Annotated in this window: 112 protein-coding genes and 2 tRNA genes (1 of these 114 only partly in view); 87 read left to right on the top strand and 27 right to left on the bottom strand. The window is 67.3% G+C overall.

From position 1 onward, the window contains the following. Window positions 1–20 precede the first annotated feature (20 nt). The 6 genes from LQZ87_RS08710 (at window position 21) to LQZ87_RS08685 (ending at window position 4,607) form a co-directional block, all read left to right on the top strand. The gene (locus tag LQZ87_RS08710) at window positions 21–233 is read left to right on the top strand and encodes a response regulator (protein WP_230103072.1); all 213 of its coding nucleotides are present in this window, start codon (window positions 21–23) and stop codon (window positions 231–233) included. Next, window positions 226–849 carry a CYTH domain-containing protein gene (locus LQZ87_RS08705; protein WP_230103071.1) on the top strand — a complete coding sequence of 208 codons (624 nt, stop codon included), beginning with the start codon at window positions 226–228 and terminating at the stop codon, window positions 847–849. Before LQZ87_RS08710 ends, LQZ87_RS08705 begins: the two co-directional genes overlap by 8 nt. Before the next feature lie 72 nt (window positions 850–921). Further along, window positions 922–2,073, top strand: coding sequence for a type III polyketide synthase (locus LQZ87_RS08700; protein ID WP_230103070.1), 1,152 nt, complete (start codon window positions 922–924; stop codon window positions 2,071–2,073). Then, window positions 2,070–2,786 carry a methyltransferase domain-containing protein gene (locus LQZ87_RS08695; RefSeq protein WP_230103069.1) on the top strand — a complete coding sequence of 239 codons (717 nt, stop codon included), beginning with the start codon at window positions 2,070–2,072 and terminating at the stop codon, window positions 2,784–2,786. Before LQZ87_RS08700 ends, LQZ87_RS08695 begins: the two co-directional genes overlap by 4 nt. Beyond that, on the top strand, window positions 2,773–3,882 hold the full coding sequence (locus LQZ87_RS08690; protein WP_230103068.1) for an NAD(P)/FAD-dependent oxidoreductase: 1,110 nt from the start codon (window positions 2,773–2,775) through the stop codon (window positions 3,880–3,882). The genes LQZ87_RS08695 and LQZ87_RS08690 overlap by 14 nt, the downstream gene beginning before the upstream one ends. Window positions 3,883–3,941: 59 nt before the next feature. Continuing rightward, window positions 3,942–4,607, top strand: coding sequence for an SDR family oxidoreductase (locus LQZ87_RS08685; protein WP_230103067.1), 666 nt, complete (start codon window positions 3,942–3,944; stop codon window positions 4,605–4,607). 70 nt (window positions 4,608–4,677) lie between these two features. Here LQZ87_RS08685 and LQZ87_RS08680 read toward each other — a convergent pair whose 3' ends face one another. Together LQZ87_RS08680 and LQZ87_RS08675 are read right to left on the bottom strand one after the other, a co-directional pair. After that, the gene (locus LQZ87_RS08680) at window positions 4,678–5,577 is read right to left on the bottom strand and encodes a diacylglycerol kinase (RefSeq protein WP_230103066.1); all 900 of its coding nucleotides are present in this window, start codon (window positions 5,575–5,577) and stop codon (window positions 4,678–4,680) included. 1 nt (window position 5,578) lies between these two features. Further along, window positions 5,579–7,204 (bottom strand): FAD-binding oxidoreductase, encoded by a 1,626-nt coding sequence (locus LQZ87_RS08675; RefSeq protein WP_230103065.1) that lies wholly within the window; start codon window positions 7,202–7,204, stop codon window positions 5,579–5,581. Between the two features lie 20 nt (window positions 7,205–7,224). On the opposite strand from LQZ87_RS08675, the gene LQZ87_RS08670 reads away from it, so the two are divergent. Then, complete coding sequence (locus LQZ87_RS08670) at window positions 7,225–7,836, top strand: TetR/AcrR family transcriptional regulator (RefSeq protein WP_230103064.1); 612 nt, start codon at window positions 7,225–7,227, stop codon at window positions 7,834–7,836. Next, entirely contained in the window at window positions 7,833–9,407 is a 1,575-nt protein-coding gene (locus LQZ87_RS08665) for a glycerol-3-phosphate dehydrogenase/oxidase (RefSeq protein WP_230103063.1), read from the top strand. The genes LQZ87_RS08670 and LQZ87_RS08665 overlap by 4 nt, the downstream gene beginning before the upstream one ends. An 85-nt stretch (window positions 9,408–9,492) precedes the next feature. Here LQZ87_RS08665 and lpdA read toward each other — a convergent pair whose 3' ends face one another. Together lpdA and LQZ87_RS08655 are read right to left on the bottom strand one after the other, a co-directional pair. Continuing rightward, a complete protein-coding gene (gene lpdA, locus LQZ87_RS08660; RefSeq protein ID WP_230103062.1) occupies window positions 9,493–10,890 on the bottom strand; it encodes a dihydrolipoyl dehydrogenase in 1,398 nt (465 codons plus the stop codon). Window positions 10,891–10,899: 9 nt separating this feature from the next. Beyond that, window positions 10,900–11,535 (bottom strand): copper resistance CopC family protein, encoded by a 636-nt coding sequence (locus LQZ87_RS08655; protein WP_230103061.1) that lies wholly within the window; start codon window positions 11,533–11,535, stop codon window positions 10,900–10,902. A 100-nt stretch (window positions 11,536–11,635) separates the two neighbouring features. Here LQZ87_RS08655 and LQZ87_RS08650 point away from each other — a divergent pair, with 100 nt between their 5' ends. The 3 genes from LQZ87_RS08650 to LQZ87_RS08640 all read left to right on the top strand — a co-directional run bounded on the left by LQZ87_RS08650 (window position 11,636) and on the right by LQZ87_RS08640 (window position 13,455). Beyond that, a complete protein-coding gene (locus LQZ87_RS08650; protein WP_230103060.1) occupies window positions 11,636–12,121 on the top strand; it encodes an FHA domain-containing protein in 486 nt (161 codons plus the stop codon). Continuing rightward, entirely contained in the window at window positions 12,121–12,810 is a 690-nt protein-coding gene (locus tag LQZ87_RS08645) for a MerR family transcriptional regulator (protein ID WP_230103059.1), read from the top strand. Before LQZ87_RS08650 ends, LQZ87_RS08645 begins: the two co-directional genes overlap by 1 nt. A gap of 99 nt (window positions 12,811–12,909) precedes the next feature. Beyond that, the gene (locus LQZ87_RS08640; protein WP_290368258.1) at window positions 12,910–13,455 is read left to right on the top strand and encodes a MerR family transcriptional regulator; all 546 of its coding nucleotides are present in this window, start codon (window positions 12,910–12,912) and stop codon (window positions 13,453–13,455) included. A 96-nt stretch (window positions 13,456–13,551) separates the two neighbouring features. Here the strand turns inward: LQZ87_RS08640 and LQZ87_RS08635 are convergent, their stop codons facing one another. Beyond that, window positions 13,552–14,364: a ParA family protein gene (locus LQZ87_RS08635; RefSeq protein ID WP_230103058.1), complete on the bottom strand. Its 813-nt coding sequence runs from the start codon at window positions 14,362–14,364 to the stop codon at window positions 13,552–13,554. Window positions 14,365–14,456: 92 nt separating this feature from the next. On the opposite strand from LQZ87_RS08635, the gene LQZ87_RS08630 reads away from it, so the two are divergent. Genes LQZ87_RS08630 through def form a run of 3 tightly spaced genes read left to right on the top strand, consistent with a single transcriptional unit; the run spans window position 14,457 to window position 19,825 of the window. Beyond that, window positions 14,457–17,864, top strand: coding sequence for a pyruvate carboxylase (locus tag LQZ87_RS08630; RefSeq protein ID WP_230103057.1), 3,408 nt, complete (start codon window positions 14,457–14,459; stop codon window positions 17,862–17,864). A gap of 42 nt (window positions 17,865–17,906) precedes the next feature. Then, a complete protein-coding gene (locus tag LQZ87_RS08625; protein WP_230103056.1) occupies window positions 17,907–19,334 on the top strand; it encodes a MinD/ParA family protein in 1,428 nt (475 codons plus the stop codon). Beyond that, window positions 19,334–19,825 (top strand): peptide deformylase, encoded by a 492-nt coding sequence (def, locus tag LQZ87_RS08620; protein WP_230103055.1) that lies wholly within the window; start codon window positions 19,334–19,336, stop codon window positions 19,823–19,825. The genes LQZ87_RS08625 and def overlap by 1 nt, the downstream gene beginning before the upstream one ends. A gap of 19 nt (window positions 19,826–19,844) precedes the next feature. Here the strand turns inward: def and LQZ87_RS08615 are convergent, their stop codons facing one another. Then, window positions 19,845–21,671: a long-chain fatty acid--CoA ligase gene (locus tag LQZ87_RS08615; RefSeq protein WP_230103054.1), complete on the bottom strand. Its 1,827-nt coding sequence runs from the start codon at window positions 21,669–21,671 to the stop codon at window positions 19,845–19,847. A gap of 180 nt (window positions 21,672–21,851) precedes the next feature. On the opposite strand from LQZ87_RS08615, the gene LQZ87_RS08610 reads away from it, so the two are divergent. After that, entirely contained in the window at window positions 21,852–22,538 is a 687-nt protein-coding gene (locus tag LQZ87_RS08610) for a lysophospholipid acyltransferase family protein (RefSeq protein WP_230103053.1), read from the top strand. 38 nt (window positions 22,539–22,576) lie between these two features. Next, window positions 22,577–23,908: a class II 3-deoxy-7-phosphoheptulonate synthase gene (locus tag LQZ87_RS08605; RefSeq protein ID WP_230103052.1), complete on the top strand. Its 1,332-nt coding sequence runs from the start codon at window positions 22,577–22,579 to the stop codon at window positions 23,906–23,908. 38 nt (window positions 23,909–23,946) lie between these two features. On the opposite strand, the gene pknB is transcribed toward LQZ87_RS08605, so the two are convergent. Both pknB and LQZ87_RS08595 read right to left on the bottom strand, forming a co-directional pair. Further along, window positions 23,947–25,887, bottom strand: a complete 1,941-nt coding sequence (gene pknB / locus LQZ87_RS08600) for a Stk1 family PASTA domain-containing Ser/Thr kinase (protein WP_230103051.1) — start codon at window positions 25,885–25,887, stop codon at window positions 23,947–23,949. 63 nt (window positions 25,888–25,950) lie between these two features. Then, window positions 25,951–26,985: a LysM domain-containing protein gene (locus LQZ87_RS08595; RefSeq protein ID WP_230103050.1), complete on the bottom strand. Its 1,035-nt coding sequence runs from the start codon at window positions 26,983–26,985 to the stop codon at window positions 25,951–25,953. A gap of 146 nt (window positions 26,986–27,131) precedes the next feature. On the opposite strand from LQZ87_RS08595, the gene LQZ87_RS08590 reads away from it, so the two are divergent. After that, complete coding sequence (locus LQZ87_RS08590; RefSeq protein WP_230103049.1) at window positions 27,132–27,479, top strand: Rv2175c family DNA-binding protein; 348 nt, start codon at window positions 27,132–27,134, stop codon at window positions 27,477–27,479. Between the two features lie 19 nt (window positions 27,480–27,498). Here the strand turns inward: LQZ87_RS08590 and LQZ87_RS08585 are convergent, their stop codons facing one another. After that, window positions 27,499–28,545 carry a polyprenyl synthetase family protein gene (locus LQZ87_RS08585; protein WP_230103132.1) on the bottom strand — a complete coding sequence of 349 codons (1,047 nt, stop codon included), beginning with the start codon at window positions 28,543–28,545 and terminating at the stop codon, window positions 27,499–27,501. A gap of 129 nt (window positions 28,546–28,674) precedes the next feature. On the opposite strand from LQZ87_RS08585, the gene LQZ87_RS08580 reads away from it, so the two are divergent. The 19 genes from LQZ87_RS08580 (at window position 28,675) to LQZ87_RS08490 (ending at window position 46,986) form a co-directional block, all read left to right on the top strand. Continuing rightward, a complete protein-coding gene (locus LQZ87_RS08580; protein ID WP_230103048.1) occupies window positions 28,675–29,067 on the top strand; it encodes a DUF3040 domain-containing protein in 393 nt (130 codons plus the stop codon). A gap of 282 nt (window positions 29,068–29,349) precedes the next feature. Beyond that, entirely contained in the window at window positions 29,350–29,781 is a 432-nt protein-coding gene (mraZ, locus tag LQZ87_RS08575; RefSeq protein ID WP_230103047.1) for a division/cell wall cluster transcriptional repressor MraZ, read from the top strand. Window positions 29,782–29,880: 99 nt separating this feature from the next. Next, window positions 29,881–30,819, top strand: a complete 939-nt coding sequence (gene rsmH, locus LQZ87_RS08570; RefSeq protein WP_230103046.1) for a 16S rRNA (cytosine(1402)-N(4))-methyltransferase RsmH — start codon at window positions 29,881–29,883, stop codon at window positions 30,817–30,819. Then, window positions 30,816–31,388, top strand: coding sequence for a hypothetical protein (locus LQZ87_RS08565; protein WP_230103045.1), 573 nt, complete (start codon window positions 30,816–30,818; stop codon window positions 31,386–31,388). Before rsmH ends, LQZ87_RS08565 begins: the two co-directional genes overlap by 4 nt. 39 nt (window positions 31,389–31,427) lie before the next feature. After that, entirely contained in the window at window positions 31,428–33,209 is a 1,782-nt protein-coding gene (locus LQZ87_RS08560) for a penicillin-binding protein 2 (protein WP_230103044.1), read from the top strand. 28 nt (window positions 33,210–33,237) lie between these two features. Further along, complete coding sequence (gene murF / locus LQZ87_RS08555; protein ID WP_230103043.1) at window positions 33,238–34,650, top strand: UDP-N-acetylmuramoyl-tripeptide--D-alanyl-D-alanine ligase; 1,413 nt, start codon at window positions 33,238–33,240, stop codon at window positions 34,648–34,650. Further along, a complete protein-coding gene (mraY, locus tag LQZ87_RS08550; RefSeq protein ID WP_230103042.1) occupies window positions 34,647–35,756 on the top strand; it encodes a phospho-N-acetylmuramoyl-pentapeptide-transferase in 1,110 nt (369 codons plus the stop codon). The genes murF and mraY overlap by 4 nt, the downstream gene beginning before the upstream one ends. 13 nt (window positions 35,757–35,769) lie before the next feature. Beyond that, window positions 35,770–37,317 carry a UDP-N-acetylmuramoyl-L-alanine--D-glutamate ligase gene (murD, locus tag LQZ87_RS08545; protein WP_230103041.1) on the top strand — a complete coding sequence of 516 codons (1,548 nt, stop codon included), beginning with the start codon at window positions 35,770–35,772 and terminating at the stop codon, window positions 37,315–37,317. Next, window positions 37,286–38,464 (top strand): putative lipid II flippase FtsW, encoded by a 1,179-nt coding sequence (gene ftsW, locus LQZ87_RS08540; protein WP_230103040.1) that lies wholly within the window; start codon window positions 37,286–37,288, stop codon window positions 38,462–38,464. The genes murD and ftsW overlap by 32 nt, the downstream gene beginning before the upstream one ends. Beyond that, window positions 38,461–39,540 carry a UDP-N-acetylglucosamine--N-acetylmuramyl-(pentapeptide) pyrophosphoryl-undecaprenol N-acetylglucosamine transferase gene (locus tag LQZ87_RS08535; RefSeq protein ID WP_230103039.1) on the top strand — a complete coding sequence of 360 codons (1,080 nt, stop codon included), beginning with the start codon at window positions 38,461–38,463 and terminating at the stop codon, window positions 39,538–39,540. Before ftsW ends, LQZ87_RS08535 begins: the two co-directional genes overlap by 4 nt. Before the next feature lie 26 nt (window positions 39,541–39,566). Beyond that, complete coding sequence (gene murC, locus LQZ87_RS08530; RefSeq protein WP_230103038.1) at window positions 39,567–40,967, top strand: UDP-N-acetylmuramate--L-alanine ligase; 1,401 nt, start codon at window positions 39,567–39,569, stop codon at window positions 40,965–40,967. 3 nt (window positions 40,968–40,970) lie between these two features. Next, window positions 40,971–41,882: an FtsQ-type POTRA domain-containing protein gene (locus tag LQZ87_RS08525; protein WP_230103037.1), complete on the top strand. Its 912-nt coding sequence runs from the start codon at window positions 40,971–40,973 to the stop codon at window positions 41,880–41,882. Window positions 41,883–42,061: 179 nt separating this feature from the next. Further along, window positions 42,062–43,210: a cell division protein FtsZ gene (gene ftsZ, locus LQZ87_RS08520; protein ID WP_230103036.1), complete on the top strand. Its 1,149-nt coding sequence runs from the start codon at window positions 42,062–42,064 to the stop codon at window positions 43,208–43,210. A gap of 7 nt (window positions 43,211–43,217) precedes the next feature. Continuing rightward, entirely contained in the window at window positions 43,218–43,919 is a 702-nt protein-coding gene (locus tag LQZ87_RS08515; protein ID WP_230103035.1) for a YggS family pyridoxal phosphate-dependent enzyme, read from the top strand. Between the two features lie 40 nt (window positions 43,920–43,959). Next, a complete protein-coding gene (gene sepF, locus LQZ87_RS08510; protein ID WP_230103034.1) occupies window positions 43,960–44,442 on the top strand; it encodes a cell division protein SepF in 483 nt (160 codons plus the stop codon). A gap of 3 nt (window positions 44,443–44,445) precedes the next feature. Continuing rightward, window positions 44,446–44,742 (top strand): YggT family protein, encoded by a 297-nt coding sequence (locus tag LQZ87_RS08505; protein ID WP_230103033.1) that lies wholly within the window; start codon window positions 44,446–44,448, stop codon window positions 44,740–44,742. Between the two features lie 109 nt (window positions 44,743–44,851). Next, on the top strand, window positions 44,852–45,475 hold the full coding sequence (locus LQZ87_RS08500) for a DivIVA domain-containing protein (protein ID WP_230103032.1): 624 nt from the start codon (window positions 44,852–44,854) through the stop codon (window positions 45,473–45,475). 9 nt (window positions 45,476–45,484) lie between these two features. Next, complete coding sequence (gene lspA / locus LQZ87_RS08495; RefSeq protein ID WP_230103031.1) at window positions 45,485–46,063, top strand: signal peptidase II; 579 nt, start codon at window positions 45,485–45,487, stop codon at window positions 46,061–46,063. 2 nt (window positions 46,064–46,065) lie between these two features. Further along, entirely contained in the window at window positions 46,066–46,986 is a 921-nt protein-coding gene (locus LQZ87_RS08490; RefSeq protein ID WP_230103030.1) for an RluA family pseudouridine synthase, read from the top strand. A 28-nt stretch (window positions 46,987–47,014) separates the two neighbouring features. Here LQZ87_RS08490 and LQZ87_RS08485 read toward each other — a convergent pair whose 3' ends face one another. Further along, entirely contained in the window at window positions 47,015–47,614 is a 600-nt protein-coding gene (locus tag LQZ87_RS08485) for a TetR/AcrR family transcriptional regulator (RefSeq protein WP_230103029.1), read from the bottom strand. A gap of 112 nt (window positions 47,615–47,726) precedes the next feature. Between LQZ87_RS08485 and LQZ87_RS08480 the strand changes: the two genes are divergently transcribed. From LQZ87_RS08480 to LQZ87_RS08440, 9 genes are all read left to right on the top strand, one after another. Further along, window positions 47,727–48,323, top strand: coding sequence for a DUF6230 family protein (locus LQZ87_RS08480; protein WP_230103028.1), 597 nt, complete (start codon window positions 47,727–47,729; stop codon window positions 48,321–48,323). Between the two features lie 14 nt (window positions 48,324–48,337). Beyond that, window positions 48,338–48,775, top strand: a complete 438-nt coding sequence (locus LQZ87_RS08475; protein WP_230103027.1) for a DUF6114 domain-containing protein — start codon at window positions 48,338–48,340, stop codon at window positions 48,773–48,775. Continuing rightward, on the top strand, window positions 48,772–49,491 hold the full coding sequence (locus tag LQZ87_RS08470) for a hypothetical protein (protein WP_230103026.1): 720 nt from the start codon (window positions 48,772–48,774) through the stop codon (window positions 49,489–49,491). The genes LQZ87_RS08475 and LQZ87_RS08470 overlap by 4 nt, the downstream gene beginning before the upstream one ends. 38 nt (window positions 49,492–49,529) lie before the next feature. Further along, window positions 49,530–50,111 (top strand): GNAT family N-acetyltransferase, encoded by a 582-nt coding sequence (locus LQZ87_RS08465; RefSeq protein ID WP_230103025.1) that lies wholly within the window; start codon window positions 49,530–49,532, stop codon window positions 50,109–50,111. Between the two features lie 175 nt (window positions 50,112–50,286). Then, window positions 50,287–53,805, top strand: coding sequence for a DNA polymerase III subunit alpha (gene dnaE, locus LQZ87_RS08460; protein WP_290368257.1), 3,519 nt, complete (start codon window positions 50,287–50,289; stop codon window positions 53,803–53,805). A gap of 69 nt (window positions 53,806–53,874) precedes the next feature. Further along, on the top strand, window positions 53,875–54,966 hold the full coding sequence (locus LQZ87_RS08455; protein WP_230103024.1) for a hypothetical protein: 1,092 nt from the start codon (window positions 53,875–53,877) through the stop codon (window positions 54,964–54,966). Between the two features lies 1 nt (window position 54,967). After that, window positions 54,968–56,296 (top strand): histidinol dehydrogenase, encoded by a 1,329-nt coding sequence (gene hisD / locus LQZ87_RS08450; protein WP_230103023.1) that lies wholly within the window; start codon window positions 54,968–54,970, stop codon window positions 56,294–56,296. A 4-nt stretch (window positions 56,297–56,300) separates the two neighbouring features. Next, complete coding sequence (gene nrdR / locus LQZ87_RS08445) at window positions 56,301–56,777, top strand: transcriptional regulator NrdR (protein WP_230103022.1); 477 nt, start codon at window positions 56,301–56,303, stop codon at window positions 56,775–56,777. Window positions 56,778–56,787: 10 nt separating this feature from the next. Next, window positions 56,788–57,822 (top strand): quinone-dependent dihydroorotate dehydrogenase, encoded by a 1,035-nt coding sequence (locus tag LQZ87_RS08440; protein ID WP_230103021.1) that lies wholly within the window; start codon window positions 56,788–56,790, stop codon window positions 57,820–57,822. Here the strand turns inward: LQZ87_RS08440 and LQZ87_RS08435 are convergent. Beyond that, window positions 57,797–58,360: a DUF3043 domain-containing protein gene (locus LQZ87_RS08435; RefSeq protein WP_230103020.1), complete on the bottom strand. Its 564-nt coding sequence runs from the start codon at window positions 58,358–58,360 to the stop codon at window positions 57,797–57,799. The genes LQZ87_RS08440 and LQZ87_RS08435 overlap by 26 nt on opposite strands. Before the next feature lie 45 nt (window positions 58,361–58,405). Here LQZ87_RS08435 and LQZ87_RS08430 point away from each other — a divergent pair, with 45 nt between their 5' ends. The 5 genes from LQZ87_RS08430 to LQZ87_RS08410 all read left to right on the top strand — a co-directional run bounded on the left by LQZ87_RS08430 (window position 58,406) and on the right by LQZ87_RS08410 (window position 63,459). Further along, window positions 58,406–59,830 (top strand): dipeptidase, encoded by a 1,425-nt coding sequence (locus LQZ87_RS08430; protein ID WP_230103019.1) that lies wholly within the window; start codon window positions 58,406–58,408, stop codon window positions 59,828–59,830. A gap of 76 nt (window positions 59,831–59,906) precedes the next feature. Further along, window positions 59,907–60,269, top strand: coding sequence for an iron-sulfur cluster insertion protein ErpA (gene erpA / locus LQZ87_RS08425; protein ID WP_230103018.1), 363 nt, complete (start codon window positions 59,907–59,909; stop codon window positions 60,267–60,269). A 95-nt stretch (window positions 60,270–60,364) separates the two neighbouring features. Continuing rightward, entirely contained in the window at window positions 60,365–61,273 is a 909-nt protein-coding gene (gene coxB, locus LQZ87_RS08420) for a cytochrome c oxidase subunit II (protein ID WP_230103017.1), read from the top strand. A 5-nt stretch (window positions 61,274–61,278) separates the two neighbouring features. Then, window positions 61,279–63,021 carry a cytochrome c oxidase subunit I gene (gene ctaD, locus LQZ87_RS08415; protein ID WP_230103016.1) on the top strand — a complete coding sequence of 581 codons (1,743 nt, stop codon included), beginning with the start codon at window positions 61,279–61,281 and terminating at the stop codon, window positions 63,019–63,021. Between the two features lie 3 nt (window positions 63,022–63,024). Beyond that, the gene (locus LQZ87_RS08410) at window positions 63,025–63,459 is read left to right on the top strand and encodes a cytochrome c oxidase subunit 4 (RefSeq protein WP_230103015.1); all 435 of its coding nucleotides are present in this window, start codon (window positions 63,025–63,027) and stop codon (window positions 63,457–63,459) included. Window positions 63,460–63,527: 68 nt separating this feature from the next. Here LQZ87_RS08410 and LQZ87_RS08405 read toward each other — a convergent pair whose 3' ends face one another. From LQZ87_RS08405 to LQZ87_RS08385, 5 genes are all read right to left on the bottom strand, one after another. Further along, window positions 63,528–63,947: a rhodanese-like domain-containing protein gene (locus LQZ87_RS08405; RefSeq protein WP_230103014.1), complete on the bottom strand. Its 420-nt coding sequence runs from the start codon at window positions 63,945–63,947 to the stop codon at window positions 63,528–63,530. A 146-nt stretch (window positions 63,948–64,093) separates the two neighbouring features. After that, window positions 64,094–65,911, bottom strand: coding sequence for a cytochrome bc complex cytochrome b subunit (locus tag LQZ87_RS08400; protein WP_230103013.1), 1,818 nt, complete (start codon window positions 65,909–65,911; stop codon window positions 64,094–64,096). After that, window positions 65,908–66,984 (bottom strand): Rieske 2Fe-2S domain-containing protein, encoded by a 1,077-nt coding sequence (locus LQZ87_RS08395; RefSeq protein WP_230103012.1) that lies wholly within the window; start codon window positions 66,982–66,984, stop codon window positions 65,908–65,910. The genes LQZ87_RS08400 and LQZ87_RS08395 overlap by 4 nt, the downstream gene beginning before the upstream one ends. 36 nt (window positions 66,985–67,020) lie before the next feature. Next, the gene (locus LQZ87_RS08390) at window positions 67,021–67,824 is read right to left on the bottom strand and encodes a cytochrome c (protein ID WP_230103011.1); all 804 of its coding nucleotides are present in this window, start codon (window positions 67,822–67,824) and stop codon (window positions 67,021–67,023) included. Between the two features lie 20 nt (window positions 67,825–67,844). Beyond that, window positions 67,845–68,537, bottom strand: a complete 693-nt coding sequence (locus LQZ87_RS08385) for a heme-copper oxidase subunit III (RefSeq protein ID WP_230103010.1) — start codon at window positions 68,535–68,537, stop codon at window positions 67,845–67,847. A gap of 142 nt (window positions 68,538–68,679) precedes the next feature. Between LQZ87_RS08385 and trpD the strand changes: the two genes are divergently transcribed. The 3 genes from trpD to LQZ87_RS08370 are packed head-to-tail and all read left to right on the top strand — an operon-like array spanning window position 68,680 to window position 71,993. Continuing rightward, entirely contained in the window at window positions 68,680–69,744 is a 1,065-nt protein-coding gene (gene trpD, locus LQZ87_RS08380; RefSeq protein ID WP_230103009.1) for an anthranilate phosphoribosyltransferase, read from the top strand. Window positions 69,745–69,750: 6 nt separating this feature from the next. Continuing rightward, entirely contained in the window at window positions 69,751–70,737 is a 987-nt protein-coding gene (locus LQZ87_RS08375) for a PHP domain-containing protein (protein ID WP_230103008.1), read from the top strand. Then, window positions 70,734–71,993 carry an MFS transporter gene (locus LQZ87_RS08370; protein WP_230103007.1) on the top strand — a complete coding sequence of 420 codons (1,260 nt, stop codon included), beginning with the start codon at window positions 70,734–70,736 and terminating at the stop codon, window positions 71,991–71,993. The genes LQZ87_RS08375 and LQZ87_RS08370 overlap by 4 nt, the downstream gene beginning before the upstream one ends. A gap of 18 nt (window positions 71,994–72,011) precedes the next feature. Here the strand turns inward: LQZ87_RS08370 and LQZ87_RS08365 are convergent, their stop codons facing one another. Genes LQZ87_RS08365 through LQZ87_RS08355 form a run of 3 tightly spaced genes read right to left on the bottom strand, consistent with a single transcriptional unit; the run spans window position 72,012 to window position 74,318 of the window. After that, window positions 72,012–72,941, bottom strand: coding sequence for a 5'-3' exonuclease (locus LQZ87_RS08365; protein ID WP_230103006.1), 930 nt, complete (start codon window positions 72,939–72,941; stop codon window positions 72,012–72,014). Between the two features lie 37 nt (window positions 72,942–72,978). After that, on the bottom strand, window positions 72,979–73,806 hold the full coding sequence (locus tag LQZ87_RS08360) for a hypothetical protein (RefSeq protein WP_230103005.1): 828 nt from the start codon (window positions 73,804–73,806) through the stop codon (window positions 72,979–72,981). Further along, on the bottom strand, window positions 73,800–74,318 hold the full coding sequence (locus LQZ87_RS08355; protein WP_230103004.1) for a hypothetical protein: 519 nt from the start codon (window positions 74,316–74,318) through the stop codon (window positions 73,800–73,802). Before LQZ87_RS08355 ends, LQZ87_RS08360 begins: the two co-directional genes overlap by 7 nt. 210 nt (window positions 74,319–74,528) lie before the next feature. Between LQZ87_RS08355 and rpsA the strand changes: the two genes are divergently transcribed. The 9 genes from rpsA (at window position 74,529) to LQZ87_RS08310 (ending at window position 85,690) form a co-directional block, all read left to right on the top strand. Further along, window positions 74,529–75,992, top strand: a complete 1,464-nt coding sequence (gene rpsA / locus LQZ87_RS08350) for a 30S ribosomal protein S1 (RefSeq protein ID WP_230103003.1) — start codon at window positions 74,529–74,531, stop codon at window positions 75,990–75,992. 150 nt (window positions 75,993–76,142) lie between these two features. Then, window positions 76,143–77,006, top strand: coding sequence for an ABC transporter ATP-binding protein (locus LQZ87_RS08345; RefSeq protein WP_230103002.1), 864 nt, complete (start codon window positions 76,143–76,145; stop codon window positions 77,004–77,006). After that, the gene (locus LQZ87_RS08340; RefSeq protein WP_230103001.1) at window positions 77,003–78,028 is read left to right on the top strand and encodes an aliphatic sulfonate ABC transporter substrate-binding protein; all 1,026 of its coding nucleotides are present in this window, start codon (window positions 77,003–77,005) and stop codon (window positions 78,026–78,028) included. The genes LQZ87_RS08345 and LQZ87_RS08340 overlap by 4 nt, the downstream gene beginning before the upstream one ends. Continuing rightward, window positions 78,028–78,873: an ABC transporter permease gene (locus tag LQZ87_RS08335; protein WP_230103000.1), complete on the top strand. Its 846-nt coding sequence runs from the start codon at window positions 78,028–78,030 to the stop codon at window positions 78,871–78,873. The genes LQZ87_RS08340 and LQZ87_RS08335 overlap by 1 nt, the downstream gene beginning before the upstream one ends. Continuing rightward, entirely contained in the window at window positions 78,864–80,918 is a 2,055-nt protein-coding gene (gene acs / locus LQZ87_RS08330; protein WP_230102999.1) for an acetate--CoA ligase, read from the top strand. The genes LQZ87_RS08335 and acs overlap by 10 nt, the downstream gene beginning before the upstream one ends. After that, window positions 80,915–82,219 carry an O-acetylhomoserine aminocarboxypropyltransferase/cysteine synthase family protein gene (locus LQZ87_RS08325; RefSeq protein WP_230102998.1) on the top strand — a complete coding sequence of 435 codons (1,305 nt, stop codon included), beginning with the start codon at window positions 80,915–80,917 and terminating at the stop codon, window positions 82,217–82,219. Before acs ends, LQZ87_RS08325 begins: the two co-directional genes overlap by 4 nt. Continuing rightward, a complete protein-coding gene (locus LQZ87_RS08320) occupies window positions 82,216–82,824 on the top strand; it encodes a CoA-binding protein (RefSeq protein WP_230102997.1) in 609 nt (202 codons plus the stop codon). The genes LQZ87_RS08325 and LQZ87_RS08320 overlap by 4 nt, the downstream gene beginning before the upstream one ends. A gap of 65 nt (window positions 82,825–82,889) precedes the next feature. Then, window positions 82,890–84,530: a HAMP domain-containing sensor histidine kinase gene (locus LQZ87_RS08315; RefSeq protein ID WP_230102996.1), complete on the top strand. Its 1,641-nt coding sequence runs from the start codon at window positions 82,890–82,892 to the stop codon at window positions 84,528–84,530. Continuing rightward, window positions 84,530–85,690: a hypothetical protein gene (locus tag LQZ87_RS08310; RefSeq protein ID WP_230102995.1), complete on the top strand. Its 1,161-nt coding sequence runs from the start codon at window positions 84,530–84,532 to the stop codon at window positions 85,688–85,690. The genes LQZ87_RS08315 and LQZ87_RS08310 overlap by 1 nt, the downstream gene beginning before the upstream one ends. A gap of 5 nt (window positions 85,691–85,695) precedes the next feature. Here LQZ87_RS08310 and LQZ87_RS08305 read toward each other — a convergent pair whose 3' ends face one another. The 4 genes from LQZ87_RS08305 to LQZ87_RS08290 form a co-directional block, all read right to left on the bottom strand. Continuing rightward, window positions 85,696–86,427, bottom strand: a complete 732-nt coding sequence (locus LQZ87_RS08305; protein WP_230102994.1) for a response regulator transcription factor — start codon at window positions 86,425–86,427, stop codon at window positions 85,696–85,698. A gap of 144 nt (window positions 86,428–86,571) precedes the next feature. Continuing rightward, window positions 86,572–87,099, bottom strand: a complete 528-nt coding sequence (locus LQZ87_RS08300; protein ID WP_230102993.1) for a hypothetical protein — start codon at window positions 87,097–87,099, stop codon at window positions 86,572–86,574. Beyond that, window positions 87,096–87,611, bottom strand: coding sequence for a signal peptidase I (locus tag LQZ87_RS08295; protein ID WP_230102992.1), 516 nt, complete (start codon window positions 87,609–87,611; stop codon window positions 87,096–87,098). Before LQZ87_RS08295 ends, LQZ87_RS08300 begins: the two co-directional genes overlap by 4 nt. A gap of 34 nt (window positions 87,612–87,645) precedes the next feature. Further along, entirely contained in the window at window positions 87,646–88,191 is a 546-nt protein-coding gene (locus tag LQZ87_RS08290; RefSeq protein WP_230102991.1) for a hypothetical protein, read from the bottom strand. A 118-nt stretch (window positions 88,192–88,309) separates the two neighbouring features. On the opposite strand from LQZ87_RS08290, the gene coaE reads away from it, so the two are divergent. Beyond that, window positions 88,310–88,909: a dephospho-CoA kinase gene (gene coaE / locus LQZ87_RS08285; RefSeq protein ID WP_230102990.1), complete on the top strand. Its 600-nt coding sequence runs from the start codon at window positions 88,310–88,312 to the stop codon at window positions 88,907–88,909. Beyond that, the gene (locus tag LQZ87_RS08280; protein ID WP_230102989.1) at window positions 88,906–90,132 is read left to right on the top strand and encodes an MFS transporter; all 1,227 of its coding nucleotides are present in this window, start codon (window positions 88,906–88,908) and stop codon (window positions 90,130–90,132) included. The genes coaE and LQZ87_RS08280 overlap by 4 nt, the downstream gene beginning before the upstream one ends. Here the strand turns inward: LQZ87_RS08280 and LQZ87_RS08275 are convergent. Then, on the bottom strand, window positions 90,080–90,721 hold the full coding sequence (locus LQZ87_RS08275) for a DUF4126 domain-containing protein (RefSeq protein WP_230102988.1): 642 nt from the start codon (window positions 90,719–90,721) through the stop codon (window positions 90,080–90,082). The two genes, LQZ87_RS08280 and LQZ87_RS08275, sit on opposite strands and share 53 nt — an antisense overlap. Window positions 90,722–90,823: 102 nt before the next feature. Between LQZ87_RS08275 and uvrB the strand changes: the two genes are divergently transcribed. Both uvrB and LQZ87_RS08265 read left to right on the top strand, forming a co-directional pair. Next, window positions 90,824–92,899: an excinuclease ABC subunit UvrB gene (gene uvrB, locus LQZ87_RS08270; protein ID WP_230102987.1), complete on the top strand. Its 2,076-nt coding sequence runs from the start codon at window positions 90,824–90,826 to the stop codon at window positions 92,897–92,899. 17 nt (window positions 92,900–92,916) lie between these two features. After that, entirely contained in the window at window positions 92,917–93,252 is a 336-nt protein-coding gene (locus tag LQZ87_RS08265; protein WP_230102986.1) for a TfoX/Sxy family protein, read from the top strand. 20 nt (window positions 93,253–93,272) lie between these two features. Here LQZ87_RS08265 and LQZ87_RS08260 read toward each other — a convergent pair whose 3' ends face one another. Beyond that, entirely contained in the window at window positions 93,273–93,518 is a 246-nt protein-coding gene (locus tag LQZ87_RS08260) for a hypothetical protein (RefSeq protein WP_230102985.1), read from the bottom strand. A 45-nt stretch (window positions 93,519–93,563) separates the two neighbouring features. Between LQZ87_RS08260 and LQZ87_RS08255 the strand changes: the two genes are divergently transcribed. From LQZ87_RS08255 to LQZ87_RS08180, 16 genes are all read left to right on the top strand, one after another. Next, on the top strand, window positions 93,564–94,001 hold the full coding sequence (locus tag LQZ87_RS08255) for a MarR family transcriptional regulator (protein WP_230102984.1): 438 nt from the start codon (window positions 93,564–93,566) through the stop codon (window positions 93,999–94,001). Between the two features lie 64 nt (window positions 94,002–94,065). Continuing rightward, the gene (locus tag LQZ87_RS08250; protein ID WP_230102983.1) at window positions 94,066–94,752 is read left to right on the top strand and encodes a DUF4129 domain-containing protein; all 687 of its coding nucleotides are present in this window, start codon (window positions 94,066–94,068) and stop codon (window positions 94,750–94,752) included. Beyond that, complete coding sequence (locus LQZ87_RS08245; RefSeq protein WP_230102982.1) at window positions 94,749–95,219, top strand: hypothetical protein; 471 nt, start codon at window positions 94,749–94,751, stop codon at window positions 95,217–95,219. The genes LQZ87_RS08250 and LQZ87_RS08245 overlap by 4 nt, the downstream gene beginning before the upstream one ends. Next, window positions 95,216–96,181 (top strand): MoxR family ATPase, encoded by a 966-nt coding sequence (locus LQZ87_RS08240; RefSeq protein ID WP_230102981.1) that lies wholly within the window; start codon window positions 95,216–95,218, stop codon window positions 96,179–96,181. Before LQZ87_RS08245 ends, LQZ87_RS08240 begins: the two co-directional genes overlap by 4 nt. Then, a complete protein-coding gene (locus tag LQZ87_RS08235) occupies window positions 96,181–97,443 on the top strand; it encodes a DUF58 domain-containing protein (protein WP_230102980.1) in 1,263 nt (420 codons plus the stop codon). Before LQZ87_RS08240 ends, LQZ87_RS08235 begins: the two co-directional genes overlap by 1 nt. Next, complete coding sequence (locus LQZ87_RS08230; protein ID WP_230102979.1) at window positions 97,440–97,973, top strand: hypothetical protein; 534 nt, start codon at window positions 97,440–97,442, stop codon at window positions 97,971–97,973. The genes LQZ87_RS08235 and LQZ87_RS08230 overlap by 4 nt, the downstream gene beginning before the upstream one ends. Window positions 97,974–98,019: 46 nt before the next feature. Beyond that, window positions 98,020–100,926, top strand: coding sequence for an excinuclease ABC subunit UvrA (gene uvrA / locus LQZ87_RS08225; protein ID WP_230102978.1), 2,907 nt, complete (start codon window positions 98,020–98,022; stop codon window positions 100,924–100,926). Then, entirely contained in the window at window positions 100,926–102,827 is a 1,902-nt protein-coding gene (gene uvrC, locus LQZ87_RS08220) for an excinuclease ABC subunit UvrC (protein WP_230102977.1), read from the top strand. Before uvrA ends, uvrC begins: the two co-directional genes overlap by 1 nt. Window positions 102,828–102,856: 29 nt before the next feature. Further along, window positions 102,857–103,729: an RNase adapter RapZ gene (gene rapZ / locus LQZ87_RS08215; RefSeq protein WP_230102976.1), complete on the top strand. Its 873-nt coding sequence runs from the start codon at window positions 102,857–102,859 to the stop codon at window positions 103,727–103,729. Window positions 103,730–103,799: 70 nt separating this feature from the next. Beyond that, on the top strand, window positions 103,800–104,777 hold the full coding sequence (whiA, locus tag LQZ87_RS08210; RefSeq protein ID WP_230102975.1) for a DNA-binding protein WhiA: 978 nt from the start codon (window positions 103,800–103,802) through the stop codon (window positions 104,775–104,777). A 161-nt stretch (window positions 104,778–104,938) separates the two neighbouring features. Further along, window positions 104,939–105,565: a superoxide dismutase gene (locus tag LQZ87_RS08205; protein WP_230102974.1), complete on the top strand. Its 627-nt coding sequence runs from the start codon at window positions 104,939–104,941 to the stop codon at window positions 105,563–105,565. A 91-nt stretch (window positions 105,566–105,656) separates the two neighbouring features. Beyond that, window positions 105,657–106,667: a type I glyceraldehyde-3-phosphate dehydrogenase gene (gap, locus tag LQZ87_RS08200; RefSeq protein WP_230102973.1), complete on the top strand. Its 1,011-nt coding sequence runs from the start codon at window positions 105,657–105,659 to the stop codon at window positions 106,665–106,667. Window positions 106,668–106,677: 10 nt separating this feature from the next. Continuing rightward, on the top strand, window positions 106,678–107,892 hold the full coding sequence (locus LQZ87_RS08195; protein WP_230102972.1) for a phosphoglycerate kinase: 1,215 nt from the start codon (window positions 106,678–106,680) through the stop codon (window positions 107,890–107,892). Beyond that, entirely contained in the window at window positions 107,883–108,674 is a 792-nt protein-coding gene (tpiA, locus tag LQZ87_RS08190; RefSeq protein WP_230102971.1) for a triose-phosphate isomerase, read from the top strand. The genes LQZ87_RS08195 and tpiA overlap by 10 nt, the downstream gene beginning before the upstream one ends. An 82-nt stretch (window positions 108,675–108,756) precedes the next feature. Further along, window positions 108,757–109,005 carry a preprotein translocase subunit SecG gene (gene secG / locus LQZ87_RS08185; RefSeq protein WP_147039408.1) on the top strand — a complete coding sequence of 83 codons (249 nt, stop codon included), beginning with the start codon at window positions 108,757–108,759 and terminating at the stop codon, window positions 109,003–109,005. Window position 109,006: 1 nt separating this feature from the next. Further along, window positions 109,007–109,363, top strand: coding sequence for an RNA polymerase-binding protein RbpA (locus LQZ87_RS08180; RefSeq protein WP_230102970.1), 357 nt, complete (start codon window positions 109,007–109,009; stop codon window positions 109,361–109,363). Between the two features lie 63 nt (window positions 109,364–109,426). Here the strand turns inward: LQZ87_RS08180 and LQZ87_RS08175 are convergent, their stop codons facing one another. Next, window positions 109,427–110,635 (bottom strand): hypothetical protein, encoded by a 1,209-nt coding sequence (locus LQZ87_RS08175; RefSeq protein WP_230102969.1) that lies wholly within the window; start codon window positions 110,633–110,635, stop codon window positions 109,427–109,429. 23 nt (window positions 110,636–110,658) lie between these two features. Next, a tRNA-Gly gene (locus tag LQZ87_RS08170) sits at window positions 110,659–110,732 on the bottom strand. Between the two features lie 121 nt (window positions 110,733–110,853). On the opposite strand from LQZ87_RS08170, the gene LQZ87_RS08165 reads away from it, so the two are divergent. The 5 genes from LQZ87_RS08165 to LQZ87_RS08145 form a co-directional block, all read left to right on the top strand. Further along, window positions 110,854–110,930, top strand: a tRNA-Pro gene (locus LQZ87_RS08165). Window positions 110,931–110,990: 60 nt separating this feature from the next. Next, a complete protein-coding gene (gene tig / locus LQZ87_RS08160) occupies window positions 110,991–112,493 on the top strand; it encodes a trigger factor (RefSeq protein ID WP_230102968.1) in 1,503 nt (500 codons plus the stop codon). 66 nt (window positions 112,494–112,559) lie between these two features. Then, window positions 112,560–113,042, top strand: a complete 483-nt coding sequence (locus LQZ87_RS08155; protein WP_230102967.1) for a tetratricopeptide repeat protein — start codon at window positions 112,560–112,562, stop codon at window positions 113,040–113,042. A gap of 82 nt (window positions 113,043–113,124) precedes the next feature. Continuing rightward, a complete protein-coding gene (locus LQZ87_RS08150) occupies window positions 113,125–113,721 on the top strand; it encodes an ATP-dependent Clp protease proteolytic subunit (protein ID WP_230102966.1) in 597 nt (198 codons plus the stop codon). A gap of 19 nt (window positions 113,722–113,740) precedes the next feature. Then, window positions 113,741–114,058: the start of an ATP-dependent Clp protease proteolytic subunit gene (locus LQZ87_RS08145; RefSeq protein WP_230102965.1), read on the top strand. It continues 324 nt past the right edge of the window; 318 of the gene's 642 nt are visible here — the first part of the coding sequence; its start codon is at window positions 113,741–113,743; its stop codon lies beyond the right edge, outside the window.

Below are 114,058 nucleotides of genomic sequence, written 5' to 3'. Positions count from 1 at the left end.
GTGAGGACTATGGTGTGCTCATGGCAATCGCACGACTTCACGGCGGCCCGCTGGACGGGCAGATCATTCCCATCGAGGAAGCCGATGACAAGCTGATCGTTCCCTACAGCGAGACTCAGGTGGTCTACAACCGCCGCGGGGACGAGCAGAACACCGGGTCCGGCGACGGACCGACCGAGGTCGATTACTGGTACGACGAGGCGCTCGAGGATCTCACGCTGAACGATGACTGAGGGGTCACGCACCGTCGAGGTCGAGCGCAAATACGACGTCGACGTCTCGACGCCCCTGCCGCACTGGGTTGAAATCGAATCCGTGGATGCCGTGACCTCCGGCGAGCTCCGTGAACTCGACGCCCGTTACTTCGACACCGCAGATGCTGCTCTCGCGCGAGCGGGCGTCGCCGTGCGCCGTCGCACGGGGGGCCCGGACGCCGGCTGGCACATCAAGGGGCCGCGTGAGGGGGACGGGCGGCTCGAGATCGCCTGGCCGCTGGACGGCGCCGGTGAGGAGGGCACGATTCCGGATGCTGTCTCCGATGCCCTCGCCCGCTGGACGACGGCTCCGCTCACGCCGCTCGCACGCATCGAGAACAGCCGCACCGCCTATGTGCTCACCGGGCTCGCTGGAGCGATCGCCGAGTTCGTCGACGACCGCGTGCGCGCCACCGACCTGCGCCACGGCACGCAGCGCGTGTGGCGCGAGTGGGAGGTCGAACTGGGCCCCGCTGCCCCTGCCGACGAGGCCGGGCGCGACGCGTTCTTCGCCGCAGTCGAAGCCGCGGTCTTCGCCGCCGGTGGGCGTGCCGCGGCATCTGATTCGAAACTCGCCCGCGCGCTGGGCTTCTGACACGACTTCTCTGGGCAACTTCCCTGGCGCAACCCCCTTCTGCCGGCGGGGTCGGCGTGCTTGAGTGACCTCATGAGTCACGCCCCCATCCTGCGTTCGCTGCAGACGATCGTCCCCGAAACGACCCTGCGGCAGGAGGAGGTGCGCGACGTCTTCGCCGCCCAGCCCGATCTCGGTCGGCTCGCCCAGCGGATCGTGACGGCATCCTTCAACGGCTCGGGCATCGACACCCGGTACACGGTGCTCGACGAACTGTCGCTGTCGGCCGACACGGATGAGCCGCAGTTCTTCGATCGCGAGACCGGTCGGTTGCTCTCGCCGAGCACGAAGGTGCGCAACGAGGTCTACGTGCGGGAGGCGTGGAAGCTGTACGTCGACGCTGCCCGCAGATCCCTCGAGGCCGATCCGGACATCACCGCAGCCGACATCACCCACGTGATCACCGTCTCGTGCACGGGGTTCTACGCACCGGGGCCCGACTACGAGATCGTGCGTTCCCTGGGGCTCGCGGACAGCGTCGAACGCTATCACTTCGGATTCATGGGTTGCTACGCGTCGATGCCCGCACTGCGGGCCGCCGCCCAGTTCTGTGCGGCGAACCCGGACGCCGTCGTCCTCGTGGTCAGCGTCGAGCTGTGCACGCTGCATCTGCGGTCGTCCGAGGACCCGGACATGATCGTCGCGACCTCGCTGTTCGCCGATGGGGCCGCAGCCGGGCTCGTCACCGCACGATCGTTCGACTCCGCCGTGCCGGGGTTCGCGTTGGACCGGTTCCACACCGGGATCATCCCGGAGGGCAAGAGGGACATGGCCTGGATGATCGGCGACACCGGTTTCGAGATGATCCTGTCGACCGCCGTTCCGCAGCTGATCGGGGACAACATCGCAGGTGCGCTGCGTCCGCTGTACGCGTCCGACGCGGTCCTCGCCGGCGCGTTCGATGACGGATCGATCGGCGAGCAGGTGGCGCACTGGGCGATCCACCCCGGCGGACGAAGCATCCTCGACAAAGTCGAAGAGCACCTGAAGCTGTCAGAGCAGCAGCTGCACCCCGCGCGGGAGGTGCTGCGTCAGTACGGCAACATGTCCAGCGCTACGGTGCTGTTCGTGCTGCGGCGCATCCTCGAGGAGGAGGGCGCGCGCGACGGTGAGCGCGTCGCGGCGATGGCTTTCGGCCCTGGACTGACGGCCGAGACCGCACTTCTGACCGTCGTCGCACCGTGACGCCTGACCTGTCTGCCCGCGCCGTCGATGCGCGCGAGCTGATGGACGATCCGGATTGCGACCTCCGGATGCTGGAGCGGACGTACGAGCAGTTTCCGCTCGTGAACACCATGGTGTCGCGGTGGCATTCGGTCTACCGGCGTGACATCCGGCCCCGTGCGCGACGGAAGCCTCTGCGCCTGCTCGATGTAGGGGCAGGCGGCGGTGATGTGCCGCGGGCGCTCGCCGCGTGGGCGCGTCGCGATGGGCTGCAGGTCGCGGTGACGGCGCTGGATGCCGACGATCGGGCGATCCGGTGGGCGCGCGAGCGCGGTGGCGGGGTTTCATACCGATGCGCGCACACCTCAAGCCTGGTCGCGGCCGGTGAGCGCTTCGACGCCGTCGTCTCCAACCACCTGCTGCATCATCTGACCGGTTCGGAGCTGCTCGAACTGCTGGATGATTCGATTCGCCTGGTCGAGGACGACGGTCTCGTGCTCCACCGCGATATCGCGCGAAGCCGCTTCGCGTACCGGGCCTTCGCCGCCGGGACGCGGCCGTTCGCGCGGAACGTGCTCGCCGAGTCGTTCATCCGAGAGGACGGGCTCACGAGCATCCGTCGGTCGTACACGGCCCACGAGATCGCCGAGATCGTGCCGGCCGGCTGGCAGGTGCGGCAGGAGCTGCCCTCGAGGCTGGAGCTGCGATGGGAGGCGTGGGATGCCCGACCATGACGTCGCGATCGTCGGCGCGGGCCCGGTCGGGCTGCTGCTGGCGTGTCTGCTCGCGCAGCGTGGCATCGACGTCGCGGTGTTCGAAGCGCGGGATGGTGCGGACGAGCGGTCTCGTGCGATCGGCATCCATCCGCCAGGGCAGGTGGCGCTGGATGCTGCCGGCATCGGTGATGAGGCGCGCGGCGAGGCGCTGGTGCTGGAGGGCGGCGAGGTCGTCTGCGCTGGGCGTGTGCTGGCATCGCTTTCGTTCAGCGAACGCCAGCGGGTGCTGATCCTGCCGCAGCACCGAACGGGCGAGCTGCTCCGCGGCCGGCTGTCAGAGCTGTCTGCTGATGCGCTGCAGCTCGGGCGTGCTGTGGCCGGGGTGCGGAACGAGGGGACAGTCGTTCGCTTGACGCTCGCGCAGTCCAACGATGTCACGGCGTCCGTCGTCGTAGCGGCTGACGGTGTGCGAAGTGGCATCCGCCAGGAACTCGGCATCGCATGGAGTTCTCGGCGCGGTGCGGGGTGGTACGCGATGGCAGATATCCAGGACGTCGACCGCGGCCGGCGCGCCCAGCTGTATTGCGAAGCAGGGGGACTGGTCGAATCGTTCCCTCTCCCTGAGGGAATGCGACGCTGGGTCGCAGCTGATCCTGAGCACGCCCTCGGCGATGCGGAGTCCTTCATGCGTGCGATTCGTGCGCGCACCGGCATCCATCTGGACCTCGCATCCGAGACCCGACCGACGATCTTTCAAGCTCGGCAGCATCAGGCCTCGCGGTTGATCGACGGTCGGGTCGTTCTCGTCGGGGATGCTGCGCATGAGACGAGCCCGATCGGCGGGCAGGGGATGAACCTCGGCTGGGCGGCCGCGGTCGACCTGGCCGCAGCGATAGAACGCGCTTTGCGCGTGGAGCTGCCGGACTTCTCCGACTACGAGCGACGCGCTCTTCGCGCGGCCGCCCGTGCTCAGCGCCGCTCGTACTTCTACATGACGATGGGGCGCCCGGTTCGCGGGCCCGTCCTGCACGGTCGCAATGCGGTGATCCGGATGCTGGGCACGGCGCCCCTGCGCGGCCGAACGGCCGACATGATCACGATGCGAGGGACGTGAGCCCTTCGCGGGTCGTTGAGCGGAGGCGGCAAGCAGCGTGTGTCGCATATCGTCGACTCATGCCCCTCGTACTCATCACCGGAGCAGCCCGCGCGAACAGCATCGCCGCCGGCGTCGTCGCCAGGCTGGAAGCCGACGGGTGGGACGTCGTGACCAGCGATCTAGCGGCCGGCGACTACCCATGCGATCTTTCCGCGACCACGGCGCCCGCCGCGCTGATCGACCGCGTCTCCCGCGAGCGCGGAACCATCTCGGCCCTCGTGCTCAGCCACGCACACGACGTGGAGTCGGGCGTTCTGAGCACGACTGCCGAGGAGTTCGACCAGCACATGGCAGTGAACGCTCGCGCATCCCTGTTGCTGATCGCCGCTTTTGCACGCCAGGTCGATTCAGCCGGCGGCGCGATCGTCGCGTTCACGAGCGACCATACGACTGGGAACCTCGCGTACGGAGCATCCAAGGGTGCACTCGACCGGATCGTCATTTCATCCGCTCGCGAACTCGGCCCGCAGTCGATATCCGCGAACGTCGTCAATCCTGGACCGATCGACACCGGCTGGATGGATGATGAGACGCGCACGACCCTGACGTCCCATCATCCACTCGGCCGAGCGGGGACGCCGAAAGACATCGCAGCTGTGACCTCATTCCTTCTGTCGGATGAAGGACGCTGGATCAGCGGCCAACTGATCAACGCTGATGGGGGCTTCTCCGCTCGATTCTGAGCGCATGCGGGCAGGCGCAACCCACCGGCACACAGGTGGACTCTGCGCGAGCGGTCTCAGCGGCGCACCCTCACCGCGGTAGCAGAATACCGAGCGCTCCAGGAACCACCCGGATGCTCACGCTTTCACTGCCGAGGCGCTCGCCGTCGGCGTAGACGACAAGCCCGGGAGCGGACACCTCGATCTCTCGGCCGCGCATCGTCGTGACCTGCGGCAACTGCACATGCGTGCCCTTCAGGAGGCGCGGGAACAGCCGCAACAGTCGGAGCCGCCCGATCGGGGGAACATGCGTGACATCGAGCAGGCCGTCATATGGGTCCGCACTCGGGCAGACCGGCATCCCCCCGCCATAGCTGCTCGTGTTGCCGACGGCGATCAGCGTGCCATCCGCGACCGGGGCATCCACGCCGTCCACGCGCACGGCGAAGCGCATCGGCGCCAGCCGAACCAGCTCGATCAGCAGCGCGAGGTAGTAGCGCGCGCCGCCGCGCGGCCAGCGCAGTCGGTTCGTGCGCTCGCTGACCTTCGCATCGAAGCCCAGCGCCGCGATGGTGAGGAAGTGCGTCGAGCCGTCCGGGCATCTCGCCTCGCCGACATCGAGTGCCCGCGGGATGCCGTCGACCGCGGCCTCCGCCGCGAGCGCAGCCGTCTCATCCGAGCCGTATGGGATGCCGAGCGATCGGGCGAGATCGTTACCGGTGCCGGCCGGGACCAGGACGATCGGGATGCCGGATCCGACGAGAACGTCGACGACGCTCGACAGCGTTCCGTCGCCGCCGACGATCACGAGAGCATCTGGCCCGGCTGCGACCGACTCGGCGACCAACCGTCGCGATTCCTCAGGGGATGAGCCGGCGAGCACAACCGGATCCACACCACGCTGGCGCAGGTGGGCGATCGCCGCATCCGCTCGCGAAGAACCGCGTCCGCGCCCGGCCTCCGGATTCACGAGGACGTGGACGTTCGACACGTCAGCCCTCCCGAGACGCGATGAGCGCGCCGGGGTTCATGACTCCGGCGGGATCGAGTTCGCTCTTCAGCGCGCGCAGGATCCGCATGCCACCGTCGCCGATCTCCTTCGCCAACCAGGGAGCATGATCACGACCGACGCCGTGGTGATGGCTGATCGTGCCGCCGCTGCGGAGGATCACGTCGTTCACGCGCGACTTGATCGCATCCCACTGTTCGAGAACCTCTTCGCCGGAGCCTCGCAGGTTGCCGATGATCGTGAAGTAGAGCGCGGCGCCCGTCGGGTAGACGTGCGAGATGTGGCACATCACGAGCGACTTGGCGTCTTGCTCTGCGAATCCAGCGCGCAGCGTTTCGGTGATCACAGCCTTCAACTGAGCGATGTCCGACCAGACAGCCGCGGTCTCGAGCGTCTCGCAGAAGACTCCGTGATCGAGCATCGCGTCACGCAGATACGGCGCCCCGAACCGGCCCTTCGCCCAGTCCTCGGCGGGCCCCGCGCCGGTCGAACGCCCTCCGGCGGCCGTGAGGACCTTCGCAGTGAGTGCATGACGCGCGGCTGCGACCTCAGGCTCGCCCTCGAAGACCGTGACGGCGCTGCATCCCTTCGACAGTGCCTTGCCGATCTTGCCGTGCTGCGCGAGTCCGATCCCGGTCTCGGCCTCGTCAGAGAGACGGATCACGGTCGGGCCGCTGCCGAGCTGGGCGACACGGCGAAGGGCATCGACTCCTGTCGCGAAGTCGGGGAACGACCACCCTTCGTAGATGCGTGTCACGGGCAGTCGGTGCACGCGCAGGCGCAACTCGGTTATGACGCCGAGGATGCCCTCCGCGCCCAGGAAGACGCGCAGAAGATCCGGCCCCGCCGCCGTGCCTGGGGCCCCGCCCAGAGCGACCTCGCCTGTCGGCGTCGCCACGCGCAGTGCTGTGACCATCGCGTCGAAGCGGCCGTTGCCCGCCGAGTTCTGACCGGACGATCGCGCCGCCGCGAATCCGCCCAGGGTCGCGTACAGAAAGCTCTGCGGGTAGTGCCCAAGCTCGAACCCGCGCTCCGCCAGCAGGCGCTCGGCCTCGGGGCCGGTCGTACCGGCGAGGAACTGGGCCTCGCCGCTCACCTCATCCAGGTGGAGCATGCCGGTGAGCCGGCGCAGGTCGAGTGCGATCACGGCCCGATGACCGTCGCGTTCAGGATCCAGCGCTCCGACGACGCTCGTGCCGCCGCCGAATGGCACGACCGCGACACTGTGTTCAGCAGCCCAGCCGAGGACCGCGAGAACTTCCCCGTGATCGGCGGGGGAGACCACGGCATCCGGAGCGTCCTGGTCCGCAGACCGCTTGCGGACGAGGTCGATCGTGGACCGCCCCCCGGCATGCCGGATCCGCGATTCGTCATCGGTGGTGACCTGCGGGTCGCCGACGATCGCGGCGAGGTCCGCGCGATCTTCGTCCGTGAGCGCGGATGCGGCGACGTGAACGTCTGACAGGGCGACCGCGGGCTCTGGACGCTGCACCCGGCCGAGCACAGTCGGCAGCAGTGCTCTCACCGCAAGAGGCAGATCCTTTGCGAGCGCAGGGTCGCCCCAGCCGTTCCAGCGCATCGTTGCAGCAGGTGAGGTCTCCGTCGTCATGGGTTACAGTGTGACACATTATGGAAAAGCGTCAAGCGATCCCGATTCTCCCCATCGAGGCGGAGCTGCCGTCCTGGGATGACGCCGACGCGCACATCCTCGAACGAGCCTCCGATCTCATCGCCTCACGCGGCACCGCGCGCCTGACGATCGCCGAGCTCGCCCGTGAGGCGCGTGTCAGCCGCCCGACGATCTATCGACGCTGGGCGAGCGCTGACGAGGTGGTCCGCGCGGCACTGCTGCGCCAGACGATGACGGTCATCCGCCGGCTCGAACCCGAGGTGAGCACCCGCGAGCGGCTCGTCAGCGAGACGCTCCGGTTCGCCGACCTGTTCCGAGAAGATCCCGTGTTCGGACGCCTGCTCGCCAGCGAACCGGACGCGTTCACGCAGTACAGCCTGGAGCGCGTCGGATCCAGCCAGCGCGCGATGCTCCGGTGGCTGGCCGACGCCATCGCCCACGCGCAGAACGGCGGAACGGTGCGCGCGGGCGATCGGAGCGACATGTCCGTCATGCTGCTGCTCATCGTGCAGTCAGCTGTCCTCTCGTACAACGCCGTCTCGTCGCTGATCGGCATCGAGGAATGGCATACCGAACTCTCCCGAGCGGTGGACGGATACCTGCGGCCATGACAGACGAATCCGGCGTACGCGCCTCATCGATGCTCAACGCCGGGCGGCGGTCGCGCGAATTGGACGCGCTCGCGAGCGCCGACGAGGTCGACCTGCTCGTGATCGGCGGCGGCGTGACCGGCGTGGGCGTCGCCCTGGATGCCGCGAGCCGAGGCCTCTCCGTCGTCCTCGCAGAAGCCCGCGACCTCGCGTTCGGCACCAGCCGTTGGAGTTCGAAGCTCGTCCACGGCGGACTCCGCTACCTCGCGTCAGGAGACTTCGCCGTCGCGCGAGAGAGCGCCCTCGAGCGCCACCTGCTCATGACCCGCATCGCTCCGCACCTCATCCGCACGCTGCCGCAGCTGCTGCCCTTCGTCGATGGCGTCTCGGCGAAGCAGCGCTTCGTCGGCGGCATCGGCCTATGGATGGGAGACGGTCTGCGGCGCATCGCCCGCACGCCGAGCTCGGTTCTGCCTCATCCGCATCGAGCGACCGTCGGTGAGGCCGTCGCCATCTTCCCGGCGCTGAGTCGGGACGGCATCCGCGGCGGCATCGTCGGCACGGACGGCCAGCTCATCGACGACGCGCGGCTCGTCGTCGCCATCGCGCGAACGGCAGCCGCGCACGGCGCGATGATTCTGACGCGAACGCGGGCGACGGATGTCGACGGCAGCGGTGCGACCCTGCACGACGAGCTCGGAGGGGGATCGCTGCGCGTGCGCGCCCGCGCGGTCGTGAACGCGGCGGGCGTGTGGGCCGGGCAGCTCGACCCCGACATCCGCCTGCGCCCCAGTCGCGGGACGCACATCGTCCTGGATGCCGCGACGCTCGGCAACCCCACCGCAGCGCTCACCGTTCCGCAGCCCGGATCGATCAGCCGCTTCGTGTTCGCCCTGCCGACGCAGCTCGGACGCGTGATCGTCGGCCTCACCGACGTCGATGCGCCGGGCCAGATCCCCGACGTGCCGACACCGGCAGAGGACGAGATCGACTTCCTCCTCACCACGCTGTCACGGGCTCTCGACCGTCCGCTGACGCGCAGCGACGTGCGCGGCTCCTTCGCGGGGCTCCGCCCGCTCATCGAGTCGGGAGCCGGCGGATCGACCGCCGACATCTCCCGCCGCCACCACGTAGAGGTGTCGCCGAACGGCGCCGTCGGCATCCTGGGCGGAAAACTGACGACCTACCGCGCCATGGCGAAAGATGCGGTCGACCTCGCGCTTCGGCATGCCGGCCTCGACGATCCAGGATGCCGTACCGATCGACTCCCGCTCGTCGGAGCGCCCGGATCCCTCGTGCCTGTTCCGGATGCCGGTGCGCGTCGCTCATCCGCGACGCTTCGCTCGCGCTACGGCACGGAAGCGGCATTCGTCCTCGCGGGCTTCGGGCACAGCGGCGCCGAACGGGTCGCCGAGGGGATCGACGTCATCCGCGCCGAGGTCGCGTTCGCGGTGCGTGCCGAGGGGGCGCTCGATGCGGACGATGTCCTCGATCGGCGCACGCGCATCGGTCTGGTGCCCGACGACCGGGTCGCCGCCGCCGACGTCGTGGCTGAAGTGGTCGCCGAAACGCTCGACGACCTCTCGACCTGAGCCTGGAAAGAAGAAAAACCCGGCCGAGACGTGCTCGGAACCCGGGTTCTCCTTCTTTCGACGCCGCAAGACGGCGCGATGCAGATCAGAAGTTGATCATGTGGCCTGCGAGGCCGTGGAAGCCCTCCTGCAGTGCCTCCGACAGCGTCGGGTGCGTGTGCACGTTGCGTGCCAGCTCGAGAGCGGTGAGGTCCCACTTCTGCGCGAGGGTGAGCTCGGGGAGCAGCTCCGAGACGTCCGGTCCGATCATGTGAGCGCCGAGCAGTTCGAGGTGCTCAGCATCCGCGATCATCTTGACGAAGCCGACGGGCTCGCCGAGGCCGTGCGCCTTGCCGTTGGCCATGAACGGGAACGTCACGACCTTGACGTCGTGGCCCTCGTCCTTGGCCTGCTGCTCGGTGAGACCGAAGGAGGCGACCTGAGGCGAGCAGAACGTCGCACGCGGCATCATCCGGTAGTCGCCCAGCGTCTGCGTCTCGGCTCCGCCGATGGTCTCGGCCGCCACGACACCCTGCGCCTCGGCGACGTGCGCCAGCTGCAGCTTCATCGTGACGTCGCCGATCGCGTAGATGCCGTCGACGTTGGTCTTCATGTGGTCGTCGATGTCGATCGCGCCGCGCTCGGTGAGCTTCACACCCGTCTTGTCGAGACCGTAGCCCTCGACGTTCGGAGCGAAGCCGACAGACATGAGCACCTTGCCGGCCTCGATGGAGGCCTGCTGGCCGTCCTTGCCGGTGTAGGTGACGGTGACGGACGAGCCGTTGTCGACGACCTTCTCGACCTTGGTGGAGGTGAGGATGTCGACGCCGTAGTTCTTGTACTGCTTGGTGATCTCCTTCGACACGTCGGCATCCTCATTCGGAAGCGCGCGGTCGAGGAACTCGATGATCGTGACCTTCACGCCGTAGTTCGTGAGAACGTACGCGAACTCCATGCCGATGGCGCCGGCGCCGACGATGACGATCGACTCGGGCAGCTCGCGGGTCATGATCTGCTCTTCGAACGTCACGACGTTGTCGCTCAGCTCGACGCCCGGCAGCAGGCGGACCTTCGAGCCTGTGGCGATGATGACGTTGTCGAACGTGACCTCTTCGGTGGATCCGTCGGCCTTGGCGACGGAGATCGCCTTCGGGCCGGTGAAGGTGCCACGACCGTTGTACTCGGTCACCTTGTTCTTCTTCATCAGGAAGTGGATGCCCTTGACCCGGCCCTCGGCGACCTCGCGCGAGCGATCGAACGCCTTGCCGAAGTCGATGGTGAAGTCACCCGAGATGCCGAAGAACTCGGCCTTGTGGTTCAGGGTGTGGGCGAGTTCTGCGTTCTTGAGGAGTGCCTTGGAGGGGATGCAGCCCACGTTGAGGCAGACACCTCCCCAGTACTTCTCTTCGATGATCGCGGTGGAGAGGCCCAGCTGTGCGCTGCGGACTGCGGCGACGTAACCGCCGGGGCCCGCGCCGAGGATGACGACGTCGTAGTGTGGCATGCCTTAAGCCTATCGCCCTGCGGGGGTGTCAGATTCGGAATCGGCGGCCTTGCGAGGACGCAGCAGAAGCACCAGCAGGAACACCACGATGAGCAGCACGACGGCTCCACCGATCAGCCAGGCAGGGGAGAACGATGCCTGCGCCTCCATGTTGGGATCCTCTGCGGCCTGCGTCTGATCCGGTGCCGGAGCGGCCGTCTCCTCGGCGGTCGGGGCAGTCGACGGCTCGGACGAGCCGAGTGTGCTCGTCGTGACGGAGAACCCGAACTCACCGGAGGTCGGGTGGCCGTCGCTGGAGACCACCTTCCAGAGCACGTGATACTCGCCGGCATCCGCCTCTGCGACGAGCGGCTGCGTGACCATCGCTCCGTCGAGCTCGGCGGCGCCGTCCGTGACCGACTGGCCGGCGTCATCCATCACGACGATCTCCGTGGAGCCGTCACCGCCGATGAGCGCGGCGCTGAACGTCAGGGTGATCTCGCCGGGCAGGATATCGACCGTCGAACCCTCGGCAGGGCTGGACTCCACGAGGGCGTCGTGCGCCGCGGCCGGCTGCGGCCACGCGAAGAGGAAGACGAACGCGGCCAGCAGGGTGGCGGCCAGAGCGAGGGGAGCGAACGAACGACGAGCAGTGAGAGTACGCACGACTCCACCTTAGGAAATCCGAATGTGGATGCGCTGTGTCGTACTTGCCCTCGCTCGGCGGTCACTCGATCAGTTAGTCTGGGTCGGAAGGAGGGCAACCGTGACAGATTTCGAAAGCCGATCGGCTCGCGATGCATCGATTCACCGCGACGGAGAGCAGCGGCACGACGCCACGCAGACATTCGGACACGACTCCGACCTTTCCTTCGTCCCGTTCGGTGCGGAGCTCACTGAAGTCGAGCAGTCCGCGATCGCCGCGCTGCCGGCCGGCTCGGCGCTGCTGCTGGTGCGCTCGGGCGCGATGGCAGGAGCCCGGTACCTGCTCGACACCGATGTCACCACGATCGGCCGTCATCCAGAGGCCGACATCTTCTTCGACGACGTGACCGTCTCGCGTCGTCACGCCGAGATCACCCGTGCCGGAAGCTCCTTCGAGATCATCGATCAGCGCTCGCTCAACGGCACCTACGTCAACGGAGAGCGCGTCGACCGCAGCGCTCTCGTCAATGGCTCCGAACTGCGGATCGGCAAGTTCCGTCTGAACTTCTTCCTCTCCGCCGCCGACCTTGCGGCGGCGTCTGACTGATGGCAGCACTCCCCGCCCGCGATCGCTCAGCGTCTGCGGGTCTACTGAGCATCGGTCAGGTCCTCGCGCGCCTGACGCCCGAGTTCCCTGACCTGACCTCGAGCAAGCTGCGATTCCTCGAGGTGCAGGGCATCGTCACCCCGTCGCGAACGGAATCGGGTTACCGCAAGTTCTCGCAGTCCGATATCGAGCGACTGCGGCTCGGGCTCACGCTCCAGCGCGATCACTATCTGCCGCTCAGCGTGATCCGCGAACAGCTCGATGAGGCCGAAGCCAACGGCGACACCGGGCTCGCCTTCGCCCCGCCGCCGTCGATCGCGCCCGCGCCTCGGCGCTACCGTCGCGAAGAGCTGCTGTCGGCGGCAGGTGCAGGGCCGCAGATCCTCAACGACGCCATCAGCACCGGCATCATCGCCGCTGCCGAGACCTACTCCGAGTCGACCGTCACGCTGCTGCGCGGCCTGGTCGCCTTGGATCGTCACGGCATCGAGCCCAGGCACCTGCGCACCGTCCGCCAGAGCGCGGAGCGCGAGGTTTCGCTGATCGAGTCGGCGATGTCGGCGCTGCTGCGCAGGACGGATTCCACGTCCAGAGGAAAAGCACGTGAGATGGCGCCGGAACTGGCGACCAAACTCAGCGAGGTTCGAGCGGCTTTCGTGAAAGAAGCGCTCGCGCGAGTGCTTTCGTAACGAACAGGTTGCGACACACCTTCATCGCGAAGCGGATGTCGTTGCCCGGGGCAGAGCACTGCTCTAGCGTTGGGGGTATCCCGTCAGAGAGGAAGTCATATGAATGCGGATGAGCGTGCCGGCGACCCGCGGTTCGTGACCGAGCTCCTCTTCACCGACGGCCTCCCCGCCATGGACGACGAGGTCGGCTACCGCGGTGCAGTGGCTGCCCGTGCGGCCGGTATCACCTATCGTCAGCTCGACTACTGGGCCCGCACCGAGCTCGTCGAGCCCACCGTGCGCGGCGCGAGCGGCTCCGGTTCGCAGCGTCTTTACGGCTTCCGCGACATCCTCGTGCTCAAGCTCGTCAAGCGTCTGCTCGACACGGGCATCTCGCTGCAGCAGATCCGCACCGCCGTCGATCAGCTCCGTGCTGCCGGCATCCGCGATCTGGCCGGCACCACGCTGATGAGCGACGGCGCCTCCGTCTACCTGTGCACGTCGAACGACGAGGTCATCGACCTCGTCAGCCGCGGACAGGGCGTTTTCGGCATCGCCGTCGGCAAGGTGCTGCGCGAGGTCGAGTCGACGCTGGTCGAGTTCGACCCCACAGCGCCGGATCCCGTCGACGAGCTCAGCGCCCGTCGCGCCAAGCGCACGGCCTGACCGGAGGCACGCTCAGGAACCGGAGCCAAGCTCAGGGACCGGCGCAACAGAAAACGCGCTCAGCAGAAGCTGAGCGCGTTTGCTTTGCCGGCCCTCTCAGGCCTGTGCGCCGGTCTCCGGTACGGGGACGCGGCCCGTGCGCACGATGCGGTCCAGCAGCAGGTCGAAGTCTGCGGCGAGCTCCTGAGCCGAGTCGCCCGGCCAGATGTGCAGCGGCTTCGCCGCGCCCTGCGCCTGCTGCAGCGACGTGCGCTCCGGCAGCTGAGGCGAGAGCACGAGCGGTCCGAACATGTCTCGCAGTTCCTTGATCCGGAACTGGTGTTCGATCGACTGCGGGCGAACGCGGTTGACGACGATGCCCAACGGCTGAAGGCGAGGGGAGAGCCCTCGGCGGATCTCTTCGATCGCGCGCAGGGCACGGTCGGCCGCGGCCACGGAGAACAGGCCGGGCTCGGTGACGACGATCACGCGGTCGCTCGCGGCCCATGCCGTGCGCGTCAGCGCGTTCAGGGAAGGGGCGCAGTCGATGAGGACGAGGTCGTAGTCGCTCTCGACGGAGGCGAGGGCTTCTTCGAGCTTCCACACGTCGCGAACGCTCGGGTGCGGACCGTCGTAGTTGATGGCGGACGGGCTGCCGATGAGCACGTCGATCGTTCCGGGGTGCACCTTCGCCCAGCCGCTGGAGGTGATCGCCTGACGGACGACCTTCTCCTTGGGGTTCGCGAGAACATCGGCGATGTTGAGGCGTCCAGCGACCTGGATGTCCATTCCGGTGGAGACGTCGGACTGCGGATCGAGGTCGACGACGAGGGTGCGAACACCTCGGGCGAAGGCCGCTGAGGCCAGTCCGAGGGTCACGGTCGTCTTTCCGACACCGCCTTTTAGGGAGCTGACGCTGAGTACGTGCACGGACACCACGTTACCTTCCCCTAGGCTTGGAAAACACTCAGCCCCGCCCTGTGCGCGTCGACAAAGCCGCGCATGAGCTATCAGAGGTGTGCATGTTCCAGAAGATCCTTGTGGCCAATCGTGGTGAGATCGCGATCCGCGCCTTCCGAGCGGCGTTCGAGGTGGGGGCGCGCACTGTGGCTGTGTTCCCGTACGAGGATCGCGGCTCGCAGCATCGCCTCAAGGCTGACGAGGCCTACGAGATCGGGGAGCGCGGCCACCCCGTGCGTGCATACCTCAGCGTCGACGAGATCATCAGGGTCGCGCTCGAGTCCGGTGCCGATGCGATCTACCCGGGGTACGGCTTCCTGTCCGAGAACCCGGAGCTCGCAGAGAAGGCAGCGGAGAACGGCATCGTCTTCATCGGACCGCCGTCGAACGTGCTCGAGATGGCCGGCAACAAGGTCGAAGCCAAGCGCCATGCGATCGAAGCCGGTGTACCGGTCCTGCGGTCGACCGAAGCGTCGGACGACGTCGACGCGCTGGTGGCTCAGGCCGACGAGATCGGATTCCCCGTGTTCGCCAAGGCCGTCGCCGGCGGCGGCGGACGCGGCATGCGCCGGGTCGAGACGAAGGACGAACTCGCACCGGCCCTCGCCGAGGCGATGCGCGAGGCGGAGAGCGCATTCGGCGACGCGCGCATGTTCCTCGAGCAGGCGGTCGTCCGCCCGCGCCACATCGAGGTGCAGATCCTCGCGGACAAGACCGGCGAGACCGTGCACCTGTTCGAGCGCGACTGCTCCGTGCAACGCCGGCACCAGAAGGTCGTCGAGATCGCTCCGGCGCCGAACCTCGACGACAGCATCCGCACGGCCCTGCACGGCTACGCCATCGCCTTCGCCCGCTCGATCGGATACGAGAATGCGGGAACCGTCGAGTTCCTTCTCGAGACAGCAGGGGAGCGCACCGGCGAGGTCGTCTTCATCGAGATGAACCCGCGCATCCAGGTCGAGCACACGGTGACCGAAGAGGTCACCGACGTCGACCTCGTGCAGACCCAGATGCGCGTCGCGGCCGGCGCGAGCCTGGCCGAGCTCGGCCTGCAGCAGGACGATATCCACCTGCGCGGCGCGGCGCTGCAGTGCCGCATCACAACTGAGGACCCCACACAGGGCTTCCGCCCGGACACCGGCAAGATCACGACCTACCGCTCGCCCGGCGGTGCCGGCATCCGCCTCGACGGAGGCACCGTGCACCAGGGCGCGCAGATCAGTCCGCACTTCGATTCGATGCTCTCAAAGCTCACCTGCCGTGGTCGCGACTTCGAAGCGGCCGTCGGCCGCGCGCGGCGGGCACTCGCTGAGTTCCGCATCCGCGGCGTCTCCACGAACATCCCGTTCCTGCAGGCGCTGCTCGCCGACGACGCCTTCGTCTCGGGCGACATCAGCACCTCCTTCATCGACGAGCGCCCCGATCTGTTGCAGGGCAGGGTGTCCAAGGACCGCGGCACGAAGCTGCTGAACTGGCTCGTCGACGTCACCGTCAACAAGCCGAACGGGGAGCACCCCGGCGCGATCGACCCGGTGGCCAAGCTCCCGGCCATCGACCTCAGTGCCGAGCCGCAGGCCGGTTCCCGCCAGCGGCTGCAGGAGCTCGGGCCCGAAGGGTTCGCGCGCAGTCTGCGGGAGCAGACCGCGCTGGCGATCACGGACACCACCTTCCGCGACGCGCACCAGTCGCTGCTGGCCACCCGCGTGCGCACCCGTGACCTCGTCGCCGCAGCGCCCTACCTCGCCCGGCTCACCCCCGGCCTGCTCTCGGTCGAGGCTTGGGGTGGCGCGACCTACGACGTGGCGCTCCGCTTCCTCGGCGAGGACCCGTGGGAGCGGCTTGACAAGCTGCGCGCCGCGCTGCCGAACATCAACATCCAGATGCTGCTGCGTGGCCGCAACACGGTCGGATACACGCCGTACCCGACCGCGGTGACCGAGGCCTTCGTCGCCGAGGCGGCGACGAGCGGCATCGACATCTTCCGCATCTTCGATGCCCTCAACGACGTCTCTCAGATGCGCCCGGCGATCGACGCGGTCCGCGCGACGGGAACCTCCGTGGCCGAGGTCGCGCTCTGCTACACCGGCGATCTGCTGAACCCGGCCGAGGATCTGTACACGCTCGACTACTACCTGCGTCTGGCCGAGCAGATCACAGACGCCGGAGCGCACATCCTCGCCATCAAGGACATGGCGGGGCTGCTGCGGCCGGCGGCCGCCGCGAAGCTCGTGACGGCGCTGCGCGAACGCTTCGACCTGCCGGTGCACCTGCACACGCACGACACCCCAGGTGGACAGCTCGCGACTCTGCTCGCTGCGAGTGCGGCCGGCGTGGATGCTGTGGACGCGGCATCCGCCCCGCTTTCCGGAACGACCAGCCAGCCGTCGCTGTCGTCGCTCGTCGCGGCCCTCGCGCACACCGATCGCGACAGCGGCATCGATCTCGGCGGCGTCTCGGACCTCGAACCGTACTGGGAGGCCGTGCGCAACCAGTACGCGCCGTTCGAATCCGGGCTCCCGGGGCCGACCGGTCGCGTGTACCACCACGAGATCCCCGGCGGGCAGTTGTCGAACCTGCGTCAGCAGGCCAAGGCGCTCGGCCTCGCGGACGACTTCGAGCTCATCGAGGACATGTACGCCGCGGCCGACCGCATCCTCGGCCGAGTGCCCAAGGTCACGCCGTCGTCGAAGGTCGTCGGCGATCTCGCGCTGCACCTCGCGGCTGTGAAGGCCGACCCCGCCGATTTCGAGGCGAATCCCGAGAAGTACGACGTCCCTGATTCTGTCGTGGGCTTCATGGCCGGCGAGCTCGGTGATCTCCCCGGCGGGTGGCCGGAGCCGTTCCGCAGCAAGGTGCTCGCCGGGCGCACGGTGCGCGGCGGTCTCACGGAGATCTCCGCTGACGACGAGAAGGCTCTCGCCGGCTCGAGTGCGGACCGCCGCGAGAGGCTCAACACCCTGCTCTTCCCGGCCCCGACCCGAGAGTTCTCTCAGCAGCGCGAACTGTTCGGAGATCTGTCGGTGCTCGACACGGCCGACTATCTGTACGGACTCGTCCAGGGGCAGGAGCACCTCGTCGAGATCGATCGCGGCGTGCAGCTCTACGTCGGTCTCGAGGCCATCGGTGAGGCCGATGAGCGCGGCATGCGCACGGTCATGACGACGTTGAACGGCCAGCTGCGACCGGTGTTCGTGCGTGACCGCTCCGTCGCCGTGGACGCACACGAGGCCGAGAAGGCCGACACCGCGAAGCCCGGTCAGGTCGCGGCCCCCTTCTCGGGCGTCGTGTCGCTGAAGGTCGAGGTGGGTGCGACCGTCCGGGCAGGTGAACCCGTCGCATCCATCGAGGCGATGAAGATGGAAGCGGCCATCACCGCACCCGTCGACGGTGTCATCGAACGGCTCGCGATCGGCTCCACGCAGCAGGTGGATGCCGGCGACCTTTTGGTCGTGATCACTCCAGCCAAGTAATCTTGGGCGAGCGACAGGATCGCACAAGCTTGGAGTGACACAGTGACATCGAAGAACAGTTCCCCCTCGGAGGGCGACGATCTCGGCATTCTCGACGAGGCCGCATCTCTCGACACGACAGCGCTCGGCGTTCTCGGGCAGACCTCGCAAGTCAGCGTGACGCTGCCCGCGGGCGCGGATGATGACGACGACCTGGTCGAGGACGTGGTGGACGGCGAGTTCACCGGCGAGATCCTCGTCGGCGAGCTCGAGACCCCTCGAGCCGCCGTCGACCAGGATGCCGTCGAGCAGGATGCCGTGATCGGCGCGGTCGACGAGCCCGCGGTGACGGCGGACGCTGATCCCCTCGTCGACGCGGAGCCGATCGAGGATGCAGTGCCGATCGAGGATGCAGATGCTGTCGTCGATGCGGAGCCGGTCGAAGATGCTGCAGCAGCCGCACCTGCACCGGCACCGGCACCGGTTGCGGCGCCGGATATCGCGCTGGTGTCCAAGCGCTTCGGCGAGCAGGCCGGGCAGTCATCCCGCGAGACCGCCGACCTGCTGACCGCCGACCGTCTGCTCAACCCGAGCCAGCTGACGAAGCCCGAGCCGGAGGGCACGTGGAGCCACCTGCTCTACACGATCTCAGGACGCCGTATCAACATCGGCGACGGCAAGCGCGCACGAGAGCGCAAGGCGCTCACCGCGCGGATCGCGAACGCTCTCAACGGCGGTGCGCGCTTCGTCCCGGTGCTGTCGCGCAAGGGCGGCGTGGGCAAGACCACCGTCACTGCGCTCCTCGGCATGGCCCTGGCCGATGCGCGAGAGGATCGCGTCATCGCGGTCGACGCGAACCCCGATCGCGGCACGCTCGCAGACCGCATCGTCCGCAGCCCAGGCGGCAAGTCGGTGCGCGATCTCGTCAAGATCCACGACGAGGTCAGGGGATACCACGACCTCTCGGCGATCGTCGCTCGCGACTCCACGCGGCTCGACGTGCTGGCATCCGACCCCGACCCGCACATCGCGGAGGCGTTCAGCGACGAGGACTACCGCAACGTCGCAGACGTGGCGGCGCACTACTACTCGCTCGTGCTCACGGATACCGGAACGGGCATCGTGCACTCGGTCATGGGGGCCACCCTCGACAAGGCCGATCAGATCGTCATCGTCTCCGGACTCAGCGTCGACGAGGCGCGTCTCGCATCCGAGACCCTGACCTGGCTCGAGACGAATGGTCGCGAGGAGCAGGCGCGAGGCGCCATCATCGTGCTGAACCAGTCCACGCCCGGCAGTCCGCTGGTGCGTCTGAACGAGCTCGAGGCGCACTTCAAGACCAGGGCCAAGCATGTCGTGCGGATGCCGTACGACCCGCAGATCGCCGGCGGCGGCGCGATCGTCTTCGCGAACCTGCAGCCGGAGACGCGACAGGCCGCTCGCGAGCTCGCCGCATTGCTCGTGGAGAGTCTGCGCGCGAAGGCCGCCTGATGACCGCGCGAGAGATCAGAATCTTCGGCGACCCCGTGCTGCGCACCACGTGCGCTCCGGTGAGCACGATCGATGAGGGCGTCCGGTCGCTGGTCGAAGACCTCGTCGACAGCGTCAAACTCCCCGGCCGCGCCGGAGTCGCCGCCCCACAGATAGGTGTCGCCGTTCGGGCGTTCAGCTACAACATCGACGGCGACGTCGGCTACGTCATCAACCCGGTGCTCACCGAGGTCCGCGGCGAGCCGGTGCCCACCGGCGAGGGGTGCCTGTCGGTGCCGGGGCTCTGGCACGACGCCCTGCGGCATCCGTGGGCGCGGGTCGAGGGGATCGACCTCGACGGCAATCCGGTCGTGCTCGAGGGGGAGGGGCTGCTCGCGCAGGCGCTCCAGCACGAGACCGATCACCTCGACGGGATGCTGTACCTCTCCCGTCTCACTCCGGAAGACCGCAAGCGCGCGATGCGCGAGGTCCGCGAGAGCGACTGGTTCTAGCCCGGCCGGAGACAGCGCCTCAGCCGAGCGGCACGTTGGTCGTCTTCACCGGCTCGTCGTAGATCGCGGAGACCTGGTCGGCGAAGTCCGACATGATCACGTTGCGCTTGATCGACATCTTCGGCGTCAGGTGACCGCTCGCCTCTGTCCACTCGGAGTCGAGGATCGTGAACTTGCGGATCGACTCGGCGCGCGAGACGTTCTTGTTCGCGATATCGACCGCCCGCTGCACCTCGGCGCGAACGGCCTCGTTGGTCGAGGCATCCGCCAGGGACATATCAGCGGACAGACCGTTGTTGCCGAGCCACGTCGGGAGCATCTCGGGGTCGAGGGTGATCAGCGCCGAGATGAACGGCTTCTGGTCTCCGACCACGACGACCTGACCGACGATCGGATTGGCGCGGATCGGGTCCTCGAGCGCGGCTGGGGCGACGTTCTTGCCGCCGGCCGTGACGATGATCTCCTTCTTGCGCCCGGTGACCGTGAGGAAGCCCTCGGAGTCGAAGCTGCCGATGTCGCCCGTGCGGAACCAGCCGTCGTGGAACGCCTCGGCCGTGGCCTCGGGGTTGTTCCAGTACTCCTTGAACACGTTGATGCCCTTGACCTCGATCTCGCCGTCCTCGGCGAGACGGACGCCGACGCCGGGGAGCGCGGGACCGACGGTGCCGATCTTGGACTTGTCGGCGAGGTTGACCGTCGCGGGGGCCGTCGTCTCGGTCAAGCCGTAGCCCTCGAGGATGACCACGCCGAGGCTGTGGAAGAAGTGCCCGAGGCGCGGGCCGAGCGGAGCGGAGCCGGAGACGGCGTACTGGATGTTGCCGCCCATCGCGTCGCGCAGCTTTCCGTAGACGAGTTTGTCGAAGAGCGCGAATTTGATCTTCAGCCCGAACGGGATCTTCTTGCCCTCTTCGAGCAGACGGGAGTGCTCGATCGCCGCGGCGGCGGCAGCGCGGAAGATCTTGCCCTTGCCGCCGGCCTCAGCCTTCTGCTCGGCGGAGTTGTAGACCTTCTCGAAAACGCGGGGAACCGCGAGGAGGAAGGTCGGCTTGAAGGTGCCGAGTGCCGACAGCAGCTGCTTGGTGTCGGGCTGGTGGCCGGTGCGAACACCCGCGTGCACGTTGAGCAGCGAGATGAAGCGCGCGAACACGTGCGCGGTCGTGATGAACAGCACGGTCGACGCACCCTTGGTCTGCACGACCTTGTCGAGGGACTTCGCAGAGTTGCGGGTCAGCTCGACGAAGTTGCTGTGCGTGAGCACGCAGCCCTTGGGGCGTCCGGTCGAGCCGGAGGTGTAGATGAGCGTCGCGATGTCGGAGCCGACCGCGAGGTTGCGGCGGCGCTCGATCTCAGCATCCTCGACACCGGTGCCGGCGGCGGTGAGCGTGTCGATCGCGCCCAGGTGCAGCTGCCAGACCTCGCGCACGAGCGGCAGGTCACCGCGTACCTCGTCGAACTTCGCGAAGTGGTCGGCGGACTCCACCAGAAGGGCGTTGGCACCCGAGTCCTCGAGGATCCACTGGATCTGGGCGGGGGAGCTGGTCTCGTAGATCGGCACCATCACGGCGCCTGCATAGAACAGGGCGAAGTCGACGAGCGTCCACTCGTAGGTCGTGCGAGCGAGGAATCCGACCTTCTCGCCGGGCTGGATGCCTGCTGCGACGAAGCCCTTGGCCAGGGCGATGACGGCGGTCTGGAAATCGGCGGCGGTGATATCGCGCCATGCGTCACCGTCTGGTACGGAGAACAGGGCGAGGTCGGGTGTGGCCTCGACGCGCTTCACCAGAAGGTCGGTGATGTTCGCCTCGGGGTCGGCTGGGACGATCGCGGGGACTTCGAATTGAACCACGGCAACTCCTTCGGTACCGGTCGGGCACGGCTTTCCCTGAGTCTAGGGCACACGGGCGTGCTGACCCGGCGGATTTTGGTATTCAGTAGCGTATCAAGTGAGACTCAGTCGCATGCGTGCTGTGGGTCCGCCGCGCGCGGCGATGGTCGGCGATGACCCCCGGCGATAGACTTCCAAACGATGTTCTACTGGCTGATGAAGTACGTGGTGATCGGCCCCATCGTGAAGGGCGTGTTCCGCCCGTGGATCGTGGGGCGAAGCAACGTGCCCAGGACCGGTGCCGCGATCCTGGCGAGCAACCACCTCTCGGTCTCCGACTCGATCTTCCTGCCGTTGCTGATCGATCGCCCGATGTCCTTCCTGGCCAAGAGCGATTACTTCACCGGGCGCGGCATCAAGGGCTGGGCGACGAAGCAGTTCATGAAGGCGACCGGTCAGATCCCGATCGATCGATCAGGGGGCAAGGCTTCAGAAGCTTCGTTGAACACCGGACTGCAGGTCCTCGGCGGCGGCGATCTGCTCGGGATCTACCCCGAGGGCACCCGCAGCCCCGACGGCAAGCTGTACCGCGGTCGCACCGGGCTCGCACGCATGGCGCTCGAGGCCAAGGTGCCGGTGATCCCCGTGGTCATGGTCGACACCGACACAGCGATGCCCATCGGCCGCAGCATCCCGCGCGTCGTGCGCGTCGGGATCGTCATCGGCGAGCCCCTCGACTTCTCCCGGTACGCCGGTATGGAGAACGATCGTTATATCCTCCGGTCCGTCACCGACGAGATCATGGTCGCCCTCCAGCGGCTCGGAGAGCAGGAGTACGACGACGTGTACGCCTCGTCGGTCAAGGACCGGATGCCGCGGCCGTCATGACGGCCGAACGCCGAACCTCGCGCCGCTAAGCTGGGGAGATGCCTCAGCACGACCTCGACACCTGGCGCGACCTCCCGATCAAGCAGCAGCCGTCATGGCCGGATGCCGAGCGCGTGGCCGACATCTCGAAGCAGATAGCCGCACTCCCGCCCCTGGTGTTCGCCGGTGAGGTCGACAACCTCCGCGATCGATTGGCGCGCGCAGCATCCGGTGGGGCGTTCCTGCTCCAGGGCGGGGACTGCGCCGAGACGTTCGCCGGTGCGACCGCCGAGCAGATCCGCAATCGCATCAAGACCGTGCTGCAGATGGCGGTCGTCCTCACGTACGGCGCCTCGATGCCGATCGTGAAGATGGGGCGCATGGCCGGGCAGTTCGCCAAGCCGCGCTCGAGCGACAACGAGACCCGCGGCGACGTCACGCTTCCCGCGTACCGCGGTGACATCGTCAACGGCTACGACTTCACCGAGGGCTCTCGGCAGGCAGACCCCGGCCGACTGCTGCAGGGCTATCACACCGCGGCATCCACGCTGAACCTCATCCGCGCGTTCACGCAGGGCGGCTTCGCGGATCTGCGGGAGGTGCACTCCTGGAACAAGGGCTTCGCGCAGAACCCGGCCAACCAGCGCTACGAGCGCATGGCAGCCGAGATCGACCGAGCCATCAAGTTCATGGAGGCCGCCGGCGCCGACTTCGACGAGCTCAAGCGCGTCGAGTTCTTCACCGGCCACGAGGGCCTGCTCATGGACTACGAGCACCCGATGACCCGCATCGACTCCCGCACGAACACGCCGTACAACACCTCGGCGCACTTCCTGTGGATCGGTGAGCGCACACGCGACCTCGACGGCGCGCACGTCGACTACTTCTCGAAGATCCGCAACCCCATCGGCGTCAAGCTCGGCCCGACCACGACGCCCGAGACCGCGCTCGCGCTGATCGACAAGCTCGACCCGAACCGCGAGCCTGGCCGCCTGACCTTCATCACCCGCATGGGTGCGGGCAAGATCCGCGACGCGCTGCCGCCGCTGCTCGAGGCCGTCCGCGACTCCGGCGCGCAGCCGCTGTGGGTCACCGACCCCATGCACGGCAACGGCATCACCACGCCGACCGGATACAAGACGCGTCGATTCGACGACGTCGTCGACGAGGTGCGCGGGTTCTTCGAGGCTCACCGGGCGGTGGGGACATTCCCCGGCGGCATCCACGTCGAACTCACCGGCGACGACGTCACCGAGTGCCTGGGCGGCTCGGAGCGGATCGACGAGGCCGCCCTCGCGACCCGCTACGAGAGCCTCTGCGACCCGCGCCTGAACCACATGCAGAGCCTGGAGCTCGCTTTCCTCGTGGCTGAGGAGCTCGAGAAGCGCTGACTCCGGCATCGGAGTGCCGGCCGTGTGCGGGCTCAGAGTCAGAGACTGCTGCGGATGTTGAAGTTCACCTGCGTGCCGGCGCGCTGCATCGAGCCGGCCGCCGGATCCATGCCCGTGACCTCGGTGAAGTCGTTCGGGAACGGAGTCCACAGTGCGCTCCATGTGGGTTCGAATCCGGCATCCCGAAGCGTCTGAGCGGCCTCGTCGCGAGTCATCCCCTTGACGTCGGGCACCTCGAACAGCTGCGGCCCGAGCGAGACCACCAGGGCCATCGTGTCCCCGGGGCGCCAGTTGCCCGGCTCCGAGCGCTCGCCCGTGCGGATCACGCGCCCCTCTTCGACGTCGTTGCTGTACTCCTCGACGGTCGTCGTCTTGATCTGCTTCTCGCCGAGCAGGTTCGCCGCCTCGCTCGCGGTCTTGCCGACCACATCGGGCAACCCGCCGAGCGACACGGTGAGGTTGGCTGTGTCGGCCTCGTGCACCTCGCACCCGTCACCGCAGGCGACATTGTCGCCACCCGCGCGCGGGGTGATGCTGGCGTTGATGACGACGTCGTTCTCGGCGTCGGAGTACAGCATCAGCATGTCATCGGAGGTCGTGAGGCCGAGCTCGTCGAGGTAGGCCTTCGCCTCGTTCACCGTCTTGCCGTTGAGCGTCTCGATGGTGCGCGGAGCCGGCCCGGTCGAGACGAATACGGTCACCTCGGTGCCCTTGTCCTCGCGCGCTCCTTCGCCCGGATCGGTGCGGATCGCGAGCCCCGGATCGACATCGATAGAGCTCTCATCGGCCTGGACGGGCACGAAGCCCTCGGCCTCGAGCGCGCCCGCTGCCTTCTCGTACGTCATTCCGGCGACGGACGGCACGGCGATCAGCGAGCCGGGGCCGGACCCGAACCACCATCCGACACCGCCGGCGAGCACCGCGAGCAGCATCACCAGCGCGAGCAGGAAGGCTCCGCGGGCGCGGCGCTTCGACGTCCGCCGACGCAGAAGCGTCGCATTGTCGACGGGCTGAGCGGCGACCGGACTCGTGACCGGGTCGATGACCATGGTCGACGGCATGACCTTGGTGAGGTCGCCCGAGTCCCGTTGCGTTCGCAGCGGCGTGGTGTTCGCCGCAGGAGCGGGAGAGATGCCCAGGTCGCGCTCGATCTCGCGGAGCCGGTCGAGCATCTGCTGCGCGTCATCCGGTCGCTCATCGGGCGACTTCTCGGTCGACCACAGCACGAGCTCGTCGAGCTGCTCCGGCACGCCCGGGTTGCGGACGCTGGGGCGGGGGACCGACTCCGTCGCGTGCTGGAAGGCGATCTGCATCGGCTGCTCGCCCTTGTACGGCTGCTCACCGACGAGCATCTCGTACAGCATGATGCCGAGCGCGTAGATGTCGCTTCGCGCGTCAGCCGTGCCTCTGGTCACGAGTTCGGGAGCGAGATAGGCGATCGTGCCCAGCAGCTGCTGGCCGGTCGCGGTGTTCGCCGTGGTCGCCCGCGCGAGTCCGAAGTCGCCGATCTTGATCCGGCCGTCCTCTGCGAGCAGCACGTTCTCGGGTTTGACGTCGCGGTGGACGATTCCGGCCTTGTGAGCCGCAGCCAGTCCGGAGAGGATCGCGTCCATGATCGAGATCGTCTGCGGGATCGTCAGGCGCTTCTGCTCGCGGAGGAGTTCGCGCAGCGTGATCCCCGGCAGGTACTCCATGACGAGGTAGGCGAGTTCGCCGTCCTGCCCCTGATCGAACACGTTGACGACATGGGGGTCGGCCAGTCGAGCTGCCGCCCTGGCCTCCTGGATGAAGCGGCTCTGGAACACCGCATCGTCGCTGAGGTGGCCGTGCATGACCTTGAGGGCGATGCGCCGCTCGAGTCGCAGATCGGTGGCCACGTACACCGTGGCCATTCCGCCGCGTGCGATCCGGGCCCGAACCCGGTACCGACCGTCGACAAGCCGCCCGATGAGGGCGTCGGCCTGCTGATTGGTCGTCACGTACAGATTCTATGGAGAACTGGCTGAAAGCCCGGGGAGCGCCTCACCCTTTCGGGCGGGGAATCACCCGTAGAGCGCGAGCCACGTGTACGCCGCGTCCTCCCATTTCGCGTACCGATCCGGGTACGCGGAGATCTGGACGGCCTGCGCAGCGTCGGCGAAGGACATCTTCTCCCAGCCGGGGATGTCCAGCAGGCCGCGCGTCGTCGTGCCGTCGGCGTTGGATGTGCCGAGGAAGAACGCGCGGATGCTGTGATCGCGGTTCATGATCTGATCGGGCTCACCCCAGCCGGTGCTCGGGCGCTGCTGGAAGAGGCCGAGCGAGTCGCGATCGCCCCACTCGAGATTGCGGAGCCACGCTTCGACCATGGAGGTGCCCAGCGCGATGGCGATGCCCCGGTCGGAAACGCCGAGTTCGCGCCCGATCCGGATGATGAGACGGACGTTCTCGGCCTGGAGACCGTTGAGCTCGGCGGACGTGGATGCCACCGACGGCGTGGGCACGGACGCGGGAGCTGCGGCTGCGGCCGGCTTCGGGGCGGATGCCGCCTTGGCTGCGACACGGAGCGTCTGACCGGGGTAGATGATGGAGTCGCGGCTCAGCCCGTTCGCCGCGAGGACGGCGTCCACGGACGTGCCGTGCTTCTGCGCGATGGCGAAGATCGTGTCGCCAGCGACGACCTCGTGCGAGGCAGCGGCCTGCGCGGCCGGTGCCGGTGCCGCAGGCTTGGCGGCGGGCGCCGCAGCCGTCGCGGCGACGGGGGCGGTGAGAACGACCTTCTGGCCAGGGTAGATGACCGTCCGCCAGCCGAGGCCGTTCCACTTCAGCACGTCGGGAGTGGCGAGCCCGAAGCGCTGGGCGATGCCGGCGATCGTGTCGCCGGACTGGACGGTATACGAGGCGGGCCGTGCGGCCGTGGCGACGGGGCGCACGGTCTTCTCCACATGGAGGACGACTCCGGCGCGGGCCTGCAGTGACGCAGGCGCTGACTCCGCAGGGGCCGCGGCCTGGGCGGGAGCGACAGCGAGCGGCCCTGCCAGCACGCCCAGCATCGCGGCCGGTACGCCGATCTGGGTGTATCGCCTGCGGTTCGACATTGTTGTGAGTCTCAAGGTTTCCCCCCTAGTCAGACTCAAGAAACGCTGACACGGATGTAAAGGGATGTCAACCAAAGTGATGCAAGTGAAAGGTGTGACAGACGTGACGATGTGCGTTGTCGTGGCCGAGGTGAGATAGTCGAAACGTGTCTGACGAAGCAGTTGAAATCTCCGGTGAATGGCTGACCACACCCGACCTCGTCGAGGTTCTGGGGGAGCCGCTCGGTCGTGTCCGCCGCCTCATCGCGGAGCAGCACCTGATCGGGTCGACGCGCAACGGCGCGTTCGCGGTTCCTGGTATCTTCATCGTCGACGGTCGACCGCTGGCCTCGTTGCGAGGCACGATCATCGTGCTGGCGGATGCCGGATTCTCGGATGACGAGATCATCGACTGGCTGCTCGCCGAAGACGAGGAACTCGGGCGTACGCCGATCGCCGCGCTCCTGGACGGCCACAAGAGCGCCGTGCGCCGGGTGGCGCGAGCGCTGGCCTGAATTCGGGCAGCCGCGCGGCTCAGGCGGTGCGCACGGTGGCCGCTCGCGCGAGTTCGCGGAGGTTGCTCACCGATGCGTTGTCGAGCCGCGCGGCCGTCAGAGCCCGGTCGGCCTGCACACTGTAGTCGCGGATCATCGTCTCGACACGCTCAAGGGCGCCCGAATCGATGATCTTCGCCTGCAGGGCGGCGACCTGTGCGGCTGTGAGCTCGGGGTCTCCGAGCAGATCGTCGAGCACGCGACGGGCGGAGCTGTCGAGGTTCTCACGGGTGAGAGCGATAAGGACCGTCCGCTTCCCCTCGCGCAGGTCGTCTCCCGTCGGTTTTCCGGTGACCGATTCATCGCCGAAGACGCCGAGGACGTCGTCTCGCAGCTGGAACGCCATGCCGATGGGATGCCCGAACGCGCGGAGCGCGTCCTGCTGAGCGGCATCCCCGCCTGCCAGAGCCGCGCCCAGCGCGAGCGGTTGCTCGATGCTGTACCTGGCTGACTTCAGCGAGACGACGCGCAACGCGCGCTCCGCGTGCTCGTCGTCGGGGTTCACCCGCCAGGCGGACTCCTCGGCGATGTCGAGGAACTGCCCCGTCGTCACGTCGCGGCGCATACGGGCGTACGCGCTGCGCACGTCAGCGGAATTCGGATGCCCCGCGAGCGCTCGCTCGAGCAGATCGTCGCTCCACGAGATCAGCAGGTCACCGAGCAGGATGGCCGCCGACCGGCCGAAGCCCTCGGCATCGCCATTCCAGACGCGCTCGACGTGCTGCGCCTGGAGCGCGCGATGCGCGGCCGGCCTGCCGCGTCTGGTGTCGGAGTTGTCGATGAGGTCGTCGTGCACGAGCGCTGCCGACTGGAAGATCTCCAGCGCGGCGCACAGGTCCCAGAGTGCGTCGGTCTCCGTGGCATCCCGGTCCGCGAAGCGGGCCACCGCGCTCCACCCGGCGTGGCAGAACCGTGCGCGCAGACGCTTACCGCCCTGCAGGGTCTGGACCGCCGACTCGATGAAGAGAGGGGCATCCGGCCCGTACTCCGCCGACTCTGCGCGTACGTCGGCGGCGAAGCGATCCAGACTGGTGAGGACGGCCTGCTGGACTTGGCTGGAGAGGGGCACGATAATCAGCTTAGGTTCTCAGCGGAAACCTAGCCTCAGTCGTTCCGCTGAGCGTAAACTGGAGGACACTTACCCGAGGGGGGCGTCATGCCACTGTCTGAACAGGAGCAGCGTCTGCTCGATGAGATGGAACGTCATCTCCTTCACAACGACGCCGACATAGTCAGCGCGCCGTCTGGTGACCGCACGCTCAGCTACCGCAATCTCGTCTACGGCGCCGTCCTGCTGCTCGTCGGCATCGGCGCTCTCGTCGCCGGCGTCGCCCTGGGCAGCCAGCTCGGCCCCGTCGTCAGCATCGTCGTCGGCGTCGTGGGATTCGCGGCGATGCTCGCCGGCGTCATACTCGCAGTCACCCCGGTGCGTCGCAACGACGCCGGCCGTTCGCCCAAGACCGAGTCCTCGCCGAAGACGCCGCAGAATTCGTCATCCTTCATGGATCGCATGAACGACCGCTGGGATCGACGCCAAGACGGTCACTGACCCGATCGATTCCAGAGGCCTCCACTCCACGGACCTCCACTTCACAGACCCGGATGCATTCGCATCCGGGTCTTTTTGCGTTTCCAGGTGGATTCCCTCCACTGGCGCTCCACTGCCCTCCACTCGCGCTTCAGGGGTGTGAGCCCCGGAATCACGCGGGGGAGCGCGCGACCGATCCGTGGAAACGGCATTCTTTTCGCGATCCTCCATATGAATGTGGAGGAAAGTGGAGTAAAGTGGGGCTCACCTCGAGTTGGCCGGACGTAGAGGGGGTGATGGCCGATGTTGCTGGGAACGCATTCACCGAAGCTCGACGACAAAGGCCGGGTCATCCTTCCGGCCAAGTTCCGCGAGGACCTCGGCGGCGGCATCGTCGTCACCCGTGGTCAGGAGCGGTGCCTCTACGTGTTCAGCACGGCCGAGTTCGAGGCCATGCACGAGCGGATCCGGCAAGCGCCGCTCAGCAACAAGCAGGCCCGTGACTTTCTGCGCATGTTCCTTTCGGGGGCGAGCGCCGAGATGCCGGACAGCCAGAACCGCATCACCATCCCCGGTCACCTCCGGCAGTACGCAGGGCTCGAGAAGGAGCTCATCGTCACGGGCGTCGGCGCTCACGCCGAGATCTGGGATGCCGCTGCATGGAACGACTATCTCGCCGCAGGCGAGGACAACTACTCAGAACTGGAGCAGGAGGTGATTCCCGGACTCTTCTGACCTCGGCTGTGATGCCCCGCCGCTCCCGCCCCGACACACTTCCCCGGTGCCGGGTCGAGAAGCGGAGGGGGATCAGGGCCCAGGTCTCCGGAAACGATCATGAACCTCCGTGACATCCACACCCCCGTCATGCTCGAGCGCTGCATCGAGCTGATGGCGCCCGCGCTCGCGCACGACGGCGCCATCGTGGTCGACGCGACGCTCGGCATGGGCGGTCACTCCGAGGCGCTGCTGGAGCGGTTCCCCGGCATCCGGCTGATCGGCCTCGACCGTGACACCGACGCCCTCCGCATCGCCGGTCAGCGGCTCGAGCGTTTCGCCGACCGCGTCACCCTCGTCCACACGGTCTACGACGAGATCGGGCTGCACGCCCACGGCGCATCGGCCATCCTCATGGACCTCGGCGTCTCGTCCCTCCAGCTCGACGAGGCGGATCGCGGTTTCGCGTACTCCAAGGACGCTCCGCTCGACATGCGCATGGACCAGACGAAGGGCGTCACCGCCGCTGAGGTCCTCGCGACCTACAGCGAAGGCAACCTCCGCCGCATCTTCGAGCGCTACGGCGAAGAGAAGCTGGCAGCGCGCTATGCGCGGTTCATCGTGCAGGCTCGCGACGACAAGCCCCTCGTGCGATCGCAGGACCTCGTCGACCTGCTCCAGGCGGCGACACCGGCCGCAGCTCAGCGCGCGGGCCATCCGGCCAAGCGGGTGTTCCAGGCGCTGCGCATCGAGGTCAACTCCGAGCTCAGCGTGCTCGCCGATGCCATCCCCGCGGCGATGGACGCCCTGGCCGTCGGCGGCCGCATCGTCGTCATGAGCTATCAGTCGCTGGAGGATCGCCTCGTCAAGCAGGCGTTCGCGGCGGCATCCGCATCCACCGCCCCGGCCGGACTCCCCGTCGAGCTGCCGGAACACGCACCGCGGTTCCGCACGCTGACGAAGGGCGCCGAGCTTGCCAGCGAAGAAGAGAAGCAGCGCAACCCGCGTGCCATCCCGGTGCGCCTGCGCGCCGCCGAGCGATTGAGGGAGGCCGCATGAGCCGCGCCACCGCAGCAGCCGTGCTGCCGCAGACCCAGCCGCAGACGCCGAGTCCCGCACGACCAGGACGCAGACTCACCAGCGTCACGGCGCCGTCCCGCGCACGGCGTCCCAAGCTCGCCTACGCGCTCGTCGCCGTGTCGGGTGCGGCGTTGATCGCCGCCGCGCAGATCGGACTCTCGCTCGCGATCACCAACGACTCGTTCGTCCTCGCCGACCTGACGTCGCAGCAGCGCGAACTGGATCTTCAGGCCAGCGCCCTCCACGACGATCTCGCCGGCATCTCGTCGCCGCAGCTGCTGGCCACGAAGGCCGATCACCTCGGTCTCGTCGTGGCCGGCCCCGCGTCGTACCTGCGGCTGAGCGACTCCGCAGTGATCGGCGCGAACTCCGAGGCGAGCTGGAGCTCAACGGTGAATCCGACCGGAGCCGGCGCCGTGCACAACGCCCTCCTCGAGGATGACGCCAAGGAGGCCGCGGCCGAGGAGAAGGCCGACGCGAGCACGAAGAAGGACCCGGATCTGCCGCCGGCGATCACCGACGGCCTTCCCAGCCCCACCACCCGCTGATATCGACACGACCGCTGACAAGGACACGGAGAGAGCCGCATGACCACTCGAGCAACGCGCGGCCCGCGCCGCCGGACCGTCGTCGCCCTCGCCGTGATCCTCGCCGTCCTCTCGGCGTTCGTGGTGCGTCTGGTCGATATCCAGGTCGTGAGCGCCAACGACCACGTCGAGGACTCCCTGCACGTCGGTCAGCTCGGAAGCACTGACACCATCTACGGCGACCGGGGCTCGATCGTCGATCAGAACGGCATCACTCTCGCGTCGAGCGTGAAGGTCTACGACGCTCAGCTCAGCCCGAGTCTGATGCAGAAGCTCGAGGACGATGCCAAGAACCCGCCGAAGGTGCCGTGGGCAGAGGCGTCGGACAAGATCGCCGCGATCATCGGGCAGGACCCTGAGGAGCTCCGCTCCGCCGTCGCCGCGAACCTCGAGAAGGACGCGAGCTCGCAGTACTACCAGCTGGCGAACGGATTGAGCACCGAGAAGTACCTCGAGCTCCGTGACCTCGGCCTTCTCTACGTCTACGCCAAGCCGCGTGAGACCCGCGTCTATCCGAACGGCGCCGTCGCCGGGAACGTCGTCGGGTACATGAACTCGGCCGGCGAGGGCAAGGCGGGCATCGAGCAGATGGAGAGCAAGTGCCTCGCGCCGACGAGCGGTGAGCGCACGTACCTGCGCGGCAAGGACGGCGTGACGATTCCCGGAAGCGAGCGCACCGTGGATGCCGTCGACGGCGGCACGGTGCAGCTGACGATCAACAGCGACCTGAACTGGTATCTGCAGCAGATGATCGCCGAGGAGGCGCAGAAGCAGAAGGCGCAGTCGGGCACGGTCACCGTCGTCGAGATCAAGACGGGCAAGATCCGGGCGGCGGCCGAGTGGCCGGCGCTCGACCCGAACGATCTGGACGCCTCGTCCCCGGATGACTGGGGCACCAAGGTCTTCGGCAACACCTTCGAGCCCGGTTCGACATTCAAGGCCGTCACCTCAGCCGCCCTGCTCGACTCGGGTGCCGTCGACATGAACACGACGGTGACCGCAGCCGGGCACGAGAAGTTCCCCAACGGCGCCGTCATCAACGACGCCTTCGTGCACGGCGCCTACCAGTACACACTCGCCGGTGCCCTCATCGACTCGTCGAACGTCGCACTGTCGAAGTTCGGCACGATGGTCGACCCGCAGGTGCGTTACGACTACCTGAAGAAATTCGGGGTCGGGCAGAAGACCATCGACTTCCCCCGCGAGGCGACAGGTGTGATCCACCCGGTGTCCGAGTGGGACGCGCAGTCGCTCTACACCACGACCTTCGGGCAGCACTACACGGTCACCGCGCCCCAGCTGGCCAACGTCTACCAGGCGATCGGCAACGGCGGCGAGAAGATCGACCTCTCGCTCATCGAGTCGTGCACGTACGAAGACGGCACCGTCGTCACCCCTGACGCCCCCGGCCATGAGCAGATCATCAAGAAGAGCACGGCATCCCAGCTGCAGCGCATGCTCGAGAACGTCGCCGTACAGGGCGGCCTCGCCGATCAGATCAAGGTCCCCGGCTACCGCATCGGCATCAAGACCGGTACGGCAGAGATCTCCGACGGCAAGGGCGGACTCAAGAAGGGCGTCTACTACACGAGCATGGTCGGCATCGCTCCGATCGACGATCCGCAGTACGTCGTCGTCGTCACCCTCGACCAGCCGACTAGGATTACATCGTCCGCAGCCACCGCATCCGCCTTCCAGAAGGCCATGACGCAGGTCTTGAAGACCTACCGCGTCTCGCCCTCGACGGAGCCGATGGACGACCCGCTGCCCAAGTTCAAGTAGCCGGCTTCACGCCGCGCATGGAGATGTCATGATCGCCCTGTCGTTCGCCGAGATCGCATCCATCACCGGCGGCGATCTCCACCTCGCGGGCTCCGACGCCGCCGAGACCGTCGTGGACGGAGTCGTCGACACCGACTCGCGAAACATGAGCCAGAGCGGCATCTTCGTCGCCAAGCCCGGCGCCGAGACCGACGGGCACCGCTTCGTGGGGGCGGCCGTCGCGAACGGAGCACGTCTCGCCATCGTCGAGCACATGGTCGACGACGCGGTCTCGCAGATCGTCGTGGCGGATGTCGTCGAAGCGCTGGGAGCGCTGGCCAGCGCCGTCGTCGCGCGCGTTCGTGAGGGCGGGATGCTGAAGATCGTCGGCATCACCGGATCGAACGGCAAGACGACGACCAAGAACTTCCTCGCCCGCATCCTGCAGGACGACGGCGAGACCGTGTCGCCTATCAACTCGTACAACAACGAGGTCGGCGCTCCGGTGACGATGCTGCGCGTGACCGAGAACACGAAGTATCTCGTGAGCGAGTTCGGCGCGGCTGCGCCGGGGAGCATCGCCAAGCTCGCAGGCCTCGTCGAACCGGATGTCGCGGTCGTGCTCATGGTCGGAATGGCCCATGCCGGTGGATTCGGCGGGATCGAGGCCACGGCGAAGGCCAAGGCCGAGCTCGTCACGGCATCCCGCGCCGACGGCACGGCGGTGCTGAACGTCGATGACCCGCGGGTCGCGGCGATGGCCGATGCGGCCGAGAGCCGCGGGATGACCGTGCTCGGATTCGGGCAGAGCGAGACGGCAACGGTGCGAGCATCCGACGTGCAGGTCGCCGCAGACGGCACTCGAGCGACCATCACCGCAGACGGCCGGGATCTCCCGCTCCACCTGAAGGTGCTCGGCGCCCACCACATCAGCAACGCGCTGGCCGCGATCACGGCCGCCGGCGCTCTCGGCGTCTCCGCAGCCGACGCGATCGCGCGACTCGAGACCGTCGAGGTAGCCGAGCGGTGGCGGATGCAGCCGATGGGCAACGACCGCGTCCGGATCATCAACGACGCGTACAACGCCAGCCCTGATTCGATGGCCGCCGCCCTGCGAACGCTCGCCCAGATCACCGGTCCCGAAGAACGCACGGTCGCCGTCCTCGGTGCGATGAGCGAACTCGGTGAGACCGCGGGGGAGGAGCACGACAGGATCGGGCTGCTCGCCGTGCGGCTGAACATCAGACGCATCGTCGTCGTCGGTCCCGAAGCGCGTCGCCTGTACCTTTCTGCCGTCGGCGAGGGATCGTGGGACAGCGAAGCCATCCATCTGCCGGATCAGGATGCCGCTTTCGAGTACTTGAAGACCGAGCTGCGCGACGGCGATCGCGTGCTCGTGAAATCGTCCAATTCCGTCGGGCTCCGGCATCTCGGCGATCGTCTGGGAGAATTGTTCTCGTGAGATCACTCCTCATGGCGGCCGCCATATCGCTCGCCTTCACACTCTTCCTGACTCCCGTCTTCCTCCGGCTGTTCCGCCGCTGGGGCTGGGGGCAGGTCATCCGCACCCCCGAAGACATCGCGAACCCCAGTCACGGCGCAAAACGCGGCACCCCGACCATGGGCGGCGTCATCTTCATCGTCGGCACGATCGTCGGATACTTCACCGGCACGATCGCCGGGGGCAGCACGCCTTCGCTGTCGGCCATCCTCGTGCTCTGGCTGATGGTGGGCTTCGGCGCGGTCGGCTTCATCGACGACTACATGAAGGTGCGCTCGCAACGCAGCCTGGGGCTCTCCGGCTGGCGCAAGGTCATCGGCCAGCTCGTCGTCATGATCCCGTTCGGCGTCGTCGCTCTGAGCGCAGAGAACCAGTTCGGTCAGACCTTCGCCAGCGGCTACGTCTCGCTGTTCCGGGACATCACCTGGCTCAACCTGTTCGCGTTCGGTGTGATCATCGGTTGGATCCTGTATCTGGTCTGGATCGCGGTCATCGGCATCGCCACCTCCAACAGTGTGAACCTCACCGACGGACTCGACGGGCTCGCCGCTGGTGCCGGCGTCTTCGTCGTGAGCGCTTACAGCCTCATCGCGTTCTGGCAGTTCAAGCAGTCCTGCGCAGGAACCGGAGTCGCGCAGGACGCTTTGGACGCCTGCTACGAAGTGAGCGACCCGTTCAACCTCGCGATCGTCGCGGCATCGTTCGCCGCGGGACTCGTCGGGTTCCTGTGGTGGAACGCGCCCAAAGCCAAGGTGTTCATGGGCGACGTCGGCTCGATGGCGATCGGCGGTGTCATCACCGCCATGGCGATCCTCACCCGCACCGAACTGCTGCTCTTCGTGATCGCCGGCATCTTCGTGCTCTCGTCCGGCTCGGTGATCCTGCAGCGCACCTACTTCAAGCTCACCCGCGGCAAGCGGCTGTTCCTGATGAGCCCGTTCCACCACCACCTCGAGATGCGCGGCTGGCCCGAGGTGACGATCGTCGTGCGCCTGTGGATCATCGCCGGACTTCTCTCGGTGGCAGCGATCGGACTGTTCTACGTCGAATGGCTCACGCTGGCATGACTGGGTGCACGAAGTGACCGAACGACTGGATTCCCTCACCAGCTGGCATTCCGACTGGACGGGCCTGCGGGTCGCCGTCCTCGGGATGTCTGTGACCGGCTTCTCGACCGCCGACACGCTCACCGAGCTCGGCGCCGAGGTCCTCGTTCTCTCCGAATCGGCCTCCGAGGAGTACGAACGGCTCGTGCCAGTCATCGGCGCCACCCTTGTTCTCGAGACGCTCGACGCCGCGCCGAAGGAGCTCATCGACTTCGCGCCGGAGGTCGTCATCGCGTCCCCCGGGTTCGCCCCGTCGCATCCGCTGATCCGGTGGACGCAGGATGCCGGGATCCCGCTCTGGGGCGACGTCGAACTCGCCTGGCGTGTGCGCGACAAGGTCGTCCGCTCCGACGGCACCCCGGCTGACTGGGTGCTCATCACCGGCACCAACGGCAAGACCACGACCACACAACTCACCGCGACGCTCCTCGTCGAGGGCGGCCTGCGTGCAGCACCGTGCGGCAACATCGGCATCCCCGTGCTGGATGCGGTGCGGGATCCAGCCGGGTTCGACGTCCTCGTGGTCGAGCTGTCGAGCCATCAGCTCTGGTACATCGGCCAGAGCGCGCCGGCCGGACAACTGGTGCCGCATTCCGCCGTGTGCCTGAACCTCGCCGACGACCACCTCGTCTGGCACGGCAGCGCCGACGCGTACCGCGCCGCGAAGGCGTTCGTGTACCGGAACACCCGTGTCGCCTGCGTGTACAACAAGGCCGACATCGCGACCCGCGAGATGGTCGAGGACGCCGACGTCATCGATGGCGCCCGCGCCATCGGCTTCGACCTCGGCGTGCCTGGTCCCAGCGACCTCGGGGTCGTCGACGGCATCCTCGCCGACCGCGCCTTCCTCGACGATCGTCGCAACAGCGCTCTCGAACTCACGACCATGGCCGACCTCGAGCGGGCCGGTCTGTCCGCTCCGCACATCGTGCAGAACATCCTCGCCGCAAGCGCGCTGGCACGCGCCCTCGGCACAGCGCCAGAGGCCATCGGCAGGGCGCTCGACGGGTTCCGCCTCGACGAGCACCGCATCCAGGTCGTCGCCCGTCACGCCGGCATCACCTGGGTGGATGACTCCAAGGCGACGAATCCGCACGCCGCGGCCTCGTCGCTGCGTGCCCACCCCGGCGCCGTGTGGATCGTCGGCGGCGATCTCAAGGGCGTCGATCTGTCGGATCTGGTTGCAGATGGCGGCCGCACAGCCAGCGCTGCACTGGTCATCGGCGTCGAGCGCGAAGCCATCCTCACCGCATTCACGCGACACGCGCCCGACGTGCCGGTGTATGAGGTTTCCACTGGTGAGACTGAAGACGTCATGACTCGGGTGGTGGAACTCGCCGCGGAGATCGCGACGGACGGGACCACAGTGCTGCTGGCCCCGGCCGCAGCATCCTTCGACCAGTTCACCGGCTACGCGGATCGTGGCCACCGCTTCGCCGACGCGGTGCGCACGTGGATCGACAGCACTGGGACCGACAGGGGGAGCGCCGATGACACAGGTGGCTCGCCCTCAGCGCACTGAATCACGGGGACTCGCCGCACGCGTCTCACTCGGCCGCATCTTCACGCCGCCGTCCAGCGAGTTCCTGCTCATCGCATCCACTGCGCTGCTTCTGACGGTCTTCGGGATCGTCATGGTCATCTCGGCGACCAGCGCGACGGAGTCCGGCGTCATGGACACGGCGCTGAAGCAGGCCATGTTCGCCGTCCTCGGCATCCCGCTGATGTTCCTGGTGAGCAGGCTGCCCATCGGCTTCCTGAAGAAGATGGCGTGGCCGGCGCTGATCCTCGCGACGCTGATGCAGTTGCTGGTCTTCACGCCTCTCGGCATCGAGGATGCCGGTAACCGCAACTGGATCGACCTCGGCTTCGTATCGATGCAGCCCTCCGAGTTCCTCAAGCTGGCCCTCGCGCTGTGGATCGCCTACGTGCTACTGCGCAAGCGCACACGGCTGGCCATCTGGCACCACGTGTTCATCCCCGTCGTCCCGGTCGCCGTGCTCGCGATCGGCACTGTCATCGCAGGAAACGATCTCGGCACGGCGATGGTCCTCGTGCTGATCCTGCTCGGCTGCCTGTTCTTCGCCGGGGTCAAGCTGCGGCTGTTCATCCTCCCCGTGCTTCTGGGCATCGTCGGCGTCATCGCTCTCGCTGTCGTCAGCCCCGACCGCATGCGCCGCATCACCGCCGTGTGCTCGGACATGAGCAACTACGAGCACGACTGCTATCAGTCCATCCACGCGGTGTGGGGGATGGCGAACGGCGGCATCTTCGGGCTCGGCCTCGGCAACTCGCAGGAGAAGTACGGCTGGCTGCCGGCAGCGGCGAACGACTTCGTGTTCGCCATCGTCGGCGAGGAGCTCGGACTCATCGGCTGCGTCGTCGTCCTCGCGCTGTTCACGTTCTTCGCGGTCGGCGCCTTCCACATCATGCGCAAGACGAGCGACCCGTTCATCCGCGTCGCGACCGGTGGGATCACCGTCTGGATCCTCGGCCAGGCCCTCATCAACATCGGCGTCGTGATCGGTGTGTTCCCTGTCATGGGCGTGCCGCTGCCGTTCATGTCGCAGGGCGGTACCGCCCTTCTCGCCGTGCTCCTCGCCTGCGGTGTGCTGCTGGCGTTCGCTCGCACGATTCCCGCAACTGAACGGGGTAGGGTCGCGAAGTGACCTCGTACCTTCTCGCCGGCGGAGGCACCGCCGGTCATGTGAACCCCCTGCTCGCCGTGGCCGACGGGCTGCGCGAGCGCGAGCCCGATGCCGCCGTCCTCGTCCTCGGCACGAAGGAGGGGCTGGAGGCGCGACTGGTGCCCCAGCGCGGATACGAGCTGCTCATCGTCGACAAGGTGCCCTTCCCGCGGCGCCCGAACAGTCAGGCCATCGGGTTCCCCGCCAGGTTCGGACGTGCCGTGCGACAGGTGCGCCAGCACATCCGCGCACGTGACATCGACGTCGTGGTCGGCTTCGGCGGCTACGCGTCCGCTCCTGCCTACATCGCGGCGCGCCGCGAGAACGTGCCGTTCGTCGTCCACGAGGCGAACGCGAGACCGGGGCTCGCGAACCGGCTGGGAACCGGCGCTGCCGCAGGCGTGGGCGTCGCCTTCGCCGGAACCCCGCTCAAGAACAGCGAAGTGGTCGGCATGCCGTTGCGCCGCGAGATCGTCGCGCTCGACCGCGCCGCGCACAGGGCCGAGGCCGCCGAGGCGTTCGGGCTGGATGCCACGCGGCCGGTGCTCCTCGCGTTCGGAGGCTCGCTCGGCGCGCAGCGACTCAACGAGGCTCTCGCGGACTCCTGGGGCGATGTGCTCGCCGCCGGCTGGCAGCTGCTGCACATCACCGGCGAGCGGAGCGAGCTCGTCGATCCGCAGGTCCCCGGGTACACGATGCGGCGGTACGTCGACCGCATGGATCTGGCGTTCTCACTGGCGGATCTCATCCTCTCCCGTGCGGGATCTGCGACCGTGAGCGAGATCAGCGCGCTCGGCATCCCCGCCGTGTACGTGCCCTACGCGGTGGGCAACGGCGAACAGCGACTCAACGCGGCATCGGCGGTCGCCGCAGGCGCTGCGATCCTGCTCGACGATCGAACGTTCACGGGTGACACCGTGCGCGCAGACGTGATCCCGCTGCTCGCCGACCGCGACCGCATCTCCGCCATCGCCGCTGCCGCCGAGAACGTCGGCACCCGTACCGGAACCGAGAACGTCATCGCGATGATCGACCGCGCGCTCCGCGCCGGTGCTTGAGCACCGCGAATTAGGATGGATCCGACATGATCAGACCTGACCTCTCGCTCCCGATCCCCGAGTCGATCTCCGTCGCGCACTTCATCGGCATCGGCGGCTCAGGCATGAGCGGCCTGGCGAAGATGTTCCTCGACGCCGGCATCCGCGTCTCGGGATCCGACCGCGCCGACAGCGACAACCTCCGTGCCCTCGCCGCCGCCGGCGCGACCGTGCATGTCGGTCACGACGCCGCGTATCTGGGCGATGCCGACACCGTCGTGCACACCGGTGCGATCTGGCCCGAGAACCCCGAGTTCGTCACGGCCAAGGAACGCGGACTCCACGTGATCCACCGCTCCCAGGCGCTGCACTGGCTGATCGGCGGCCGCCGCCTCGTCTCGGTGGCAGGGGCCCACGGCAAGACGACGTCGACCGGCATGATCGTCACGGCGCTCCAGGCTCTCGGCGCAGACCCGAACTTCGTCAACGGCGGTGTCATCGAGCAGCTCGGCATGTCGAGCGCCTCCGGCGCCGACGAGCTCTTCATCGTCGAGGCGGATGAGTCCGATGGGACCTTCCTGCTCTACGACACCGCGATCGCCCTGATCACCAACGTCGACCCCGACCATCTGGATCACTTCGGATCGGACGAGGCCTTCCACGACGCCTTCATCCGCTTCGCCGACGCGGCAGGAGAGGCTGTCGTGATCTCGAGCGACGACCCCGGCGCCCTGCGCGTCAAAGCCGGGCTGTCGCACCCGAACGTGATCACCTTCGGCACGGCAGACGATGCCGATGTCCGGCTGACCGAGGTCGCGACCTCCGGCCCCGTCGCGGCCACCGTCACACGCGGCGACGACAGCGAGCGCATGCAGCTCGCCGTACCCGGCGTCCACAACGCCATCAACGCCGCTGGGGCAGTCGCGGTCCTGATGTCGCTCGGATACGACCTATCCGATGCGGTCCGCGCGGTGGAGGGGTTCTCCGGGACCGTTCGCCGATTCGAGCTGCACGGGGTGGAGCGAGGCGTGAGCGTCTTCGACGACTACGCGCACCACCCGACCGAGGTGAAGGCCGCCCTCGAGGCCGCACGCGGAGTCGTGGGGGACGGGCGCATCATCGCGATCCAGCAGCCGCACACGTACTCCCGCACGCAGCACATGTTCCGCGAGTTCGCCGAGGTCCTCGAGACATACGCGGATCACACCGTGATGCTCGATGTGTACGGCGCGCGTGAGGACCCGGTGCCCGGCGTGACCGGCGAGCTCGTCAGCGGCGCTTTCTCCGATCAGAGCAACGTTCACTACGTGCCCGACTGGCAGCAGGCTGCGGACTACACGGCATCCATCGCCCGAGACGGCGACTACGTCATCACTCTCGGATGCGGCAATGTCTACCTGATGATCCCGCAGGTGCTCGATTCGCTCCGACAGAGCGCAGAAGGCTGACCCGTGCGTCGCCCGGCCCCGCTTCCCACTGCGCCGGAGGAGGCGCAGCCCGCACCGGCGCGCCCCCGCCGTGGCGGTGAGCCGCGCGAGCCGGTCGAGCTGACACAGGCCGCTCCGACCGACGACGCGGATGCGACGGCGGAGCCGGAATCGCTGGAGGGGCTCACCGCCCGTGACGTGTGGCGCGCGGCCCGTGCGCGCCGCAAGCGGCTGCGGGCGGAGATCCGCCGGTTCACGCAGCGCTCGCGCCGTCGCCGCATGGTGTGGCTGGGTGCCCTCGGTGCCGTCGTGCTGCTCATCGCGGGCAGCGCTATCGCCGCCTACAGCCCCCTGTTCGCGGTCGAGCGGATCACGGTCGCCGGGACGTCGTCATTGGATGCCGCGACCGTCGAGGCCGCGTTGTCCGATCAGATCGGGCGACCGCTCGCGCTCGTCGACGACAGCCAGGTCAAAGCCGCCCTCATGGCCTTCCCGCTGATCGAGACGTACGCGCTCGAGGCCAAGCCGCCGCACGATCTCACGGTGCGCATCGTCGAGCGCACGCCGATCGGCGTCGTGAAGTCGGATGCGGGATACACGCTCGTGGATGCGGCAGGGGTGGCGCTATCGACCACAGAGCAGCCTCCGGAGGGTCAGCCCGTTCTGAACGTCGAAGGCGGGCCGGGCTCCGACGCGTTCGAGTCGGTCGGACTCGTGGTCAGGTCGCTTCCCGCCGAGGTGCGCACCACCCTGAGCGAGGTGTCGGCGAGCACACTCGATGACGTGACCCTCAAGCTGTCGACCGGGCTCACGGTCGTGTGGGGGAGCGCCGAGGACTCGGTGCTGAAGAGCGCGACGCTCAGCAGCATCCTCAAGGCGAAACCGGATGCTCGCAACGTGGATGTCTCGTCCGCTCAGGTCCCCGTCGTCGGCTGACCGTACACGAATGCGAGCGCCGGCACGGTGAAACGGGCGACACGCCCGTGTCGCTGCGCTCGGACGGCGAATCGACGCATACCTTCGATCAAGAGAACGCAATACCGGGAAATACTTTACACCTCTAGTTGAGGTTTAAGGTTCACATTCTTTCCAGGCTCGACAATCGGAGGCCGGCCATGAGCCAGAACCAGAACTACCTCGCCGTGATCAAGGTCGTCGGCGTCGGCGGTGGCGGCGTCAACGCCGTCAACCGCATGATCGAACTCGGCCTTCGCGGCGTCGAGTTCATCGCTGTCAACACAGACGCCCAGGCGCTGCTCATGAGCGACGCCGACGTCAAGCTCGACGTCGGACGCGAGCTCACCCGCGGTCTCGGCGCAGGCGCGGACCCCGAGGTCGGACGCCGTGCCGCTGAGGACCATGCCGAAGAGATCGAGCAGGCCCTGACCGGCGCCGACATGGTCTTCGTCACCGCCGGCGAGGGCGGCGGAACCGGCACCGGTGGTGCACCGGTCGTGGCACGCATCGCGAAGTCCATCGGCGCTCTGACCATCGGTGTCGTCACGAAGCCGTTCTCGTTCGAGGGCCGTCGTCGCCAGAGCCAGGCCGAGGCCGGCGTCTCCAAGCTGAAGGAAGAGGTCGACACCCTCATCGTCGTGCCGAACGACCGTCTGCTGGAGATCAGCGACCGCGGCATCTCGATGATCGAGGCCTTCGCAACCGCAGACCAGGTCCTCCTCGCCGGTGTCCAGGGCATCACCGACCTCATCACGACGCCCGGTCTCATCAACCTCGACTTCGCCGACGTCAAGTCGGTCATGCAGGGTGCGGGTTCCGCGCTCATGGGCATCGGCTCCGCACGCGGCGCCGACCGCGCCATCAAGGCCGCGGAGCTGGCCGTCGAGTCACCGCTTCTCGAGGCATCCATCGAGGGTGCGCACGGCGTGCTGCTCTCGATCCAGGGTGGCTCGAACCTCGGCATCTTCGAGATCCACGACGCCGCCGACCTCGTCAAGGAGGCCGCGCACCCCGAGGCGAACATCATCTTCGGTACCGTCATCGACGACACGCTCGGCGACGAGGTCCGCGTCACGGTCATCGCCGCAGGCTTCGATGGCGGAGAGCCGTCGCTGCGTCTGGACCCGATGGTCGTCTCGCGGCCCGAGCCGGCCACGCTGCCGGAGGTGACGTTGTCGGACGACGAGGTGGAGGCGCCCAAGGCGAGCGAGCCGGCGGCGACGCAGCCGGCGCCGCGCATCCCGACCACGAGCCTCGAGCCGGCGTTCGCCGACGACGACATCGACATCCCCGAGTTCCTGAAGTAGGAGCGCGTTGACCGAGCTCGCCGAGCGGCTGTCCGCGATCGACGCACAGATCGCGGACGCCGCGCGCTCCGCCGGCCGGGATGCCGGAGACATCACCCGCATCGTCGTGACGAAGTTCCACCCGGCATCCCTCGTGCGCGACCTGCACGACCTCGGCGTCCGCGACGTCGGGGAGAATCGGCAACAGGAGCTCACGGCGAAGCGGGATGACCTCCACCTCGACGGCTTGCGCTGGCACTTCATCGGGCAGGCGCAGACGAACAAGGCCGGCGCCATCCGGCGCAGTGCTGACGTCGTCCACTCCGTGGACCGGGTGAAGCTCGCCGACGCGTTGCATCGTGCTGCTGAGCCGGGTGCTGCTCAACCGGCTGACCACGGCATCCTCGACGTGCTGGTCCAGGTGAACCTCACCGATGACCAGGGCAGAGGGGGAGTCGCACCGGATGCCGCGGAGCACCTCGCCGAGCACATCCTCACCCTTCCGTCCCTGCGACTGCGAGGACTCATGGGGGTCGCACCGCTCGATGAGGACCCCGCTCCCGCCTTCGCCCGTCTGGGGGAGATCTCCGAGCGCATCCGCAGGATCGCGCCCGAGGCCACCTGGATCTCCGCCGGGATGACCGGCGACTTCACCGAGGCGGTCGCGGCAGGTGCGACACACCTGCGGATCGGCTCCGCAATAACCGGACCCCGGCCTGACCGGGGTTAACCTCGAAACAGATCAGCCCACGTCGAACACGGAGGACACGATGGGAAACCCGCTGAAGAAGACCATGGTGTACTTGGGCCTCGCCGATGAGGAAGAGGCCTACGAAGAGCAGGCCGCTCCAGCGCCCGCCCGTGCTCACCGTGACCGTGATCGCGATCGTGACCAGGATGACGTGGCGCCCGCGCCCGTGACTCCGTTGCGCCGCCCCGTCGCCGTCAAGCAGCCCGCTGCCGGTGCGGTGAACGAGATCCTCACCGTGCACCCCAAGCAGTACCGCGACGCGCAGCTGATCGCCGAGAGCTTCCGCGAGGGCGTGCCGGTGATCATCAATCTGTCGCAGATGAGCGACGCCGACGCGCGACGCCTGATCGATTTCGCCAGCGGACTCTCCCTCGGCCTGTACGGACGCATCGAGCGGGTCACCAGCAAGGTGTTCCTGCTCTCGCCCGAGAACATCGCCGTCTCCGGTCACGGTGGCATCGCAAGCGCAGACCCGGAGTCTGCGGGCTTCGACCAGTCCTGAGTCGTGGCCGTAGTCTCCTGGATCGCATCGATCGTCCACCTGGTCCTGCTGATCTACATCTTCGTGCTGTTCGCGAGACTGATCCTCGACTACATCCCGCTCTTCAACCGCGGATGGCGTCCCAAGGGTGCCGGTCTCGTCGCGGCTGAGGTCGTCTACACGGTCACCGATCCTCCTATTCGGCTGTTCCGACGCTTCATTCCTCCGCTGCGCATCGGCTCGCTGTCCCTGGATTTCGGGTTCACCTTCACGATTCTCGCCGTGCTGATCCTGATGGCGATCGTGAGGCAGTTCATCTGATCGGGGACTATGCTTGCACGGAGGTGCGCGCCCCGGGTTCGCGCCATATCAATACCGAGCCATGCTTCAGACACTGGCAACAGAACTCATCGAAAGAGGAGCCGAGAAAATGGCACTGACCCCGGATGACGTCGTCACCAAGCAGTTCCAGCACGTTCGATTCAAGGACGGTTTCGACCCGGACGAGGTCGATGACTTCCTGGACGAGATCGTCGTCGAGTGGCGCAAGGCCCTCGAGGAGAACGCCGAGCTGAAGGCGAAGCTCGCCGCGTACGAGTCCGGTGAGAAGCCGGCCGCAGAGTCCAAGCCCGCTGAGCAGGCTCCCGCTCCGGTCGTCGACGAGGTTCCCGCGCCTGTGGCCGCAGCCCCCGCACCCGCCATTCCGGCAGAGGTCGGTGCAGGCTCGACCACCGCCACCGCAGGCATCATCGAGCTCGCTCAGCGTCTGCACGACGAGCACGTCGCCGAGGGCGAGTCGAAGAAGAAGCAGCTCATCTCCGAGGCAGAGTCCGAGGTCGAGCGCATCCGCACCGAGGCTCAGGCCAAGCAGCGCGAGGAGTCCGCGCGACTCGAGCGCGAGCGCAACACGCTCGAGGCTCGTATCACCGAACTCCGCAACTTCGAGCGCGACTACCGCACGCAGTTGCGCGGCTACATCGAGGGGCAGCTCCGCGACCTCGACGAGAAGTCGACGTCGACGGACTCGACGCCGGTTTCGGCTATCGGGCTGTAGGTCACCTCTTTGCCCGGACGTCGTCCCATTCGTCGGTCGGCGGCCGGCATCATCGTCGCAGTGCTTGCGGCGCTGGTGCTGGCCGCCGATCAGTTTGTGAAGTACCTCACCGTCGAGAACCTGCCGCTTCAGGAGGTCGTGCCGGTTCTCGGTGACTTCCTGCAGCTGTACTTCATCCGCAACTCCGGTGCGGCGTTCTCGCTCGGCAGCGATGTGACGTGGATCTTCACGATCGCGCTCACCGTCGTCGCCGTGATCATCATCTGGAAGGCCACCGGCCTGAACTCGCGCATCTGGGCGATCGTGCTCGGCTGCCTGCTCGGCGGCGTTCTGGGCAACCTCACCGACCGGCTTCTTCGTGAGCCGGCGTTCGCCGTCGGTCACGTCGTCGACATGATCTCGATGCCCTGGATGATGCCGGCGATCTTCAACGTCGCCGACATCTTCATCGTGTGCGGCATGATCTCCGTCGCCCTGCTCGTGGTGCTCGGCATCCGTTTCGACGGCACGCGCGAGAAGGACCACGTCGCAGCTGCAGAAGCAGAGGTCGTGGACGGCGGTGCAGAGGTCGCCCGGAAGGACGCCTGATCGTGGAGTCTCGTTCGCTGCCCGTTCCTGACGGGCTCGACGGTGCACGGGTGGACGCCGCGCTGGCGAAGATGCTCGGCTTCTCACGAACCTTCGCCGCAGACGTCATCGCCGCCGGTGGCGTGCGGCTCGACGGGGCAGTTCTCGACAAGTCCGACAAACTCCGCGGTGGCGCCTGGCTCAACGTCGAATGGCAGCCCAAGCAGGAGCCGACCATCATCCCCGTCGAGGTGCCCGACCTGGGCATCGTGTACGACGACGACGACATCGTCGTCATCGACAAGCCGACGGGTGTGGCAGCGCATCCCTCGCTGGGCTGGGACGGACCCACGGTGCTCGGCGCCCTCGCCGGGGCAGGATTCCGCATCGCCACCAGCGGCGCGGCTGAGCGAGCGGGCATCGTCCATCGACTGGATGTCGGCACGAGCGGTCTCATGGTCGTCGCGAAGAGCGAGTCCGCATACACGGCTCTGAAGCACGCTTTCAAGGAGCGCACGGTCGAGAAGATCTATCACGCCGTCGTCCAGGGGCATCCCGACCCCCTCAGCGGCACCATCGACGCTCCGATCGGGCGGCATCCGAATCACTCGTGGAAGTTCGCCGTCGTCCCTGACGGCAAGCCGTCGGTGACGCACTACGAGACGATCGAGGCCTTCCCCGGCGCATCGCTGCTGGAGATCCACCTCGAGACCGGGCGCACCCACCAGATCCGCGTGCACATGGCTGCCCACCGGCATCCCTGCGTCGGCGACCCGCTGTACGGCGCGGACCCGACGTTGTCCGCCAGACTCGGTCTCACGCGGCAGTGGCTGCACGCGCACCAGCTCGCGTTCACGCACCCGGCCACAGGGGAGTGGGTGCAGTTCGAGTCCCCCTACCCGGCGGACTTCGTGCACGCGCTCGACGTGCTGCGCGGCGACTGACGGCTCAGCCGCTCACAGCTTCGACAGATCACAGGGCGCTGTCGCGCGCCGCTGCCATCGCACCGTCAAGAGTGCGGAGCAGGAACGCGACGAGCGCGGCGTCGTCGGCGAGATCGTCGGCGGCGACGCTCACGAAGACCTCCTCGGCGAAGGAGACCCACGCACGCAACGCCATCCGCACGGCTCGGGTGTCTGGTGCGCCGAGGTCCCCGAATGCCTCCCGCAGGTGCTCCGCATTGAGCGCTCGGGCCTCATCGACCAGCGCACGCACCGTCGGATCACCGCTTGCGGCGCCACGGACGAGTGACAGGAACGTGCCTCGGTGGTCGCGGACGAAGGTCGCGAAGCGCCGCAGCGTGTCGTCGATCCGTTCGCGCGGTGGCAGCTCAGGGCGCGGCGCGGTGGCCTGCAGCAGGCTGTCTCGCGCTGTGGTCACCACGGCACGATGCATGCCCTGCTTCGACTCGAAGTAGTGGAACAGCAGCGCCCGCGAGACGCCGGCGCGGCGTGCCAGCTCGTCCATCGAAAGCTCGTCGAGCGGATGATCCGCCAGGAAGTTCACGCCGACGACGAGGAGCTGCGTGCGGCGGTCCTCCGGTGTCAATCGGCTACGGCGTTCGTCGGGCATCGACCCAGCCTATCGATCCGCGCGACATGCGCCGCTCGTATTGACTCTGAGTCAATGAGGGTTATGCTCGAACACGCGCCGCCGAAGACGACGGCCTGACATAGGAGGATCGATGAAGTTCCCGTCACTCACGAAGTCCCACGCCGGTCGTATCACGCTCGCAGCGGTGCCGGTCGGCGCTGTCGCAGCGCTCCTCCTCGGCGGCGTCGCTCAGGGTGCGGTCCCCGTCTCCTTCGCCGTGTCGGGCAGCCAGTTCCAGATCTCCGCCAGCCAGCTCGAAGGCACCGGCTTCTCGCAGTACGCGGGCGTCGCCACCGACTCGGAGGGCGGCGAGCACACGGTCGCGATCGCCAACATCAAGAGTGCGACGCTGAGCGACCTGTGCCAGTCCGTCGTCACCGAGACTCCGCTGGGCAAGGTCGGTGTGCTCATCAAGGCCGGCGGCGGTGACAAGCCTGCCAGTGCATCCGACCTCCAGATCGGCATGACCGGTCTCGCGGGCGATGCCTCGTTCGGAAACATCCGCATCGGCGTCGACGCGTCGACCGTGACGACGGACGCCAAGGGCAGCGCCGGCGACTTCGCCCAGGACGCCGATACGGTGTCGATCGCGAACCTGCAGCAGACCGCGTGGAGCACTCAGGCCTCGGTGTTCACGCTGACCGGTATGACGCTCGAGCTGACTGACGGTTCGACCCCGTGCTTCTGACCGAGACGACCGCTGTGACGACTTCACGACGATCGGCTCGCAGCCGCCAGGGCAGGTTCTCGGCGTGGCGTCGCGAGCGGCCCTTCGTCGGCGGGCTGCTGACCGCCGTCGCCGGGATCGAGATGTTCTTCTCCGGGCAGCTCGACATCGGCCACCTGCACGTGCAGCTGGGCATCGAGGGCATGCAGGCGACTCTGATCCCCGTAGCGCTCGTCCTCCTCGGCATCCTTGCGGTCACGATGCCGGCGCATCACGTCTTCTACGGCATCCTCTCTCTCGCGGTCGGGCTGTACGCGCTGATCGGGGTGAATCTCGGCGGGTTCCTGATCGGGACGATCCTCGCCTGCGTGGGCGGTGTGCTGGTCGTCGCGTGGATGACGCCCGAAGCGAAGGCTGCGGCCAAAGCGCGCAGCGCGGCGCGACAGGAGGCAGCAGAGGGGAGCGCCGAGTGACATCCCGCAGACTGCGCGCCGGCGCCGTGATCGCGGCCCTGCTCATCACCGCACCCCTCGTCGTGAACGCGGCCCCCGCGCCGCGGTACACGGGATTCTGCGACTCGTTCCTGTCGTTCCTGTGCCCCAAGGAGGAGCCGGCGCCGGGCGAGACCACGCCACCCCCGACACCCGGTGTGCCGGACGTCCCCGGAGTGGTCGATGAGTTCGTCCCGGATGCCGATGCCCCCGCTGAGCCGGATGAGGCGGACCCCGACGCCGAGAAGACTCCCGTTCCCGCTCCTGTGGACGACGGTGCACCGGTCTTCGCCGGCATCCCTGCGTCGATGGGCGCCGGCGGACTCTCCTTCACCGGCCTTCGCGGTATCAGCATCGTCAGCGTCCCGACGGTGAACGGCGACCCCGTGCGCGCGTTGAAGATCGAGGCGGATTCCATCACGATCACCGGCTTCTCGCTCACCGTCCGCCCACCGGACGGCCCAGGGCTGGTGACCACTGCCGACACCATGTCCCTCAAGGGCAACGTGTCGGTGTATCTCGGATCGGTCACCGCGACCACGATCGGCGGAAAGGGCCTCACGCTGGGCCTGGATACCCCGCCGCCCCTCGGCGACGTGGAGCCTGGTCTGCTGAAGGTCTCGATGGGACTCGTCGGCACGATCGCGGACTCGATCCAGTACACGAACACCGATCAGAACATCGTCGCGGCGAAGTAGCGGGTGCGGCTGTCGGCGGCATCCGGCACACTGGCGGCATGAGCATCCAGGTGCGTCCGGCCACAGAGTTCGACGACGTCGCGGCGATCGTCGGGCCGACGAAGCCGACATCGAACGTGTGCTTCTGCCTGAGCTACCGACTGGGCTCGAAGGAGAACAACGCACTCCGCGGTCCCGAGCGAGCCGAACGCGTTCGAGAGCTGTGTCGATTGGATCCGCCGCCTGGGGTGGTCGCGTACCTCGGCGAGGAACCGGTCGGCTGGGCGGCGCTGCAGCCGCGGCGGAGCACGAGCTTCGCGACCAGCAGGCGGATCCCGCACATCGATGACCTCGACGTCTGGTCGCTCTGGTGTCTGCGGGTGCGACCGGGGCACCGGAAGCAGGGCATCATGCACGAGCTCGTGCGCGGCGCTGTCGCGTACGCCACGAAGCGCGGCGCACCTGCGGTCGAGGCGTACCCGGTCGACAACCGAGGTGAGAAAGTCGACATGACGATGATGTACGTCGGCACGAAGTCACTGTTCGAGAAAGCCGGCTTCACCCAGGCATCCGAGACGCAGTCCACGCTCGATGGCTTTCCTCGCGTGCTCATGCGGCTCGACCTGCGAAAGAATTCGTGAACCGGACTCGGCGCCGTGCTCATTCGCTCGCGCGGCACTCCTTGGCACGCGCGGCATCGATATCTACAGCGTTTGCGAACAAGTGCAGCGCGAACGGAGCGGGTAGTCCAGTTGGGTGAGGGACGCGCATGCTCGCCGGGCGCCGGTGTCCGGGCCCCGACGTAGACTCGAACACGTGGCATCCGACTCCTTCGTTCACCTTCACGTTCACAGCGAATACTCGATGTTGGACGGTGCAGCGAAGATCAATGCGATGACCCAGGCGGCCGCCGATTACGGCATGCCGGCCATCGCGGTCACCGATCACGGCAACACCTTTGCAGCCTTCGAGTTCTACAACGCGGCGAAGAACGCCGGCGTCAAGCCGATCATCGGGCTCGAGGCCTATGTGACCCCCGGTACGCATCGCAGCGAAAAGACGCGAGTCGCGTGGGGCTCGCCGGACCAGAAGAGCGACGACGTCTCCGGTTCCGGTGCGTACACCCACACGACGATGTGGAGTCAGAGCACCGAGGGGATGCACAACCTGTTCCGATTGAGCTCGCTGTCGAGTCTCGAGGGCTACTACTTCAAGCCGCGCATGGACCGCGAGCTGCTGCAGAAGTACTCCAAGGGATTGATCGCGACCACCGGCTGCCCATCCGGCGAGATTCAGACTCGACTGCGACTCGGGCAGTACGACGCGGCACGCGCCGCAGCCGCGGAGTTCCAGGACATCTTCGGCAAGGAGAACTACTTCGCCGAGATCATGGATCACGGCCTCTCGATCGAGCGGCGGGTGATCAACGATCTGCTCAAGATCTCCAAGGATCTGAACATCCCCCTGGTGGCGACGAACGATTCGCACTACACGCATCAGCACGAAGCCGATGCCCACGCAGCGCTGCTGTGCGTGCAGTCGGGGTCGACCATGGACGACCCGAACCGGTTCAAGTTCGACGGCGACGGCTACTACATCAAGACGGCGCAGGAGATGCGTCAGATGTTCCGCGATCACCCCGAGGCGTGCGACAACACGCTGCTGATCGCCGAGCGGTGCGAGGTCGAGTTCAACACCTCGGCGAACTACATGCCCCGGTTCCCCGTGCCGGACGGTGAGACCGAGGACAGCTGGCTCATCAAGGAGGTCGAGACCGGCCTGCACTACCGCTACCCGAACGGCATCCCCGACAAGGTGCGCAAGCAGGCCGAGTACGAGACCGGCATCATCCTGCAGATGGGATTCCCCGGGTACTTCCTCGTCGTCGCCGACTTCATCAACTGGGCGAAGGACAACGGCATCCGCGTCGGCCCAGGGCGAGGTTCCGGTGCAGGATCCATGGTCGCGTACGCCATGAAGATCACCGACCTCGACCCGCTCGAGCACGGCCTGATCTTCGAGCGATTCCTGAACCCCGACCGCGTCTCGATGCCCGACTTCGACGTCGATTTCGACGACCGTCGCCGCGGCGAGGTCATCGACTACGTGACCGAGAAGTACGGCTCCGAGCGCGTGGCTCAGATCGTCACTTACGGCACGATCAAGTCGAAGCAGGCCCTGAAGGATGCCGGACGCGTGCTGGGCTTTCCCTTCAGCATGGGTGAGCGGCTGACCAAGGCGATGCCGCCGCCCGTGATGGGCAAGGACATGCCTCTGGACGGAATGTTCGACTCCGCCCACTCGCGGTACAAGGAGGCGAGCGAGTTCCGCGCCCTCATCGAGACCGACCCCGAGGCGAAGACGGTCTTCGACCGCGCGCTGGGCCTCGAGGGCCTGAAGCGCCAGTGGGGTGTGCACGCGGCCGGCGTGATCATGTCGTCCGAGCCGCTGCTCGACATCATCCCGATCATGAAGCGCGAGCAGGACGGCCAGATCGTCACGCAGTTCGACTACCCGTCGTGCGAGTCGCTGGGCCTCATCAAGATGGACTTCCTGGGGCTCCGCAACCTCACGATCATCTCCGACGCGCTCGACAACATCCGCATGAACCGCGGCGAGGAGGTCGACCTCGAACACCTGGAACTCGACGACCGGCCGTCATACGACCTGCTCTCGCGCGGTGACTCGCTGGGCGTGTTCCAGCTCGACGGCGGGCCCATGCGCTCGCTGATGCGGCTCATGAAGCCAGACAACTTCGGTGACATCTCGGCCCTCATCGCCCTGTACCGACCGGGTCCGATGGGCGCCAACTCGCACACCAACTACGCGTTGCGCAAGAACGGCCTGCAGCCGATCACGCCCATCCATCCCGAGCTCGAAGAACCGCTGAAGGACATCCTCGAGGAGTCGTACGGCCTCATCATCTACCAGGAGCAGGTGATGGCGATCGCGCAGAAGGTCGCGGGGTTCACCCTCGGCCAGGCAGATATTCTGCGCCGAGCGATGGGCAAGAAGAAGAAGTCAGAGCTCGACAAGCAGTACGAGGGCTTCTCCGGCGGCATGAAGGAGCGCGGCTACGGCGAGGCCGCGGTCAAGGCCCTGTGGGACATCCTGCTGCCCTTCTCGGACTACGCCTTCAACAAAGCCCACTCCGCCGCGTACGGACTCGTGTCGTACTGGACCGCCTATCTGAAGTCGCACTACCCCGCCGAGTACATGGCGGCGCTGCTCACCAGCGTCGGCGACTCCAAGGACAAGATGGCGATCTACCTGAACGAGTGCCGCCGCATGGGCATCAGAGTGCTGCCGCCGGACGTTCGCGAATCGATCAACTTCTTCGCCGCCGTCGGTGAGGACATCCGCTTCGGCCTCGGCGCCGTGCGGAACGTCGGCAGCAACGTCGTCGACGGCATCGTCGGTGCGCGCGAGAAGGAGAACTTCGACTCCTTCCACGACTTCCTCAAGAAGGTGCCGCTGCACGTCTCGAACAAGCGCACCGTCGAGTCGCTGATCAAGGCCGGTGCGTTCGACTCGATGGGCGACACCCGGCGTGCGCTCATGGAGATCCACGAGGACGCCACCGAGGCCGCCGTCGACCAGAAGCGCAACGAGGCCCAGGGTGCGATCGGCTTCGACTTCGACAGCCTCTACGACGCGCACGAGGAGGCACCGCCGGCGAAGGTGCCCGAGCGCCCGGAGTGGACCAAGAAGGACAAGCTCGCCTTCGAGCGCGAGATGCTCGGCCTGTACGTCTCCGACCACCCGCTCGCCGGTCTCGAGGTGCCACTCGCCAAGCACGCGTCGATCTCGATCCACAACCTGCTCGCATCGGAAGACCTGCAGGACGGCGATCAGGTCACCGTCGCCGGCCTCGTCACCAGCGTGCAGCACCGCGTGGCGAAGGCCAGCGGCAACCCGTACGGCATGATCACCGTCGAGGATTTCAACGGCGAGGTGACGGTCATGTTCATGGGCAAGACCTACACCGAGTTCCAGCACGTGCTGCAGCAGGACGCCATCCTCGCGGTGCGCGGTCGGGTCTCCCGACGAGACGACGGCCTGAACCTGCATGCGCAGTCGGCGTTCGCTCCGGACGTCGGATCGTTCGATGCGGCAGGTCCCCTGTCGCTGGTGCTCGCCGAGCAGCGCGCCACCGAGAACGTGATGAACGACCTCGCCGACGTGCTGCGGCGGCACAACGGCGACACGGAGGTCGTGCTGCGAGTGCACCGCGGGCAGACCGCCAAGGTGTTCGACGTCCCGATGCCCGTGAAGGTCTCTGCAGACCTGTTCGGAGACCTCAAGTCGTTGCTCGGACCCACCTGTCTCGGGTGAGTCAGGTCAGTCGAGCAGGGCAGGTCTGCCCCGGGTGAGACCCCGCGGCCTCGGGTAGGGTAGGGACTCATGAGTACGGACGCACCTGAAGAGCTTTTCTCCGAGGACGAAGGCGTGCTTTACGCCGAACAGGTCACCCCCCAGCACGGGATCCTCGGATTCACATTGCGTGAGCTGCTCATCGTCACGGCATGGCTGATCGCGTTCGTGACGTCCTTCTTCCCGGTTGCGGGAGGCTCGACGCTGTGGATGCAAGGCGTCAGCTGGCTGCTCCCGCTCGGCATTCCAACTGCAGCGGTCTTCCTTCTCGTGCTGCGACGCTTCTCGCCCGAGGGCATCCGCCGTGTCGGGTCTCTCGGCATCGACCAGTTCGCGTCCGTCGCGTTCTCCGTCGGCGCGGTGTGGTGGTTGGCGGCCGTCTGGGCGGAAATCGCGATCGTGACTCAGACCGGCGTGCCGACGCGCGCCTGGCTGCTGTGGGTGCAGCTTGCCGCGATGCTCGTGCTCGTCGTCCTCACCGTGTTCGCGCCGTTCATCCCCGGGATCCGCGACGACTTCCGCGGTCGCCTCATCACGCTCGCCCACCGCAGCGCCAACCCCGTGCGCCCCGTCGCAGCCCAGCCCCGTGCCGAGCGCGTCCAGCCGGTGTCGGAGCCAGCCGCAGCCGTCGCGGGCAGCGACGACACGAGCGATCACACGGCCGACGAGACGCTCGACGCAGAGATGCTCGACGCTGAGACATCCAGCGCCGAGACCTCGCGCGCCGACGAGATCATCGATGAAGACCACATCGATGACACGACGCACGAGACCGTGACGCAGCCCGCTGCCGAGAGCATCCCGCTCAGCGATCACGCCTCAGGTGGAGAGCTCGGGGCCGTGCCTGAACTGGATGACGACTACGTCCCCGGGTACCTGCGCTCTTCGCGGGGCGAGACGCAAGCTGCCGACGTCGCCACTGCGGATGAGCCATTCCAGCCGTTCTGGGCGCTGGCGCCCACCGAGCGCGACGTCTTCGACGAACGAGGCGAGTCGCTGTTCCGCATCGGTCCTGATGCGTGGGCTCTCGTCATCGAGGACCGCGGCGGAGCCTACGTCGTGCGCCACGACGACGGACGCATCGGCTACCTGCACGACATCGCTGACATCACGAAGGGCTGACGTGCGCACCATTGATCTGCGAGGGCGGGAGCTCTCGCCGGCGGACATGCTCGCCGCCGTCCCGCGCGCCGCTCAGGCGCGCGCCGAAGCGCTCGAGACCGCGGCGCGGATCGTCGACGACGTCCGCACCGGGGGAGAGGCCGCTCTTCGAACCCAGGCCGACAAGTTCGACCGTGTGTCCGGGCACGAGATCCGAGTGCCGGCGAGCCACATCCAGGATGCCGTCACCGCTCTCGCGCCCGAGATCCGCGCGGCGCTGGAAGAGGCGATCCGTCGGGTTCGTCAGGCATCCGCCGCTCAGGTGCCCGAGACTCGGGTGACCCGGATCGGTGACGGCGCGCTCATCACGCAGCGCTGGCAGCCGGTGAGCCGCGTCGGCGTCTACATTCCCGGCGGCAAGGCCGTGTACCCGTCCAGCGTGATCATGAACGTGGTGCCGGCACAAGTCGCCGGCGTTCAGCAGATCGCCCTGGCCTCCCCCGCGCAGGAGGACCAGGACGGACGCGTTCACCCCGTGATCCTCGCGGCCGCGGGTCTGCTCGGCATCACCGAGGTGTACGCCATGGGCGGCGCCGGGGCCATCGGGGCGTTCGCTCACGGGGTCGCCGGCCTCGGGCTCGATCCGGTCGATGTCGTCTCCGGCCCTGGCAACAACTACGTCGCCTCCGCGAAGCGTGCCGTCGCCGGCGTCGTCGGCACGGACTCGGAAGCAGGTGCGACCGAGATCCTGATCGTCGCAGACAGCTCAGCGGATGCTCGGCTCATCGCAGCCGACCTCGTGAGCCAGGCCGAGCACGACGAGCAGGCGTCCGCTGTTCTCGTCACCGACGACGAAGCTCTCGCCGAGCGCGTCGCCGCCGAGGTCGTCCGGTTCGCGGCATCCACGAAGCACGCACAGCGCGTCGGCGTCTCACTGGCCGGAGAGCAGTCGGCGATCGTCCTCGTGGACGACCGCGCCATGGCCGCCGCGTTCAGCAACGCGTACGCCCCCGAGCACCTCGAACTGCACCTCGAAGATGCGAGCGAGGCGGCATCCGACTTCACCAGCGCCGGCGCCATCTTCGTCGGCGACCAGACCCCGGTGAGCCTCGGCGACTACATGGCCGGCAGCAACCACGTCCTGCCGACCGGCGGACAGGCGCGCTACGCGCCCGGCCTCGGCGCCTACACGTTCCTCCGCCCGCAGCAGATCATCTCGTACGATCACGCGGCCCTCGCCGCGGTGCGCGAGGGCGTCGTGGCGCTGGCCAACACCGAGGTCCTGCCCGCCCACGGCGAGGCCATCGAAGCGCGCTTCCAGGAACCGGAAGAGCGAACGACTACGCTGTAACACCATGCACTGCCCGTTCTGCCGCCACCCCGATTCCCGCGTGATCGATTCGCGCACCAGCGATGACGGGCTGTCGATCCGCAGGCGCAGGCAATGTCCGGAATGCGGTGGACGCTTCACCACCACCGAGACCGCGAGCCTGAACGTGATCAAGCGCTCCGGCGTCATGGAGCCGTTCAGCCGCGAGAAGGTCATCGCCGGTGTCCGCAAGGCCTGCCAGGGGCGCCCGGTCACCGAAGCCGACTTCGCGATCCTCGCGCAGCGCGTCGAGGAGGCCGTGCGTCAGACCGGCGTCTCCCAGCTCGATGCCAACGAGATCGGGCTCGCGATCCTCGGTCCGCTCCGCGATCTCGACGAGGTCGCCTACCTCCGGTTCGCGAGCGTCTACCAGGCGTTCGACTCGCTCGAGGATTTCGAGAGCGCGATCACCGATCTGCGCGCCGACCACGCCGGGGCAGAGCCGAAGAGCGCCGACCGGTAATCTGGCAGGGATGTATCCCCTCCTCTTCCGCGCCGTCCTGTCGCGCTTCGACCCCGAGTTCGCTCACCACGCCGGCATGGCCGTGATCCGGGTTCTCGGCGTCCCGCCGTTCTCCTGGGCGACCCGCGCGCTGTGCGCGCCCGCCTCCGGTCATCAGGTGTCGGCGCTGGGGCTCACGTTCGACTCGCCCTTCGGCGTCGCGGCCGGGTTCGACAAGAACGCCGTCGGTGTCCGAGGCCTCGCCGCGCTCGGCTTCGGGCATGTGGAGATCGGAACGGTCACCGCGATCCCGCAGGACGGCAATCCGAAGCCGCGGCTGTTCCGCCTCGTGCCCGATCGAGCGGTGATCAACCGGATGGGCTTCAACAACGCCGGTGCGGACGCTGCCGCGAAGCGTCTCGCGAAGCTGCGCCGCCGGCGCCCGAAGACCGTGATCGGCGTGAACATCGGGAAGAGCCGCGTGGTCGACGTCGAGAACGCCACGGCGGACTACGTCGAGAGCGCCACGAAGCTCGCACCGCTTGCGGACTACCTCGCCGTCAACGTGTCCTCTCCGAACACGCCAGGCCTGCGCGGTCTGCAAGCCGTCGAGACGCTCGCGCCGCTGCTGCGCGCAGTGAAGGATGCCGCCGGCTCCACGCCGCTGCTCGTCAAGATCGCTCCCGACCTTCCGGACGAGGAGATCGCGGCGATCGGGCGTCTCGCCGTGGCCGAAGGCCTCGACGGCATCATCGCGCACAACACCACGATCGGTCGCGACGGCCTGAAAACGGACGCTTCGGTCGTCGATGCCGCCGGCGCAGGCGGGCTGTCGGGCGCACCACTGCGCGAGCGTTCGATGCAGGTGCTGCGCGTGGTCCGTGAGGCGGTGCCGCGCGACTTCTGCGTGATCTCGGTCGGGGGAGTGGAGACGGCGTCCGACGTCGACGAACGACTGGATGCCGGCGCGACACTCGTCCAGGGCTACACGGCGTTCCTGTACCGCGGTCCGTTCTGGGCGCGGCAGATCAACCGCGGGCTCAAGCGGGGCGCTGTCCGCGCTTGACCTGCGGCTTGGGCAGGCGCATGAAGCGCATCTGCAGCGAACGCATCGCCGCATACCAGCCGAGGCCCTTCTCGAGCCGTTCCTTGCCGAACTTCGCAGCGGCCTTCTTCTTCACCCTGGCGCCGAGCACGACCATGTCGATCACGGCGAGGATGATGAAGATCCACAGGCCGACGAATGCGTAGAACGAGAACGTGGGGTCCGGGACGAGCGAGACGAGGATGACGATGACCATCAGAGCCATCACCCACTCGGACAGGTGCCAGCCGGCGTCCACGTAGTCCCGCACCCAGCGGCGCTGCGGACCCTTGTCGCGCGGCGGCAGGTACTTGTCGTCACCAGCGGCCATTCCGGCCTGAGCGCGCTCGCGCTGCTCGCGCAACTGGGCACGCGCGGCGGCCTTCGCCTCTTTGGTGTCTGCCACCAGAGGGCGGCGGCGAGCAGCGACCTGCTCGGCGCGGCTCGGAGTCGGCCGTCCCTTGCCGACGCCCGGCTTCTCGGCGGACTCGTCGTTCGGCGATGGGGTGGAAGCGGCCACGGGACTCCTCGGCTCAAAATCGGGTGAAGCCTTAAGATTACTCGCATGACCTCCGAGCCGAGCGACACTGTGCGCCCCACCGCCGATCCCGCCGTCGAATCCGCTGTCGCAGAAGCCGTGGCGACCGGCATCCCGAGTGCTCTGGCCGACCTCGGCGACCTCGTCCGGATTCCCGGCATCGCATGGCCCTCGTTCGATCAGACGCAGCTCCAGCGGAGCGCCGAGCATGTGGCGCAGCTCGCCGAGGGCACCGGCGTCTTCGACGAGGTGCGCGTGCTTCGCGCGGCGATACCCGGTACCGATGAGCTCGGTCAGCCCGCTGTGCTCGCCACTCGTGCGGCGCGAGGCGGCAAGCCGACGATCCTGCTCTACGCGCACCATGACGTTCAGCCTCCCGGTGACGACGCGCTCTGGGAGACCCCGCCGTTCGAGCCCACCGTTCGCGACGGCCGTCTCTACGGCCGTGGCGCAGCGGACGACAAAGCCGGCATCATGACGCACATCGCATCGCTGCGCGCCGTGCGCGAGACTCTCGGCGATGACCTCGACCTGGGCGTCTCGCTCTTCATCGAGGGGGAGGAGGAGTACGGTTCCCGCTCGTTCGCGCAGTTCCTCAGCGACAACGCCGACGCTCTGCGGGCCGATGCCATCGTCGTCGCCGACTCCGGCAACTGGGATTCCACGACGCCCGGTCTCACCGTCTCGCTGCGAGGCAACGCGCGCTTCACGATGAAGGTCAGGACGCTCGACCACGCCTCGCACTCCGGAATGTTCGGCGGCGCGGTCCCCGACGCCATGATGGCCACGGTTCGGCTGCTGTCCACGTTGTGGGACGACGAAGGCGCCGTCGCCGTCGAGGGCATGACCGAGCGCGACGCGCCGACGCCGGAGTACAACGAGGAGACGCTGCGCGACGAGGCAGGACTGCTCCCCGGCAGCTCGCCCATCGGGCGCGACAGCATCCTCAGCCGGATCTGGAACAAGCCGTCCGTCACGGTCATCGGCATCGACGCGACCAGTGTGGCATCGGCATCCAACACGCTCCTCCCGGAGGTGACCGTCGTCATCAGTGCACGTGTCGCTCCGGGGCAGACCGGGGAAGAGGCGTACGCAGCCCTGGAGAAGCACCTCCGCGCCCATGCGCCGTTCGGCGCTGAGCTCACGTTCTCGGACGCGGATCTCGGCAACGGATTCCTCGTCGACACGAGCGGATGGGCAGTCGGGCTCGCTCGCCAGGCGATGGCGGACGGATACGGGGTCGAGCCCGTCGATCTCGGGGTCGGCGGATCGATCCCGTTCATCGCAGACCTCGTCAGGGAGTTCCCCGAAGCGCAGATCCTCGTCACGGGTGTCGAGGACCCGCACTCGCGCGCGCACAGCCCGAACGAATCCCTGCACCTGGACACATTCCGCCACGCCATCGGCACCGAGGCGCTGCTGCTGACGCGAATGAACACCGTCACGCGCTGACCGGCCCCCATCCAGGGCCCGGCGGTAGAATCGCAATACCAGTCGTGCGCATGCGCGACGAGTCACAAGGAGCGACATGAGCGACACAACCATCACTTCAGAGACCCAGACCGCCCACGGCGTCACCCTCACCGGCGCGGCCGCGACCAAGGTGAAGAACCTGCTCGAGCAGGAGGGCCGCGACGACCTCCGTCTGCGCGTCGCCGTGCAGCCGGGTGGATGCTCTGGTCTCATCTACCAGCTCTACTTCGACGAGCGCTACCTGGACGGTGACGAGACCGTCGAGTTCGACGGCGTCGAGGTCATCGTCGACAACATGAGCGTGCCGTACCTGGATGGCGCGTCCATCGATTTCAAGGACACGATCTCGGAGCAGGGCTTCACGATCGACAACCCGAACGCGGCCGGCAGCTGCGCCTGCGGCGACAGCTTCCACTGAACGACAGCCGTGTCCAGCCTGCGTGGTTGGCATGAATCAGGTGTGAGGTTGCCCTAGACTGGGGTAGCCCTGTCCGCGATCTTGAAAGGTGTATCGTGCCTTCGAAACGCCGCCTTCGTTGGGTCGCAGTTCCCGTGGGAATTGCGGCAGCCGTGGCCCTGGCGGGATGTTCTCCCACCGAGCTGCACGGATTCCTCCCGGGCTTCGTGGAAGACGGCACCGCCGCCACGAACCAGACCGACCGTGTCGCGTCGCTCTGGGTCAACTCGTGGATCGTGCTTCTCGCGGTCGGCGTGATCACCTGGGGTCTGATGGGCTGGGCTGCGATCGCCTACCGTCGCCGCAAGGGGCAGACCGGTCTTCCGGTCCAGATGCGCTACAACATGCCCATCGAGATCTTCTACACGGTGATCCCGCTGATCCTCGTGATGGGAATGTTCTTCTTCACCGCTCGCGACCAGGCGGAGATCGAGACCCAGTGGGGCGACGACGCCGACGTCGAGATCACCGCGATCGGCAAGCAGTGGGCGTTCGACTTCATGTACGCCGGCGAAGACGACGACCTGTCCGACGCCGTGTGGACCATGGGGATCCAGGCGCAGCCTGACGCTCAGGGCAACGTCGACAAGGAAGAGCTGCCCACGCTGGTGCTCCCGGTCGACCAGAAGGTGCACATCAGCCTGCAGTCGCGCGATGTCATCCACTCGTTCTGGATCATCGACTTCCTCTACAAGAAGGACATGTACATCGGGAAGGACAACTCCTGGTCCTTCATCCCGACCCGTGTCGGCGAGTACGACGGCAAGTGCGCTGAGCTCTGCGGCGAATACCACTCGATGATGCTCTTCAACGTCAAGGTGGTCGAGCAGGACGAGTACGACGCCTACCTCGAGACGCTCCGCGACGAGGGCAACACCGGCGACATCAACAACGCCTACGACCGCCTCGGCAACCTGCCCGGTACGGGTGCGCCTGGGACGGACTCCGAGGAAGAGGGAGAGTAATCCTCATGACTACCACTGAGGCACCCGGCCAGACCGCTGGCGCTCGCCCCACCGCGATCCCGGCCCGTCAGGCCGCGCTGCTCAGCTCGTCCCGTACGGAGCAGAAGGGCAACATCGTCGTCAAGTGGCTGACCTCCACTGACCACAAGACCATCGGGTACATGTACCTGATCACCTCGGTGCTGTTCTTCCTGCTCGGCGGTGTGATGGCGCTCGTCATCCGTGCTGAGCTGTTCGCCCCCGGGATGCAGATCGTCCCGACCAAGGAGCAGTACAACCAGCTGTTCACGATGCACGGCACGATCATGCTGCTGATGTTCGCGACGCCGTTGTTCGCCGGATTCGCGAACGCGATCCTCCCGCTGCAGCTCGGCGCACCGGACGTCGCGTTCCCGCGACTGAACGCCTTCGCATTCTGGCTGTTCGGGTTCGGTTCGATCATCGCCGTCGCCGGCTTCCTCACCCCGCAGGGTGCCGCGGCCTTCGGATGGTTCGCCTACCAGCCGCTCGCCAACGCCTCGTTCTCGCCGGGTGCCGGTGGAAACCTGTGGATGGTCGGACTCGGCATGTCCGGTTTCGGCACGATCCTCGGTGCGGTGAACTTCATCACCACGATCATCACCATGCGTGCACCGGGTATGACGATGTGGCGCATGCCGATCTTCTCGTGGAACACGCTGATCACCAGCCTCCTCATCCTGATGGCCTTCCCCGTGCTGGCCGCGGCGATCTTCGCCGCCGCAGCGGACCGCATCCTCGGCGCTCACGTCTACGACCCGGCGAACGGCGGTGTGCTGCTGTGGCAGCACCTGTTCTGGTTCTTCGGCCACCCGGAGGTGTACATCATCGCGCTGCCGTTCTTCGGCATCGTGTCCGAGGTGTTCCCGGTCTTCAGCCGCAAGCCGATCTTCGGTTACAAGACGCTCGTCTACGCGACGATCGCGATCGCCGCACTGTCCGTCGCTGTCTGGGCGCACCACATGTACGTCACCGGCTCCGTGCTGCTGCCGTTCTTCGCCCTGATGACCATGCTCATCGCTGTGCCGACCGGCGTGAAGATCTTCAACTGGATCGGAACGCTCTGGCGAGGATCCGTCACGTTCGAGACGCCGATGGTGTTCGCGCTGGGCTTCCTCGTGTCGTTCGTCTTCGGTGGTCTGACCGGTGTCATCCTCGCGTCGCCGCCGCTCGACTTCCACCTCAGCGACTCGTACTTCGTCGTCGCCCACTTCCACTACGTGGTGTTCGGAACCGTCGTGTTCGCGATGTTCTCGGGCTTCTACTTCTGGTGGCCGAAATGGACCGGCCGAATGCTCAACGAGCGCCTCGGTTACGTGCACTTCTGGATGCTGTTCGTCGGCTTCCACATGACGTTCCTCATTCAGCACTGGCTGGGCGTCGACGGCATGGTGCGTCGCTACGCGGACTACTCGGCTGCCGATGGCTGGACCTGGGGCAACCAGGTCTCCACGATCGGTGCGATCATCCTCGGTGCGTCGATGCTGCCGTTCTTCCTGAACGTCTGGATCACCGCCCGCAAGGCGCCGAAGGTCACGGTCAACGACCCGTGGGGCTACGGCGGTTCGCTCGAGTGGGCGACCAGCTGCCCGCCGCCGCGTCACAACTTCACGTCGATCCCGCGCATCCGCAGCGAGCGGCCCGCGTTCGACCTGAACCACCCGGAGGCCGCAGAGCGCCCGGTGGCGGCCGAGCCGGCCGCGGCCGGTGCACACGGAGAGGCGAAGTAAGCCATGCGTTCGAACATCATCCTCTGGTGGATCCTCGCGGTCTTCTTCGCCCTGGTAGGCGTCACCTACACGGTGTGGCACATCCTGGCCTACCCGGAGCTGACCGGCGCGATGAGCGTCGAGTGGGTCGGCACGGTCGCGCTGTTCTTCGGCATGTTCATGTCGGCCATGATCGCGGTCTACCTGCAGCGCACGCACAAGGCGCAGGGCGGCGAACTCCCCGAGGACGTCCTGACGTCGGACATCGATGACGGTGACCCCGAGCTCGGCGAGTTCAGCCCCTGGTCCTGGTGGCCGCTGGTGCTGGCCGCTTCGGCTGGTGTCTTCCTGGTCGGAATGGCCGTCGGGCAGTTCCTCCTCCCGATCGGCGTGGCGATCTTCGCCGTCGCGATCGTCGGCTGGGTCTACGAGTACTACCGCGGACACTTCGCCCGCTGAGAAGCTCGAGTCTGCTGATCAGAACGCCCCTGGAAGATTCCAGGGGCGTTCTGCGTATGGGTCGCCGGTCAAGCCCGCGTGCGTACGCGGGCGACTCCGGTGAGTGGGTCGACGGGGCGACGGTGGATGCCATCGTGGTCTTCGACGGGATATCCCTCGCGTACCCAGTACTCGAAGCCCCCGATCATCTCGCGTACGTCGTACCCGAGCTTCGCGAACTCGAGAGCACCCTTCGCACCGGCGTTGCATCCGGGACTCCAGCAGTAGACGACGACGTCGCTGCCCTCAGGGACCTCCTGCGCAGCCCTGCTGGCGATCTCGCTGTAGTGCATGTGCACGGCGCCTGCGACTCGTCCCTGGGCCCAGGCCTCGTCTGAGCGGACATCGATGACCACGACCGCTTCTCCGGCCTTCTGGCGGGCGTACAGGTCGCTCGCGTCGGTCTCGTAGGCGAGCTTGGCGGCGAAGTAGTCAGCGCGATCGATCATGGCCCCAGCATAGAACCCGGGGGTCACACCGTTGCGCGTCCCGATCCGGCCGGAGATGCGGTCATCTGGTGCGTTGCAGGTGGTGTGCCGGTAACGCCGAAGGCCCCGATGCGAATCGCATCGGGGCCTTCGAGAGGGGGAGGGCGTTACTCGCCGCTCTCGTCCTTCTTCTTGGACTTCTTCACCGGGTCGGTGGCGATCACCGAGCTCGGCGTGTTCGGCGTCTCATCGACGTGCGTCTCGCGCTCGGGGTGCAGCGGAGCATCCGGAACACCGGCACGCTCGTGGGCGCCCTGGATCTCAGCCGCCTCGGCCTCATCCATGTGCGCAGTCACGTGGTGCTGGTGCGCGACGGCGGCATCCACCTCGGCCTGCGTGAGCGGGGACAGACGGTCTTCGTAGAACCAGCGGGAGAGGCTCGAGCGCAGGTTCTGCGTCCACGGGATGCGACCCTTGGCGTTCGGGCGGACCACCAGGGGCTCGTAGCCGTCGACATCGATGAGCTTCCAGCGGTCGTACTGGTCGACCGGCTGGTGCACCTCGATGTACTCGCCGCCGGGGAGGCGGACGATGCGACCCGACTCGTAGCCGTGCAGGACGATCTCGCGGTCCTTCTTCTGCAGCGCGATGCAGATGCGCTTGGTGACGAAGTAGCCGATGATCGGGCCGAGGAACAGCAGAGCCTGAAGCGTGTGGATGACACCTTCCATCGTGAGGTGGAAGTGCGTCGCCATGAGGTCGGACGAGGCGGCCGCCCACATCACGGCGTAGAAGATGACGCCGGCGACACCGATCGCGGTGCGCGTCGCGGCGTTGCGCGGGCGCTGTGCGATGTGGTGCTCGCGCTTGTCGCCCGTGACCCACGCCTCGATGAAGGGGTAGATCGCGACGGCCACGATGAACAGGCCGAGGACGACGACCGGAATCAGGATGCCGAAGGACCACGTGTGGTTGAGGAACACGACATCCAGGTGCGGCGGGGCGAGGCGCAGCGCGCCGTCCGCGAAGCCGATGTACCAGTCGGGCTGGGTGCCGGCGGACACCGGAGACGGGTCGTACGGGCCGTAGTTCCAGATCGGGTTGATCTGGAAGAACGTCGCGATGAGGACGATCGCACCGAAGACGATGAACAGGAAGCCGCCCATCTTCGACATGTACACCGGCATCATCGGGTAGCCGACGACGTTGTCGTTCGTGCGGCCCGGGCCGGCGAACTGGGTGTGCTTGTTGACGATCATCAGCATCAGGTGCACGACGATCAGGCCGATCACCAGCAGCGGAAGCAGCAGGATGTGCAGCGTGTACAGACGGCCGACGATGTCGGTGCCGGGGAACTCGCCGCCGAAGAGGAGGAACGAGGTCCACGTGCCGATCAGGGGGAGACCCTTGACCATGCCGTCGATGATGCGGAGGCCGTTGCCCGAGAGCAGGTCGTCAGGCAGCGAGTAGCCCGTGAAGCCCTCGGCCATGGCGAGGATGAACAGCACGAAGCCGATCACCCAGTTCAGCTCGCGCGGCTTGCGGAACGCACCGGTGAAGAAGATGCGCAGCATGTGGATGCCGATGCCGGCGACGAACACGAGCGCGGCCCAGTGGTGGATCTGGCGGACCAGCAGGCCGCCGCGGAGGTCGAAGGAGATGTGCAGCGTCGATTCGAGCGCTGCGGACATCTCGATACCGCGCATCGGGGCGTAAGCACCCGTGTAGTGGGTTTCGACCATCGACGCCTCGAAGAAGAACGTCAGGAAGGTTCCGGAGAGGAACACGACGACGAAGCTCCACAGTGCGATCTCGCCGAGCATGAACGACCAGTGGTCGGGGAAGATCTTGCGACCCAGCTCCTTGACGAAGCCGGACAGGCTCGTGCGCTCATCGATGTAGTTCGAGGCTGCGCCGATGAAGCGGCCGCCGAGCGGCGCCTGAGCGTCCTTCTTGTCGTCTTTGGACAGCGTTGCGGTACTCAATGGCGCTCCCAGAAGCTCGGGCCGACGGGTTCTTCGAAGTCGCTGCGTGCGACGAGGTAGCCCTCGTCATCGACCGTGATCGGCAGCTGAGGCAGCGGACGCGCGGCCGGGCCGAAGATCACCTTGGCATGGTCGGTGACGTCGAACTGCGACTGGTGGCACGGGCACAGCAGGTGATGCGTCTGCTGCTCGTAGAGAGCAACGGGGCAGCCGACGTGAGTGCAGACCTTGGAGTACGCGACGATGCCGTCGTACGACCAGTCCTTGCGCTCCTCGGATTCGATGAGCTGCTCGGGGCGCAGGCGCATCATCAGCACGATGGCCTTGGCCTTCTCCTCGAGGTAGCCGTCGTGGTGCGAGAGAGTCGCGAGGTCCTCGGGGATCACGTGGAACGCGGAGCCGAGCGTGACGTCAGCAGCGCGGATGGGCGTGCCGTCGGGGTCGCGGACCAGACGCTGGCCCTTGTCCCACATCGTCTGCTTCAGGAGCACGACCGGGTCGCCGGCCGTGGGGTCGTCAGGCGTGCTGTGCGGAGCGAGTCCACGGAAGAGCGCGACGCCGGGGACGATGGATGCCACGACCGCTGCGATGAGCGAGTTGCGGATCATCGTGCGGCGGCCGAAGCCGGACTCCTCGTTCGCCTCGGCGAAGGCCTGGATGGCTGCTTCGCGGGTCGCGTCCTTGCCTCGGGTCGGATGCCGGTGCTCGATGTGCTCCTTGTCGCTCATCAGCGCCTTGGACCAGTGGATCGCGCCGATGCCGATCGACAGCAGCGCCAGCGCGATGCCGAGACCGATGAAGAGGTTGTTGTTGCGGATCGATGCCAGCGAGCCGTCCTCGATCGGGAACAGCATGTACGCCGCTACCGCCCAGATGCTGCCGGCGAGCGACAGGTAGAACAGCGTGTAGACAGTGCGTGCTGCCCGCTTCTCAGCCTTCGGGTCCTGATCTGTGATCCGCTCACGGTGCGGCGGCAGGCCGGGGTTCTGCACGGGATCGCTGACTGCGACACCCAGCCCAGGGGAGGGCTGGTAGGCCCGGTCAAGGGCCTGCGAGTCGTCGTCGTGTGCCATGGTGCTCCTCGTACGTTCCTCTTCGTTGAATATGCGTCAGTTGGACTTCGCCGTGATCCACACGGTCGCGCCGACGAGGGCGCCGATGCCGAAGATCCAGACGAACAGGCCCTCGGAGACCGGCCCGAGCGAGCCGAGCGTGAAGCCGCCGATCTGGACCTCCTGCTGCTGGAACAGCAGAGCCGAGATGATGTCGCGCTTGTCCTCGTCTGACAGGTTCATGTCGCCGAACACGGGCATGTTCTGCGGGCCGGTGACCATGGCCGCGTAGATGTGCAGAGCGCTGGTGCTGGTCAGCCCAGGGGCGTACTTGCCCTCGGTGAGAGCGCCACCGGCTGCCGCGACGTTGTGGCACATCGCGCAGTTGACGCGGAACAGCTCCGCGCCGTGTGCGACATCGCCTTCGCCGTCGAGGATCTCGTCTGCGGGGTAGGTGGGGCCAGGGGCGACCGACTGGACGTACGACGCCATGGCCTCGATCTGGTCCTGCGTGAACTGCACGGGCTTCTGCGGAGCCTGCGGTCCCTGCATCTGCAGGGGCATGCGGCCGGTCGCGACCTGGAACTCGACTGCCAGCTCGCCGACGCCGTAGAGGCTCGGGCCGTTGTCGGTTCCCTGCAGGTCGAGGCCGTGGCAGGTGGCGCAGTTCGCCTGGAACAGCTTCTGTCCGTCATCGACGGTCAGCTGCGTGCTCGCCGATGTCTGGGTGTCGGTTGCCGCAATCGCGGCCGACGCACCGGCGTAGATGCCTCCGGTGATCAGGAGTCCCGCTCCGATGAGCGCCGCAGCGGCCAGGGGGCTACGGCGTCCGTTCGAGCGACGCTTCTTCTCTCGTGCCATTTCGCAGGTCAGCTCCGCTCTTATTTCAGGAAGTAGATGACGAAGAACAGCACGATCCAGACGACGTCGACGAAGTGCCAGTAGTACGACACGACGATCGAGGAGGTCGCCTCCTTGTGTGCGAAGTTCTTCACCGCGAACGCGCGCCCGATGACGAGCAGGAACGCGATGAGTCCGCCGGTGACGTGGAGGGCGTGGAAGCCCGTGGTCAGGTAGAACGCCGAGGCGTAGGAGTCAGCCTGGATCGGCAGGCCCTCTGCGACCAGCTGGGCGTACTCCCAGACCTGACCGGAGACGAAGATCGCGCCGAGCGCGAAGGTGACCCAGAACCACTCGACCATTCCCCAGCCGAAGAGGCGGCGGCGGCCTGCGCCGTTGAGGTGCCCCTTCTTGATGCGATACGCCTGGAGATCCTCAGCCGCGAACACGCCCATCTGGCAGGTCACGGAGGAGAACACCAGGATGGCCGTGTTGACTGCGGCGAACGGAACGTTCAGCAGCTCGGTACGGTCTGCCCACAGCTCGGGTGAGGTGCTGCGGAGCGTGAAGTAGATCGCGAACAGTCCCGCGAAGAACATCACTTCGCTGCCGAGCCACACGATGGTGCCGACAGCTACCGGATTCGGGCGCTTGATCGTTCTTGCCGCCGGGGCATAGGTCGCTGAGGTGGTCACCTGTCCATTATGGCCGATTCGCGAGCATGATTCTTGCATCCGGGGGGACCGATTCGCTGGTGCCAGACTTAGGGGACCCTAAGAAAACACTGCGAATCCTCGGTGAATACGCGGCACCGCGCGGATGGCCGAGGCGCAACGTGTCCTCAGGGTGTCCATTCGCGCCGATAAGATCTCTGGCATGGCGGATTCCCTGACCTGGCCCGATGTCCTCACCGCACTTCTGGAGCGACGCGACCTCAGCGTGTGGGAATCCACCTGGGCCATGCGCCAGGTGATGCAGGGCAACATCTCGGATGCCAAGCTCGCGGGTTTCCTCGTCGCTCTGCGCGCCAAGGGCGAGACCATCGACGAGATCGTCGGATTCCGCGATGCCATCCTCGAAGCCGCAGTTCCGCTTCCTGTCTCTCCGAATGTTCTCGACATCGTCGGGACGGGGGGCGACCGCGTCGGCACGGTCAACGTCTCGACCACAGCGGCGATCATCATCGGCGCCACAGGCATCCCCGTCGTCAAGCACGGCAACCGTGCCGCCAGCTCCGCGTCCGGTTCCTCGGACGTCCTCGGCGCGCTGGGCCTTCAGCTCTCGCTGTCGCCGGAGGACGTCGCGAAGGTGCTCGATCTGACGGGCATCACGTTCGCGTGGGCTGCGGCATTCCACCCCGGTTTCAAGCACGCCGGTGCGGCACGAGGCGAGCTCGGCGTGCCGACCGTGTTCAACATGCTCGGACCACTGTGCAACCCTGCCCGCGCTGAGGCGAACGCTGTCGGCGTCGCCCAGCTCGAGCGCGTTCCTCTCATCACCGGCGTCTTCCGCACGCGAGGCGCCACGGCACTCGTCTTCCGCGGAGACGACGGCCTGGACGAGCTCACCACGACCGGTCACAGCAGGATCTGGGAGGTCTCGCGCGGTGACATCCACGAGCACGACCTGGATCCGCGCGATCTCGGCATCCCCACGGCCGACCTCGCCGATCTCATCGGCGGTCCTCCCGAGTACAACGCGGGAGTGCTGCGGGACACGCTGGCTGGAACGAAGGGCGCCGTTCGCGACATCGTGCTCCTGAACGCCGCGGCCGGAATCGTCGCGTTCGAGCTGTCGCAGGACGCGACGCAGGCGACACGGCCGATCCTCGAGCGTCTTCGCGACGGTTACGAGCGGGCCGAAGCCGCCGTCGACGACGGCAGCGCAGCTGCGAAGTTGGACGCCTGGGTCGACGCGACGCGCGAGCTGGCATCGAACTGAGCTCTGATGGATCCCGTCGACGCACTGCTCGAGATCGCCACGGTTCTCGAACGCGAGCGAGCGTCGCGGTACCGGGCGAAGGCGTTCCGGCAGGCGGCCGCCACGGTGAAGGCACTGCCGCTGGATGTGCTGAACGACCCGACGAGGTTGCGCGCGGCGAAGGGGATCGGTGAGTCGACCTTCGCCGTGATCCGCGAGGCCCAGTCGGGCGTGGTGCCCGCGTACCTCGTCGACCTGCGCGGCGAAGTCGAGCCGGAGCGGACGTCCGTCCTGCGACCGAAGCTGCGCGGCGACCTGCACGCCCACACGGACTGGTCGGACGGTACGACCCCGATCGCCGTCATGGCGGACGCCGCCCGCGCGCTCGGGCACTCCTACCTGGCCATCACCGATCACTCACCGCGACTGCGCGTCGCGCGTGGGCTATCGGCTGAGCGCCTGCGAGAGCAGTTGCCGCTGGTGCGCGCGGAATCCACCGACACGTTCACGATGCTCACCGGTATCGAGGTCGACATCCTCGAAGACGGCGGGCTCGATCAGGAGCCGGAACTGCTCGGCGAGGCCGACATCGTCGTGGCATCCGTGCATTCGAAGCTGCGCATGGAGTCACGGGAGATGACCAGGCGCATGCTCGCTGCTGTCGCGCAGGCCCACGTCAACGTCCTCGGCCACTGCACTGGCCGGCTCGTGCAGGGCGACCGCGGCACTCGACCGCAGTCGCAGTTCGACGCACGTGCCGTATTCGACGCCTGCGCCGAGAACGGCGTCGCCGTCGAGATCAATTCACGGCCGGAACGCCAGGATCCGCCTGACGAATTGATCGCGATCGCCCTGGACGCCGGATGCCTGTTCTCGATCGACTCGGATGCGCACGCCCCGGGGCAGCTGTCGCTGCTCGACTACGGTGCTGAGCGTGCCGAGAAGGCGGGCGTGCCGGCGGAGCGGATCGTCACGACCTGGGGGCTCGAGCGCCTGAGGGCCTGGGCCGAATGACGCGGCGTTCCTTCCCGTGGCTGGTGCTCATCGGCATCCTGGTCGCGGCTCTCAGTCTTCGCGCGCCGATCATCGCGCTGACCCCTGTGCTGCCGGACATCATCCACGACCTCGGCATCAGCTCGGCATCCGCCGGACTGCTGACGACGGCGCCCGTCATCATGTTCGCTGTCATGACTCCGCTCGCCGCGCTCGTGATCCGCCGCGCGGGAGCCGAACTGGCGCTTCTCATCGCCCTCGGCGGAGTGATGGTCGGCACGCTGGTTCGCGCTCTCCCCGGTTTCGGCTCGATGGTCACCGGCATGATCATCATGGGCGCGACGATCACCGTGGGGAACGTCGTCATCCCGGTGATCATCCGACGTGACCTGCCGCCCGAACGTACGGCGATCGCGACGGCCGCCTACACGGCGACGTTGAACGTCGGCTCGCTGCTCACGGCGCTCGGCACCGTCCCGCTCGCAGAGGTCACCGGATGGTCCACTGCGCTCCTGCTGTGGGGCCTGTTCTCGGTGGCGGGCATCGCCCTGTGGCTCGCCCACATCGTGCGGTCGCGTTCATGGCGATCCGCAGAACGGATGTCGGGGGAGACCGTGGCATCGGCCGGGCAGGGCGAGTCTGCGACTCGGCACGAGACTGCGAGCATCACCGGGCCGATGCCGGTTGTAGCCGACAACCGCATCGCGGTCGTCCTTCGACGCCCGATCGTCTGGCTGCTCGTGATCGCCTTCGCATCGCAGTCGACCGTCTACTACGCGATGTCGACCTGGCTGCCGACGATGCTGCTCGACACGACCGACGTCGACGCCGCGACCGCGGGGGCCCTGGCGTCGCTGTTCCAGGGCGTCGCGATCGTCGGCGCCATGCTGGCGCCTCTGCTCATGCGGTTCGTCGGCCCCGTGTACTCGGCTCTGATGCTCGGCGTCTGCTTCGCTGTGATGGTGGCCGGGATGCTGGTGGCCCCTGAGCTCGCAGGAGTCTGGGCCTCGTTCGGCGCGCTCACGCATTCCGGCGGATTCGTGCTGATCTTCACCGGTCTGGTTCGGGCCGCGCGATCGGATGCGGAGGCCGCCACGATGTCGGCGCTCGTGCAGGGCGGCGGGTACCTGTTCGCCGCGTTGGGCGCCCCGGTCATGGGGGCGTTGCACGAGGCGAGCGGCGGATGGCAGGTTCCGCTCGTCGGAACAGGCGTGATCGTTCTGGTCTACGTCGTTGCGCTGATGTCCGCGATGGTCGTCGCCTTCCGGCGACGCTGAATCAGTCGACCTGCCGGTTCAGGGTGTTGATCTGATCAGGGCGGCGATCGCCCGCTGCATCGAACTGCCGAGATTCCACTGCTCGGCGAGCGTCTCTGCTGCTTCGACCTGTTGCGGGTCGAGGGCGCGCACCGGGTCCGCCGGCACCTCGATGCTGAGGTTCCGTGCGACCTCGACGACGGTGGGAGCGACGTCGAGGTAGTCGGACGCGGCCATGACCTTCGCCTGCACCCCTGCGCTCATGCCCTCGCCCGCGGCGGCCGCAGCGCGGATGCCGGCGAGATCACCGTGCGTCCGCAGGAGCGTCGCGGCGGTCTTCTCCCCGACGCCGGCGACGCCGGGCAGGCCGTCGGACGCATCACCGCGCATCGTTGCGAAGTCGGCGTACTGCTCTGGCAGCACGCCGTATTTCGCGACGACGGTCGCGTCGCTGACGATCTCGAGGTTGCTCATGCCCCGCGCCGTATAGATGACGCGGATGCCTCGGCTGTCGTCGACCAGCTGGAACAGGTCGCGGTCGCCGGTGACGATGTCGACGGGAATCGTGGAGCGAGTCGCGAGTGTGCCGATGACGTCGTCGGCCTCGTGAGCGGCGACTCCGATGATCGGGATGCCGAGAGCGGCGAGCGTCTGGCGGATCAGCGGGAGCTGCGCCTCGAGCGGGTCGGGCACCTCTTCGATGTCGGGCCCTGCGGCGACGACTTCGACGACACGGTGCGTCTTGTAGCTCGGAATGAGGTCGACTCGCCACTGCGGACGCCAGTCGTCGTCCCAGCAGGCGACGATGTGCGTTGGTTCGTAGAGCGTGACGAGCTTCGCGATGATGTCGAGCAGTCCTCGCGTCGCGTTCACCGAGGTGCCGTCCGGTGCCTTCACCTTGTCCGGGACGCCGTAGAAGGCGCGGAAGTACAGAGATGCGGTGTCCAGCAGCATCAGCTTCTCGCTCATCCGATCAGCATGGCACAGGGGAGTGACGTTGCCGCGGTCAGCAGCCGGGGGAGCTCGGAGCCTGTTCGCACGTGTGGGCGACGAGCGCGGTGTGCGCCTCGAAGATGCGGATTTCCTGCGGTGCGCCGGGCGAGGTGACCTCGCCGGTGATCGGAAGCCATCCGATTCCGAAGTCGACTTCGGCCGTGTAACGGACGTCGACGTTGGCCGTGTATGTGCCGCGCTCGGAGTAGGTATGGCTGGTGTCTGTGGGAGTGAACTGCGCCTGGTCGAGTGCCGCCCAGGTCGCGCCGCCGGTGGTCGTGATCGCGGTATGGCCGTCGCCGAACGCGAAGTCGAATGCCGACGGAGTGAACCGCACCGAGACGGGGAACCCGAACAGATCGGCGTCGACGGTGTGCGTGGATGCTGCGGCCACGAAGTTCGTCGGAAGACCGACGACCCCGACGTTGTCAGGCTCTGCGGCGACGACGGAGCCGTCCGGAGCGAAGCGGGCGAGGTCCGAGATCGTGATCGCGGGTATCGCCGCGATCTCCTCCTGCGCCTCCTCATCGTCAGGGTCTTGCGCCGCGTTGAAGCAGAGGCGGTAGGAGTCCCAGTCCATCCGGCACTCGCCGAACTCGTCGCTGGGTGGTGGGGGAGTCCACCCCGGCGGCGGTGTCCACCCGGGCGGCGGCGTCCAGTCGGAGTTGTCGATGGGCGAGGTGCCGCGGTCGGGGTCTGTGGACTTCGAGCCGTCGATGACGATCTCGGTGCCTGTGTTTGTGGTGCAAAGCCCCGCTTTGATCTGGTCAGTAGAGCATTCCGCTGGCGACTGACCCGGGACGAGCGCGAGCACCAGAGCGGCGATGTGGAGTGTTAACACGACTTGCCCTCGGCGACAGTGGAGTTCGTTATGAGGATCTCGTCCGGCGTGCCGGTCAGCGCCACATTCAGGACCCAACGGTCTTCGCGGTTCGACGGCGTGACGTCGTTGCCGTTCTTGTCGATAACGCGTGAATCGCTCACGTCCAGGCACACGCGTGCCTGAATCCTGGATAAGCGGTCTAGATCAGCACTTGTTCCAGAAAAACTGACGATCTCGCTCTGGCCCGACAGCGTGAGATTGTTCTCCTTGAGGTAGCGCTTGGTTTCGATGTCGCTATCCAGGGCAGCGCCCGTAAGGAAGTCAGCAGTATCATCTCCGCCGTTGCTCGCATCGTTGTAGGCCCGGTACGTCTCCTCCGCAGCAGCGAAGGCCTCCTCTTCGCTCGCGAAGGCGGCGGTCGGCGTCGGGCTCGGGGCGGGCGCGGGCGTGCAGGCGCTCAGCGTCGCTCCGGCCACGGCCAGCAGCGCCAGCATCCGGAACCGGTTCGTCTTCGATCGGGGGACCATCACCCGTTCACGCTAACGCGAACCCGCGGCATCCCGTCCGACTTATCCACAGAACCGGAATGGCGCCATCTCTGATACTCTGAAGTGTCACTCGTGGCGTGCACGCGCGCGCCTGTGTGCATCCAATCAAATCCAACTGCTTCTCCAGCGGAGTCACGCATGCGTGAAAGCCGGAGAAGCCCGAGTATCCACCCAACAAGGACAACCCACTACATGACTACCGCAACGACCGCCCCGGCCACCAAGCAGGTCGCCATCAACGACATCGGATCTGCTGAGGACTTCCTGGCCGCGGTCGAGAAGACTCTGAAGTTCTTCAACGACGGCGACATCATCGAAGGAACGATCGTCAAGATCGACCGCGATGAGGTTCTGCTCGACGTCGGCTACAAGACCGAGGGTGTCATCCCCTCCCGCGAACTTTCCATCAAGCACGACGTCGACCCCAACGAGGTCGTCAAGGTCGGCGACGAGGTCGAGGCTCTCGTTCTCCAGAAGGAGGACAAGGAAGGCCGCCTGATCCTCTCCAAGAAGCGCGCACAGTACGAGCGCGCCTGGGGAGACGTCGAGAAGATCAAGGAGAACGACGGCGTCGTCACCGGCACCGTCATCGAGGTCGTCAAGGGTGGCCTCATCGTCGACATCGGCCTCCGTGGCTTCCTGCCGGCCTCGCTCATCGAGCTGCGCCGCGTCCGCGACCTGACCCCGTACCTGGGGCAGGAGATCGAGGCGAAGATCCTCGAGCTGGACAAGAACCGCAACAACGTCGTGCTCAGCCGCCGCGCACTGCTCGAGCAGACGCAGTCCGAGTCCCGCTCGAACTTCCTCAACAACCTGCACAAGGGTCAGGTCCGCAAGGGCCAGGTCTCGTCGATCGTCAACTTCGGTGCGTTCGTCGACCTGGGCGGCGTCGACGGTCTCGTCCACGTCTCCGAGCTGTCCTGGAAGCACATCGAGCACGCCTCTGAGGTCGTCGAGGTCGGCCAGGAGGTCACCGTCGAGATCCTTGAGGTCGACCTCGACCGCGAGCGCGTCTCGCTGTCGCTGAAGGCGACGCAGGAGGACCCGTGGCAGGTCTTCGCCCGCACCCACGCGATCGGCCAGATCGCTGCGGGCAAGGTCACCAAGCTCGTTCCGTTCGGTGCGTTCGTCCGCGTCGCAGACGGCATCGAGGGCCTCGTGCACATCTCCGAGCTCTCCAGCAAGCACGTCGAGCTGGCTGAGCAGGTCGTCTCCGTCGGCGAAGAGGTCTTCGTCAAGGTCATCGACATCGACCTCGAGCGTCGTCGCATCTCGCTGTCGCTCAAGCAGGCCAACGAGTCGGTCGACCCCAACGGCACCGAGTTCGACCCGGCTCTGTACGGCATGCTCGCCGAGTACGACGAGAACGGCGAGTACAAGTACCCCGAGGGCTTCGACCCCGAGACCGGTGCTTGGAAGGACGGCTTCGACGCTCAGCGCGAGGCATGGGAGCAGGAGTACGCTGCGGCCCAGACCCGCTGGGAGGCTCACAAGGCTGCGGTTGCCAAGGCAGCCGAGGCCGAGGCCGCCGCTGGCGACGACTTCGGCGCAGCCGCTGGCCAGTCGTTCACGAGCGACTCCGCCGGCGCCGGCACGCTTGCTGACGACGAGGCACTCGCGGCTCTCCGCGAGAAGCTCTCGGGCGGCAACGCGTAAGCAACGTCTGTCTGAAACGGGCCGTCACCCTTCGGGGTGGCGGCCCGTTTCGCGTATTCGCGACATCCGCTCAGGAGCACCGGACGCGACGTGTGACGCAAGATTACGGCCGACCTCGTCACATCAGCCGCACTCCGCGACGATGGGGGGATGAGTTCCGCCCTTCTCTCGTCGCGCACTGAGACCGTCCCGCCCGCTGGCGCCGCGACGGCCGTGCGCCTCGAGAGCGTGGAGCGGCGCTTCGCCGTCGCCGAAGGGCAGCGGCAAGTGCTGCGCGGTCTCGACGTCGACCTGGGCGCCGGTGAGATCGTCGCCGTCGTCGGACCGTCCGGATGCGGCAAATCGACGCTGCTGCGCCTGGTCGCGGGCCTCGACACTCCCACCGGCGGCATCATCGCCATCGACGGAACCGGTGTCACCGACACCGACGAGCGCACGGCGGTCGCCTTCCAGGAGCCGCGGCTGCTGCCGTGGCGCACCCTGGCGCAGAACGTCGCACTCGGACTGCCGCGGCGACTGCGCGGACGCGCCCGCACCGAGCGCGTCTCCGAGCTCCTCCGCCTCGTCGGTCTCGAGCACGCGGCGAACCAGCGCCCCCGTGAGGTCTCCGGCGGCATGGCGCAGCGGGCATCCCTCGCACGTGCCCTCGCCCGCAACCCCAGCGTCCTGCTGCTCGACGAGCCGTTCGGTGCGCTCGACGCACTGACCCGCCTGCGGATGCAGGACCTGCTGCTCGACATCCATGCCGCAGAGCCCACCACCATCCTCCTCGTCACCCATGACGTCGAGGAGGCCCTCTACCTGGCGGACCGCGTGCTGCTGCTGCGCTCGCTGACCGTCGACCCCGACCCGGATGCCGCGTCGATCGCCCGTACGATCGCCGTCCCCGGCATCCGCCCCCGAGACCGCGCAGATCGCGGACTCGCGGCACTTCGCGCCGAGCTCCTCGAAGGGCTCGGCGTCGACACCCATCACAGCGCCACCGATCACAGCACAGACCTGGAGACCCGATGAGCATCATCACCCGCCGAATCGTTCCTGCGACCGCGATCGCCGGCGCGATGATGCTGCTCGCCACCGGTTGCGTCGCCGGTGAGAACGCCGACGCCGCTCCTGCCGAAGGATCCGACTGGTCCGCGAGTACCGTCACTGTCGACTGGGCCACCTACAACCCGCTGAGCCTCGTCATCAAGGACCGGGGGATCCTCGAGGACATCCTCGGCGACGACGTCACGGTCGAGTGGGTGCAGTCCGCAGGGTCCAACAAGGCCAACGAGCTGCTGCGCTCGGGTTCGGTCGACGTCGGCTCGACCGCCGGATCCGCGGCGCTGCTCGCCCGCGCCAACGGCTCGCCGATCAAGGTCATCGACATCTACTCGCAGCCGGAGTGGTCGGCGATCGTCGTCGGCGCCGACAGCGACATCACCTCGGTCGAGGACCTCGCCGGCACGTCGGTGGCGGCGACCAAGGGCACCGACCCGTACTTCTTCTTGCTGCAGGCACTCGAGACCGCCGGCCTCACCGTCGACGACATCGAGGTGCAGAACCTCCAGCACGCCGACGGCCGTGCAGCACTCGACGGCGGCTCGGTCGAAGCCTGGGCGGGCCTCGACCCGATCATGGCCGCTGCCGAGGTCGAGTCCGGCGACAAGCTGATCTACCGCAACGTCGACTTCAACACGTACGGCTTCCTGAACGCCACCGAGGAGTTCATCACCGACCACGCCGACCTCGCGCAGGCCGTCGTCGACGCATACGAAGAGGCCCGCGAGTGGGCGCTCGAGAACCCCGAGGAGACAGCGCAGCTGCTCGCTGACGCGGCCGGCATCGACCTCGACGTGGCCACCACCGTGATCCAGGAGCGCTCCAACCTCGACGTCGACGGCGTGCCCGGTGACGCCCAGGTCAAGGTGCTCGAGAAGATCGCTCCGGTTATCGTCGACTCCGGTGACGTGCAGGGCGGTCAGGATGCCGTCGACAAGGCGCTCTCCGAGATCATCTACCCGGACTTCGCTCAGAAGGCCGTCGAGGGCTGATGAGTCAGACCGCCGAAGGCGCCGCGCTCGAGGGCTCCCGCCGAGCACTCGAGCTGCCCGGCGCGAGCCGCGCCGGCGGGCGCGGGCTGTGGGATCGTTCAGGAGTCCGCCTCATCGGCGGGCTCCTGCTCCCGGTCGTGATCCTCGTCGTCTGGCAGATCGCCACGACGACGGGGCTGGTGCCGACGTACCGGTTGCCGACCCCGGCATCCGTCTTCACGGCGGGCGTCGAACTCGCCGAACGCGGACAGCTGTGGACCCACATCGCGATCTCGGTGCAGCGCGTACTGCTCGGCTTCGCCATCGGGTCGCTCATCGGCCTCGCCGTCGCGGCGATCGTCGGCTTGTCCAAGCTCGGCGACCTGCTGCTGAGCCCGACGCTCGCAGCCCTCCGTGCCGTGCCGTCGCTCGCCTGGGTGCCGCTGCTGATCCTGTGGATGCAGATCGGTGAGGAGTCCAAGGTCACGCTGATCGCGATCGGCGCGTTCTTCCCGGTTTACACGACGGTCGCCGACGCGCTGCGCCACGTCGACCCGCATCTCGTCGAGGCGGGACGCTCGTTCAGCCTCCGCGGCTGGTCCCTGTTCCGCACGGTGCAACTGCCCGCCGTCATCCCGTCGGTGATGTCGGGCCTTCGGCTCGCGCTCGCGCAGTCGTGGCTGTTCCTCGTCGCCGCCGAACTCATCGCCTCGTCGATGGGTCTCGGTTTCCTTCTCGACGACTCGCAGAACAACGGTCGCGTCGACCGCATCCTCCTCGCGATCGTGCTGCTCGCCGTTCTGGGGACGATCACCAACGCGATCCTCGGCTTCATCGAAAGGCGTCTGCTCAAGCGATGGACCTGATCGACGACACGGTGTTGGTTCCAGAAGATGGGCCGACCGAAGAAGCCCGCCTGATCGAGGACCGCACCTACCCGCCGCCGCCCGCGTTCCGCGCGCAGGCGAACGTCACGGAGGAGATCTACGGGCAGGCGGATGCCGACCCCATCGCCTTCTGGGAGGACGCAGCGCGCCGGCTCGACTGGGCGACCCCGTGGCACACGGCACTCGACTGGCAGCAGCCGACCGGTGATGCGATTCCGGCGGCGCGCTGGTTCGACGGCGGAACACTGAACGTCGCCTACAACTGCGTTGACAGGCACGTCGAGGCCGGCCGCGGCGATAAGGTCGCCCTGCACTTCGAGGGTGAACCGGGTGACCGGACCGCGGTGAGCTACGCCGATCTGCAGCGTCGCGTCTCGCAGGCCGCGAATGCGCTCGAAGCGCTCGGGATCGTCCCCGGCGACCGGGTCGTGGTGTACCTGCCCGTGCTCATCGAGACGGTCGTCATCGCGCTCGCCTGCGCCCGCATCGGCGCCGTCCACTCGCTCGTGTTCGGCGGTTTCTCCGCCGAGGCCGTGCGGTTCCGTCTCGCGGACACCGGCGCCAAGCTGCTCGTCACGAGCGATGGGCAGTTCCGCCGGGGCACTGCTGTCGAGGTGAAGTCGGCCGCCGACATCGCCGCCGCGGACCTGCCCGCCCTCGAGCACGTGCTCGTCGTCCGGCGCACCGGTCAGGACGTGGCGTGGAGCGAGGGCCGCGACGTCTGGTGGCACGACGTGGTCGACACCGCGGCCGAGACGCATGAGGCGCAGCCGTTCGCGGCGGAGCATCCGCTCTTCATCATCTACACGTCCGGCACCACCGGGAAGCCGAAGGGCCTCGTGCACACGTCGGGCGGCTACCTCGCCCACGCGAGCTGGGCGCACTGGGCGCATTTCGACGCCAAGCCCGACGATGTGCACTGGTGCACCGCCGACCTCGCGTGGGTCACCGCGCATACCTACGAGATCTACGGGCCGCTCTCGAACGGGCTGACCCAGGTCATCTACGAGGGCACGCCGGACAGCCCGGACCGGGAGCGGCATCTCGAGATCATCGAGCGCTACGGCGTGACGGTGTACTACACGGCGCCGACGCTGATCCGCACGTTCATGACCTGGTTCGGCGATGAGCTGCCCGCGGGGCACGACCTGTCCAGCATCCGCCTGCTCGGCACCGTCGGCGAGGCGATCAACCCCGAGGCATGGGTGTGGTTCCGCCGCACCTTCGGGCGTGACGAGCTGCCGATCGTCGACACGTGGTGGCAGTCCGAGACAGGAGCGGCGATGATCGTGCCGCTGCCCGGTGCGACCACGCTCAAGCCCGGTTCGGCATCCGTGGCTCTGCCGGGCATCGATGCCGCCGTCGTCGACGAGAGCGGCGATGAGGTGGCGGCCGGACGTTCAGGAACGCTCGTCATCCGACGGCCTTGGCCCGGGATGGCGCGCACCGTCTGGGGCAACCCGCAGCGGTACCGCGACTCGTACTGGTCGGACTTCGCCGGACACGGCGACTACGGCGGCTACTACGTCGCCGGCGATGGTGCGACGCGGGACGCCGACGGATACATCTGGATCCTCGGGCGCCTCGACGACGTCGTGAACGTCTCCGGGCACCGACTGTCCACGATCGAGATCGAATCGGCCCTCGTCGCTGATCCGTCGGTGGGGGAGGCCGGCACCGCCGGCGTCTTCGACCCGATCACCGGCCAGGCGGTCGTCGCGTTCGTGATGCCCTCGGGCAACGGGGATGTGACGGCATCCGCTCTTCGCGACCGCGTCGCCCGCGAGATCGGCCCCGTGGCCAAGCCCCGCCACATCGTGCCGGTGCCGGACCTGCCGAAGACGCGCTCGGGCAAGATCATGCGCAGGCTCCTCGCGCAGCTGTGGGAGGCTGAGCAGGATCGTCGCGCGGGCCGAGAGCCGCAGGCGCTGGGCGACACCACCTCCCTGCAGAACCCGGATGCCGTGGCCGGCATCGCCGCGGCGCTCGCAGATATTCCGAGACCAGAACTAAGGAAGTCATGACGGAAGAACACCGCTTCGGGTTCCGCACCCGCGCGCTCCACGCCGGCGGAACACCGGATGCCGCGACCGGTGCGCGTGCCGTGCCGATCTACCAGACCACGTCGTTCGTCTTCGACGACGCGAAGGATGCCGGCAACCTGTTCGCCCTGCAGAAGTACGGCAACATCTACTCCCGCATCGGCAACCCCACGGTCGCTGCTCTCGAGGAGCGGCTCGCATCGCTCGAGGGCGGCATCGGCGCAGTGGCGACGGCATCCGGCATGAGCGCCGAGTTCATCACGTTCGCGGCTCTCGTGGGCGCCGGCGATCATGTCGTGGCATCCGCGCAGCTCTACGGCGGAACGGTCACCCAGCTCGATGTCACGCTGCGGCGCTTCGGCGTCGAGACGACCTTCGTCCCCTCGACGGACCCGGCCGACTACGCGGCGGCGATCCGCCCAGAGACCAAGGTCGTCTACGTCGAGATGATCGGCAATCCGTCCGGCGAGATCGCCGACATCGAAGGGCTCGCGGAGGTCGCGCACGCCGCCGGCGTGCCGCTCGTCGTCGACGCGACGCTGGCCACGCCGTACCTGGCTCGGCCGCTCGAGCACGGCGCCGACATCGTCATCCACTCCGTTACGAAGTTCCTCGGCGGGCACGGCACGACGCTCGGCGGCATCGTGATCGAGAAGGGCACGTTCGACTGGGGAGACGGGAAGTTCCCGCAGATGACCGAGCCGGTCGAGTCGTACGGCGGCATCAAGTGGTGGGACAATTTCGGCGAGTACGGGTTCCTCACCAAGCTCCGCTCCGAGCAGTTGCGCGACATCGGGCCGGCGCTCAGCCCGCAGTCGGCGTTCAACCTGCTGCAGGGCATCGAGACGCTGCCGCAGCGGATCGACGCGCACCTGGCGAACGCACGCATCGTCGCGGAGTGGCTCGATGCGGACCCCCGCATCTCGTATGTGACCTGGGCCGGCCTCGAGTCGCACCCGCACCACGAGCGCGCGGCGAAGTACTTGCCCCAGGGGCCCGGATCCGTCTTCGCGTTCGGCGTCGCAGCTGAGGACGGCCGAGCCGCCGGGGAGACGCTGATCGAGAACCTGCAGCTCGCCTCGCATCTGGCGAACATCGGCGACGCGCGCACGCTCGTCATCCACCCGGCATCCACGACTCACCGGCAGCTGACCGCCGAGCAGCTCGTCGCCGCCGGCGCGCCCGCGGATCTCATCCGCATCTCCGTCGGGCTGGAGGATCCGGACGACATCATCTGGGATCTCGACCAGGCCCTCACCGCAGCGACGGGAGCAACCCGATGAGCACGAACGACACCTGCGAGTTCACACCGCCGGCTCCCGCACCTTCTGCGTCGGCTGACGGCGTCGCCTGCGAGCTGCCGGGTGCCGCCGTCGAGACCGGATCCGAGGGCGCGGGCCTGGATCGAACATGGGCGAGCCCCAGCCAGCAGGAGCGGTTCGCCCTGCTGCGCCGATCGCGGTCGGTGGCGATCGTGGGCGCGTCGAGCAACCCGGCGCGCGCGTCGTACTTCGTGTCGACGTACCTGCAGTCGAGCTCGCCGTACGACGTCTACTTCGTGAATCCGATGGCGGACGAGATCCTCGGCCAGCCCGCGTACGCGTCGATCGCCGATCTGCCCGTCGTCCCGGACATCGTCGACGTGTTCCGCAAGCACGACGACCTTCCTGGCGTGGCGCAGGAAGCGGTCGACGTCGGAGCGAAGGCGCTGTGGCTGCAGCTCGGCTCGTGGAATGAAGAGGCCGCCGCCATCGCCGAGAGCGCCGGGCTCTCGGTCGTCATGGACCGCTGCATCAAGATCGAGCACGCGCGTTTCCACGGCGGGCTCCACCTCGCCGGCTTCGACACCGGCGTGATCAGCTCGAGGCGGCAGCTGCTGTCGCGCTGACGCGTCCCGGTTGGCGCCGCGGCCAAGCCGGGGGACGGCGGATGTCAGGCGCTAGCCTGGTCACCATGTCGAACGGCACGATTCCCAGGTGGCGCAGCATGCGTGCCGATCGCACGCGAGAACGTACCGTCGTCCTCAACCAGCTCCTCCTGGGCGTCGTGTCGCTGTTCTCGGCATTGATCGCCTTCTCGATGGGGGCGATCGCCGTCGTCGAGGCCCTCATAGGCGGGATGCTCCTGGTCGCCGTCATCACTGGTGTCGCCCTGGCCGTTCCTTGGAACCGCGTACACGCGCTGTGGAGCGCGCTTCTTCCGATCTCGGACATTTTCGCGATCGCCATCCTGAGGGAATCGAACCCTTCGGCGGGGTTCTCGCTGCTGTGGATCTTCCCCGCGATGTGGATAGCCGGAGCCTTCGGCCTGCTCGGGCTCGTCGTCGTGAACATCCTGGCAAACGGCGTCTATTGGCTGACCGTGGCGCTGGACCCTGCGCAGTCGTTGACTCCCGTGGTCATCCTCATCCCGATGATGATCATCGCCGTTTCCACCACGTCTTATGTGGCGGCCAAGCGTGCTTCGGCGCAGCGCTCGCTCCTCGATGCTCAGGCCCGTCTGCTCGCACGAGCCGTCGAACGGTCACGTCGCCAGGAGGATATGGTCACCGAAGTCCTCGACGCGGTCGATTTCGGCGTCATCCGTCTGGGGGCGAGCGGAGAGGAATCCGTTCGCAACGAGGCACATGCGCGGATGCAGCGAATGATCGCGACCGGTGGAGGGGAGCAAGCGGCATACGCTGAAGACGGGCTGACTGAGTTGAGCGTCGAGGAGACACCGCTTGCGCGCGCACGCCGAGGTGAGACCTTCGATGGCGATCTCGTCTGGTACGGCAGACCCGGAAAGGGGCGCCGTGCCCTCAGCGCGACATCCCGAGCGCTCGAGAACGCGACAGGAGAACGCGTCGGCGGCATCTTCGTCTCGCGTGATGTGACGGCCGAGGTGATGGCGCTGCGTGCGCGCGAGGATCTCGTGGCTTCCGTGTCGCACGAACTGCGTACGCCGTTGACCGCGATCCTCGGCTACCTCGAGCTCGTTCTGGACGCCGGCGACCTGTCGCCGAGTTCGCGGCGCGGCCTGGAGGTCGCCGAACGCAATGCATCCAGGCTCCTGGACATCATCGCGGATCTTCTCGCCGTGTCCGTCGACCACCACGGCGGGGTGCAGCTTTCATTCACGCCCGAGTACGTGAAGCTCGACGAGATCATTCGCGCGAGCATCGAGGCGATCATCCCGCGCGCGATGGAACGGCAGATCACCCTCGAGGACGCGGGAGTCGAGGCCGTCACCGCATACGTGGACCCGCTCCGCATCCGTCAGGTGGTCGACAACGTCATCGGAAACGCCGTCAAGTACAACGTCGACCAGGGACGCGTGGAGGTCGGTGTGACCGCCGATGTCGACCACGCCTGGATCGTGGTGCGCGACTATGGCACCGGCATTTCGGCCGAGGAACTTCCGCGGCTGTTCGAGCGCTTCTTCCGAGCCGACGCCGTTCGCAACACCACCACGCATGGAAGCGGCCTCGGATTGTCGATCAGCCGCGACATCGTGAGAGCACACGGTGGCGAGATCACTGTGCAATCCGAACTGGGCGGCGGATCGACGTTCCTGATCCGCCTGCCATTGTTCGAGAAGGGGAGACGCAGCTGATGGAACTCGAGATCGCGACTGTCTCCGTGATGACGGCAGTCGTCGTGGTCACGGCCGGAATCCTGTTCATCGTGGAGACGGTGCTTCGAGAGGACGATGCCGTCGGCCGGACCTGGTCGATCGCCTTCGTCTCGGGCATTCTCGCCGCCGTCGCATACGCGGTGTGGGCGTTCGCTCCGCAGACGTGGGGCGCAGTGGCGGTGGGTAACGCCGCTTTCGTCGCCAGTGCGGGGTTCATGTGGCTGGGCTGCCGGCGGTTCAGCAACCGGCGCGTCGGCTGGGCAGAGGCCGTTGTCGTCGTCATCACGCTCGCTGCGGGGGCGGCGGTCGTCGTTCGAGGACCTGACGGCGGCGGGTGGGCCGGTGCGGAAGTCATGTTCTTCGGGCTGTTCCTGCTGCCCGGCGCGGCCGCGTGGGAGATCGCCCGCGGCTCCCTTGCCGGCATCAAGACTGCCGCCGCGCTCACGGTCGTGTTCGGGATCGAGTCCCTGTACTACCTCGCGCGGTTGTTCGTACTGCTGTTCACCGGTCCTGAGAGCGAGACCTTCACCGTCTGGTGGGGCACGGTTCCCACGAGCATCCTCACGATCGTCCTCACGATCGTCGTGGTCGTCACAGCCTCCGTTCTGCGGGCCGAGCGTGCGGGGCTTCGTGGCCGGCGCACGCTGGCCAACCCGCGCGTCACGTTCACAGGCGTCCTCGAGCCGATCTGGTTCGAGCGCTTCCTCGCTGACGCCGTCGAACGGGGCAGTTCGCGCGATGAGCTGGTGGCCGTGATCTCGACGAGAATCGATGACCTCCCCATGATGTCGACCGCGTTCGGCGCCAGCGAGGCCGAGAGCGTGCGTACCGCCTGGCATGACGCGGTGCGTCTGCACGCGCCGACGCAGACGTGGATCGGCGACGACGGGGCCGGGGGGCTCGTGCTCAGCGCCGTCGTCGAGTCGGAGGCCGACGCCAGAAGACTCGCGGCTGGCCTGCACCGGGCGATCTACGACGAGCTCAATGGCGTGGAGGCCAGCGTGATCCCGGTGCTCGGCGTCGGGATCGCCTTGAGCGATCGGGCCCACAGCGACGCGAGCTCTCTCATCGAAGCTGCTCGAGCCGCCGCATCGGAGGCTGCGATCAGCGACGACACGAGCATCGTCGTCGCGCGCTGACGGTCTCAGGCTGTGCGGCGGTATCCGATCCCGCGCACCGTTTCGATCCACCGAGGATCGGCGGGAGACTCACCCAGTTTGCGTCGCAGGTTGGCCACGTGGACCTCGATCGCCCGTGTGTCGTGCTCGCTGATGAAGTCGCTCGCCATTCCGCGTTCGCCGCGGACGACGAGCGCCAGCTGCGCTTTGCTGACCACGCGCCCGGCTGACTGAAGGAGCTCGACCAGGATGTCGAACTCGCTGCGTGTGAGCTCCAACATCGCGCCGTCCTTCTCGACGATGCGCATCTCGGGCTGCACCCGCAGACCGCGGTGCTCGATGCCGATCTCGCGATCCACGCGGCTCGCCGCGGGTTCAGCGGCGTCGCTCTGCAAGGCACGAGGACGACGGAGCATCGCTTCGACCCGCGCGCGTACCTCCCGAGGACGGAACGGCTTGGTGATGTAGTCGTCGGCACCCGACTGCAGCCCCAGGAGAGCGTCGATCTCCTCGGATCGGGCAGTGAGCATGAGGAGATAGGTCGAGCTGAACGCGCGGATGCGCTTCGCTGTCTCGAAGCCATCCATGCCCGGCATGCTCACGTCCAGAGTCGTGATCACGGGGTCATGGTCGCGCACGAGTTCGACGCCTTCGATGCCGGTCCCGATCGCATGCACGGTGAAACCCGCTTGTTCGAGGATGTCGGTCAGGAGGAGGCGGATGTCCGGCTCATCCTCGATGACGACGGCGACACTCATGTGCGGCGACTCCTCACTCTCCGCCCCAGTGCCCTCGGCCTTCGTGGCCGGTGCGTGGCGCGTCGGTGCAAGCGGAGCTTCGGCGATGATATCGCAGAAGATGCGCCGGAAATCCTCACCCGGCACTGTAGCCCCGATGCCGTATCACGAGCACCGGGATGCGGTGCCGGCTTCCGCGACTTGGAAGAAGATCGTTGTCACCTGCCAGTCCGCTCCGGTTCCGCGTACGCGAGGGAGCTGCCCGCATGTCCAGCCGTCCCGCGGCGTGAACTGCGCTCCCGCAAGAACGGAGGCGTTCTTCCACGACCACGATGTTCCTTTCCCTGTCGCCGTGTTGAGGTCGACGTCGAACGCGACGGAGCGTGTGCCGCTCGGAGTCTGGAAGTTGATGTAGTAGTTCCTGGTCTGCTTCCCCGCTTCGCCCCAGCCGAGGTAGGTGATGCCGCTCACCGCGCAGCCCGGCAGTACCTTGCCATCCTGGCCGTAAGCGGTGCACCCGTTCGTGGTCGTGCTCGTCCACGTTCCCGCCGTGATCACGGCTGAGGCATGCGTGTGATCGACCCAGGCCGCCGAGGTGTCGTCGAAGAGGCTGAGTCCCCCAGGGGCGGCAACCGTGCCCGCGCCGAACATCAGTGCAGTAACGAGCGCCAGCACCGAGAGCAGTCGTTTCACGCGAGCGCCGGCGTCCGACGGGGGCCGCTCGGGGGCGTCAGCAGGCTGAGACCGAGCAGTCCGAGGAGGCCCGCGAGAAGCGGCAGTGCGACTGCCGGTGTCGTCATGCGCATGGCGGCCGTGCCCCACCCTGACAACTGCAGGGCCGGCCGCCACACTTCCCCAGAAATCGTGTAATCGAGTGCGTCGGAGTACTCGTTGTTGTCCCCCTTCATCGTCACCGTGTAGCCGCCGACGCCATTCGGAGCGATCGCTTCGATCCGGTGGGTGACAAGGTCGCCGGTCAGCTCGCTCGGCAGGCTGACGACATCGCCTGCGACGAGATCCTCTGCCGCGACGCGGGTATCGACGATGAGATCGCCGGTCATGATCCCGGGCTCCATCGATCCGGAGATCACGATGAGCGGCTTGATCATTCCGAGAGCCGTCGCTCCCCAGACCAGCCCGCAGGCCACGCCGGCAGCGGCCAGCGCCCAGAGGGCGATGAGGGAGATGCGTCGCAGGATCTGCATGATCGATGTTCCTCGTCGTGAAGGGGGTGAAATGTCAGGAGGTGGCGGTCGCCGAGATCGTGACGACGACGGTGCCGGACTTGCCCTGATTGACAGGCGCCCAGTCCGATGGTGTGGTCACGGTGAGCTGGAACTGGTCCTGTGCACCAGTGCCGCCGGTGGGGGTGAGGGAGGCGACCAGACCCGAGACCGCAACCGTGGGCTTCGTCGTGAAGGTCGAGTTCGATGCGAAGGCCACCTGCGACGTGAGTGCAGCGTTCACAGAGCTCTCGTTGCGTACCCAGAGGTCGAGCGTGCGGGTCTGGCCGGGCAGCAGGTTGGCGAGCTGGCTGGTCGGAATGGTCAGCTCGATCGCGTCGGCGTTGCCCGACTGCGTCCACGTCTTCCCGTCCAGCGATCCCTGCAGGTCGAAGGTCGCTGCGGCGGCGGGAGCGGCGAACAGGGTGTTGTCCGTCCAGGCGGCGCTGGTGATCGCTGCACCGACTCCGCCGACTGCGAGAGCCGCAAGGCCGAAGGCGACGAGAGGGTGGCGCTTGCGGCGCTCCTTGGTGGGCACGTTCTGGGAGGTGTTCGTTGTCATGTCTTAGACAGTAGGAACACGACCTCAGCCGGCCCGCAGATCCACGTCAACGGTGTGCAAGGTTTCCCTCAGGTTTTCGACGACGGGTGCCGACCGGGCTCGTGGCAGACTGGGACGCATGCCCCTCATCGCCCTGACCGGCGGCATCGCCTCCGGGAAGTCCACGATCGCCCGTCGACTTCAGGAGCGCGGCGCGATCGTCGTGGACGCGGATCAGATCGTGCGCGATGTGCAGCAGCCAGGCTCGCCGGTGCTGGCGGAGATCGCCTCCGCGTTCGGTGACGGGATCGTCGCCGCCGACGGTTCCCTCGATCGCGCCTCGCTCGGCGATCGGGTGTTCGGAGACGCCGAAGCCCTGAAGCGGCTCAACGCGATCGTCCACCCGGCCGTCCGCGCGGAATCCGCTCGGCGCTTCGACGCGGCCTTCGTGGAGGATGCCGGGGCCGTCGTCGTGTACGACGTGCCTCTGCTCGTCGAGGCTCGGGTCGACGACCCGTGGGACACGATCGTCGTCGCGCACGCCCCCGCCGAGGAGCGGCTGCGCAGGCTCGTAGAGCTGCGCGGGATGGCGCCTGACGCCGCCCAGGCGCGCATCGACGCCCAGGTTCCCGACGAGAAGCGCCTTGCGATCGCCGACATCGTGATCGACACGTCCGGCACTCTCGAGCACACGATCGAGCAGACGGACGCCGTCTGGAACCAGCTCGCGGCAGAGTGAGCGCGCCGGACTTCGCCGGCCACGTTCCCGGTTCGAGCTCGTACCGACGACTCATCGCGGGACTTTTCTTCGCCGGAGTGGCGACGTTCGCACAGCTGTACTCGCTGCAAGCCGTGCTGCCCGAGGTGAGCACGGATCTCGGCGTTCCGCCGGCGACCGCGGCCTTGACCGTGTCGGCGGCGACGCTCGGCATCGCGACAGCAGTCGTGCCCTGGTCGATGGTCGCAGATCGGATCGGCCGGATCCCGGCGATGGCGATCGGCATCATCAGCGCGACGGCCCTCGGTCTCGCGGCACCGTTCAGCGGAGGGATCGAGATGCTGCTGGCGCTGCGCCTCGCGGAGGGGCTCGCGCTCGGCGCCGTTCCGGCCGTCGCGTTGGCGTACCTCAGCGAAGAGGTGCACATCCGATACGTCGCTGCGGCCGCGGGCAGCTACACGGCCGGAACCACGGTCGGCGGGCTCTCCGGTCGCCTGATAGCCGGCCCGCTCGGCGAGGCCTTCGACTGGCGGCTCGGCGCGGGGCTCGTCACCGTGCTCTGTGCGATCGCCGCAGCAGGGTTCCTGTGGCTGGCGCCGCGCGCGCGTCGGTTCATCCCGGGCCGGCATCGTGCGGATGCCGGCCCGGGGATGCTGACGCGCCTGGCCCGCGCGCTGCGCGCGCCGCAGCTGCTGGCGCTCTACGGTCAGGGGTTCCTGCTCATGGGAGCCTTCGTCGCCGTGTACAACTATCTCGGTTTCCACCTGATCGGCCCGCCGTTCCTCCTGCCCGTGTGGTTGGTGACGCTGCTGTTCCTCGCCTACCTCGCCGGCACAGTGTCATCGCCCTGGGCGGGTTCGCTGGCATCCCGATTCGGGCGACGACGCGTGCTGCTCACCGCGATCGGCGTCTTCGGCGCCGGGGCCGCCCTGATGCTCGTCCCGCAGCCGATCGTGATCCTGGCGGGCCTGGTGATCTTCACCGGCGGCTTTTTCGGTGCGCACGCGATCTCCTCGAGCTGGGCGCCGGTGCTCGCGGATGCGGACAGTCGAGCGCAGGCGCCGTCGCTCTACTACTTCGCGTACTACGCGGGGTCGAGCCTGTTCGGCTGGGCACTCGGCATCGTCTTCGGCACGGTCGGGTGGAACTGGTTCCTGCTGACGGTGCTCGCGATGGCCGGGCTGGCGGTGGTCATCGCGATGACGGTGCTGCGCCCGGCTGCTCGTACCGGCGGACGTCCCTGACGTCCACGTCCCTGCGCTTGCGGCTGCGACGTCGGAACAGCATGATCACGGCGACGATCAGCCCGATCAGCAGGAGACCCGCCAGCACGGGCACGATGATCGCCAGAGCTGCGAGCAGGAACGACGCGCCGTCCTCAGCAGTGCTCAGGACCGGTGCGGCCAGGCCGCCGGTGACGGTGTTCGCGGCGAGACGGCCGGTCGCCTTCGTCACGTGCACGACGAGTGCGATGACGATTCCGGTCACGATCGGCACCCAGGTGTTCTGCGAGAAGAACGCCGAGGGGTCATCGACCGCGACGGTCTCGGCACTCGCACCTGCGCCGAAGACGATGCCGCCTGATGCCGGCCGCAGCACGCTCTGGACGACGTCGTTGATCGAGTCGAGGGCGGGGATCTTATCGGCGACGATCTCCAGCGCGAGGAGCGCACCGAGGATCCACAGCGCGATGTCGCTCCCGATCCACGACCAGCCGGCCGGCAGGTTCACCGCGGGGAGGAATCGGTCGGCGAGGCCGAGCAGGAACAGCGGCATCCAGGCGTTGAGGCCGGCGGATGCCGCGAGGCTGGAGCCGATCAGGAACTCGATCATGCCGCCACTCTAGATCCGCGAACCGCCGCCGACCATGCGCACCGGCCGAGTGCGATGCGCTGAGCCCGCCGCAGTGTCGGTGGTGGCGCTTACGCTGGAATCATGCAAACCACTCGCAGTGTCCGGCCGTTCGAGGTGATCAGCGAGTACATGCCTGCCGGCGACCAGCCGCAGGCGATCGCCGACCTCGCAGCGCGCATCAACGCCGGCGAGACCGACGTCGTACTGCTCGGCGCCACCGGTACCGGCAAGTCCGCGACGACAGCATGGCTCATCGAGCAGGTGCAGCGTCCGACTCTCGTCATGGCGCACAACAAGACGCTCGCCGCTCAGCTGGCCAACGAGTTCCGCGAGCTCATGCCGAACAACGCCGTCGAGTACTTCGTCTCGTACTACGACTACTACCAGCCAGAGGCCTACGTCCCGCAGACGGACACCTTCATCGAGAAGGACTCGTCGATCAACGCCGAGGTCGAGCGGCTGCGGCACTCCACGACCAACTCGCTGCTCAGCCGCCGCGACGTCGTCGTGGTCTCGACCGTGTCGTGCATCTACGGCCTCGGCGCGCCGGAGGAGTACCTTCGGGCGATGGTGGCCCTGCAGGTGGGGGAGCGCTACGACCGCGACGCCCTGATCCGGCAGTTCATCGCGATGCAGTACAACCGCAACGACGTCGACTTCTCGCGCGGCAACTTCCGCGTGCGCGGCGACACGATCGAGATCATCCCCGTCTACGAAGAGCACGCGATCCGCATCGAGCTGTTCGGTGACGAGATCGAAGGGCTCTACTCCCTGCATCCGCTCACCGGCGACGTCATCGAGAAGCTCGACGCCGTGCCGATCTTCCCCGCATCGCACTACGTGGCGGGTACGGATGTGGTGCAGCGTGCCATCGGCACGATCGAGACGGAGCTCGCTGAACGGCTGGCCGAGTTCGAGCGGCAGGGCAAGCTCCTCGAGGCGCAGCGGCTGCGCATGCGCACCACCTTCGACCTCGAGATGCTGCAGCAGCTCGGGTTCTGCTCCGGCATCGAGAACTACTCCCGCCACCTCGACGGCCGCGCACCCGGTGAGCCTCCCCACACGCTGCTGGACTTCTTCCCCGATGACTTCCTGCTCGTGATCGACGAATCGCACGTCACCGTGCCGCAGATCGGCGCGATGTACGAAGGCGACGCGTCGCGAAAGCGCACCCTCGTCGACCACGGATTCCGCCTGCCGAGCGCGATGGACAACCGTCCGCTGCGCTTCGACGAATTCAAGAACCGCATCGGCCAGACCGTCTACCTCTCGGCGACTCCGGGCAAATACGAGATGGGCATCGCCGACGGCGTGGTCGAGCAGATCATCCGTCCGACGGGCCTCGTCGACCCCGAGATCATCGTCAAGCCGTCGAAGGGCCAGATCGACGACCTGCTCGAGGAGATCCGGATCCGCGTCGAGAAGGACGAGCGCGTGCTCGTGACGACGCTGACGAAGAAGATGGCCGAAGAGCTGACCGACTTCCTCGGTGAGCACGGCGTCCGGGTGCGATACCTGCACTCCGACGTCGACACCTTGCGCCGTGTCGAGCTGCTCAGCGAGCTGCGACAGGGCGTGTACGACGTGCTGGTCGGCATCAACCTCCTCCGTGAGGGGCTCGACCTGCCCGAGGTGTCGCTGGTCGCGATCCTGGATGCCGATAAGGAAGGCTTCCTGCGGTCAGGCACGTCGCTCATTCAGACCATCGGGCGCGCGGCGCGAAACGTGTCGGGCCAGGTGCACATGTACGCCGACAACATGACCGACTCGATGGCGAAGGCGATCGAGGAGACCGACCGACGTCGTGAGAAGCAGGTCGCGTACAACAAGGAGAACGGCATCGACCCGCAGCCGCTCCGCAAGCGCATCGCCGACATCACCGACGTGCTCGCGCGCGAGGCGTCCGATACGCAGGAGATGCTGCGCGGCAAGGGCAAGACGAAGTCCGGGAGGGGCAAGAGTCCGACACCGCAGCTGCGTCGTGAGGGGCTTGCAGCCGAGGGCGCGCAGCAGCTCGAGTCGATGATCGAAGACCTCTCAACGCAGATGCTCGCAGCCGCATCCGAGCTCAAGTTCGAGCTCGCGGGGCGCCTCAGGGACGAGGTTCAGGACCTGAAGAAAGAGCTTCGCGCGATGGAGCGCGCGGGCCACGCTTGAGCAAGAGGGAATCGACCATGGATGCTGCCGCCACCGAACTCGCAGACCGTGTTCGTGCTCTTCTGATGTCCGAGCCCGGGCTCGAGGAGAAACGGATGTTCGGCACCCGTGCGTTCCTGTTGAACGGTCGGATCCTCGTCGGCACGCGCAACGAGGGTGTGCTGCTCGTGCGGGTCACCGAAGAGAAGGGCACGGCTCTGCTCACCGAACCCGGCGTCGCCATCGCCGTGATGGGGGCGAAGACGATGGGGCCGAGCTGGCTGGACGTCGAGTCGACCGCGATCGAAGACGACGAGTCGTTGATGTTCTGGGTGGACGCGGCGCGCGAGAGTGCCGCAGAGACGGCCGAGTAGGTCAGCTGTCGAGCGGCGCGTCAGGCCGGGCAGTGCATGAGCGGCTTCGGCCCGCTCCGGTCGATCTCATGCTCCGTCATCGGCCGCCCGCACAGGGGGCAGGCGCGTTCCGCGCGCTGAGCGGCGGTCGGTGGAGGAGTCGCTTCATACGGTCCGACCGCTGCGGGCCCGGCGAGCCTGATGAGGTTCGTATTGAACCATCGGTACAGCCCGCCCGCTTCGCGGATGCGTGTGCGCAGCGGCACTCGGTCTGAACTGTTCTCCATATCCCTTAGTGTACTAAGGATTAGTGGTCTATGTATAATCGAGACGTGACTGCCACGGACGACATGCTCAAGCTCGAGAACCAACTGTGCTTCGCGCTGGTCACGGCTGCTCGCAACGTCGTCGCGATCTACCGTCCGATCCTCGAGCCGCTGGGGCTCACCCACCCGCAGTACCTCGTGATGCTCGCGCTGTGGGAAAGATCACCTCGATCGCTGAACGATCTCGCAGCTGACCTCGCGCTCGACCCCGCGACGGCATCCCCACTCGTCAAGCGCCTGGAGAAGGAGGGGCTGATCGCCCGTGAGCGCAGCAGCGCAGACGAGCGCCGACTCGACATCCGCCTGACCGAGGCCGGCGCCAGCCTGCGCGAGCGCGCGATCGATGTCCCGCGTCAGGTCATGGAGGCCGTCCACATGGACATCGATCAGGTCGCGGCACTCCGCGACGGGCTATCCCCATTCGCCGGTCGCGTCGCAGTCTGATCGGCGCCGACGCCTAGGCTGAAGGCATGTCGTCTGCGCGCCCGAACTCCTCCAGGGGTCTCGGATGAAGCGGGTCGCGACCGCGGTCGGGTTGATCGGAATCTTCGTGGTCGTCATGCTGGCGGCATCCGTTCAGGGCATCCCGGTGATCACACCGCCCGACTTCCTCTCCGCAGACGGCGCCGTGTTCGACGAGCCGCAGCCCAGCGGGTCGCCGGCAGCATCGCCACCGCCGGAACAGGACTTCGATCTCGCCACCACGATCATCGGCACCATCTTCCTGATCGTCGTCATCGCGACAGTCGCTCTCATCGCGATCCTCCTCGTTCGCGCTCTGATGAGGTACTGGCGCGAACGACCGCTTCGCAGCCGGGCGGGTGGCGACGTCGATTTCGAGTCGACGGCTCAGGAAGCCGCCCAGGAGGCGGATGCCGTCGCGCCGGCGATCAGGCGGGGGATCGACGGCGCGCTGCGCTCGATCGACGCCGAGTCCACCGCTACCGACGCGATCATCGCCGCATGGGTCGGGCTGGAGGAGAGCGCGGCGGACGCGGGGATCGCCCGTGGGATGAGCGAGACACCGTCCGAGTTCGCCCTGCGGATCATCACTCGACGCGCCGGCATCACAGAAGCGGCCGGCGACCTCCTCGGACTCTACGAACGCGTCCGATTCGGCGACTACGTCGCAGGGGTGCACGACCGATCAGCGGCCCGCACGGCGCTGCAGACGATCGAGGAGAGCTGGAGATGACTCGCAGCCGCACAATCTCATCGATCGTCGTGGCCATCGTCGCGACCGCGGTTTTGGTGTTGGCCATCCGTGTCGAGCCGGGGTTCGCGATCGCGTGGGGAGTGCTCGCCGGGGTGCTCACGCTGTGCGCTCAGCTCGTGATCCCCGAGGACCCGCGAGTGGACTCTCCTCGCATCCCCGCGGAGCCCGAACGCCGTGGCACCGCGATCTCGCGGATGGCATGGTCGCTCAACACCCGCACCGGAGAGGCCGGCGAGCAGATCAAGCGGCGCGTGCGCGGCATCCTGCGCCAGCGGCTGTTGCGTCGCGACCTCGACATCGATGACCCGACGCACCGCGAACTCATCGAGACGCAGATCGGCGCCGGACTGTGGACCCGGCTGACGACCGCAGGCGCCAAGCGTCAGGACATCGAACGCGCGCTCGGCGCGATCGATGAACTCTCGCCGACCAAGGAGAAGCAATGACCGAGAACCCCACGATCGCCGACACAGGAGCGCGGATCCTGGCCGCGGTGCGCACTGTCGTCGTCGGCATGGACGACACCGTGGAGATCGCGCTGGCGACGATCCTGGCGGGTGGACACGTGCTCTTCGAGGACGTCCCAGGGCTCGGGAAGACTCTCGCGGCTCGAAGCCTGGCGTCTGCGCTCGGGCTGGACTTCCGACGGCTCCAGTGCACGCCGGACATGCTCCCTGGCGACGTCACCGGTTCATACGTCTACGCCCCGGATTCCGGTGACTTCGTGTTCCGGCCAGGACCGATCTTCACCGGACTGCTGCTGGCGGACGAGATCAACCGCACGACGCCGAAGACGCAGTCCGCGATGCTCGAGGCGATGGCAGAGCGACAGGTCACCGTCGAAGGAAACAGCTTCCCGCTGCCCGCGCCGTTCCACGTGATCGCGACGTCCAACCCGATCGAGTACGAGGGAACCTACGCCCTCCCGGAGGCGCAGCTCGACCGCTTCATGGTGCGGCTGTCCGTCGGATACCCGGAGGCAGCAGGCGAGACGCAGATCCTGCTCAATCGGATGGCACGCCAGCAGGAGGCGACGCACGTCGCCGCCGTGATCGACGCCGCGCGCCTGGTCGAGGTGCAGCAGGCCGTCGAGGCGATCCACGTGCACCCCGACATCGCGCGGTACTGCGTCGACGTCGCGGCGGCCACGCGACACGCGCAGAACGTCGCAGTGGGCGCATCGCCGCGCGGCTCGCTCGGGCTCCTTCTGCTCGGCCGTGCGCTCGCTGCGCTGGACGGTCGCGAGTACGTCCGCCCCGACGACATCAAACGCATCGCTGTGCCCGTCCTCGCGCACCGGCTGACGCTGACGCCCCAGGCCTGGGCGCAGGGCGTCAGCGCCGAGCAGATCGTCGCGAACGTCGTCGGTCAGGTACCGGTGCCGCCCACCGTGGGTGCGCCCGTCTGATGACCACCGCGACCACTCGTACACGCTGGGCACCCGCGGTCGTGATCGGCTTCTTCGGAGCGATCGCGCTCGCCGCCGCCGGGTTGGTCTTCTCGCGTGCTGACATCGTCGCGATCGGACTGCCGTTGGCGATGCTCAGCGTGGCGGCCGCGTTTCGACGGTCGGATGCTGTTCCGCTCACGGTCTCGCTCGCTCCAGAGCAGGCGACAGATGAGGGCGCGATGCTGCTCACCGAGGTGCGTGTCACGAGCGATGCAGAGCTCGCGGAGCTCGTGCTCGTTCAGGCGGAGCGGCGCACCAGGCGGATGCTCGTGCCCACTGACGGCTCGGCGACCGTCGCTCGCAGCCGTGCGCTGCACTCCGGTCCTCTAGCGGCCGTGAAGGCTTCGGCCAGAGGAGTCTCAGCCGACGGCCTGATCCTCGGCCGGCCGACTCCGGTGATCCAACAGGTCCGCAACGTCGCTCCGACGCCCATCGTGCTGCCGCACCTGCCGCTGTCACCGCGGCTCACCGGCATGCACGGCAGTCACGAGGGGCGTCGACTCGGGCAGGGCGGCGACTTCCGCGACATCCACCAGTTCGTCCCCGGCGACGAGTTGCGCCGCGTCGACTGGCGGGCCACAGCCCGGATGGCGCGCCGACCAGGCGACCTCATGGTGCGTCGGACGAACACCCTCAGCGACACGACCATGGTGATCGCCATGGACACCGCAGACGACCTCGCCACGATGGCGGCCACGTGGGGGAGCGGCGACCTCGAGCGCAGCGGCCCGACCTCGCTCGACCTGTCGAGACAGGCGGCGCGCTCGATCGCGAGGGCCGCTGTCGGCTCGGGAGACCGCGTCGCGCTGCACGTGCTCACCCACGGCGGTCGTTCCGTGCGCAGCGGTGCGGGCTCCCGTCACCTGGCACGCGTGGAGGCGGCGATCGCGGCGACGGGTGCGGCAGGGGAGGACGCGCGGTTCCGCCGCACGCCGCCGGTGCCGCACGGTTCGGTGATCTTCGTGCTCTCCACGTTCTTCGAGGGAGCGGCGTCCGATGTGTCCTTGATGTGGCGCGCCTCCGGACACCGGGTCGTCGCAGTCGACATCCTTCCCGCCCTCGATGTCGCCCGGTTGACCCGAGAGCAGCAGATCGCTCTGCGAGTGGTCCTCGCCGAACGGGAGGACGTCCTGCACGATCTGCGCGGAGCAGATGTCGATGTCGTCTCCTGGCGCGACGATCCGGCGATTGCTCTGAGCGCCGCAGGGAGGTCACGATGATGACCGAGAGCGGCCAGCGGAACGACTGGATCCGCACCGGCCCGGCACTTCCCGGTGCTGTGCTCCACTTCGTTCTGCCGCTGACCGCCGCGATCGCCGCTGTGCAACTCCTGCCAGTGCTCTGGTGGCAGGTGGCGATGGTCGGTTTCGCGGTGCTCGGGATGCTCGTCCCGCAGACGCTGGCCGGATGGCTCTCGATCGCCTGCCTGGCGATCGGGATGCTGCTGACGGAGCCGGGCGTGTGGCAGACGATGCTCGCGGTGCTCGTCGTGCATGTCATCCACGTGCTGTCATCACTGCTGCCGCTCGTGCCATGGCGAGGGCCGGTCGTGCTCGCGGCGCTTCTCCCTACGCTGCGCAGACTCCTGGTGGTGCAGCTGATCGCACAGCCGCTGACGTTCGCGGTGATGCTCGTGCAGACGTCGGGTGGCGCGACGATCGGGTGGTCCGTCCTGGTGGGCGCGGCGTGCGTCGCCGGCTTCGCCGTGCTGTTCCTGCTGCGTGCGAAGCGGCGCTCCGACCGAGCCTGAACGTCCTCTCGGCCCGAATGTCTGTGGCCCCTCGTAGACTTGTTCGGTGCCCATCGTCCCCGTCGCCACCCCAGGAAAACTCAGTGTTCGCGGTGCCCGCGTCCACAATCTCAAGAACGTCGATATCGACATCCCACGCGACTCGCTGGTCGTGTTCACCGGCCTGTCAGGGTCGGGCAAGTCGAGTCTCGCCTTCGACACGATCTTCGCCGAGGGTCAGCGCCGGTACGTCGAGTCGCTGAGCGCGTATGCACGACAGTTCCTCGGTCAGGTCGATCGGCCGGATGTGGACTTCATCGAGGGTCTGAGCCCCGCCGTCTCCATCGACCAGAAGTCGACGAACCGCAACCCGCGGTCGACCGTCGGCACGATCACCGAGATCTACGACTACATGCGCCTGCTCTGGGCGCGCATCGGCATCCCGCACTGTCCGCAGTGCGGTGAGCGCATCCAGCGTCAGACCGTGCAGCAGATCGCTGACCAGCTCATGGAACTGCCCGAGCGCACCAGGTACCAGATCGTCGCCCCCATCGTCTCGCAGAAGAAGGGCGAGTTCGTCGACCTGTTCCGCGAGCTGGGTGCGAAGGGCTACTCGCGTGCGATCGTCGATGGCGACCTCATCCAGCTCTCCGAGCCGCCGACGCTGAAGAAGAGCTACAAGCACGACATCGCGGTCGTCGTCGATCGCCTCGTGGCGTCCGACGACATCCTCAGCCGCGTCACCGATTCGGTCGAGACCGCGCTCGGACTCGCGGGCGGCGTGGTGCAGGTGAACTTCGTCGATGAAGAGGGCGACGACGCCTGGCAGTCCTTCTCCGAGAAACTCGCCTGCCCGAACGGGCATCCGATCACACTCACTGAGATCGAGCCGCGCACGTTCTCGTTCAACGCGCCCTTCGGAGCGTGCCCCACCTGCTCGGGTCTGGGCACGCGGATGTCGGTCGACGTCGATCTCATGCTCGCCGACGAGGAGCTCTCGATCCGCGAGGGAGCGATCATCCCGTGGACGACGCAGGGCAAGGGGCTGTTCCAGTACTACGAGCGTCTGCTCGAAGGACTCGCGCGTGACCTGAAGTTCTCGCTCGACACGCCATGGAAGGACCTGCGCGTCGACGTGCAGGATGCCGTGCTGCGCGGTGACAACTACAAGGTCACGGTGAAGTGGAAGAACCGCTACGGCCGCGAGATGCGCTACGCATCGGGCTTCGAGGGCGTCGTGCCGTACATCGAGCGGCAGTACGCCCAGGCAGAGAGCGACAACCAGCGTGCGCGCTGGGCGGAGTACCTGCGCGAGGTGCCGTGCCCGGTGTGCGACGGCAACCGCCTGAAGCCCGAGGTTCTCGCGGTCAAGGTGCACGGCCACTCGATCGCCGAGGTCTCTCATCTGAGCCTCGGTGACGCCCGCGATTTCATGGAGAAGCTCAAGCTCAGCGACCGTGAGGCGAAGATCGCCGCTCAGGTGCTGCGCGAGATCCGTCTCCGGCTCGACTTCCTGCTTCAGGTCGGGCTCAACTACCTGAACCTCAGCCGGTCCGCAGGATCCCTGTCCGGTGGCGAGGCGCAGCGCATCCGCCTGGCGACGCAGATCGGGTCCGGCCTCACGGGCGTCCTGTACGTCCTCGACGAGCCCTCGATCGGACTCCACCAGCGCGACAACCGTCGCCTCATCGAGACGCTGCAGAAGCTGCGCGACCTCGGCAACACTCTGATCGTCGTCGAACACGATGAGGAGACGATCGAAGCGGCCGACTGGGTCGTCGACATCGGTCCCGGTGCCGGTGTGAACGGCGGCGGAGTGGTGCACTCCGGGCCCTATTCCGCGCTGCTCGGCGATACCGAGTCCATGACGGGCGACTACCTCTCCGGTCGTCGTGCGATCCCGACGCCGAAGAAGCGCCGCAAGATCGACAAGAAGCGTCAGCTCACCGTGGTCGGCGCTCGCGAGAACAACCTGAAGAACGTCACGGCCGAGTTCCCCCTCGGAGTGCTCACGGCTGTGACGGGCGTCAGCGGCTCAGGCAAGTCTTCGCTCGTGAACGACATCCTCTACCGCGTCCTGGCATCCAAGCTCAACGGCGCCCGCACCCTCGCGGGCAAGCACACCCGTGTCACCGGGCTCGACAACCTCGACAAGGTCGTGCACGTCGACCAGGCGCCGATCGGCCGCACTCCGCGGTCGAACCCGGCCACGTACACCGGCGTGTTCGACCGGATCCGCTCGCTGTTCGCCGAGACGCCGGAGGCGAAGGTGCGCGGCTATCAGCCCGGTCGCTTCAGCTTCAACGTGAAGGGCGGCCGCTGCGAGGCGTGCTCCGGCGACGGCACGATCAAGATCGAGATGAACTTCCTGCCCGACGTGTACGTCGACTGCGAGGTCTGCCACGGCAAGCGGTACAACCGCGACACGCTGGCCGTGCACTACAAGGGCAAGAACATCGCCGACGTGCTCGAGATGCCGATCGAAGAGGCGGCCGAGTTCTTCGAACCGATCCAGGCGATCCACCGCTACATGAAGACGCTCGTCGACGTCGGCCTCGGCTACGTCCGTCTCGGACAGTCGGCGACCACGCTCTCCGGAGGCGAGGCGCAGCGCGTCAAGCTCGCGACCGAGCTCCAGCGGCGCAGCAACGGCCGCAGCGTCTACGTGCTCGACGAGCCGACGACGGGTCTGCACTTCGAAGACGTCCGCAAGCTCCTCGAGGTTCTGGGCGGCCTCGTCGACAAGGGCAACACCGTGATCGTCATCGAGCACAACCTCGACGTCATCAAGTCGGCGGACTGGGTCATCGACCTCGGCCCCGAGGGCGGCTCCGGCGGCGGAGAGATCCTCGCCACGGGCACCCCGGAGCAGATCGCGCGCGTCGAGGACAGTCACACCGGGCTGTTCCTCGCAGAGATCCTCGGGGAGGGGCGCGGAGCTCAGGAATCGGGAGAGAAGCGCAAGGCCAGCTGATGGCCGACGTCCTCCCGTACAAGCCGAAGCAGGGCGAGATCCCGACCGCGCCCGGCGTCTACCGGTTCCTGGATGCGCAGGGGCGAGTGCTCTACGTCGGCAAGGCGAAAAGCCTCCGGCAGCGGCTGTCGAACTACTTCGCGCCGCTGCGCACCCTGCACGAGCGCACGCGGCGGATGGTGACGACGGCGGCATCGGTCGAATGGACCGTCGTTCCCACTGACGTCGACTCCCTGCAGCTCGAGTACATGTGGATCAAGGAGTTCGATCCGCCCTTCAACGTCCGATACAAGGACGACAAGTCGTACCCGTTCATGGCGATCACGCTCGGTGACGAGGCGCCGCGGGTCATCGTCACGCGCAACAGGAAGATTCCCGGCGCACGGTACTTCGGGCCCTACCCGAAGGTGTGGGCGGTGCACGAGACGATCGACCTGATGATCAAGGCATTCCCGATCCGCACCTGCAGCGATGCGAGCTACAAGCGCGCCATGGCTACCGGGCGCCCGTGCTTCCCTGGACAGATCGGAAAATGCGGTGGGCCGTGCTCGATGACCGTGACCATCGAGGAGCACAGGGCGATCGTCGACGATTTCGTGGCGTTCATGGCCGGAGGCGACGAGCGCTTCACCAAGGAGCTCACGGCACGGATGCTCTCGGCCTCGGCCGCGATGGACTACGAGGCCGCCGCGAAGTACCGTGATCAGCTCGCGTCGATCGACGCCGTCCTCGGCAAGAGCGCGCTCGTGCTGCCGGCGGATGAGGATGCCGATCTCTTCGGCATCGCCGAGGATGAGCTCTCAGCAGCGGTGCAGCACTTCTCGATCCGCGGCGGTCGAGTCCGTGGAGTGCGTGCGACCACGATCGAGAAGGAGATCGACATCTCCGGGGCCGACCTCGTCGACCAGGTCCTGCAGCGAGCCTACGGCGAGGGCGTCGATGTGCCGCGCCGGGTGCTGGTGCCTTCGCTCCCCGACGACGCGGCGGAGCTCGAGGTGTGGCTGCAGGAGCGACGCGGCCGCAGAGTCGAGATCGCGGTCGCGCAGCGAGGACAGCGCGCCGAGCTCATGCGCACAGCCACGCTCAACGCGCAGCAGGCCCTGATCCGGCACAAGACCCGCCGCACCAGTGATTACGTCGCCCGCACCCAGGCGCTGACCGATCTGCAGGAAGCGCTCGATCTCGAGACGGCGCCACTGCGCATCGAGTGCTTCGACATCTCGCACCTCGGCGGCACGAACGTGGTCGCCTCGATGGTCGTGTTCGAAGACGGGCTGCCGCGAAAAGACCAGTACCGCTCGTTCAACATCGCCGAGACCACCGATGACACCGATTCGATGTACCAGGTGCTCATGCGCAGACTGGCCTACCTCGACCGGCCGGAGGAGGCCGACCCGGAACCCGCCGTCGTCACGGATCCGGTCGCCGAGGGCGAGGTCGTGACGACCCGAAAGCGGCCCCGGTTCTCATACCCGCCGCAGCTGCTGCTCGTCGACGGCGGCAAGCCGCAGGTCGAAGCGGCCGCGCGCGCCCTGCGCGACTCCGGTCATACCGAGATCGGTCTGTGCGGCATCGCCAAGCGGCTGGAGGAGGTGTGGATTCCGGGGGATGACTTCCCGGTCATCCTGCCGCGAACGAGCGAGGCCCTGTACCTGCTCCAGCGACTGCGGGACGAGGCGCACCGCTTCGCGATCACACATCAGCGCAAGCGTCGCCGCCGCGACATCTCCTCTGTGCTCGAAGAGGTTCCGGGGCTGGGGGCATCACGCATCAAGGCGCTCTTGAAGCACTTCGGCTCGGTCGCCGCGCTCAAGGGGGCGACGTCAGAGCAGATCCAGGAGGTCCCCGGCATCGGGCCGGCCCTGGCGCTCAGCATCCACACGCACCTCGTGAATGGATAGGCTGGACTCCACAGGAAGAGGGAGTACCGATGACCACCGAGGAGAAGAACGAATTCCTCATCGTCACCGGCATGTCCGGTGCTGGACGATCCACCGTCGCCAACGCGCTCGAGGACCTCGGCTGGTACGTGGTCGACAATCTTCCGCCGCAGATGCTCCGTCCGCTGCTCGACCTCACCGACATCGGCGGCGGGGCTCTTCCGAAGGTTGCTGCCGTCGTCGACGTCCGCGGTCGCAACCTGTTCAACGACTTCCCCGAAGTCGCCAGAGCGCTGCGCTCCCGTGGCAGCGTGCGGGTGGTGTTCCTCGACGCATCCGACGATGTCCTCGTGCGCAGGTTCGAGTCGGTCCGACGGCCGCACCCCTTGCAGGAGGACGGCACCCTGCTCGACGGCATCAGACTCGAGCGTTCGCGACTCACGCTCGTGCGCGAAGCCGCGGACATCGTCATCGACACGTCGTCGCTCAACATCCATCAGCTGGCGACGCAGGTCTCCGAGACCTTCTCGGAGGAGGGGGCCGCCCGACACCGGCTGACCATCCTCAGCTTCGGCTTCAAGTACGGGCTCCCGACCGACGTGGATCTCGTCGCCGATATGCGGTTCCTTCCCAACCCGTACTGGAACGACGACCTGCGCGGCTTCACCGGACAGGACGCGCAGGTGCGCGACTACGTGCTCTCTCAGGAGGGGGCGACCGAGTTCCTCGAGGCGTACGCAACGGCTCTGGTGCCGGTTCTCGAGGGATACCAGCGCGAGAACAAGGGGCACTCGACCGTGGCGATCGGATGCACCGGCGGGAAGCACCGTTCTGTCGCGATGGCGGAGGAGCTCGCGAAGCGACTCTCGAAGATCCCCGGGGTCGCGGTGAGCGTGCGGCACCGGGATCTCGGTCGGGAGTAGGCCGGGGCATCGCGGCCGGTAAACTGATTCTTTGCGTCGCGATCGACGCGCGAAGCTTCCAAGGAGTCCCGTGGCACTTACCACCGATGTCAAGGCTGAGCTCGTCAGCATCCGCAACGCACCGCCGACGGTGCGTGTCGCCGAGGTCACCGCGATCCTCCGGTTCGCCGGGGGACTCCACTCCATCGCCGGCCGCGTGGCGGTCGAGGCTGAAGTCGACGCGGATCTGCTGGCTCGCCGGGTCGCTCGAGACCTGGCAGAGATCTACGGTGTCCGGCCCGAGATCGCCCAGGTCCAGTCCGCGAGCTCGCACGACGGAGCCCGGTACGCCGTCCGCGTCATCAGCGCGGGGGAGACGCTGGCCCGCCAGACCGGCCTGCTCGATCAGCGCCGACGTCCGGTCCGCGGACTGCCCAACCGACTCACCACCGGTTCACGGGAGGAGATCGCCGGCCTGTGGCGCGGTGCGTTCCTCGCCGCCGGGTCGCTGTCCGAGCCCGGTCGCTCTGCGATGCTCGAAGTGTCCTGCCCGAGCTCCGAGGCCGCCATGGCGCTCGTCGGCGCAGCCCACCGCCTCGGCGTCGCGGCCAAGGCCCGCGAGGTCAGGGGAATGCCGCGCGTCGTCGTTCGCGACGGAGAGGCGATCCGCTCGATCCTCGCGCAGATGGGCGCCCAGAAGACGGCTGCCGCGTGGGAGGAGATGCGCCAGCGCCGAGAGGTTCGCGCCGGCGTCAACCGCCTGGTCAACTTCGACGACGCGAACCTCCGCCGCTCGGCGCAGGCCGCTGTCGCCGCGTGCGCTCGTGTCGAGCGGGCCCTGGAGATCCTCGGCGAGACCGTCCCCGATCACCTGCGCATGGCGGGTGAGCTGCGACTCTCGCACCGCGACGCCAGCCTCGACGAACTCGGACACCATGCGGACCCGCCGCTGACGAAGGATGCCGTCGCCGGCCGCATCCGTCGGCTGCTCGCCATGGCGGACAAGCGTGCGCAGCAGGACGGCATCCCCGGCACGGAGTCGGCGGTGCCCGCCGGCCTCGACGTCTGAATCCCGGGTCTTCCTCGCAGCACGATCCGTCATCCGCGGAAGCATCTTGGCCGCACTTGCGTTGTCGTCAGTAGGATGAAGAAGTCTGCTCCGCGCCGCATTCGGGTGGCGCGGAGGAACCGACAAGCGCCGCGGCGCGGCGCGGATTGGATGAAAGCGACATGGCTACCTACACGCTCCCCGACCTCCCCTACGACTTCGCGGCGCTGGAACCGCACATCAGCGGCAAGATCATGGAGCTGCACCACGACAAGCACCATGCCGCCTACGTGACCGGTGCGAACGCGGCACTGGACGGCCTGGCGGAGGCTCGTGAGAGCGGCAACCTCGCGAACGTCAACAAGCTCGAGAAGGACCTCGCGTTCAACCTCGGCGGTCACGTCAACCACTCGATCTTCTGGACGAACCTCTCGCCGAACGGCGGCGGAGAGCCGGAGGGTGAGCTGAAGGCCGCGATCGACGAGTTCTTCGGATCGTTCGACAAGTTCCAGGCGCACTTCACCGCCGCAGCCACCGGTATCCAGGGATCGGGCTGGGCGGTCCTCAGTTGGGACTCGATCGGCGAGCGTCTGATCATCCAGCAGCTGTTCGACCAGCAGGCGAACACCGCTCAGGGCACGATTCCGCTGTTCCAGCTCGACATGTGGGAGCACGCCTTCTACCTCGACTACCTCAACGTGAAGGCCGACTACGTCAAGGCGGCGTGGAACATCGCCAACTGGGAGAACGTCGCCCAGCGCCTCGACGTCGCCCGCAAGCAGACGAACGGCCTGCTGGTACTGTCGTAATCGGGTTGCGTCCCGACGGGCCTCGCGCTCGTCGGGACGCCATCTCAGCCAAGAAAACTGCGCATCGCGCACGACAAACAGGGAGACCTTAGTGTCTGTCAAGATCGGCATCAACGGCTTCGGCCGTATCGGACGCAACTACTTCCGCGCGGCTCTCGCGCAGGGAGCTGACCTCGAGATCGTCGCGGTGAATGACCTCACCGACAACAAGACGCTCGCGCATCTTCTGAAGTACGACTCGGTCGGAGGCGTCCTCGACGCGGAGATCAGCTACGACGATGACAGCATCACCGTAGGTGGCAAGCAGATCAAGGCGTTCGCCGAGCGCGACCCCGCCGGCCTCCCGTGGGGCGAGCTGGGCGTCGACATCGTCATCGAGTCCACCGGCTTCTTCACCAAGGCCGAGGCCGCCAAGAAGCACATCGATGCAGGCGCCAAGAAGGTCCTCATCTCGGCACCGGGCACCGGCGTCGACGCGACCTTCGTGATGGGTGTGAACGAGGACAGCTACGACCCGGCCTCGCACCACATCATCTCGAACGCCTCGTGCACCACCAACTGCCTCGCGCCGCTGGCCAAGGTCTTCAACGACGCGTTCGGCATCGACCGCGGCTTCATGATGACCGCCCACGCCTACACCGCGGACCAGAATCTGCAGGACGGCCCGCACGGCGACCTGCGTCGCGCGCGTGCCGCCGCGATCAACATCGTCCCGGCCTCCACGGGTGCAGCCAAGGCCATCGGCGAGGTGCTCCCGGAGCTCAACGGCAAGCTCAGCGGCTCGTCGTACCGCGTTCCGGTTCCCACCGGCTCGATCGTCGACCTGACCCTGGTCACCGACCGGGAGAACCTCACCGTCGAAGAGGTCAACGAGGCGTACAAGAAGGCAGCGGCCGACGGTCGCCTGGCCGGCTACCTCCAGTACAACGAGGACCAGATCGTCTCGAGCGACATCGTGCACAACGCGCACTCGTCGATCTTCGACTCGACGCTGACCAATGTCAGCGGCAACCTGGTCAAGGTCTCCAGCTGGTACGACAACGAGTGGGGCTACTCCAACCGTCTCGTCGACCTGACCGAGTACGTCGCAGAGCGTCTCTGAGATATTCGTCATGACCCTGCGCACCCTGGAATCACTGGGTTCGCTCGAGGGCAAGCGCGTCATCGTCCGTTGTGATCTGAACGTCCCCCTGAAGGACGGCGTCATAACGGACGATGGTCGTGTACGCGCCTCGTTGCCGACTCTGAAGACGCTCATCGAAGCCGGCGCGCGCGTCGTCGTCTGCTCGCACCTCGGACGCCCCGACGGTGCACCCGACCCGCAGTACAGCCTCGAGCCCGTCGCGAAGCGGCTTTCCGAGCTGCTCGACCAGCCGGTCGCCCTCGCATCGGACACGGTCGGCGAGTCTGCGCGCGGCGCGGTCGCCGAGCTCGGCGACGGCGAGGTCGTCGTGATCGAGAACCTGCGTTTCAACGCGGGGGAGACGGCGAAGGATGACGACGCCCGCAGGGCATTCGCCGGCGAGCTCGCCGCGCTCGGCGACGCTCTCGTGTCCGACGGCTTCGGCGTCGTGCACCGCAAGCAGGCGAGCGTCTACGAACTGGCGGAGATCCTGCCCTCGGCCGCCGGTCTTCTGATCGCGACCGAGCTGGACGTGCTCGACCGTCTCACCGAGAACCCGGAGCGCCCCTACACGGTCGTCCTCGGCGGCTCGAAGGTCAGCGACAAGCTCGGCGTCATCTCGCACCTGCTGCCCCGGGTCGACCGGATCCTCGTCGGCGGGGGGATGCTGTTCACGTTCCTCGCAGCGCAGGGCCACGCGGTCGCATCCAGCCTGCTCGAGAAGGACCAGCTCGACACCGTTCGCGGATACCTCAACGAGGCCGCGGAGCGCGGCGTCGAGATCGTGCTTCCGACGGACGTGGTCGTCGCCGAGTCGTTCTCAGCGGATGCCGCGCACGAGATCGTCGCAGCGGATGCCATCGAGCAGTCCTCGTTCGGCGCATCCGGAATCGGACTCGACATCGGTCCGGACACCGCGGCGGCGTTCGCCGATGCGATCCGCAGCTCGAAGACCGTCTTCTGGAACGGTCCGATGGGCGTTTTCGAGTTCCCCGCGTTCGCGGCAGGGACCAAGGCCGTCGCACAGGCGCTCACCGAGGTCGACGGCCTCGGCGTCGTCGGCGGCGGCGACTCGGCTGCTGCCGTGCGTCAGCTCGGCTTCACCGATGACCAGTTCGGTCACATCTCGACGGGCGGGGGCGCGAGCCTCGAGTTCCTCGAGGGCAAGAAACTACCCGGCCTGGAGGTGCTCGGATGGGCATAAGCGCTCGTACCCCGCTGATCGCGGGCAACTGGAAGATGAACCTCGATCACCTGCAGGCGGTCGCGTTCGTGCAGAAGCTGCACTGGGCGCTCAAGGACGCCAAGCACGAGGACGGCTCTGTCGAGGTGGCGGTCTTCCCACCGTTCACCGACATCCGCAGCGTGCAGACACTGATCGATGCTGACAAGATCCCGTTCGCGCTCGGCGCGCAGGACCTGTCTGCGCACGATTCCGGTGCCTACACCGGTGAGGTGTCCGGTGCGTTCCTCGCGAAACTCAACGCGAAGTACGTCATCATCGGCCACTCGGAGCGTCGTGAGTACCACGCCGAGTCCGACGACGTCGTGGCGGCGAAGGTCCAGGCGGCGCTCAAGAACGGTCTCGTGCCGGTGATCTGCGTCGGCGAGACGGCGGAGGACCTCAAGGAGTTCGGCGCGAGCGCGGTTCCGGCTGGTCAACTCGAGGCGGCGCTCAAGGGCGTCCCGGCATCCGCCGACATCGTCGTCGCCTACGAGCCCGTCTGGGCCATCGGCTCCGGCCAGGCGGCGACGCCGCAGCAGGCGCAGGACGTCTGCGCAGCGCTTCGCGGCGTGCTGGCCAAGGCCCTGGATGAGGATGCGGCTGCGCGCACCCGAATCCTGTACGGCGGCTCTGTGAAGGCGGCGAACATCGCCAGCTTCATGCGTGAGCCCGATGTGGACGGCGCACTGGTCGGCGGGGCGAGCCTCGTGGTCGACGACTTCGCCGCGATCATCCGGTTCGAGAAGCACGTCGGCGTCTGAGCGGCGACGGGGCTGCGGCCCCGTCACCCCGTATACTTGACGTTCACGGGCACTCCCAGGCCCAATCGAAAGGCTCTCCCTCGTGGCAATTCTTGAGTTCGTTCTGCAGGTCCTGCTGGGCATCACCAGCGTACTGCTGACACTCCTCATCCTTCTCCACAAGGGCCGCGGCGGCGGTCTGTCCGACATGTTCGGCGGTGGCATGACCTCGGCGGTCGGCTCATCCGGCCTCGCGGAGCGCAACCTCAACCGATTCACCATCGTCCTCGCGCTCGTGTGGTTCGTCTCCATCGTCGCGCTCGGACTCATCACGAAGCTCGAGGTGATCTGACATGGCCACTGGAGGCAACGCCATCCGCGGAACCCGGGTCGGCTCGGGCCCGATGGGCGAGCAGGACCACGGCTACCACGCAGACCGCATCGCGGTGTCCTACTGGGACGGGCTCGGCAACGAGACGGTCCGCTACTTCGCGGCCGGTCTTCCCGACGAGGAGATCCCCGACACGATCGACCACCCGCAGTCCGGTCTTCCCGCCGGTCGCGACAAGAACAACCCGCCGGAGCTCGCGAAGAACGAGCCCTACAAGACGCACCTCGCCTACGTGAAGGAGCGGCGCACCGACGACGAGGCGACTCAGCTTCTCGACGAGGCGCTGACGCAGCTGCGCGAGCGCCGCGGACAGGCCTGACTCACTCTCCTCGGAGCCGTCGTGACCCCGTTTCTTTCTTCGGGGTCACGACGGCTCCGTCGTTCAACGGCAGCCGGCGGCGGCGTCGATGAGGGACTGCGGCGGAGCCCCATACGCCGACGTGCCATTGGCGGCGTCGGTGAATCCCTTGCTGATGGCCCACGCCGTCGCCCAGGCCTCGACGGTGCCGCTGTTCGAGTCGTCGTACATGCCCTCGCACTTGACGCTGATGGCGTGGCCGACCTCGTGCGCCACGAGCGCCTTGCTGCGCGCGCCCGGCCAGTACTCGGCGACAGAGTTCGACAGCTCGATGGTCGAATAACCGGGGTCGCCGTACCACCAGGTCGCGTATCCGCCCATGCTGTCGCCATAGCCGTACCCGTTGACCAGCGCAGACCAGTCGAAGTCCAGGAGCACTCCCGGGGCGAGTCCGCGCGCGAACGCCTCGATCTCGGTGCGAGCCTGGAACAGCGGGCCCTGCTTCTCCGCGAGCTCGGCCTTCTCCGATGCGATCATCGCGGCGGCCGCCGTCTCCAGTCCCGCGTAAGCCTCCGCGGTCGTTGCATCCAGCACCACGGCGCCGCTGACCTGCTCCGCCTGGCGGCGAAGGTCGAGGATGTCGAGGTTGCGTGCCGACACATGCGCCGCTTCGAACTCGTCCGCCGCGCCGGCCGCGGCCATGACGGCCGCCATCCCCGCGTCACTCAGGGCTTCGGATGCCGCCTCCGCCCCGTCGCGGGCGTCGTCGAAGTCGTCGCGCTGCTGGGCTGCGTCGTCGCGCTCCTCGTCCAACTGCGCGGTGGCACCGAACAGCTCCCAGGCCCACACCGGCTTGGCTGCCGCGACCGGCAGCGAATCATCCGCCAGCGACGTCGCCTCGTCGGCGGCCACTGCTGCGCTCTCCGCCGCGGCGTCCAGAGCCGCAGTGCTCTCGGCGTCCATGAGAAGGTCGGTGCGCGCGCCGGCCACTACGGTGGCGGCATCCATCGTCTCGGTCAGCGAAGCGGCGGCTTCATCGAGCCGAGCCTGGTCCGCCTGCGCGCCGTCGACCGTGTCCTGGAACGCGACGAGTGCGTCGTCGTAGCCGACGTTCGCGCCCCACTGCACTCCAGCGCACGCCGCGCCGAGGATGATCACAGCAAGACCGCCGAGCATCCAGGTGCGTGCGCGGTGCGATCGGCGTTGCGGGGGAGAAGCGGCCGGAGGCGATCCGCCGATCACAGGATCGAATGCGTGTCCACCAGGCGCAAGGGGAACGGGTGACTCGACCACGAGCTCTCCTCCTGACGGGGAAGTGGAGGGGCTGACGAGAATCGAACTCGCATCATCTGTTTGGAAGACAGAGGCTTTACCACTAAGCTACAGCCCCGAATTCTGAGGTGGCCTCAGGACTCGTATCCGATCGGAACCGGACTCAACGATCATAGCGGACGTTGACGGTGCTCCTGTCCGTTAGACTCGTGAAGGCCGTTTCCCCGCGCGGGTTCAGACGGGGCGTAGCTCAGCTTGGTAGAGCGCCCGCTTTGGGAGCGGGAAGTCGCAGGTTCAAATCCTGTCGCCCCGACCACGGCCCCCTCGACCTCAGGCCGCGCGCTTCGCGCGGAAATCCAAAGGAGAACAGACAAGCATGGCGAACAGCACCGTTGAGAAGCTGACCCCGACCCGGGCCAAGCTCACCATCACGGTCACCCCGGACGACCTCAAGCCCTCCATCGCGCACGCGTACGAGCACATCGCGCAGGACGTCCAGATCCCCGGCTTCCGCAAGGGCAAGGTCCCGGCTCCCATCATCGACCAGCGCATCGGGCGCGGTGCCGTCATCGAGCACGCCGTCAACGAGGGCCTCGACAAGTTCTTCCGCGAGGCCGCGGGCGAGCACAGCCTGCGCGTCGTCGGTCGCCCCGCGGCCGACATCACCCAGTGGCCGAACGAGAAGGACTTCACCGGAGACCTGATCGTCGAGGTCGAGGTCGACGTGCGTCCCGAGATCGAGATGCCCGAGCTGTCCGACATCACGCTGACAGTGGATGCCGTCGAGACCGATGACGCGGCCATCGAGGAGGAGCTCGACAAGCTGCGCGCCCGCTTCGGCACGCTCATTCCCGTCGACCGTCCCGCCGGCAAGGGCGACTTCGTCGAGCTCGACCTCGTCGCGGCCATCGACGGCACCGAGATCGACCGCGCTGAGGGCGTCTCGTACGAGCTCGGCTCCGGCGAGCTTCTCGAGGGCATCGACGACGCCGTGGAGTCGCTCACCGCCGGTGAGGACACCACGTTCCGCTCGAAGCTCGTCGGCGGCGACCACGCCGGCGAGGAGGCCGAGGTCTCGGTCTCCATCAAGTCCGTCAAGGAGCGCGAGCTTCCTGAGGCCGACGACGACTTCGCACAGATCGCGAGCGAGTTCGACACGATCGCCGAACTGCGCACCAGCCTGTCCGAGCGCGTCGGCGAGCAGGGCGTCTTCGCCCAGGGCTCTGCAGCTCGCGACCAGCTCCTCGAGACGCTTCTCGAGAAGATCGAGATCCCGGTCCCGCCGCAGCTCATCGAAGACGAGGTGCACAACCACCTCGAGTCCGAGAACCGCCTCGAGGACGACGAGCACCGCGCCGAGGTCACCGAGGCCAGCGAGAAGCAGTTCCGCACGCAGGTGCTGCTCGACACGATAGCCGAGCAGTCCGACGTTCAGGTCTCGCAGGAGGAGCTCAGCCAGTACCTGATCCAGTCCGCCGCGCAGTACGGCATGGCTCCGCAGGAGTTCGTCGAGGCTCTGCAGTCCTCGAACCAGCTGCCCGCACTGGTCGGCGAGGTCGCCCGCAACAAGGCGCTCGCGATCGCCCTCGGCAAGGTCAAGGTCGTCGACAGCAACGGCAAGCCCGTTGACCTGTCGAGCCTGGTCGCCGTCGACGACGAGGACGAGTCCGCCGAGGCCTCTGCCGAGGAGAAGCCCGCCAAGAAGGCTCCCGCGAAGAAGCCGGCTGCGAAGAAGGCACCTGCGAAGAAGGCCGCCGAGAAGGCTGACGACGCGGCTGAGGAGAAGACCGACGAGAAGCCGGCCGCCAAGAAGGCTCCGGCCAAGAAGCCGGCAGCCAAGAAGGCGCCTGCCGCGAAGGCCGCCGACAAGGGCGAGTGATCGCACTGCGATTCTGACGAGAAGGCGGATGCTTCGGCATCCGCCTTCTCGCGTAGAGGGAGAGCCATGAACGACTGGCAGGATCGCGTAGACGCGGTTTGGGACGACGACACGATCTCGGATGACGAACGCGTCAGGGCGATCGACGCGTTGGCGCTCGAACGCGAGAGTGAAGACGCGGTCGCGTTGTTCGAGCGGGCGGGTGCGCGAGACTCGGCTGGCGCGGAGATGGCAGCGGCATCCTTCTACCGGCGTGCTCTCGCAGCCGGTCTCGACGAATCGCGGCGGGCACAGGCGACGATCCAGCTGGCCAGCACCCTGCGCAACCTCGGACGCGTCGACGAGAGCCTGGAGATGCTGAAGCGGGAGCGTGAACGCGGGGGAGTGCTCAGCGATGAAGCCTCGGCGTTCTACGCCCTTGCACTCGTGTCAGCCGGCGACAGTGTCGCCGCGGCATCCATCGCATTGGAGACGCTCGCTCCGCACCTGAGCCAGTACCGACGTTCCGTGACGGCGTACGCGCGCGAGATCGCCGAACGCGACACCTGATATGCCGACGGCGAACACGACCTGAGGGCCGCGTCGTCGCCGGTAGATTCGAATCACCGAACACGGAAAACAGGAGCGTGAAATGGCTGCAGAACCCCTGGTCGCGACAAGTGTCTTCGACAGGCTGCTGAAGGATCGCATCATCTGGCTGGGCTCAGAGGTGCGAGACGATAACGCCAACGAGATCTGCGCGAAGATCCTTCTTCTCGCCGCAGAGGACTCAGAGAAGGACATCTACCTTTACGTCAACTCGCCCGGTGGCTCGATCACCGCGGGTATGGCGATCTACGACACGATGCAGTTCGTGCCGAACGACATCGTGACCGTCGGCATCGGCATGGCGGCATCCATGGGCCAGCTGCTGCTGACCGCCGGCACCAAGGGCAAGCGCTACATCACGCCCAACGCCCGCGTGCTGCTGCACCAGCCGCACGGCGGCTTCGGCGGCACCTCGAGCGACATCCAGACGCAGGCCCAGCTGATCATCTCGATGAAGAACCGCCTCGCCGAGATCACTGCGGCGCAGACCGGCAAGTCGGTCGAGCAGATCAACGAGGACGGCGACCGCGACCGCTGGTTCACCGCCGAAGAGGCCCTCGAGTACGGCTTCGTCGACCACATCCGCGAGTCGGCCACCGATGTCATCGGCGGCGGCGGCACGGCGGACTCGGCTGAGTAACGGATTCGAGAGGACATCCATGTACACCCCCACTTTCCAGTCCGCAGGCAACCTGCCCTCGAGCCGCTACGTGCTTCCCCAGTTCGAGGAGCGCACCGCCTACGGCTTCAAGCGCCAGGACCCGTACAACAAGCTGTTCGAAGACCGTGTGATCTTCCTCGGCGTGCAGGTCGACGACGCGTCGGCCGATGACGTCATGGCGCAGCTCCTCGTGCTCGAGAGCCAGGACGCCGAGCGCGACATCACGATGTACATCAACTCGCCAGGTGGCTCGTTCACCGCCATGACGGCGATCTACGACACGATGCAGTACGTCGCGCCGCAGATCCAGACCGTC

It is taken from the genome of Microbacterium sp. Bi121 (genome assembly GCF_918698005.1).
In the GTDB taxonomy this organism is placed as follows: domain Bacteria; phylum Actinomycetota; class Actinomycetes; order Actinomycetales; family Microbacteriaceae; genus Microbacterium.
The sequence above is the reverse complement of the archived record's forward strand: the minus strand, read 5'-3'. Positions and strand labels throughout refer to the sequence as shown.

Bases quoted from the DNA above. Each gene is read 5' to 3' on its own strand.
- LQZ87_RS08710 (WP_230103072.1), top strand. From the start codon at position 21: ATGGCAATCGCACGACTTCACGGCGGCCCGCTGGACGGGCAGATCATT.
- LQZ87_RS08705 (WP_230103071.1), top strand. From the start codon at position 226: ATGACTGAGGGGTCACGCACCGTCGAGGTCGAGCGCAAATACGACGTC.
- LQZ87_RS08700 (WP_230103070.1), top strand. From the start codon at position 922: ATGAGTCACGCCCCCATCCTGCGTTCGCTGCAGACGATCGTCCCCGAA.
- LQZ87_RS08690 (WP_230103068.1), top strand. From the start codon at position 2,773: ATGCCCGACCATGACGTCGCGATCGTCGGCGCGGGCCCGGTCGGGCTG.
- LQZ87_RS08685 (WP_230103067.1), top strand. From the start codon at position 3,942: ATGCCCCTCGTACTCATCACCGGAGCAGCCCGCGCGAACAGCATCGCC.
- LQZ87_RS08675 (WP_230103065.1), bottom strand. From the start codon at position 7,204: ATGACGACGGAGACCTCACCTGCTGCAACGATGCGCTGGAACGGCTGG.
- LQZ87_RS08670 (WP_230103064.1), top strand. From the start codon at position 7,225: ATGGAAAAGCGTCAAGCGATCCCGATTCTCCCCATCGAGGCGGAGCTG.
- LQZ87_RS08665 (WP_230103063.1), top strand. From the start codon at position 7,833: ATGACAGACGAATCCGGCGTACGCGCCTCATCGATGCTCAACGCCGGG.
- lpdA (WP_230103062.1), bottom strand. From the start codon at position 10,890: ATGCCACACTACGACGTCGTCATCCTCGGCGCGGGCCCCGGCGGTTAC.
- LQZ87_RS08645 (WP_230103059.1), top strand. From the start codon at position 12,121: ATGGCAGCACTCCCCGCCCGCGATCGCTCAGCGTCTGCGGGTCTACTG.
- LQZ87_RS08640 (WP_290368258.1), top strand. From the start codon at position 12,910: ATGAATGCGGATGAGCGTGCCGGCGACCCGCGGTTCGTGACCGAGCTC.
- LQZ87_RS08630 (WP_230103057.1), top strand. From the start codon at position 14,457: ATGTTCCAGAAGATCCTTGTGGCCAATCGTGGTGAGATCGCGATCCGC.
- def (WP_230103055.1), top strand. From the start codon at position 19,334: ATGACCGCGCGAGAGATCAGAATCTTCGGCGACCCCGTGCTGCGCACC.
- LQZ87_RS08610 (WP_230103053.1), top strand. From the start codon at position 21,852: ATGTTCTACTGGCTGATGAAGTACGTGGTGATCGGCCCCATCGTGAAG.
- LQZ87_RS08605 (WP_230103052.1), top strand. From the start codon at position 22,577: ATGCCTCAGCACGACCTCGACACCTGGCGCGACCTCCCGATCAAGCAG.
- LQZ87_RS08595 (WP_230103050.1), bottom strand. From the start codon at position 26,985: ATGTCGAACCGCAGGCGATACACCCAGATCGGCGTACCGGCCGCGATG.
- LQZ87_RS08580 (WP_230103048.1), top strand. From the start codon at position 28,675: ATGCCACTGTCTGAACAGGAGCAGCGTCTGCTCGATGAGATGGAACGT.
- mraZ (WP_230103047.1), top strand. From the start codon at position 29,350: ATGTTGCTGGGAACGCATTCACCGAAGCTCGACGACAAAGGCCGGGTC.
- rsmH (WP_230103046.1), top strand. From the start codon at position 29,881: ATGAACCTCCGTGACATCCACACCCCCGTCATGCTCGAGCGCTGCATC.
- LQZ87_RS08565 (WP_230103045.1), top strand. From the start codon at position 30,816: ATGAGCCGCGCCACCGCAGCAGCCGTGCTGCCGCAGACCCAGCCGCAG.
- LQZ87_RS08560 (WP_230103044.1), top strand. From the start codon at position 31,428: ATGACCACTCGAGCAACGCGCGGCCCGCGCCGCCGGACCGTCGTCGCC.
- murF (WP_230103043.1), top strand. From the start codon at position 33,238: ATGATCGCCCTGTCGTTCGCCGAGATCGCATCCATCACCGGCGGCGAT.
- ftsW (WP_230103040.1), top strand. From the start codon at position 37,286: ATGACACAGGTGGCTCGCCCTCAGCGCACTGAATCACGGGGACTCGCC.
- murC (WP_230103038.1), top strand. From the start codon at position 39,567: ATGATCAGACCTGACCTCTCGCTCCCGATCCCCGAGTCGATCTCCGTC.
- ftsZ (WP_230103036.1), top strand. From the start codon at position 42,062: ATGAGCCAGAACCAGAACTACCTCGCCGTGATCAAGGTCGTCGGCGTC.
- sepF (WP_230103034.1), top strand. From the start codon at position 43,960: ATGGGAAACCCGCTGAAGAAGACCATGGTGTACTTGGGCCTCGCCGAT.
- LQZ87_RS08500 (WP_230103032.1), top strand. From the start codon at position 44,852: ATGGCACTGACCCCGGATGACGTCGTCACCAAGCAGTTCCAGCACGTT.
- LQZ87_RS08485 (WP_230103029.1), bottom strand. From the start codon at position 47,614: ATGCCCGACGAACGCCGTAGCCGATTGACACCGGAGGACCGCCGCACG.
- LQZ87_RS08480 (WP_230103028.1), top strand. From the start codon at position 47,727: ATGAAGTTCCCGTCACTCACGAAGTCCCACGCCGGTCGTATCACGCTC.
- LQZ87_RS08465 (WP_230103025.1), top strand. From the start codon at position 49,530: ATGAGCATCCAGGTGCGTCCGGCCACAGAGTTCGACGACGTCGCGGCG.
- LQZ87_RS08455 (WP_230103024.1), top strand. From the start codon at position 53,875: ATGAGTACGGACGCACCTGAAGAGCTTTTCTCCGAGGACGAAGGCGTG.
- nrdR (WP_230103022.1), top strand. From the start codon at position 56,301: ATGCACTGCCCGTTCTGCCGCCACCCCGATTCCCGCGTGATCGATTCG.
- LQZ87_RS08440 (WP_230103021.1), top strand. From the start codon at position 56,788: ATGTATCCCCTCCTCTTCCGCGCCGTCCTGTCGCGCTTCGACCCCGAG.
- LQZ87_RS08430 (WP_230103019.1), top strand. From the start codon at position 58,406: ATGACCTCCGAGCCGAGCGACACTGTGCGCCCCACCGCCGATCCCGCC.
- erpA (WP_230103018.1), top strand. From the start codon at position 59,907: ATGAGCGACACAACCATCACTTCAGAGACCCAGACCGCCCACGGCGTC.
- ctaD (WP_230103016.1), top strand. From the start codon at position 61,279: ATGACTACCACTGAGGCACCCGGCCAGACCGCTGGCGCTCGCCCCACC.
- LQZ87_RS08410 (WP_230103015.1), top strand. From the start codon at position 63,025: ATGCGTTCGAACATCATCCTCTGGTGGATCCTCGCGGTCTTCTTCGCC.
- LQZ87_RS08405 (WP_230103014.1), bottom strand. From the start codon at position 63,947: ATGATCGATCGCGCTGACTACTTCGCCGCCAAGCTCGCCTACGAGACC.
- LQZ87_RS08395 (WP_230103012.1), bottom strand. From the start codon at position 66,984: ATGGCACACGACGACGACTCGCAGGCCCTTGACCGGGCCTACCAGCCC.
- LQZ87_RS08390 (WP_230103011.1), bottom strand. From the start codon at position 67,824: ATGGCACGAGAGAAGAAGCGTCGCTCGAACGGACGCCGTAGCCCCCTG.
- LQZ87_RS08385 (WP_230103010.1), bottom strand. From the start codon at position 68,537: ATGCAAGAATCATGCTCGCGAATCGGCCATAATGGACAGGTGACCACC.
- trpD (WP_230103009.1), top strand. From the start codon at position 68,680: ATGGCGGATTCCCTGACCTGGCCCGATGTCCTCACCGCACTTCTGGAG.
- LQZ87_RS08375 (WP_230103008.1), top strand. From the start codon at position 69,751: ATGGATCCCGTCGACGCACTGCTCGAGATCGCCACGGTTCTCGAACGC.
- LQZ87_RS08370 (WP_230103007.1), top strand. From the start codon at position 70,734: ATGACGCGGCGTTCCTTCCCGTGGCTGGTGCTCATCGGCATCCTGGTC.
- LQZ87_RS08365 (WP_230103006.1), bottom strand. From the start codon at position 72,941: ATGAGCGAGAAGCTGATGCTGCTGGACACCGCATCTCTGTACTTCCGC.
- rpsA (WP_230103003.1), top strand. From the start codon at position 74,529: ATGACTACCGCAACGACCGCCCCGGCCACCAAGCAGGTCGCCATCAAC.
- LQZ87_RS08345 (WP_230103002.1), top strand. From the start codon at position 76,143: ATGAGTTCCGCCCTTCTCTCGTCGCGCACTGAGACCGTCCCGCCCGCT.
- LQZ87_RS08340 (WP_230103001.1), top strand. From the start codon at position 77,003: ATGAGCATCATCACCCGCCGAATCGTTCCTGCGACCGCGATCGCCGGC.
- LQZ87_RS08335 (WP_230103000.1), top strand. From the start codon at position 78,028: ATGAGTCAGACCGCCGAAGGCGCCGCGCTCGAGGGCTCCCGCCGAGCA.
- acs (WP_230102999.1), top strand. From the start codon at position 78,864: ATGGACCTGATCGACGACACGGTGTTGGTTCCAGAAGATGGGCCGACC.
- LQZ87_RS08325 (WP_230102998.1), top strand. From the start codon at position 80,915: ATGACGGAAGAACACCGCTTCGGGTTCCGCACCCGCGCGCTCCACGCC.
- LQZ87_RS08320 (WP_230102997.1), top strand. From the start codon at position 82,216: ATGAGCACGAACGACACCTGCGAGTTCACACCGCCGGCTCCCGCACCT.
- LQZ87_RS08315 (WP_230102996.1), top strand. From the start codon at position 82,890: ATGTCGAACGGCACGATTCCCAGGTGGCGCAGCATGCGTGCCGATCGC.
- LQZ87_RS08310 (WP_230102995.1), top strand. From the start codon at position 84,530: ATGGAACTCGAGATCGCGACTGTCTCCGTGATGACGGCAGTCGTCGTG.
- LQZ87_RS08305 (WP_230102994.1), bottom strand. From the start codon at position 86,427: ATGAGTGTCGCCGTCGTCATCGAGGATGAGCCGGACATCCGCCTCCTC.
- LQZ87_RS08295 (WP_230102992.1), bottom strand. From the start codon at position 87,611: ATGCAGATCCTGCGACGCATCTCCCTCATCGCCCTCTGGGCGCTGGCC.
- LQZ87_RS08290 (WP_230102991.1), bottom strand. From the start codon at position 88,191: ATGACAACGAACACCTCCCAGAACGTGCCCACCAAGGAGCGCCGCAAG.
- coaE (WP_230102990.1), top strand. From the start codon at position 88,310: ATGCCCCTCATCGCCCTGACCGGCGGCATCGCCTCCGGGAAGTCCACG.
- LQZ87_RS08275 (WP_230102988.1), bottom strand. From the start codon at position 90,721: ATGATCGAGTTCCTGATCGGCTCCAGCCTCGCGGCATCCGCCGGCCTC.
- uvrB (WP_230102987.1), top strand. From the start codon at position 90,824: ATGCAAACCACTCGCAGTGTCCGGCCGTTCGAGGTGATCAGCGAGTAC.
- LQZ87_RS08265 (WP_230102986.1), top strand. From the start codon at position 92,917: ATGGATGCTGCCGCCACCGAACTCGCAGACCGTGTTCGTGCTCTTCTG.
- LQZ87_RS08260 (WP_230102985.1), bottom strand. From the start codon at position 93,518: ATGGAGAACAGTTCAGACCGAGTGCCGCTGCGCACACGCATCCGCGAA.
- LQZ87_RS08250 (WP_230102983.1), top strand. From the start codon at position 94,066: ATGAAGCGGGTCGCGACCGCGGTCGGGTTGATCGGAATCTTCGTGGTC.
- LQZ87_RS08245 (WP_230102982.1), top strand. From the start codon at position 94,749: ATGACTCGCAGCCGCACAATCTCATCGATCGTCGTGGCCATCGTCGCG.
- LQZ87_RS08240 (WP_230102981.1), top strand. From the start codon at position 95,216: ATGACCGAGAACCCCACGATCGCCGACACAGGAGCGCGGATCCTGGCC.
- LQZ87_RS08235 (WP_230102980.1), top strand. From the start codon at position 96,181: ATGACCACCGCGACCACTCGTACACGCTGGGCACCCGCGGTCGTGATC.
- LQZ87_RS08230 (WP_230102979.1), top strand. From the start codon at position 97,440: ATGATGACCGAGAGCGGCCAGCGGAACGACTGGATCCGCACCGGCCCG.
- uvrC (WP_230102977.1), top strand. From the start codon at position 100,926: ATGGCCGACGTCCTCCCGTACAAGCCGAAGCAGGGCGAGATCCCGACC.
- rapZ (WP_230102976.1), top strand. From the start codon at position 102,857: ATGACCACCGAGGAGAAGAACGAATTCCTCATCGTCACCGGCATGTCC.
- LQZ87_RS08205 (WP_230102974.1), top strand. From the start codon at position 104,939: ATGGCTACCTACACGCTCCCCGACCTCCCCTACGACTTCGCGGCGCTG.
- LQZ87_RS08195 (WP_230102972.1), top strand. From the start codon at position 106,678: ATGACCCTGCGCACCCTGGAATCACTGGGTTCGCTCGAGGGCAAGCGC.
- tpiA (WP_230102971.1), top strand. From the start codon at position 107,883: ATGGGCATAAGCGCTCGTACCCCGCTGATCGCGGGCAACTGGAAGATG.
- LQZ87_RS08180 (WP_230102970.1), top strand. From the start codon at position 109,007: ATGGCCACTGGAGGCAACGCCATCCGCGGAACCCGGGTCGGCTCGGGC.
- tig (WP_230102968.1), top strand. From the start codon at position 110,991: ATGGCGAACAGCACCGTTGAGAAGCTGACCCCGACCCGGGCCAAGCTC.
- LQZ87_RS08155 (WP_230102967.1), top strand. From the start codon at position 112,560: ATGAACGACTGGCAGGATCGCGTAGACGCGGTTTGGGACGACGACACG.
- LQZ87_RS08150 (WP_230102966.1), top strand. From the start codon at position 113,125: ATGGCTGCAGAACCCCTGGTCGCGACAAGTGTCTTCGACAGGCTGCTG.